This window comes from Actimicrobium sp. GrIS 1.19 (assembly GCF_035984655.1).
Taxonomy (GTDB): Bacteria; Pseudomonadota; Gammaproteobacteria; order Burkholderiales; family Burkholderiaceae_D; genus Actimicrobium.
In genome coordinates this window covers 56,448-170,592 of record NZ_JAXCHT010000001.1, presented here as the reverse complement: position 1 = coordinate 170,592, position 114,145 = coordinate 56,448, and the positions used below count along the sequence as shown (strand labels likewise).

Sequence of the window (114,145 nt, the reverse complement as noted above, 5' to 3'; positions counted from 1 at the left end):
CGACCGCGTGCAGATGCTGCTCGATCCGGGCACGCCGTTTCTGGAGCTGTCGCAACTGGCCGCGCACAATGTGTACGACAACGCCGCGCCCTCGGCCGGCATCATCACCGGCATCGGCCGCGTCTCCGGCCAGGAGTGCGTGATCGTCTGTAACGACGCCACCGTCAAGGGCGGCACCTACTATCCGCTGACCGTCAAAAAACATTTGCGCGCGCAGGAAATCGCCGACCAGAACAACTTGCCATGCATCTATCTGGTCGACAGCGGCGGCGCCAACCTGCCGAACCAGGATGACGTGTTTCCCGACCGCGATCACTTCGGCCGCATCTTTTTCAACCAGGCCACGCTGTCGGCCAAGGGCATACCGCAAGTCGCGGTGGTGATGGGGTCGTGCACCGCCGGCGGCGCCTATGTGCCGGCCATGAGCGATGAATCGATCATCGTCAAGAACCAGGGCACGATCTTTCTGGGCGGACCGCCGCTGGTGAAAGCCGCCACCGGCGAAGTCGTCAGCGCCGAAGATCTCGGTGGCGGCGACGTGCATACGCGCCTGTCCGGCGTGGTCGATCATCTGGCGCAAAACGATCTGCACGCGTTGTCGCTGGCGCGCACCATCGTCTCCAACCTGAATCGGCGCAAGATCGCACAACTCGATCTGCGCGAGCCGGTCGAGCCGAACTATCCGGCCGAAGAATTGTACGGCGTGATTCCGGTCGATACCCGCAAGCCGTTTGACGTCAACGAAGTCATTGCCCGCATCGTCGATGGCAGCGTGTTCGATGAATTCAAGGCGCGCTACGGCGCCACGCTGGTGTGCGGTTTTGCGCACATCCACGGCATGCCGGTCGGGATCATCGCCAACAACGGCATCCTGTTTTCCGAGTCGGCCCTGAAGGGCACCCACTTCATCGAGCTGTGCTGCCAGCGCAAGATTCCGCTGGTGTTCTTGCAGAACATCACCGGCTTCATGGTCGGCCGCAAATACGAGAACGAAGGCATTGCGCGCAACGGCGCGAAGATGGTCACGGCGGTGGCCACGGCAGCCGTGCCGAAGTTCACCGTCATCATCGGCGGCAGCTTTGGCGCCGGCAACTACGGCATGTGCGGGCGCGCGTTTTCGCCGCGCTTCTTGTGGATGTGGCCAAATGCGCGCATCTCGGTGATGGGTGGCGATCAGGCCGCCAGTGTGCTGGCCACCGTCAAGCGCGATGGCATCGAAGGTCGTGGCGGCGCGTGGACGGCTGACGAAGAGGAAGCCTTCAAGCAGCCGATTCGCCAGCAATACGAACAGCAGGGCCACCCGTATTACGCCTCGGCGCGGCTGTGGGACGACGGCGTGATCGACCCGGCCGACACCCGCCGCGTGCTGGCGCTGGGCCTGAGTGCGGCGCTGAACGCGCCGATCGCCGAAACGAAGTTCGGTATTTTCCGGATGTGATGATGAGCACACTCACTCTCACCCGTGCCGGCCATCTCGCCACCGTCACCCTCGATCGCCCCGATGTACGCAACGCCTTCAATGCCGCCAGCATTGCCGAACTGACTGCGGTGTTTCGCGAACTCGGCGACGACGACAGCGTGCGCGCCATCGTGCTCGCGGCAAACGGCGTGGCGTTCTGCGCCGGCGCCGATCTGAACTGGATGAAGGAAATGGCCGGTTACAGCGACGCCGAGAACCTGGCCGACGCACTGTGCCTGGCCGAGATGCTGCGCACCATCTATCTGTGCCCGAAGCCGGTGGTCGCGCAAGTCCAGGGCGACTGCTATGCCGGCGGCATGGGACTGGTGGCCGCCTGCGATATCGCAGTCGCCGCCGATACGGTGAACTTTTGCCTGTCCGAAGTCCGGCTCGGCTTGATCCCGGCCACGATTTCCCCGTACGTGATCAAGGCAATGGGGGAGAATGCGGCACGGCGTTATTTTTTGACGGCGGAACGCTTCGATGCCAGTGAAGCGCTGCGCATTGGTTTTGTCGCACAGGCGGTGCCGGCAGCGGCGCTGGATGAGGCCGTGGCAGCACTGGTCAAGGCACTGGTATCGGCCAGTCCGAATGCGGTGCGCGAAGCCAAGCGACTGGTCAGCGACATCGGCGGCGCGCCGATCACCGATGCGCTGATCGCCGAGACCGCCGAACGGATCGCTGTCATTCGCGCCTCCGACGAAGGACGCGAAGGCGTGCGCGCCTTTCTGGACAAGCGCAAGCCGGGCTGGTTGGATTGATTACGCAACTTATTCACACAAATTTTTTTCAGGACACCTCGCAATGACTTCACAAACCATCGTTTTTCAAGCGCCGACTCCCACTATCGTGGCCACCCAATGGCCGGTAGAAGATGTGCTGGCACTGTTCAACCTGCCGTTCAACGAGCTGCTGTTTCGCGCCCAGCAAATTCATCGCGAGCACTTTGATCCTACCGAAGTCGAACTGGCCACGCTGCTGTCGATCAAGACCGGCGGCTGTCCGGAAGACTGCGGCTACTGCCCGCAAGCGGCGCGCTACGACACCGGCGTGACCGCGCAAAAAATCCTGCCGCTGGACGAAGTGCTGGCCGCCGCCAAGCAGGCCAAGGCGCATGGCGCCACGCGCTTTTGCATGGGAGCGGCATGGCGCGAGCCAAAGGATCGCGATCTGGAACAGGTCGAAGAGATGGTGCGCGAAGTCAAGGCGCTGGGTCTGGAAACCTGCGCCACGCTCGGCATGCTGGGCGAAGGCCAGGCTGAAAAACTGAAGAATGCCGGTCTCGATTACTACAACCACAATCTCGATACCGCCCCCGAGTTCTACGGCAACGTGATCTCGACGCGCGACTACCAGCATCGCCTCGACACGCTGGGCCGGGTGCGCGGCGCCGGCATCAAGGTTTGCTGCGGCGGCATCGTCGGCATGGGCGAATCGCGCCTGCAACGCGCCGGGCTGGTAGCGCAACTGGCGAATCTGGAGCCGTATCCGGAATCGGTGCCGGTGAATCATCTGGTGCAGGTCGAAGGCACGCCGTTGTATGGCGCCGAAGCGCTCGATCCACTGGAATTCGTGCGCACCATCGCGGTCGCGCGCATCACCATGCCGCTGGCACGGGTGCGCCTGTCGGCGGGGCGGCGCCAAATGGGCGAAGCGGTGCAGGCGCTGTGCTTCCTGGCCGGTGCGAATTCGATTTTCTATGGCGACAAGCTGCTCACCACCGGCAATCCGGAAGTCGAAGAAGACCAGGCCCTGCTGGCCAAGCTCGGCATGCGCACACGCGCCACCGCCATCGAGGCCGACGGCTGCCATTAATCCGGCGCCGACCCCAAATCCTATAAAAAAAGAGACACCATGTTCACCAAAATCCTGATTGCCAATCGTGGTGAAATCGCCTGCCGTGTCGCTGCCAGTGCGCGTCGGCTCGGTGTGAAAACGGTGGCGGTGTATTCCGATGCCGATGCCCACGCGCGCCATGTCGCGCTGTGCGACGAAGCAGTGCATATCGGTCCGGCCGAAGCCAAGGCGAGTTACCTGCGCGGCGACCGCATCATCGAAGTCGCGCTCGCTACCGGCGCGCAGGCGATTCATCCCGGCTACGGATTTTTGTCGGAGAACGCCGGCTTCGCCGATGCCTGCGCCGCCGCCGGACTGGTGTTCATCGGACCGCCGGCGTCGGCGATTCGGGCCATGGGCAGCAAGTCCGCGGCCAAGGCGTTGATGGAGACGGCCGGGGTGCCGCTGGTGCCGGGCTATCACGGCGACAATCAGGAACCCGGCTTTCTGAACGACCAGGCCGACCGCATCGGTTATCCGGTGCTGCTCAAGGCCAGCGCCGGCGGTGGCGGCAAGGGCATGCGCATCGTTGAAGCCAGCGCCGACTTCAAGGCCGCGCTGGCGTCCTGCAAGCGCGAGGCGATCAGCAGTTTTGGCGACGACAAGGTGCTGGTCGAAAAATACCTGAGTGCGCCGCGTCACATCGAAATCCAGGTGTTCGCCGACACCCAGGGCGATTGCGTGTTTTTGTTCGAACGCGATTGCTCGGTGCAGCGCCGCCACCAGAAGGTGCTGGAAGAAGCGCCCGCGCCCGGCATGACGCTGGAACGGCGCAACGCGATGGGCGAGGCCGCGATGGCCGCCGCCAAAGCGGTGAACTACGTCGGCGCCGGCACCGTTGAATTCATTGCCAACCAGGATGGCTCGTTCTATTTCATGGAAATGAATACGCGGCTGCAGGTCGAGCATCCGGTCACCGAAATGATCACTGGCCAGGATCTGGTCGAGTGGCAGTTGCGCGTGGCGTCGGGCGAACCGCTGCCGCGCACGCAAGAGCAGTTGTCGATCTACGGCCACGCGCTGGAGGCGCGCATCTACGCCGAAAATCCCGAGAAGGGCTTCCTGCCATCGATCGGCACGCTGCGGCATCTTGGCACGCCGACCGCGATCAGTTTCGCCACCCCGACCGGCATGAAGACGCACAGCGTCACCCGCATCGACAGCGGCGTGCGCGAGGGCGATGCGATCTCGCCGTTTTACGATCCGATGATTGCCAAGCTGATCGTCTGGGGCAAGGACCGCGACGCCGCGCTGCGGCAGATGAGCGAGGCATTGTCGCAGTACCGCATCGTCGGCTTGTCGTCGAACATCGCCTTCCTCAAGCGGCTGGTCGAGAGCGAGGCGTTCTCCAGCGCCACGCTCGACACCGGGCTGATCGAACGCAACCAGGCGGCCTTATTTCCGCCGCCGCAAGCGGTGCCGTTTGCGGTGCTGGCGCTGGCTTGCGCCGCCCTGCTGCAGGACGACCGCCAGGGCGCGACCGACCCGTGGTCCGACAGCAGTGGCTGGCGCATGAACGTGCCACTGCAACGCACCCTGCGCTTTGCCGACGAGGACCGCGTCAGCGATGTCGTGGTGACCTACCGGCAGCACGGCTGGCAACTGGCGCACGGTGCCGACTCGGCAGCGCTGCAGATCACCGGTCACGCCGACAACCTGCTCACGCTGCAATTCGGCGAGCGCACGGTGCGCGGCACGGTGCTGCGCGACGGCGAGCACTTTCATGTGTATCAGGACGGCCTGCACAGCACGCTGCTGTGGAACGATCCGCTGGCCCATTCTGGCGAAGCCGAAGCCGAAGGCGGCCGCCTGACCGCGCCGATGCCGGGCAAGATCGTGGCGGTGCTGATCGCTGCCGGCGATGCGGTCGAAAAGGGCGCGCCGATGCTGATCATGGAAGCGATGAAAATGGAACACACCATCACCGCCCCGGCCTCCGGCGTGGTCGAGCAGGTGCTGTACGCGGTGGGCGATCAGGTCAGCGAAGGCGCGCCGCTGATGTCGTTCAAGACGGCATAACGGAGCAGGTATGGAAATTCTTGTTTATGCGCACGGCAGCAGCGGCGAAGAATGGCTGGCCGACCTCCAGCGCGCGTTGCCGCTGGCCGATGTGCGCCTCTGGCGCGAAGGCGACCAGGCCGCGGCCGACTACGCGGTGGTGTGGCGTCCCCCGGCCGAGATGCTGCGCGGCCGCGCCGACCTGAAGGCGATCTTCAATCTCGGCGCCGGCGTCGATGCGATCCTGCAACTGGGCGAGGCCTTGCCCGACGTGCCGGTGGTGCGGCTGGATGACGCCGGCATGGGAGTGCAGATGGCCGAGTATGTCACGCACGCGGTGTTGCGTTATTTCCGTCGCTTCGACGAGTTCGATGCGCAATCGCGCGACCACCAGTGGCGTTTTCTGAAGCCGCGCAGCAAGGAAGATTTTTGCATCGGCATCCTTGGCATGGGCGTGCTCGGCAGCCGCATCGCCGAGGCGCTGCAGCACTTCGATTTTCCGGTGCATGGCTGGAGCCGCAGCCGCAAGGAAATCGCCGGTGTGCATTCGCACGCCGGCACCGAGGAGCTGGAAACCTTCCTGTCGCACTCGCAGGTGCTGGTCTGCGTGTTGCCGCTGACCGACGACACCAGCGGCATCCTCGACTACGGCACGCTGGCGCATCTGCCCAAGGGCGCCTTTCTGATCAACGTCGCGCGCGGTGCGCACCTGGTCGAGCGTGACCTGCTGCAATTGCTCGAAGACGGCCATCTGGCCGGCGCCACGCTGGATGTGTTCCATGACGAACCGCTGCCGTCCGACCACCCGTTCTGGCGCGAACCACGCATCACCATCACGCCGCATATCGCCGCCCTCACCCAGCGCGGCGACAGCATCCGCCAGATCGCCGCCAAGATCAAATTGATGGAGCGCGGCCAGCCGATTGCCGGTCTGGTCGATCGCACCAAAGGATACTGACATGACCCTGCCCACCCGCGTCAAAATCGTCGAAGTCGGCCCGCGCGACGGCCTGCAAAACGAAGCCGAAACCATTTCCGCCGCGATCAAGATCGCCCTGATCGACCGTCTCAGCGCGGCCGGTTTCCGCAACATCGAAGCGGCCTCGTTCGTCTCGCCCAAGTGGGTGCCGCAGATGGCCACCTCGACCGAAGTCATGGCCGGGATTGCGCGCCGCGACGGCGTGATCTATTCCGCGCTGACGCCCAACCTGCACGGCTTTGGCGCCGCACTGGCGGCCCGCGCCGACGAAGTGGTGATCTTCGGCTCGGCCTCGGAAGCGTTCTCGCAAAAGAACATCAACTGCTCGATCGCCGAGTCGATCGAACGCTTCGCGCCGGTCGCGCAAGCAGCCAAACTGCACGGCCTGCGCCTGCGCGGCAGCATCAGCTGCACCATGGGTTGCCCGTATCAGGGCGCGGTGTCACTGGACAGCGTGGCCGATGTGGTGGCGCGCATGCGCGAGCTCGGCTGCGATGAAATCGATATCGCCGATACCATCGGCGTCGGCACGCCGCATCAAGTGCAGTCGGTGATGCAACGGGCCGCGCAGGAGTTTCCGATCGCGCAGTTGTCCGGCCATTTTCATGACACCTATGGTCAGGCACTGGCGAATATCTATGCCAGCCTCGAAGTTGGCGTGGCGATCTTTCATGCGTCGGTGGCCGGTCTGGGCGGCTGTCCGTATGCCAAGGGCGCGACCGGCAATGTCGCCACCGAAGACGTGCTGTATCTGATGCAGGGACTCGGCATCGAGACCGGTATCGACCTCGATCTTGTGGTCGACGCCGGGCAATTCATCGCCGCCCATCTGGGGCGCAAGGCGGTCAGTCGGGCAGGCAATGCACTTGCCGCCAAGCGCCTGGGATAGTCCCGGCGTTGAAAAACCGGCATCGCATGGAACCGCCGCGGTGGTGACGCCACATACGGCATATCCACTTGCAACGGCGGATGCGTTACCGCTGCAGTCGCGCATTGCCATCCCATGCCATGTCCAATTCCATTGGCTCCATCAAAAGTAATCCGGCCTATCCGTCCGGCGCAACGGCGCCGGCCGTCAATGACGCTGCGGCCCTGAAGCCGCAGCCGTCGATCACCCCACCGCCGGCCAGCCAGAAGGCGTCCGCCACGCCGATCGAAACCGCGCTGCGGCAACTGCTTGCACTGCGCCGGCTGTCCGACCTCCGTCGGCCCGGCGCGACCCAGGCACGCCATGCCTCCGCCGCGCATGGCGCCTTGCAGGACTTCACCGAGGCGCGCAAGGACACCGACGCAGCCATCGCCCGGCTGCAACTGTTGGAGCGCCATTCATGAGCCATTCCCCTGACGAATTCGCCAGCGCCTCAGCCGAGCTGCTGGAATGCCTGCGTTTCGAACTCGATTGCCTGGCTGCGCTATCCGACGCGCTGACCAGCTTGCAACGCGTCGACCAGAAAAAACGCGACGCCGCCCGCAAGATCGTCAGCGACGCCGCGCCCGATACCGCGCTCGGCGCGCAACTGCACGACCTCGAGCGGGAATCGGACGCCCTCCAGCAAGCCCGCAGCGAAGAACTCGCGATGATTGATCGCTACGTCGAACGCCGCACCGAAAGCGTAGTGGCCTTGCTGACGCGGGCAAAAGCGGCGGGCTGACGGCAGGCCGGCACGGAACCTGCGCCGACGCTCGCACACTCAATCGGAGCGGCACGCCGGGCCGGCAAGCTGCGTTGCATCACCGCGCCGTTGCCGGTTTCCATCACGCTGTCTCACTCCTTTATTTACATCCTCCTGCGCGCCGGATAGCGGTTGGGCAGGGAATTTAATCTGGATATAACATGACTCGCAAACTTTTTTGCACGCCCCATTGGCCCAAGCTCAATCTCTTTGGCAAGACGCAGGAATCCCGAGAACCCGCCGCTCCAGATGAGGGCGATACCCGCACAGGCGGAATGGCGGCGGTATTGCACCAGGTTGTCGAGGACAGCCAACGCAATCTTCAGCCTGAAGGTACCCTTGATACTGGTGCCCTCACTCAGGCAGCGCGCGACCTGCTGGCGTCGGAACTCCCGGCCGGAGGCGGGAATCCTGCCCCTCTCGGCAGCCCCGGTCGCGGGGAAGGAAGGCGCGAGGGCCGCGTGTCTACTGTCGGTCCGGCAGTGGGATGCATGCCTTGTCGTATTGGAACAAGCCTCAGAGCCATGTTTGCGGAGAAACGGACAGCCACGCCCGGGATGGCGATAAATCCTGAACTTTATCTCGCTGAAGCTAAAGCCGAAGCCGAAGCTAAAGCTATAGGTGATGCTGAACGTGAAGGTGGGAACGCACCCGACGCAGGCCATAACGACGGTGCTTCGGATGGTTCTTTCATTGACGGGCTATCCCCGGGTGGCTGGCGAGAGCGAGCATATATCCGCGCAGTGCGCGAGGCCAACGGCGACCGGGATGCGCTGCGTGCCTCACGGCAGCGTCTTTCCAAGCCGCGGGGAGCGCGCGGGACCCCGTTCAAAGCAAAAGCGGCTGTGCCCCAAGCAAAATCGCCCGGGCCGCCTGCGGGTCCACCTGCCCCCCCAACTGGCATTTCATTGCAGCCATCAATTCCAGCGCAAGCGTCACCTGCAGTTCCATCGACGCAGTTCGCCGCGGGCCTGGCGGCGATGCAGTCTCGACTTGAGACGCTCGCTCCGGCAGATCGCCCCTTGCGAGGTCTAGTCCCGGACGCGCTTGCGCCTGCGGCGCTCCTGACTTCTTGCATGTTGCTTGATGCAAAAGAATTGATCGATGAAACAGAAGCGCAAATCACGACCATTGGCGCGGCGTTCAAACAAGCGGAAGACGATTCCCGCAACCAGAAACTGGATCCTCGTCAGATGGTCGCTCGTCACAGCGTCAGGGAGGCACTGCAGTCAGCAAAGGAAAAGTTGGGCAAGCTGAAGACGCATTACCAGCAAGCGCTGGAGGGCCTGAACAGTGCAGCGCCAGAAGCGCGAAGTGAACAACAACTGATCAACGTGGCGCTCCGGAGTAGCGAGTGCGGCGAAACGCTTCGGCAGGCGTCCCACGAACTGCGCGCAACGTGGCAGAACCTTTTCCTGGCGTTTGATCCGGCAGTGACGGTTCCTGGCCTGCGGGAACAGTGGCGCCGCGCGCAGGCCGGTCCGGATAGTTGCAGGGCGGCTGTAGCGCGTGAGATCGCGAAATGCACAGCGATTTTGCAGAAGAACATCGCGACGGTCGAGGATATTGCCGCGCGCCTTGATTCGCCCCGCCCCGGCGTTGACGACGCGGTACGCGAGGCCCTGCACGAACTGACTCGAGAAGTGGGAGAGATCGATACCGCAGCACCGCATCCCTTGGTTGAGCAAGCGGCAATTTTTCAAACAGAATCGTCGAAAATTTCGCGTGAAGAACGCGCGAAGCGTGGCGCCCTGCGCAAGGAAGCTGCGCGGTTGAGGCCAGGTAAAATCATCCAGTGGCCAACCGGTGCGCCGCGCATCAAGGATGTCGTGGAGCTCACTCCCGAGCAAGCTGCACGGCACAAGGACCTTTCTCGCTATTTTGCCCAGAAAAGAATGATCGTTGAGTTACAGACGCTGGCCACGATTGCGTCCAGCCAGAAGGCGGCACAGGAGCGTAGTGAGGTGTTGACCCAACTTCTCGTGCCCGCGGTGGATCAATGCCTGGCCGGGCCGCGGTCCACGGAGCTGCAGCCGCAACCGGCGCCGCAAACGGAGGCGCAACCGCAACCGCAACCGCAACCGCAGCCGCAGCCGCAACCGGGGCCGCAGCGGCAACCGCAGCCGCAGCCGCAGCCGCAGCCGCAGCCGCAGCCGCAGCCAGAAAGCGGTGCGATTCCGCCACCACGACGCGTCAGATTTGAACCCGAAGCGTCACCGCCGGGAGGCGTAGTCGAGGGCGGCGAACCACCTGGCCTCTCACCGATCGAGGTAAATCCACCAAGTGCTTCGCCGGAAGAAGACTTGATGAGTACTGACTCCGATGATCGGTCGCAGCCTGAAAGTTCAAACGTGCAGTACGTGCAGCTAATTCAAGTAACTTGCGACGACTTGCAGGTGCCGGATAACGTCGGATCAGAATTTATCAAGGCGATGCACGGACTTGTCGACCTTGCGGCGCGATTCACCGACCCGGACCCGTCCACGCAATCGCATCGTACGCTGGTCGAAGGCGTCATCAAGATGGTCGCAGATGAGCTTGCAACTGTAGCTTCCCCATGCACGCCCGAGCTTGAGCTGCGGCTTTGTGAATTAACCGGTTTTGCCGGCGAGTTGCATGCCAGATATGGAACAGCGCCACTCCCGCCGCACAAGGAGGCATCGGAAATAGCCAGAGGCATTAAGGCTGTTTGCGATGGCTTCAATACGCCCGCCGGAAATCCCGCGGCCAAGGACGCTGACCATGCGAGTACCATTTCGTCGGATTCGTTGGACGTCTCCACCGATGAACTCGTGCCGCCCACACTGCCGCCTGCAGAGGCCTATAGGCGCACGAGGGCCGAAAAGGATATAGAACGCAAGAGGGCCGTGGAGGATATTGAAAAATTCGTCGAGCAGGTCGCGACGAGAGAAAGTACAAGCGCCATGTCGTGATCCATCGCACCGCGCGCCGCCCGGACAATCCGCCACCCGGTCTGTATGATGAACGCCTCACATCCAGATCGGTCCCGCTCCATGGAAACCCTGCACGCCTCCCGCGCCGTCATCCGGCAACGTCTGTCTGCCTTGCGCAGCGCCCTGCAACAGCAGCAACTGGCCGCCTTCGTGGTGCCGTCGTCCGATCCGCATCTGTCGGAATATCTGCCGCAACGCTGGCAGGGGCGTGAATGGCTGTCCGGGTTTACTGGCTCGGTCGGCACGCTGATCGTGATGGCCGAGTTCGCCGGCTTGTGGGTCGATGGCCGGTATTGGGCGCAGGCGGAAGCGGAGCTGGCCGGCACTGGCATCACGCTGATGAAAATCCCGTCCGGCAACAGCATGCAGCATGTCGACTGGCTGGCCCAGACCGTCAGCGCCGGGCACAGCGTCGGTGTCGACGGCGCGGTACTCGGATTGGCCGCGGCGCGCATGCTGACGCTGGCATTGCAGGCGCGCGGCGTGACCTTGCGCACCGATCTGGATCTGCTCGACACCATCTGGAGCGACCGGCCCGGCTTGCCGCTGGCACCGGTCTACGAGCACTTGCCGCCGCACGCCACCACGCGCCGCGCCGACAAGCTCGCCACCCTGCGTACGGCCATGCAGGCGGCCGGGGCCAACCGCCATTTCATCTCGACGCTGGACGATATCGGCTACCTGTTCAATCTGCGCGGCGCCGATGTCAATTACAACCCGATCTTTGTTGCGCATGCCTTGATCGGCATGGAACAGGCCACGCTGTTCGTGACCGCCGGCAAAGTGTCCGAGGGTGTGGTCGACGCACTGGCGGCCGATGGCGTCGTCGTTGCGCCGTATGCCGAGGCCGCTGCGGCGCTGGCAGCCTTGCCGGCCGATGCCGTGCTGCTGCTCGACCCGCGCCGCATCACCTTCGGCTTGCGCGAAGCGGTGCCGGCTTCGGTGCGCGTGGTCGAAGCGATCAACCCGACCACCTTTGCCAAGTCGCGCAAGAACGACGCCGAAGCCGCCCATGTGCGTGCGGCCATGGAACAGGATGGCGCGGCGCTGTGCGAATTCTTTGCGTGGCTGGAGCAGGCGCTCGGCAACGAGACCGTCACCGAACTGACCATCGACCAAAAAATCACCGCCGCGCGCGCACGCCGGGCCAATTTCGTCTGCCCGAGTTTTGGCACCATCGCCGGCTTCAACGCCAATGGCGCGATGCCGCACTATCACGCCACGCCCGAGGCGCACGCCACCATCGAAGGCGACGGCCTGCTGTTGATCGATTCCGGCGGCCAGTATCTGGGCGGCACCACCGACATCACGCGAGTCGTGCCGATCGGGCAACCGTCGGCGGCGCAGAAGCGCGATTTCACGCTGGTACTCAAGGGCATGATGGCGCTGTCGGCGACGCAGTTTCCGCGCGGCGTGAAGTCGCCGATGCTGGACGCCATCGCACGCGCGCCGATCTGGGCGGCGGGCATCGACTACGCGCATGGCACCGGCCATGGCGTCGGGTATTTCATGAATGTCCACGAAGGCCCGCAAGTGATTGCCGCCTCGGCCATGCCGGAGCCGCACACGGCGATGGAGCCGGGCATGATTACCTCGGTCGAGCCAGGCATCTACCGGCCCGGCAAGTGGGGCGTGCGGATTGAAAACCTGGTCCTGAACGTGCCATCGATGACGACCGAGTTCGGCGAGTACCTGCGCTTCGAAACCCTGACGCTGTGCCCGATCGATACCCGCTGCCTTGATCGCGACTTGCTGCGCGCCGATGAACTGGCATGGCTCAATGACTATCACGCAACGGTGCAGAAACGCCTCGCACCGCTGGTCGACGGCGCCGCCAGGGCATGGCTGCTGGAGCGTACCCAGGCGATTTGACGCGACGGCAACAGAGCGTTGTTGCGCCGCCGGGCAACAGTCGTTTCTTCTGCCCACTACTTGGTTTAGACTGAGTGCTGACCTCATCATTTCGCTGAAAACTTATGAACGATGAGCAACCCGGAACCACCTACATCGCGGCCGACCGATTGTGTGTCGGCCTGTACGTGTGTCTGGACCTGAACTGGCTGGAGCACGATTTTCCGCTCAACAGTTTCAAGATCAAGAACGTCGACCAGATCAAGGCCATTCGCAAGCTCGGCATCAAGAAGATCCGGGTCGATCCGAACCGATCGGATGTGGCGCCCTTGCCCGACACGGTCAAGCCGCCGGTGGCGGTCGCTGCGGTGGTGCCGCTGACCGAAGAGCAGATGCGGCTGGAAGCCGAGCGCCAGGCCCGGCGCGAGCGCATCCGGCAGCAGCGCAACGAAACCGCCGAATGCGAAACCGCCTTCATCAAGGCCGCCGGCGCGCTCAAGGACATCAATGTCAAGCTGTTCGCACGGCCGCATGAGGCGCATGCCGATGCCGAAAAGCTGGTCGAGCAGATGCTCGATGCGATCCTGTCGCACAAGGATATTGCGATTCATTTAATGAACGACAAGACCATTGGCGAAGATCAGTATTTCCATTCGCTGAACGTCTCGGTGCTGGCGATGCTGCTGGCGCGCGAAGTCGGGATCAGCCCGGCGGACATCAAGCAGCTCGGCATCGGCTGCATTTTTCACGACATCGGCAAGATCGACATCCCGGGCCGGGTGCTGCACAAGACCGAGCCAAAAAGCCGCGCCGAGCGCAACCTGCTGGAATTGCATTGCGCCTATGGGCAGACCATCGGCGCCAAACTCGGGCTGTCGAAACAGGCCATCGACATCATCATCCAGCATCACGAACACGCCGACGGTAGTGGCTATCCCGGCCACTTGAAGAGTGACCGCATTTCGCCGCTGGCGGCGCTGGTGGTGATCGTCAACGAATACGACAATCTGTGCAACCAGCAAAACCCGCTCGATTCAGTCAGCCCGTATGAAGCGCTGTCGACCATGTTTACGCAGCGCCGCGCCCAGTTCGAGAGCGGCCCGCTGAACCTGTTCATTCGCTGCCTGGGGATTTATCCGCCTGGCACGATCGTGCGGCTGTCCGACGATACGCTGGGCATGGTGGTGTCCGTCAATGCGTCAAAGCCATTGCGGCCATGGGTGCTGATTTATGATCCGGCGGTGCCGAAGGACGAGGCCACCATCCTCGATCTGGAGCAGGAATCGGCGCTGTCGGTGGCGGCCAGCCTGAAGCCGTCGCAGCTGTCCAAGGAAGTCCATGCCTACCTCAGTCCGCGTAAACGGATGACCTACTACTTCGAATCGCGCGATGGCGCGACGCCCAAGGCGCCCAGCTGACGCCATTGTCGCGCGGCCTTGCCAAAAACATCATTGCCTGTGTGGGGTAAGTAACAGACTGGACGGGTTGCCGGGCCTACTCTCTGGCTGCGTGCTGATTCTTCGCGCGCCAGTTGGCCCGATTCCCTGCCCACACCTCCCGGTGTGGATTTCAACCCCTGGCACATGTGCCGGGGGTTTTTTTATGGGAAATCGATTTCGCCCGCAGCGGCCGAACGCGTGCCGGGCAGCGGCGGATTGTCGGCGCCGCGCCAGGCGAACACCAGCGAAAACTTGCGCGCGCCGGAGCGATTCTTGCCAGCCGCGTGCAACAGGCTGCTATGAAAAAACAGCACGTCGCCCGCCTCCAGCGCGAGTGTGATGCCTTGCGCCAGCAATGGCTGGTTTTGCGGCAGGTCGGTGCGCAGGAAATCGCGTTCGTCGAATTGTTCCGGCGCGAGCTGCCAGCGGTGTGAACCGGGCAGCACCTGCAGCGCGCCGTTATCGGCGTTCTCGGCGCCCAGCGCCAGCCATACGGTGATCAGATCGGCGCGGGCAAACGACCAATACCGGATATCGCGATGCCAGCCGGTGGCGCTGCTCCATTGCGGAAGCTTGGTCATGACGCAGTTGTGATGGGCCAGATTGAGTACCACGGGTTGTTGCAGCAATTGCCGCAACGTGGCGATCAGGTCGGCATCGGTGGCCCAGTCGCGAAAGCAGGCATGGCGACCCCAGGCGCCACGCAGGCGCCGAATGGTGCGCCCGCCGGGTGCGTTGAGTGACGCCGGTGCGCCGTGATAGCCGACCTCGGCTTCGTACTCGAGCGGCTCGGCGGCCTCCTGCAATTGCCGGGTGACCACCTCGCGCATGGCGGCGCACACCGACGGCGTAACACGCTGGCGCAGGATCAGGAAGCCGTCGCGCTGGAATTCTTCGAGTTGCTGCTGGCTGAGCATGGGGCAAAAGGTATCGGCTGGAAAGCCAATATTATGCAGCAGCATGGCTTTTGGCCCCCGCCATGAAAAAACGGCCTCGCGGGCCGTTGTCGTACTGCGCTGCCGGGGACCGGTCAGAACGTGCTTGTCTTGCGACGCCGCGCGGCGAATCCGATCATGCCGATACCGATTGCCAGCATCGCGCCGCCGCTTGGCTCGGGGACTGCCGAGACGGTGATGCCGCCGAGATAAAACTGGTCAGCCTTCGCGCCGCCATAAGCAAACGTGAACTCGGTGCCGGTGAACGACAGGTTGCTCAGGTCATGGCTCAGCGCCTCGCTGGTGCCATTGAGCAGGAACGTTGCACCGTTGCCGAAAACGGCGCTGTGCCCGTCGGAGCGCAACGACAAGCCCGTCAGTGTCACCGCTTGCGAGAAGGTCAGTTTGAGCGATTCGCCCACGGTGATGTTGTCGTCGCTGTTGACGTTGGCGAGGTGATATACGCCCAGGCCGGCGCCAAGGTATTTGGCCGCATTGTAGCCATTGTCGGCATCCTGAACCACGCTGGCAGCATTGCCGTTGAACAGTGCAGTGGCGGTGGCCGTCAGGCCGTTGACGGTGTATTTCAAGTCACCGCCAAGCTTGCCGAACGACACATCGGAGCTGCACAGGTCGCCGGTGGTACAACGCCAGTAACCGCTGTTGAGCACTTCCGTTGGCAAGAAGCCGTTGTTGCTGCCGTTCTGGTATTTCAGATTCGAGAAATCATAGGTGACGATTGCCGCCGTAGCGGGCAGGCTTGCGGCACTCAGTGCCAGTGCCGCGAAAAAAGGGAAGAGCTTCATGGTGGTGTCCGGTAAAAGGGGGCGCGCGGAATCGCCGGGTAGGCGATCTGCTTGACGGTGATCCGGCTCCTTGTTGACCAGCTTGCCTTATTGTCAACGTCTGGCCCGATTATACGAAGCAATCTCATGCTGCGGGAAAATAGCTAAACGATTTAACAATTGTTATACATTGCCTGGAAGCACCCGCTCGCCATGCTGCGCGCGGGTGCGGCCGGTCCTTACGTCGTCAGCGGCTTGTAGCGGATCCGCTTCGGCTTGGCGCCTTCGTCGCCGAGGCGCTTGCGCTTGTCGGCTTCGTACTCCTGATAATTGCCGTCGAAGAAGCTTACCTGCGAATTGCCTTCGAACGCCAGGATGTGCGTCGCAATGCGATCAAGGAACCAGCGATCATGCGAAATCACCATCACGCTGCCGGCGAATTCGAGCAAGGCATCCTCGAGTGCGCGCAGGGTTTCCACATCCAGATCGTTGGAAGGCTCATCGAGCAGCAGCACGTTGCCGCCCTTGAGCAGCGTCTTGGCCAGATGCAGCCGGCCACGTTCACCGCCGGACAGGTTGCCGACCATCTTTTGCTGGTCGCCACCCTTGAAGTTGAAGCGGCCAAGGTAGGCGCGCGATGGCATCTCGAAACGGCCGACCGTCAGAATGTCGGCGCCGCCGGTGACATCGTCAAACACGGTCTTGTTGTCCGACAGCGTGTCGCGCGACTGGTCGACCATCGAGATGCGCGCTGTGGCGCCAATGACGACCTCGCCGCTGTCGGGTTGCTCGACGCCGGTGATCATCTTGAACAGGGTCGACTTACCGGCGCCGTTGGGGCCGATGATGCCGACGATCGCCCCCGCCGGGATGCGGAAACTCAGGTTGTCGATCAGCAGGCGATCACCGAACGCCTTCGAGACATTCTTGAATTCGATGACCTCATTGCCAAGCCGCTCGGCCACCGGAATGAAGATTTCCTGGGTCTCGTTGCGCTTCTGGTACTCGTGCTCGCTCAGCTCGTTGAAGCGCGCCAGCCGCGCCTTGCTCTTGGCCTGGCGGCCTTTCGGATTCTGCCGCACCCATTCGAGTTCCTGGGCCATGGTTTTCTGGCGCGACGATTCGGTGACTTCTTCCTGTTTCAGGCGATTGGTCTTCTGTTCCAGCCACGAGCTGTAATTGCCTTTCCACGGAATGCCGTGGCCGCGATCGAGTTCGAGGATCCATTCGGCGGCATTGTCGAGAAAGTAGCGGTCATGGGTGATACCGACCACGGTGCCGGGAAAGCGCTGCAGGAACTGCTCCAGCCAGTCGACCGATTCGGCGTCCAGATGGTTGGTCGGCTCGTCGAGCAGCAGCATGTCGGGTTTCGACAGCAGCAACTGGCACAGCGCGACGCGGCGCTTTTCACCGCCCGACAGCACGCCGATCCTGGCGTCCCACGGCGGCAGGCGCAGCGCGTCGGCGGCCATCTCAAGCTGTTGTTCGGGGTTGTCGCCGGCCGAGGTCGAGATGATCGCTTCCAGCCGGCCCTGCTCGGCCGCCAGCGCATCGAAATCGGCGTCCGGTTCGGCGTAGGCGGCATACACCGCATCGAGCTTGGCCTTGGCTTCGAATACCTCGCCCAGCCCGCTTTCGACGGCCTGACGCACGGTGTGCTCGGGATCGAGCTGCGGCTCCTGCGGCAGGTAGCCGATCTTCAGGCCCGGCATCGGTACGGCGTCGCCGATGATGTCCTTGTCGATCCCCGCCATGATCTTCAGCAGCGTCGATTTGCCTGACCCATTCAGGCCCAGTACGCCGATCTTGGCGCCAGGGAAAAACGACAGTGAAATATCTTTCAGAATCTGACGCTTCGGCGGGACGATTTTGCCCACCTTGTTCATCGTGTAGACGTAGTTGGCCATGCGCAATCCCGGTAAAAATCAGAAGGGGAACAGGATAGCTTAGTCGATTGCCTTCTGCCACATCAATGCATCGCCATGTTCCGCGTCGAGCTGGTAGCCGGCATAGCCCATCTTGCTGTACACGCGCTGCGCGTGGTGATTGCCCTGAAGGACTTCGAGCGTGATCTTGCAGCAGCCGCGCTCCATGGCGATCTGTTCGATGTGCCGCATTATCTGTTGTGCCAGGCCTTGTCCGCGGTGCTCCGCCAGCACCACCAGGTCGTGAATGTTGATCAGCGGCGCACAGCGAAAGGTCGAAAAACCTTCGAAGCAATTGGCCAGTCCGACGGCGACGCCGTCGACCAGCGCCAGCACGCTGAAGGCGCCAGCGCGTGCCGCCAGCGCCGCGATCAGTTGGCGTTTGACGTTGTCATCCAGCGCGTGGGCGCCGCCGAACGGGTCGTGCGCATAGGCATCAAGCAGATCGAGCACGGCCTGCGCGTGGATCGGGTTGGCATAATCGACGGTGATGATTGCGCTGGTCATGGTGTGGGCGGAAGAGGTTGAAAAAGTCATTTGGTCACGATCTCGCGTTGCATCGGCGCCAGTCGCGCCAACAGTTTGTTTTGAATGTGGGGCGCAACGCCGTCGCGCTCCATGGCAAGTTGCAAATCTTCGGCAAGCGCATAGAACTGCGCGTTGGTAATGTCGAGGCCATCGTGAATCACCGCCATGTCCTTGCCGCTGTAGCTGCACGGTCCGCCGCTGACGACGCACAACTGCTCGCCCAGCTTGTTGGAAAAACGTACCAGATCAACCTCCTTGAAGCCCGCATTGATACGGACATCGGACTGCAGCAGTGGCACGAAAAGTTGCAGGATGCGGGCGATCCCGGCGCGTTCACCCAGCCCGCGATACACACTGTCGGACGCTTGCGCAAAGGCGCCGAGCGAGACGAACAGGCAGAGCAGCATGCAGCGCTTCATCAGAATCCCCCTTGCAGTGACAGATACGCGCCCTGTTGCCGGCGCGGGTTGAACACGGTGATGTCACCCAGCGTGATCCAGCCCAGCACGACCGACAGGTTCTTGTTGGGGAACCACGCCACAAACACATCGGCAAAGGGTTTCTCGTCGTCGACCGACAGATTGTGCGGTTTCATGCGGTACTCAACGCCGACCATGGTCTTGCGATCGATCAGATACAGCAACGACGTCTCCAGCATCGGTTGATAGCGATCGTGCCGGTCCCCGCCAAAGCCGAGCAATCCGAGCTGGTTGGCCTTGGTCCCACGCACGGTGGCGTTGAGCAGCAAACTTTGTTCAAGCAGGATCTTGGTCGCCGACAGCGTCACGTCAATGCCGTGGTTGCTGCGCGCGCCGAGATCGGTGGCTTGATGTACGCCCAGGGCCTCCAGCCCGTGCACACCATTGTTGCGCTTGAACTGCACGCCCAGCGCGAGCTGCGGCATGGCGCGATCCTGATCGATCAGCGCATCGCCGGCCAGTTTCAGCTTCAGCCCGACGACATCCTGCGTGATCGACAGATTGTTCAAGGGCGCCAGCGAGCCTTGCAGTTTCTGGCTGGCGAGGGAGATCTCGAAACGGTCGGCGAAGCCAAACGCGACGCCGCCCGAGTCGATTGCGTAGTCCTGCGTGCGTACGCCCGTGTAATGCACGTTCGCGCCGTAGCTGTCGCGGGAGCCATAGCCGGTGATCAACGCCCACGGCGTCAGCCCGCCACCGCCGGAGCCCTCGATCTCGGTGACGCCGCCAGTGGCCAGCAATTTGGCTTGATCCGGTGGCGGGATTTGTGCGGCGGCAGGGTTGGCGCCGGTCATCGCGCACAGGCACAGCGCAAGCTGCAGCGTGATTGCCTTTAAGGTTGGGTGGAGCGACATGGGGTTTGTTCCTGGGCAGCAGTAGTGCCGGCATATCCGGAACTCCGTGCAAGCAGGGATTATGCACAGATTCAGCCGGGATGGTCGCAGGCAACATCGACGCGTCACCAGCCCGCTTTGCATGTCCGGTTTAAGAAGCTCGGGCGATGGCCGACATTGCGCACTTTTGCCTGAAAATCGCGCCGGGAGATGTTTTAAAGTTACGTGTTGCCCTGATCCTGTTTCAGTTAGAATGCTTCGAACTGAATTTTCTGCTCCCAAGCAACCTTGTCGCCGTATGATAGGGCATGCCGGGCACTTCGATTCCGCCGGTACACCTTAGAGCAAACCGCAACCATGAACGAATTCGCCAGCCCGGATCGCAGATCGCCAATAACCATGACGGCCGCAAAATGAAGCCGGCAAAGCCGCTGATGATGGAGTCCATGCTCAAGCATATGGTCGAGCTGACGGGTCATCGCGATCATAATTTGCTGGACGTCTCGGTCATCACGGCGCTGCATGAGCTGGTGGGCGCGTCACAGGCCCGCGTTCTGGAGATGTTCAAGGTGCGCGGCGAAGACATGGTTCGTCCGCGCGTCTGGATCAAGGGCGGCAAGGTGATGTCGCTGGATGAAGGCCTTGCGCCCGACCAGGGCGGCGAGGCGATGGCGTTGTACCCGGCGCTGGTCGACTGCATCGCGCGGCAGCTGCGCAGCGCTGAAGAAATCGACGTCAACGGTTCCCACGTGTTGTGGGTGCCCCTCTGGCAAAACGATACGGCGACGGCGGCAATGCAAATTTGCAGCGACACGCCATTCGCAAGCAATACTCTGGATGTGATGGAAGGCATCCTCAGTGTCTACCGCAACTATCAGAATCTGCTCGATTACAGCGAACGCGATTCGCTGACCGGCCTGCTCAATCGCAAGACCTTCGACGAAAAATTCTCCAAGATGGTGTCGTATAACGCGCAGCCGGAAACCCAGCTGCCGGATACCGATGCGGAGGGCCGTCGTCAGGTTGCCGAGATACGGTCGCAATGGCTGGCAGTGGTCGATATCGATCATTTCAAGCGCGTCAACGACCAGTTCGGGCACCTGTATGGCGACGAAGTGCTGATCCTGGTCGCCAATGTCTTGCGCTCGTCGTTCCGTGCGCAGGACCGGGTCTTTCGTTTTGGCGGCGAAGAATTCGTCGTCCTGCTGCGCTCCAGTTCGCTCGATGATGCGCGCAAGGCGTTCGAGCGTTTTCGCAGCAACATCGAGGCGCACAATTTTCCACAGGTCGGCACCGTTACCGTCAGCGTCGGCTTCGTCAATATCAATGGCGAGACGCCGGTCGTCATCCTCGGCCACGCCGATCAGGCCCTGTATTACGGCAAGACGCATGGCCGCAATCAAGTCTGCTACTACGATGAGCTGGTCAGCAACGGCCTGCTGCACTCCGAGGTCGCCAACGACAGCGTCGAGTTTTTCTTCGACGACCTGGCCGAAAGCTGATTCTTTCCGGTTGATCTGAAGATTGTTTCGGCGCGCTAAACACGCGCACCGAATTTCCGCCAAGTTTGCGCACCCGCGGCGGCAAACTCACACCCATTCGATGTCAGGCAGTAACCGGCGCTGCCTCGGCAGGACTGCGCGTGCATGCGTCCCCCACCGTTTGCGGAACCGCCCGGCATTGCGCTCTGGCTGCGGAACTTCTTCGCGCAGCGGGCCACACAAAATCAAGCTCGGACGACAGTGACTCTGGGTAAATTTAAGGAGAGCAGGATGAATTTTCTCAATGCCGCAATCGGTGTGACCACCGCTGCAACCGGTGTCGTTGGACTTGTGAACAGCGCCAAGGCCCGTAAACGTGCGAAACACAAAAAGAAAAAGGCGGCGAAGCTGGCACAACTGCAACCACAGTTGTCGTTATCCCTGTCTGACCCGACAAAAAGCTTAACCGTTGGAGGTGGCCCATCGAACGCATCAAACGCTGTTGTTTAACCTCTGCGGCCACGATCGACGGATCAAGACGCTGGCCAGTTTCGTCGTTTTGGCGGCAAATCATGTCGCTGCTGGTAAAGCCCGCAGCGGCATGGCGTGACCGCGCCGCATGCCGTGATCAACGACTGCGAGAGCCGCCATCGCTGCGCTGCAGCCCTCGCATGCCGGCCCCCGTGGCGCCTGTGCGCAAAGTGCGTGTTTTTATGTTCCCATCCCCACTTCCCCTCTCCACTGCGGCGCCTGAACGCTTAAAATAACGCCACTCGCAGGATCCGCCGATATCCCGGCGACGCTGCCACGCAAGCACAGGCCTTACCCGGCCTGACGCCAGCGTGGCGCACATCTGAATCACCCATTTGGAGAACACCATGGATTTCCCTCCCGCAGCCGCGCTTGCGCCGGTCACGCTCGACGACAAATACACCGCCACCAGCGGTCCGATCTTCCTGTCCGGTATCCAGGCGCTGGTGCGCTTGCCGATGATGCAGCGCCAGCGCGACCTCGCCGCCGGCATGCATACCGCCGGCTTCATCTCCGGCTATCGCGGCTCGCCGCTCGGCGGGCTCGACGAAACGCTCTGGAAAAACGCCAGCCTGCTGGAAGCCAATCACATCAAGTTCGTCCCCGGCGTCAATGAGGACCTGGCGGCCACCGCCGTCTGGGGCACCCAGCAGGTCGACCTGATCGGCCCGGCCAACTACGATGGTGTGTTCGCCATGTGGTACGGCAAGGGACCGGGCGTGGATCGCTGCGGCGATGTCTTCAAGCACATGAACCACGCCGGCACGGCCGCCAAGGGAGGCGTGATCCTGGTGGCCGGCGATGATCACGGCGCCTATTCGTCAACCCTGCCGCACCAGTCCGACCATCTGTTTTCGGCCTCGATGATTCCGGTCCTGTATCCGTGCAATGTGCAGGAATATCTGGACTTGGGCCTGCATGCCTGGGCCATGTCGCGCTTCTCGGGATGCGTGGTGGCGTTCAAGGCGCTGGCCGACACGGTCGAATCGAGTGCCTCCATCGATGCCGATCCGTTCCGCTTGCAAATCACGCTGCCGACCGACTTCGTGATGCCCCCTGGCGGCCTGAACGCGCGGCTGACCACCGAAACGCTGGGCATCGAAGCGCGCAAGCAGGAAGCGCTGATGCAGGATTACAAAATCTACGCCGCGCTGGCCTATGCCCGCGCCAACAAGCTCAACCACATCACCATTGACAGCCCGACCGCGCGACTGGGCATCATCGCCTCGGGCAAGTCGTATCTCGATGTGCTCGACGCGATGGAAGAGCTCGGCATCAATGAAGCGATGGCCGCCGAGATCGGCGTCCGGCTGTTCAAGGTGGCGATGCCGTGGCCGCTGGAACCGGACGGCGTGCGCGACTTCGCCCAGGGACTCGACGAGATTCTGGTGGTCGAGGAAAAGCGCCAGATCGTCGAATACCAGCTCAAGGAGCAGCTCTACAACTGGCGCGACGATGTCCGTCCGCGCGTGATCGGCAAGTTCGATGAAAAGGGCGAATGGGTCGCGCCGCGCGGTGAATGGCTGCTGACCTCGAAGGCCGATTTTTCGGTGGCGCAGATCGCGCGCGTGATCGCGGCCCGCATTGCGCGCTTTCACACCAGCGACCTGATCAAGGCGCGGCTGCAGTTCCTGGAAGCCAAGGATGCCGTGCTGAAGAAAGCCGTGGCGACCCCGGCGCGCCCGGCCTGGTATTGCTCCGGCTGTCCGCACAACAGCTCGACCAAGGTGCCCGAAGGCAGCCTCGCGCTGGCCGGCATCGGCTGTCACGTGATGGCCACCGCGATCTATCCCGAACACAACAAGACCACCACCCACATGGGCGGCGAAGGTGCGCCGTGGATCGGCCAGGCGCCGTTCTCCACATTGCCGCACGTGTTCGCCAATCTGGGCGACGGCACCTATTTTCATTCCGGTTATCTGGCGATCCGGGCGGCGGTGGCCGCGAAGGTCAATATCACCTACAAGATCCTGTACAACGATGCCGTCGCGATGACCGGTGGCCAGCCAGTCGATGGCCTGATCTCGGTGCCGATGATCGCGCAGCAAATGGCGGCCGAAGGTGTCAAGCGCATCGCGCTGGTGACCGAGGACCTGTCGCGCTACGTCGGCCGGGTTGGTTTGCCGGCGATGGTCAGCCTGCATGACCGCAAGGACATGGACGCAGTGCAACGCGAATTGCGCGAAGTCGAAGGCGCCTCGGTGCTGATCTATGACCAGACCTGCGCGGCCGAAAAACGGCGCCGTCGCAAAAAGGGCGAGCTGGCTGATCCGGCCAAGCGCATGGTGATCAACGACGCCGTCTGCGAAGGCTGCGGCGACTGCGGCGTACAGTCGAACTGCACCTCGATCCTGCCGCTGGAAACCGAATTTGGCCGCAAGCGCACGATCGATCAATCGTCGTGCAACAAGGACTATTCGTGCGTCAAGGGTTTCTGCCCGAGCTTCGTCACGGTCGAAGGCGGCAAATTGAAGAAGTCCAAAGCGGGTGCGGCCAAGGTCGATGACTTCGGTGCGATTCCCGAACCGGTGCTGCCGTTGTGCGCGGTGCCGTACAACATTCTGCTCAACGGCATCGGCGGCACCGGCGTGATTACCATCGGCGCGTTGATCGGCATGGCCGCGCATCTGGAAGGCAAGGCAGTGTCGGTGCTCGACATGACGGGCATGTCGCAGAAGAACGGTTCGGTGACGTCCCACATCCGCATCAGCGCCTCGCACAGCGCGATCCGTGCGCAACGCATTGCCACCGGCGAGGCCGATCTGATCCTCGGCTGCGACATGCTGACGGCCGGTTCGCATGATGCGATCTCGAAAATGCGCCCGGGCCGCACCCGCGCCGTGGTCAATACCCACCAGACCCCGACCGGCAGCTTCACGCAGGACGCCGACTGGCACTTTCCGATCGAGCAGGTCGAGGCGCTGATCAACGAAGCAGTCGAGCAGCGTGCCGATTTCATCGACGCCACCCGGCTGGCCACCGCCTTGATGGGCGACTCGATTGCGACCAACCTGTTCATGCTGGGATTTGCCTACCAGCGCGAGTGCATCCCGGTGTCGGAGGCGGCGCTGCTGCGCGCGATTGAATTGAATGGCGTGGCGATCGAATCGAACAAGAAGAGTTTTCTGTGGGGCCGTCGCGCTGCCGTCGATGTCAAGCGGGTCGAGCAGGTCGCCATGCCGGGCCAGCCGGTGCTGCTGCAAATGCCGCAAAGCCTGGACACCCTGATCAAGCGTCGTGTTGCGTTCCTGACGGATTATCAGGATGCCGCCTATGCGGCGCGTTTCATGGAACTGGTCGATACCGTCCGGAGCGCCGAAGCCCGCCTTGAGCTGGGCAACAAACTCACCACCGCGGTGGCACGTTCGTACTCGAAACTGATGGCCTACAAGGATGAGTACGAGGTCGCCCGCCTGTATACCGACGGCCAGTTTGTCGACAAGCTCAAGGCACAGTTCGAGGGCGATTTCACTGTCAAATTCAACCTGGCGCCGCCACTGTTTTCGAAAAAGGATGCGCAGGGTCATCTGATCAAGGCGCAGTACGGATCATGGGTCTGGCGCGCGTTCGGCGTGCTGGCAAAGCTCAAGGGTGTCCGCGGCACGCGCTGCGATATCTTCGGCTACAGCGACGAACGCAAGAGCGAGCGGCAGCTGATTGTCGACTACCGCCGCACGGTGCTGTCGATGCTCGATACGCTCAACGGCGAGAACCACGCGACCGCGGTCGAGATCGCCAATCTGCCGGAAAAGATCCGTGGCTTCGGTCATGTCAAGGACGCATCCGTGCTGAACGCACGGGATGAAGAAAACCGGTTGATGGGGCGCTTCCGTGCTGTCAATGCGATGGAGCACGCCAGCGCAGCATAGAATGGCCGGCATGACCATGTCGCATCTTTCGTTAGCCGCTGCGCGTGCGCTCCATCTGGCGGCGCAGGGACTGCTCGCACCGCCGCGTCGCAAGGCGGCGGCCGCTGACGTTCTTGCGGCGATTCGGCAAATGGGTGCGCTGCAGATCGACACCATTTCGGTGGTGGCGCGCAGCCCCTATCTGGTGCTGTGGAGCCGCCTTGGCAATTATCAACCGGACTGGCTGGAGGCCTTGCTGGCCGACGGCGCGCTGTTTGAATACTGGGCCCACGAAGCCTGCTTTTTGCCGATCGAGGATTACGGCCTATACCGCCATCGCATGCTCGATCCGGGGGCGATGGGCTGGAAATATTCCGCCAGCTGGATGGCGCAACATGCCGAGGCGGCGCTGCTGCTGGAGGCCCGCATTCGCGCCGACGGACCGGTGCGTTCCAGTGACTTCAAGCGTACCGATGGCCAGTCCGGCGGCTGGTGGGGCTGGAAGCCGGAGAAGCGCACGCTCGAAGCATTGTTCACCGCCGGCCGCCTGATGATCGCGCGACGCCACAATTTTCAGCGCATCTATGACCTGCGCGAACGCGTGCTGCCGGCCTGGGATGACACCCAGCTGCAATCGCCCGCCGCGGTGCAAACCACGCTGGCGCTCAAGGCCGTGCATGCGCTAGGCATCGCCCGGCGCGAGTGGATTGCCGACTACTTCCGCACCGCGCGCATCCGGCCGGCGCCGGATGTGGATGCCCTGGCCGATGCCGGTGCGTTGTTGCGCGTGCAGGTGGAAGGCTGGGATGCGCCAGCCTTCGTGCATCCGGAGCGGCGCGCGCTGCTTGACGCCGCCCTGGCGGGACAACTCAAGCCAACCGCGACGACGCTGCTGTCGCCGTTCGATCCGGTGGTGTGGGACCGCAAGCGCGCCTTGACGTTGTTCGGTTTCGATTACCGGCTGGAGTGCTATACGCCCGCGCCGAAACGTCGCTATGGCTATTTCACGTTGCCGATCCTGTCGCGCGGCGCGCTGGTCGGCAGGCTCGATGCGAAGGCGCATCGCAGCGCCGGCGTGTTTGAAATCAAGGACCTGTATCTGGAACCCGGGGTGCGCCCCAGCCAACGCCTGGCCAGCGATCTGGCGCTCGCGTTGCGTCGTTGTGCGCTTTGGCATGGCACGCCGGAAGTGCGCATCGGGCGTTGTGATCCGGCTGGCTTCGGACTGCTTCTTTCTTCAACGGTATCCACATGATCACGTCCCGCTGTAGCTGGGCCAATATGGCCAACCCTCTGTATCTGCATTATCACGACCACGAGTGGGGCGTGACCTGTCATGACGAGCGCGTGCTGTTCGAGATGCTCAATCTGGAAGGCGCGCAGGCCGGCTTGAGCTGGGAAACCATCCTCAACAAGCGGCAAAATTATCGGCTCGCGTTCGACCAGTGGGATGCGCAAAAAATCGCCGCGTATGACGCCACCAAGCTCGCCGAATTGCTCGCCAATCCCGGCATCGTGCGCAATCGTCTGAAGGTGGCTGCGACCATCAATAATGCCCAGGCCTACCTGCGCCTGTGCGCCGAGGTCGGCGGGCTGGATGCGTATTTGTGGGGATTCGTCGGCGGCCAGCCGATCATCAACGACTGGATCGATGGCAGCATCCGCCCGGCCAGGACCGAGCTGTCGGATCGCATCTCGAAGGACTTGATCAAGCGCGGCTTCAAGTTCGTCGGCTCGACGATTGTGTATGCCTACATGCAGAGCATGGGCGTCGTCAACGATCACACCGGCGATTGCGAGCTGTATCGCGGCGTGCGCCCATAAAAAAAGGGAGCAGACGCATCTGCTCCCCGTTCACTGCGCGTTAGCGCAATCAGTTCACGCGACGCTCGATCGTGATCTGTTCGATTTCAACGCGACGGTTAGGCTCGAGGCAGGTGATCAAGGCAGCACGTTTCTTGTCGTGGCACTCAACGACTGGATTCGCTTCGCCTTTGCCGACTGCTGACAGACGGGTCGGGGCAACACCTTTGTTGACCAGATACGCCTTGACTGCATTGGCGCGACGCTCCGACAGCTTCTGGTTGTAAGCGGTCGAGCCGAGGCGGTCGGTGTAGCCGGTGATGACGACGTTCTGGTTTTGCGTGTCGGTCGACAGTGCGGCGGCCAGGTCATCCAGCTTGGTTTGCGGCATGCGCAGTTCGGCACGGTCAAACTCGAACAGTTCGGTTGCCGAGAACGTCATCCGTTCAATGCGCGGCGCTGGTGCCGGCATTGGTGCGGGCGCAGGTGCTGGCGCTGCAACGGCAACAGGCGCCGGCATTGGCGTGATCGCACGCACTGGCTCAGCCTGTTTGTCGAAGGCATAGACCAGGCCGACATTCAGATAGTTGTTGTTGCTGTGATCGAAGTTGAACGCATCGCCACGCAGGAAACCATGCACGCGGCGCACGTCGACCTGGGCCGACAGTTGCTGCGTGAAGCCGTATTGGAAGCCCAGACCGGCATCCAGATACGGCGAGGTCTTGGTGACTTCGCCAGTGGCGGTCGCGGCACGGTCACGCTGTGCACCGGCGCCAATGACGATGAACGGACGGAATGCCTTGCGCGAGAACATGTACAGGCCATCGACGCCCAGCAATTGTTGCTGGTAACGATTGCCGTTGTCACGGACGCGCGCATAGCTGGCGCCGAACTGGATATCCCAATCTTGCGAGACCGGCTTGCCGAAACGCAGCGCACCGCCTTCGCCGTGTTTGTCGACGCCGAAACGCGAGTCCGGATCGATGGCGTTCAAGCTTGGTGCGATGTACCAGGATGGGTTGTAATCCGGCAGCGATTGCGCCATGACCGACGAGGTGCCGGCACAGCCAAGCATGGCCAGAGCGAGGGCGATTGATTTGGTATTTTTCATGATTGATTTTTCGAGGTTGAATTGCATTGGTTGCTAACTTGTCCGCCGCGGCGTGGACGAATGCCGTCGTGGTCGCGTTGAGACGAAAGTTACGTGCTTTGCAATACCCCCTCTGTTCGCTATCGTACCCTGCCTGAATTTGTCGACTATTTACAACGCCGATCGACAATTGATGTCGCACTCGTCTTTCTTTTCGGACTCAGGCAGGTGCATCGATCCCGTATCGCGATAGCGGCCATGCCACGACAGCGCCTGTTCCAGCACATGCGGTGTGTGGCCGCCGCGCAGGTTGGCTGCGCTTACGTACGCCTGCAACATGGGTCGATACGCTGGTGCAACGCAGTGCGCGATGATGGCCCGGGCGCGTTCTCGCGGCGCCAGTCCGCGCAGGTCGGCGAGCCCGATTTCGGTGACCAGGATATCGACATCGTGTTCCGTGTGATCGACATGTGAAACCATTGGCACGATGCTCGAGATGTTGCCGTTCTTTGCGGTGGATTTGGTCGCGAAGATCGACAAGTACGCATTACGCGCGAAATCGCCGGAGCCGCCGATGCCGTTCATGACGTGGGTGCCCATCACGTGGGTCGAATTGACGTTGCCGTAGATGTCGGCTTCAAGTGCGGTATTGATGGCAATGATGCCCAGCCGGCGGATGATTTCCGGATGATTGCTGATTTCCTGCGGACGCAGTACCAGCCGGCTCTTGTAACGGCCAATATCGCCAAAGACCTGCCGGCTGCGTTCGGGCGACAGCGTGATCGACGAGCCCGAGGCAAAGTCCAGCTTGCCGGCATCGAACAGGTCAAACGTCGAATCCTGCAGCACTTCCGAATACATCGTCAGATGGGAAAACGGACTGTCGATAAAGCCGCTCATGACCGCGTTGGCGATGGTGCCGATACCGGCCTGCAGTGGCAGCAGGCTTTCGGTAAGTCGTCCGGCTGCGACCTCCTGCTCGAAGAACTCAACCAGGTGCGCGGCGATCGCCGCCGTGTCGGCGTCGGGCGGCAAGATGGCGGAGGCACTGTCCTGCTTCTCCGTGATCACAATGGCGACGATTTTTTCCGGCGCAATCTCGATGGCCATGGTGCCGATCCGGTCGCGTGGCGTCATCAAGGGGATCGGCGCGCGTTGTGGCCGATGTTTCGGAATGAAGATGTCGTGCAAGCCTTCGAGTTCAAGCGATTGCTGCAGATTGATTTCGACGATGACCTGGTCTGCCAGAATCGCGAAGCTGGCGCTGTTGCCAACCGAAGTCGTGGGAATGATCGCGCCGGTTTCGGTGATCGCAATCGCTTCGATGACGGCGATGTCGATCGGCGCAAGCTGGCCGGTACGCAGCAACTCGACGGTTTCGGACAGGTGCTGGTCGACATACATGACCTCGCCGCGATTGATGGCCGCGCGCAGCACGGGATCGGCCTGAAACGGCATGCGACGCGCCAGCACGCCAGCCTCCGTCAGCGTCTTGTCGACATTGTTTCCGAGCGAGGCGCCAGTCAACAGCGTGATCCTGATGGGTTCGTGGCGCGCGCGTTCGGCCAGCGCCAGCGGAACTTCCTTGGCATCGCCGGCGCGCGTGAAACCGCTCATGCCGACGCTCATGCCATCCTTGATCAATGCAGCGGCAGCGGCGGCGCTGGTGACCCGCTCCCGCAACAGGGGCAGGCGAATGCGATCGTGATGCATGGTGTCCTTCAGGGTCAGGTGAGGCAGAAGTTGATTGGCGCATGGACCGCCGGTATGGCGTCGTCCTGCAGGGATTCGCGCAGATTGATTTCGATGGCATTGCAGATCGCGTCGAGCGGCAGGTCGTTGGCTGCCAGCCCAAATGGCTCTTCGATCTCATCGCCGAGTGCGTCGAGGCCGAAAAATGTATATGCCACGATGGCGACCACGAAGGGCGTCATGAAGCCGATCGAATCGACCAGCCCGAACGGCAGCAAAAAGCAGTAAATGTAGGCGGTGCGATGCAACAGCAGCGTGTAGGAAAACGGAATGGGCGTATTCCGGATGCGCTCGCACGATGCCGCCGCCGCGGTCATGGCCGACAGCGTGCTGTCGAGCGCGCTTGCCAGGCACGCATCGATCTCGCCGCGCTGCAGGCACAGGCGCAAGTCGCGCCCCATCTGCATCATCAAATAATCGGGCTTGTTGCTGGCGCCGCGCATGGTCTGCCACTCGTCGGGCTGGAGCAGCGCTTGCAAGGCAAGGTCGCCGTCGCGCTGTCGCAGCAAGTCGCGCAGCGCATGGGAGAATGCGATCGCGCGGAAGATCATTCGTACACGCGTGTCGCCCAGCCCGTTGCGCGCCAGAGCGGGCCCGGGTGCCGCAATCAGGCTTTGGCATTGGCGCGAAAAACTGCGGCTGCGGTGGACCAGCTCGCCCCACAATTTGCGGCCTTCCCAAAAGCGGTCATAGGCCGCATTGTTGCGAAAGCCGAGGAAAATGGCGATCGGCAGACCAATCAGGCTGAACGGGATCGTGGTTAGCGTGATCTTCAGTTCGAACAGGTCGCCGTGGCTGATCGTGACCAGCGTGGCGATCACGATGTTGACGATCAGCGACGGCAGGATGCGTGGCAGCACCGAGCCCCGTAAAAGCAGGAACAATCTCAGCCCGGTGGGCCGGTCGCGGATAATCATGGGCGGGCCGAACAAATTTGGATGTTTGCCGAATTGGCTAACATGTGAGTGAGTGTAATTGCTAATATGTAAGTGAGTCAACCAATGAAGAGCATGCCGACATGAAGCGCCATTCCGGAACCCGCATCACGCAGCGCAATCTGCCGCAGTTATTCCTGAAATCGCGGGATTGCCTGATGACGCATTTCCGTCCGATTCTCAATCACTTTGGTGTGACCGAACAGCAGTGGCGGGTCTTGCGCGCACTCGATGAACACGGCCCGCTGGAGCCGCATCAGATCGGCGCACAGTGTCAGATTGTCAGCGCCAGCATGGCCGGGGTCCTGGCGCGCATGGAGCAGCAGGGACTAATCCGGCGTGCGCGCATCGCCACCGATCAGCGCCGGGTGCTGGTGACGCTCGCTGCCAAGGGCGACCGCATCATTGGCGACATCGCACCACTGATCGACCAGCAGTACCGCCATATCGAGGAGGCGTTTGGCGCGCCGATGCTCAGCGCGCTGATTGCTGCGCTGGAAGCGTTTGCGAACGCGGATGGCGAGCAGGTGCAGCGGGTTGACTTGACGGCGCCCGCATTGCGTCCGTCCCGCACCTGATTCACCATGGTCAATCGTGGCGTGTCTGACGCCTTTCCCCGTCCTGTGTCGACCACGCGCAATGCCGTCGTGCTTGGCGCCGGCCTGGCCGGTGCGGCAATCTGCCACGCGCTGTGCGCACGCGGCTGGCAGGTCACGCTGGTCGAGCGTCAGCCGCAGGCCGCCCAGGAAGCCTCTGGCAATCTGGTCGGCATCGTCATGCCGGTGTTATCGCAGGACGATAACCTGACCTCGCGACTGACGCGGGCGGCCTACCTGTTTGCGCTGCGCTATTGGCAAACGCTGGGCCAATTTGATCATGCTGCCTGCGGTGTCCTGCAGCTGGCACGCGATGCCGCCCATGCGCAGCTGCAGCTGGCGATCGCGCGGCGCTGGAATTTTCCGGCCACGTTTGCGCGCTGGTGCAATGGCGACGAGGCAAGCGCGTTACTGGGACGCGCCACCGTCCACGGCGGGTGGCATTTCCCCCAGGGTGGCTGGGCCGATCCGGGCGCTGTCTGCCGCGCCATGCTGGCAGCCTGCGGCAGCCGCCTCACGCAGCAATACGGATGTGAAGTCGCCAGCCTGCGGCGCCACGACGACCGCTGGCAACTGTACGACGGCGCCGGCGCGCAGGTGGCGCTGGCGCCGGTTGTGATTTTTGCCAACAGCAACGGGGCCACGCGCTTCGCGCAACTGGCCGACCTGCCGTTGGTTGCGGTGCGCGGGCAGGTCACGCATGTCGCGGCCGATCCACACTCGACTGTGCCCATGGTGGTTTGCGGTGACGGATATGTGACGCCGCCGTTGCGCGGAATCTGCTGCGTCGGCGCGAGCTACGATGCGCACCAGGACGAGCACTTGCGCGCCGATAGCCAGGCCGGCAACCTGCAGCGAGTACAGGCAATGCTGCCCGGTTTCTGGCTCGATCCTGACGCCCTGCCGCTTGCCGGCCGGGTCGGCTTTCGTTGCGTCGCGCCGGATCGCTTGCCGCTGGTCGGGGCGTTGCCGGATAACGGGAGCCTGACTGCCATCGAGCGCATGCGCGACATGCCGCGCCGTCCCGGTTTGTACGGTTTGCTTGGCTATGCCTCGCGTGGACTGATCTGGGCGCCGCTGGCGGCGGAACTGCTGGCCGCGCAGCTTGAGGGAACGCCGTTGCCGCTGGACGCTACACTGGCCGCGGCACTCGACCCGGCGCGTTTCAGGCTGAAGGTATTGCGCCGACAACCACGCTGAGCATGCTGATTGCGCCGAGTTCGACGACATCGTTGAAGATGGCAAGAGGCTCGTCGTCGCGCCGACTGCCGATCACGTACAGCAGGGGCAGGAAATGCTCGTCGGTAGGCACGGCCAGCGCCACGTCCTGACCCCATTCGGCAAAGTTGACCAGTTCTTCGGGTGCCGGCCCGAGCAGTGTCTGGCGCACCCGATCATTGAAGCGCACCGCCCAGTCATGCGCGGGAGCGTCGTTGAACACCATGCGGCTGAGGTTATGCACGACATTGCCGCTGCCCATCAGCAGGATGCCCTGGTCGCGCAATGCCGACAGCTTCTGGCCGAGCGCGAAATGAAATGCCGCTGGCTGCGTGGCATCGATGCTCAGTTGCATCAGTGGCACGTCGGCCTGTGGAAACATCTTGATCAGCACGCTCCAGCTGCCGTGATCAAAGCCCCACGCGTCATCGAGCCGCACCGGCAATGGCGCCAGATGCGCGGCAATGGCCTGGGCAAGCTCCGGCGCGCCGGCAGCCGGATAGCGCATGTCGAACAGCGCCTGCGGAAAGCCGCCGAAGTCATGAATGGTTTTGGGGCTGGCGTTGCCAGTGATCGCCGTGCCGCGGGTGGTCCAGTGCGCCGAGACCATCAGGATCGCACGCGGCTTCGGCAACGTCGCGGCCAGCGCGACCCAGGCCTGGGTGCGGGCGTTGTCGGCCAGCGCGTTCATCGGACTGCCATGGCCAATGAACAGGGCGGGCATGCGGGTGGTGGTCATGAGATGGCTTTTGAAGGAGGGCGAAGGCTACAGTGTAGCGCGTCGCTCGCCCATAAAAAAACGGACCGCTGGGCGGTCCGTTTTGTACTGCAGCGCGGCGAATTACTTCTTGGCGCGGCTGGTTGCTTTTTCAGCAGCCTGGCTGAACTGGGCGGTTGCGTTGGTGACATTCGCTTCCATCGTTTGCACGGCTTGCTTGGTGGTTTTGGTCAGTTGCTCGTAACCGGCGTTGGCGTTGCTGATGACCGATTTCATCATCGCGATCACGTTTTCCGAACCGGCAGGTGCGTTCTTGGTCACGTCGTCGACCAGCGTCGATACCTTGCGGCTGGTCTCAGCGATCTGGGCTTCGGCAGCACGGGTGAATTCGGCTTGGGCACTCGATGCGATGTCAGCGACATGACGGCCATAGGCCAGCGCTTTTTCTGCATTCGGCTTGGCTTGTGCAGCCGACAGGGCCATGAATTCCTGTGGGTCTTTAACGGTCAGCAATTGCTTGGCGTTGCTGGTGCTTTCTTCGAGCGAGCTTTTGACAGCAGTCAGGTTCAGTTCGACGAGCTTTTCAACGCTTTCGAAAGCTTTGCTGGTCAGCGACGTGATCAGGGCAAGCTGGGCTTCGAAATTGGCTTTGGTGGCAGCCGAGAATTGGTCTTGAAATGAAAACATGTGGATCTCCTTGGGTTAGTTATCGCATCGGAACGGTCGGCGGTAGCAGGGATTCGACATATGGTGCACCGCAACAAACGCAATTCTACGCCTCAAAAAGACGATGTCAAGCACTAATTGTGCAGCGCACCATGGCAACATTTGCCGCGCCACGCCGCCATGTGCCGATGCCCCCTATAATCGAGATGAGACAAGGCAATCCCCATCGACCCGACAACAAAAACAGGCGATCAACCATGAATACCACCCACTACGCGCACTGGCCCGAGGGCCTGCCCACCCAGCTGACGGTTCCTGCCACCAGTGTTTATGTCAACCTGCTCATCAGCGCCCTGCGCTACCCCGACCAGACGGCGATCATTTTCTACGACGCGAAGCTGACGTATCGCGAGTTGCATGACGAAGTGCTAACGCTGGCGGCGCATTTGCAGCACAACTGCGGCGTGCAGCGCGGCGACCGCATTCTGCTCAACATGCAAAATTGCCCGCAATGGGTGATCGCCTATTACGCGATCCTGCGCGTCGATGCGATCGTGGTGCCGGTCAATCCGATGCTGCTCACCGATGAGCTGCGCCATTATGTCGATGACAGCGGCGCCAGGCTGGCGCTGGTATCGCAAGAAATCCTGGAGCGGACCTTGCCGCTCATCGGCACCAGTTGCCTGACGCAGGCAATCGTCGCGACCTATTCCGATTATCTGACTGCCGCGACCGACCTGCGTGTGCCGGACATCATCAGCGCGCCGGTTGCGGTGCCGCAAGCCCCGGGTGTCACCCTCTGGAGCGCGGCAAAGGCAGCGCCGGGACTGCTCACCGAGCATCTTGCGCAGTCCGACGACATCGCCTGCATGCCCTACACCTCCGGCACCACCGGCAAACCGAAGGGCTGTGTCCACACCCATCGCTCCGTGATGTTCGTGGCCATCGCCACGCCGCAATGGTCGGTGGCCGCGGTGCCGGACCAGGTGACGCTGGCAGTGCTGCCGTTCTTTCACGTCACCGGCATGGAAATCTGCATGAATGCCGTGATCGCCGGCGGCAGCACGATGGTGATTCTGCCGCGCTGGGATCGTGACGTTGCCGGCCAGCTGATCACGCGCTACCAGGTCACGATCTGGACCAACATCCCGACCATGGTCATCGACCTGCTGTCGAATCCGCGCCTGGCCGAGTACGACCTGTCGGGGTTGCGCCGGATCTCCGGTGGCGGCGCGGCGATGCCGGCGGCGATTGCGCAAAAATTGCTGGAGCTGACCGGATTGACCTATATGGAAGGCTATGGCTTGTCCGAGACAATGGCCACCACCCACGCCAACCCGCCGCAACGCGCCAAGCAGCAATGCCTCGGGATTCCAATCTTCAATGTCGATTCGCGCATCGTCGATCCGGTCACGCTGACCGAGATGGCGCAGGGCGAGGTCGGTGAAATCATCATCCACGGTCCGCAGGTGATGCAGGGTTACTGGAACGATCCGCAAAAGACCGCCGAGTCGTTTGTCGAGATCGACGGCAAGCGCTTCCTGCGCACGGGCGACCTTGGCTATCGCGACCCGGAGGGCTTCTTCTTTTTCACCGACCGCCTCAAGCGCATGATCAATGCCAGCGGCTTCAAGGTCTGGCCCGCCGAGATCGAGTCGATGATGTACCGCCACCCCGACATTGCCGAGTGCTGCATCATTGCCGCGCGCGATGCCTATCGCGGCGAGACCGTGAAGGCCGTGGTGGTGCGCAAGCCCGACAGCACGATCAGCGCCGATGCGATCATGCAATGGGCGCACGAACACATGGCGGCGTACAAGGTGCCCAAGCTGGTCGAGTTCGTCGCCGCGTTGCCGAAGTCGGCCACCGGCAAGGTGATGTGGCGCGCGTTGCAGGAGAAGGAGCTGGCGGGCTGAACCGTCACGGGCGCATGACGGCGTAAAATGCGCTACTCGTTCACGCCTTCTGCAAAGCCGCTCCCATGACCATCGTCCTCGCCACCCTCAACGCCCGCTATGCGCATGCCTCGCTCGGTCTGCGCTATCTGCTGGCCAACATGGGCACGCTGAAGGACCAGACGCAATTGCGCGAGTTCGTCATTGGCACCCGCACCACCGACATCGTCGAAAAACTGTTGGCATGCAACCCGCGCATCATCGGCTTTGGGGTGTACATCTGGAACGTCGAGGAAACCACGCGGGTGGTGGCACTGCTCAAGCGCCTCGCGCCGCAGGTCAGGATCGTGCTCGGTGGACCGGAAGTGTCGTACGAGTCGGCTGAACAACCGATCGTGCAGCTGGCCGATTATCTGGTCACCGGCTGGGGCGACGTCACCTTCCCGGCGCTGTGTCGCCAGATCATCGACGGCCCGCAGCCGCTGATGAAAGTGCACGCCGGCGTGCAACCGCCGCTGGCCGACATCGCGCTGCCGTACGACCTGTACTCCGACGAAGACATCGCGCACCGCACGCTGTATGTCGAAGCCTCGCGCGGCTGTCCATTCAAGTGTGAATTCTGTCTGTCGGCACTCGACAAGACCGCCTGGCCATTTGCGCTGGACGGCTTTCTGGCCGAGCTGGAGCGCCTGCATGCGCGCGGCGCACGGTTGTTCAAGTTCGTCGACCGCACCTTCAATCTGAACATCAAGTCGAGCCTGAAGATCATGCAGTTCTTCCTCGACAAGCTGGCGGCGGCGCCGGACGATCCGGTCTATGCGCATTTCGAAGTGGTACCGGATCACCTGCCCGATGCGCTCAAGGCCGGCATCATGCAATTCCCGCCCGGCGCGCTGCAGTTCGAGATCGGCATCCAGAGTTTCAATCCGGACGTGCAGGCGCTGGTCAGTCGCAAGCAGGACAACGACAAGGCGGCCGAAAACATCCGCTGGCTGATCGCCAACTCAAATGCGCATTTGCACGTCGATCTGATTGCCGGCCTGCCGGGTGAAGACATCGCCAGTTTTGCACGCGGCTTCGACCGCCTGGTTGCACTCAAGCCGCATGAAATCCAGTTCGGCATCCTCAAGCGCTTGCGTGGCACGCCGATTATCCGGCACACCGAAGCATTCGGATTGATTTTCGATCCGGCGCCGCCGTACACCATCCTGGCAACCGATCGCATCGGGTTTGCCGACATGCAGCGGCTGGTGCGCTTCGCCCGTTTCTGGGACATGGTCGCCAACTCGGGTCGGTTCGCCAACAGCCTGCCGACGATCCTGGGCGAGTCGCCGTTCGCGAATTTCATGCTGTTGTCAGACTGGATCTATGCCCGCACCGATGCCACCCACCGGATTGCGCTGGAACGGTTGGCGGTGCTGGTGGCGCAATGGCTGGCCGAGCGCGGCGTGGCGACTGACACGGCGCAGGCGTTGGTGGCGAGCGATTATGCCGGCAAGGTCAACTTGCCACGGCGCACGGTGACGGCCAAGGGCGACAGCGCGTTGCCGCAACGGCAGGCGCGCCATCTGGCGGCGTAGCGGGATCAGCCGAGTGCTGCGGCGCGCTCGCGCCACTGGGCGATGAGCTGCTGACACGGGCTGTCCAGCGATGCCAGCGGCACGCTGCGTTGCTGCTGAAAAATCATCATGGCATACACATTCGCCAGTGCATTGACTTCCGGCGACAGCGCACGCTCTTCGCCGGTCGACGGCCGCAGCCCGCGCCAGAAATTGATCGCCTGCTCAAGTTCGTTCAACGAGATATCCATCGGATCATTGTACGCGGCCAGCCGGTCAGCCCGCGTGCGTCAGCAGACGGTGATAGAAGCGAATCAGGTCGGCAAAATTCTTCACTGAAATGCGCTCGTTGGTGCCGTGAAATCGCGCCAGATCCTCCGGCAGGGCATGCACCGGCGAAAAGCGGTACACATTGTCGGCCAGCGCCTCGAAGTAGCGCGCGTCGGTCGCGCCGATCATCAGGCCGGGCGCGACGATGGTATCGGGGAACAGTTCGCGCACGGTGCGATTGATGGTTTGATACTCGGCCGAGCCGGCATCGGCGATGCGCGATGGTGGCGTGTTGCCGGCGGCCGGCGTGAGCTTGATCGCGTCATTGGCAATCAGGCTGCGCATGCGCGCCAGCACGCCACTCTCGGTGTCGCCCGGCATCAGGCGGAAATTGACGGCTGCTTCGACCGAACCGGGCAGCACATTGTCCTTGTCACCGGCATGAATAATCGTCAGCGCAGTGGTGGTGCGCAGCATCGCATTGGCGCTGGGTGTCTTTTGCAATTCGTGCGCCACCAGTTCGCGCGTCAACCACAAATTCGACAGCAGCACGCGATTCAGGCCGGACATCTCCGGCGCCAGCGTGCCGAGCATGGCGCGCGCGGCGCCGCTCACGCGGGCCGGGTAAGGCGCGGCCTCGACCCGCACCAGCGCGGCGCTCATGCTGCCGATCAGGGTGGTTGGCGGCGGCATCGACGAATGTCCCGGCGGACCCTGCATGCTCAGCAGCACGGTGGCGTAGCCCTTTTCGGCGATGCCGATCAGTGCCAGCGGTTTTGTCAGTCCCTTGAGAACGCCTTCGGTAATGATCAGGCCTTCATCCAGCACATACGCCAGCTTGACGCCGCGCTGCTGCAACAGCGCGGCGATCGCGCCGGCCCCGCGCTTGCCGCCGCTTTCTTCATCGGCGCCGGAGGCCAGATAGATGGTCTGGCGCGGCTTGAAGCCATCGGCGGCCAGTCGTTCCAGCGCCTCGAACATGGCGATCAGATTGCCCTTGTCATCCCATGCGCCACGGCCCCAGATGAAGTCGCCGTCGACCACGCCATCGAACGGCGGGTGCTGCCAGTTGGCCTCGGTGCCGGGCGCAATCGGCACCACATCCTGATGCGCCATCAACAGCAGCGGCCTGGCGTTCGGATCGCTGCCTTGCCACTTGTAGAGCAGGCTGCTTTTGCCGATCACTTCGCGGCTCAGCGCGGCGTGTACGTGTGGGTAATTGCGCTGCAAATAGACATGCAGTTTGGCGAATTCGGCGGCGTTCAGATTCGCGTCGGTGGCACTGGAAATGGTACGGAAACGCAGTGCGCCGGCCAGATGCTGCGAGACGTTTTCCAGGTCCAGCGGCAGCGGCGCCAGTGCCGCGACCTGCAATTGCTGCGAGCCTTGGCGCCAGGTGTTGATCGCGATCACCGCAATGAACAGCAGCAGGACTGCAGCAAGCGAACGTTTGATCATCTGAACGGCTCCGGACAAATTGGCAGTGCGGCCAGTTTATCAGTCAGAGCACGCCCACATAGCCAAGCGCCGCCGCAATCGCCAGCAACAGCAGCGGATGCGTGCGCGTCGTCAACATCAACACCACAGTCAGTGCGGTAATCGCACCAGCCGCCCAATTGTGATCGGCACTGCGCGTGAGCACATAACCGCTGGCGAGAATCAGGCCGACCGTCAGCGCGGCCAGTCCGGCACTGACGATCACGCGCCAGCGCGCTTCGTCGTGGCGCTGCCAGAAACCACCAAAGAAATAGGTGAGCAATCCGGATGGCAGGCACATCGCGAGCGTCGCAAGCATGGCGCCGGCCAGGCCGCCCAGCTTCCAGCCCAGCAGCGTGACGATCAACACATTCGGGCCGGGGGCGGCCTGCGCCAGCGCGGCCAGCGATACGAATTCGGTCGTGCTCATCCAGCCAGTCAGCTCGACCATCTGGCGGTGCATGTCCGGAATCACGACATTGGCGCCGCCGATGGCGATCAGCGACATCCCAAGGAAGTACAGGCCGATATCGGTCAGCGTCGGCGAATGGTTCATCGCCGCTCGCTCCACGCCAGCAGCACTGCCGTTGGCACCAGCACCGCCAGCACCTGCAACAGCGGCAGGCCGAGCGGGCCGGAGGCGACAAATGCGGCCAGCGTGACGATCATCAGGCGCACGCTGCGCGGCTGCCTGCGCAGCATCGACAACCCCATCGCCACCACCAGCCCGGCGGTGGCAGCGGCGGTGCCGCCAATGGCGCGCCGCACTGCTTCGATCTGGCCGAACTGGTCGTACAGGGTAGCCAGCAACAGGATGATGACGAGCGGCGCCAGCATCAAGCCGCCGAATGCCAGCAGCGCACCTTGCCAGCCGTGAAAGCGCCTGCCCACCATGATGGTCAGGTTGACCACGTTCGGTCCCGGCAGCAACTGGCCAAGCGCCAGCAGTTCAGTGAACTGTGCGCTCGACAACCAGCCCCGTCGTTCGACCAGCATGCGCCGTGCAAACGGTAGCACCCCGCCAAAACTGGTCAGTCCCATCAGCAGGAAGCAAACGAACAGGTCGCGTTTGCCGACTGTTGGCGGGACCGCGTTCATGCGAGATTTGGCGCCAGCCAGCGATCCAGATCGTCGCGTGCGACACCGCGCCGGGCCGCCATGTCGGCCACCTGATCGTCGCCGATCTTGCCGACGCCGAAATACTTCGATTGTTTGTGGCCGAAGTAAAAGCCGGCCACCGAGGCGCCCGGAAACATCGCAAACGATTCAGTCAGCTGCATGCCGATGTCGGCGCATTGCAGCACCTCGAACATGTCCGCCTTGACCGTGTGTTCCGGACAGGCCGGATAGCCGGGCGCGGGACGGATGCCGAGATATTCCTCTTTCAGTTGCGCATCCAGGCCGAGCGTTTCGTCCGGCGAGGTGCCCCACAAGTCGCGCCGCACGCGCTCATGCAACTGCTCGGCGAAGGCTTCGGCCAGGCGGTCGGCCAGCGACTTGAGCATGATCGATGAATAGTCGTCATGGGCGGCTTCAAAGCGCTGCTCGTACTTCTCGATGCCGATGCCGGCAGTGACGGCAAACATGCCGATGTAGTCGGCAATGCCGGACGACTTCGGTGCGATGAAGTCGGCCAGGCACTGATTCGGCCGCGCCACGCCGTCGATGACCGGCTTGACGGTTTGCTGGCGCAGGCCGTAATACGTGAACGCCACTTCGGTGCGGGTTTCGTCGGTATAGATTTCAATGTCGTCGTCGTTGATGCTGTTGGCAGGCAGTAGCACCACCACCCCATTGGCGGTCAGCCAGCGACCGTCGATGACTTTTTTCAGCAGCGCCTGACCATCGGCAAATACCTTGCTGGCGGCTTCCCCGACCACCTCGTCGGTGAGGATGGCCGGATACGGTCCGGCCAGGTCCCAGGTCTGGAAGAACGGACCCCAGTCGATGTACTGCGCCAGCGACGCCAGATCGACATTCTTGAACACCCGCCGGCCGATGAACTTCGGCTTGACCGGCGCATCGACGCCGGCAAATCCCAGCTGCATCTTGTTGGCGCGCGCCTGGGCGAGCGACAGCATGGGCACCGCCTTGCGGTTGGCATGCTGGTCACGAATGCGTTCATAGTCGGTCGAGATGTCGGCGATGTATTGCTCGCGCTGTTCCGGCGTGAGCAGCGACTGCGCCACCGAGACCGAGCGCGACGCGTCCGGCACGTACACCACCGGACCATCGTAGTTGTGGGCGATCTTGACGGCGGTGTGGGCGCGCGAGGTGGTGGCGCCGCCGATGAGCAGCGGAATTTTCAGCATCCGGAAATACGGATCGCGCTGCATCTCCTTTGCGACGTAGGCCATTTCTTCGAGCGACGGCGTGATCAATCCGGACAGTCCGATGATGTCGGCGTTCTCGGCCTTGGCACGCGCCAGGATTTCGGAACACGGCACCATCACGCCCATGTTCACCACTTCGAAGTTATTGCATTGCAGGACCACCGAGACGATATTCTTGCCGATGTCATGCACGTCGCCCTTGACCGTGGCGATGACGATCTTGCCCTTGGGCTTGGCGGCGATGCCGGTCTTCTGCTCTTCCAGCAGCTTTTCGATTTCGATGAACGGGATCAGATGGGCCACTGCCTGCTTCATCACCCGCGCCGACTTGACCACCTGCGGCAGGAACATCTTGCCTTGTCCGAACAGGTCGCCGACGATGTTCATGCCATCCATCAGCGGCCCTTCGATCACATGAATCGGACGGCCGCCATTTGCCAGCAACTCCTGGCGGGCCTCTTCGGTGTCTTCGACGATCCACTGCGTGATGCCGTGCACCAGCGCATGCGCCAGACGCTTCTGCACCGAGCCGCTGCGCCATTCCAGGTTCTGTTCTTCCTTCTTGCCGCCGGCTTTCAGCGTGCCGGCGATCTCGATCATGCGTTCGGTGGCGTCGTCGCGGCGATTGAGCACGACATCTTCGGCGCGCTCGCGCAGTTCCGGTGCCAGTTCGCTATACACCCCGACCATGCCCGCATTGACGATGCCCATCGTCATGCCGGCCTGGATCGCGTGATACAGGAACACCGTGTGAATCGCTTCGCGCGCCGGATCGTTGCCGCGGAAGCTGAAGCTGACGTTCGACACCCCGCCACTGATTTTGGCGTGCGGCAGATTGGCGCGAATCCAGCGCGTGGCGTCGATGAAATCGACCGCGTAATTGTTGTGCTCCTCGATGCCGGTGGCAATCGCAAAAATGTTCGGATCGAAGATGATGTCTTCCGGCGGAAAGCCGACTTTGCTCACCAGCAGGTTGTAGGCGCGCTGGCAGATCTCGGTCTTGCGCGCGAAGGTGTCGGCCTGGCCCTTTTCGTCGAACGCCATCACGATCACTGCCGCGCCATAACGCCGGCACAGGCGCGCCTGGCGCAGGAATTCGGCTTCACCTTCCTTCATTGAAATCGAATTGACCACGGCCTTGCCCTGCACGCATTTCAGGCCGGCTTCGATCACCGACCATTTCGACGAGTCGATCATGATCGGCACGCGGGCAATGTCGGGCTCGGACGCGATCAGATTCAGAAAGCGCGTCATCGCCGCCATCGAATCGAGCATCGCTTCATCCATGTTGATGTCGATGATCTGCGCGCCATTCTCGACCTGTTGGCGTGCTACCGCGAGCGCTTCGTCGTACTGTTCGTTGAGGATCAGGCGCGCGAACGCCTTCGAGCCGGTGACGTTGGTGCGTTCGCCGACGTTGACGAACAGCGCGTCGTCGTCGATGACGAACGGCTCCAGTCCGGACAGCCGCATCGTGCTGTCGGCCGCCGGCACCTTGCGCGGCGCGATGTTGGCGACGGTCTCGGCAATCGCGCGAATGTGGTCCGGCGTGGTGCCGCAGCAACCTCCGGCGATATTGACGAAGCCGCTTTCAGCGAAATCCTGCAGCAGCGACGAAGTCACTTCGGGGGTCTCGTCAAAGCCGGTGTCGCTCATCGGGTTGGGCAGGCCGGCATTCGGATAGATGCAGACAAAGGTGTCGGCGATCTTCGACAGCTCCTCCGCATATGGACGCATCAGCGCCGCGCCGAGTGCGCAGTTCAGGCCAATCGTCAGCGGTTGCGCGTGGCGCACCGAGGCCCAGAATGCGGGCACGGTCTGGCCGGACAGAATGCGTCCGGAAGCGTCGGTGACGGTGCCTGAAATCATGATCGGCAGGCGCTTGCCGGATTCTTCAAAATACGTGTCGATGGCAAACAGCGCGGCCTTGCAATTGAGCGTATCGAAAATCGTTTCGACCAGCAGCACGTCGGCGCCGCCCTCGACCAGCGCGCGGGTTTGCTCCAGATACGCGGCAACCAGCAGGTCGAAGGTGATGTTGCGCGCCGCCGGGTCGTTGACGTCGGGCGAAATGGAGGCGGTTTTCGGGGTCGGCCCCAGCGCGCCCGCGACGAAGCGCGGTTTGTCCGGGGTGGAATATTTGTCGCAGGCGGCACGCGCCAGTCTGGCGGCGTTGACGTTCATCTCGTAAGCCAGATGCGCCATGTGATAGTCGTCCTGCGCCACCGTAGTCGCGCCGAACGTGTTGGTTTCGATCAGGTCGGCGCCGGCGGCCAGATACTGTTCATGAATTTCGCTGATGATCGCGGGTTGCGTCAGGGTCAGCAATTCGTTGTTGCCCTTGACGAACAGCTCACGACCGGGCCCCTGGAAATCGGCGAAACGGGGGCCGCGATAATCGGCCTCGCTCAGGTGGTATTGCTGGATCATGGTGCCCATCGCGCCGTCGAGAATCAGAATGCGGCGCGACAGCAGGTCACGCAGGACGGTTTCGGTATGGGTCGGGGCAGGACGATGCATGGTGTTGTGCTCGAAGTCAGGGGATTAAAAAGCATGCAGAAAATGCAATAAAAACGCAAAAACCCGGCTTGCAAAAGCGGAGCCGGGTTTCTTCTGGTCCGATTTAGCGGAATTTATAGTGGGACTGGAACCCCGGCGCCCGCAAGCTGGGTTTGACTTGGTCGATCAAATCGGCGCGTGGAAATTATACGTCAAAGGGCCTGGCGCCGGACTGCGCCAGCGACAGACAAAAAAAAGCCCGCTCTGATAGCGGGCTGAAATCCATATCAAAAGGAGGAGACATGGAGGAGACAGGCAAAGTGTAGGAGTTGCACAGCTATAACGCCAATTCTTATTTGGCATATGAGTTATCTCATTTGTGAATATCAAGTGCTGGCGCGGGTTGCGCTGGCAACGGCGATCGGAAAGCCCTTCAAAAATTCGCTGGCCGGCAGGCGCTTGCCGCCAGATTTCTGTAATTCGGTGATCCGCAGTGCGCCGCTGCCGCAGGCGATGACAAGTCCGCTTTCGCTGTCGGCCGCCAGGATCTGGCCTGCCCCTGCCGCGGCGCTGCGCTCGACAACGTCGGCGCGCCAGATCTTGACCGGCATGCCATCAATGACGGTGCACGCGGCCGGCGCGGGATCAAACGCGCGGATTTTCCGCGCCAGCAGCTCGGCCGGTTGCGAGAAATCCAGCGTGGCTTCTTCCTTGCTGATTTTCGCCGCGTAGGTCATGCCCGATTCCGGTTGGGCAGTGGCATGCTGGGCGCCTTGCTCGAATTGGTGCAGCACCTCGACAATCATCCGTCCGCCAAGCGCGGCAAGGCGATCGTGCAGAATGCCAGTGGTGTCATCGGGGAGAATCGGCAGGTGCGCCATGTGCAACATGGCGCCGGTGTCGAGGCCCTTGTCCATCTGCATGATGGTGATGCCGGTGTCGGTGTCGCCCGCTTCGATGGCGCGGTGGATCGGCGCCGCACCGCGCCAGCGCGGCAACAGCGACGCATGGATGTTCAGGCAACCCAGCCTGGGTATGGCAAGGATGGATTCCGGCAGGATCAGGCCGTAGGCCGCCACCACCATGACATCATGGGGCGTCTGCGCCAGCAAGTCGTGGGCGGCGCGGGCCGCGTCCGGGTATTTGCCGTCGAGCCGCAGCGAAACGGGCTGGGCCACGGGAATGCCGTGTTCCAGCGCGAATAGCTTGACTGCAGAGGCATGCAATTTCATGCCGCGCCCGGCCGGGCGATCCGGTTGGGTCAGCGCCAGCGGGATCTCGAAACCGGCCGCATGCAAGGCCCGGATTGCCACAGCGGCGAATTCCGGCGTGCCGGCAAAGATGATTTTCATGGATGGTCCGACAGTGTCGCAGCAGTCAACCACTGCGGGAGCGGGGCGTCAGCGCGCGCCGCTGCGTTTTTTCTCGCGGTTATTTTCGCGTTCTTCCTTGAGCATTCGCGCCTTGATGCGATTGCGCTTGAGCGGCGATAGATATTCAACAAATACTTTGCCTTTCAAATGATCCATCTCATGCTGGATGCATACGGCCAGCAAGCCCTCGGCGGTGGTTTCGAAAGCTTTGCCGTTGATGTCGAGCGCGCGTACCTTGACGCTGGCGTGGCGCAGCACGCCGTCATACACGCCGGGTACCGACAGACAACCTTCGTCATAAATCTGCTGTTCGTCACTGGCCCAGACGATCGCCGGATTGATGAAGACGCGCAGGTCGGACTTCGAATCCGAGATGTCGATAACCACCAGTTGCTCATGCACGTCGACTTGCGACGCGGCCAGGCCAACGCCGGGGGCTTCGTACATGGTCTCCGCCATGTCGTCGACCAATTGCTTCAGACGGACGTCGAACGCAGTGACGGGCTTGGCGATTTTGTGCAATCGCGGATCGGGATAACGCAAGATATTTAGTAATGACATACGGCTTTTGCGCAACAAGGCGATCGAGGATGAACGTGGTTTCTCTTGCTAGTTCAAGGATTTATGGGCAAACTTTGATTCACTTTGGCAAGTTTTGACACGCATTTTGTATTCTGCGGGCAACATGTTGTGGCGAAAAACACTCAGAATATTCGCTGTACCCACCGGACCAATTATGAAAAAGTTTAGCACAGCCGCCGTCTGCTTCGCATTTGCCACCGCCTCACTGGCCTTCACTGCCTCCAGCGCGCAGGCTGCGCGCGCCACTTGTGCGTTTCTTGCCAATGCACCAGACAGCCATGTTGTCGTGACAGGCGATACCTTGTGGGGCATCTCCGGTAAATTCCTGCAGCATCCATGGTGCTGGCCCCAGGTGTGGGACATGAACCGCGAACAGATTCGCAATCCGCACTGGATTTATCCGGGACAGGTGGTGTATTTCGATCGGGTCAATGGCCGCTTGCGCCTGGGAAATCAGGCGGGTGCCGGCGGCAACGGAACCGCACGTCTGTCGCCGCAGGTCCGCATGGAAGGCCTCGGACGAGAGGCCATTCCCGCGATTCCATCGAGCGTGATTGAGCCGTTCCTGTCGCAACCGCTGATCATTGAGGAAGGCGATCTGGCCGGCGCGCCACGTATTGTTGCGACGCAGGAGGGCCATGTGTTCCTCGGCAGGAACGACAAGGCCTATGTGCGCGGGGACCTGGGCGACGATACCTCGTTCCAGGTATTCCGCCCGGGCCTGCCGCTGAAAGATCCCGAAACCAAGAAAATCATTGGCTATGAGGCCGCGTTCCTTGGCAGCGTCAAGCTGGTCAAGGCGGACGAAACCGACGGCTCCGGCGCGCACGTGTTCACGGTGCTGGCGGCGAAGGAGGAAATGGGTGTCGGCGATCGCCTGATGCCGGTGCCGCCGAGCCCCATCATGAATTACGTACCGCATCCGCCGGAACAGCCAACCGATGCGCGCATCGTCTCGATTTATGGCGGGGTGGCCAATGCCGGACAAAACCAGATCGTGACCATCAACCGCGGCGCCGATGAGGGCATTGATATCGGCACAGTGTTGCAGTTATACCGCTTGGGCGAGACAATCATCGATAAAACCGAGGGCAGGAAGGAATCCGTGAAGCTGCCGGACATGGAATATGGCACCTTGTTCATATTCCGCGTCTTTCACAATATCTCGTACGGCCTGATCATGCAGGTCACCGATTCCGTGCAGGTAGGCGACGTGGCCAAATCACCGGAGTAACCGCTCGTTGTCAGCCGCCGCCACCGCCCCGAACGATGAACTTGATCTGGCGCAGTGGATTCGGCTGACGCAAACGCATGGCATCGGCGCGATCACCGCGCAACACCTGTTGGCCGGCTTCGGATTGCCGGCCGCTGTTTTTTCGGCCAGTGCTGCGGCCCTGGCCGCGGTGGTCGGGACGGCCATCGCGCGCGAACTGACCCGGCCGGTTTCGTCCGGCCTCCACAACCTGATCGCGCGCACGCTGGACTGGTGTCGGCAGCCCGGCAATCATGTGCTTACCCTGGCCGACCCGCGTTACCCGCCAGCGTTGCTGACGATTCCCGACCCACCGATCCTGCTGTATGCCAAGGGGCGTCTCGACTTGCTGCGGCAACGCTGCGTAGGCGTGGTCGGCAGCCGCAATGCGACCGTGCAGGGAATCACCAACGCCGAAACGTTTGCCGAGGCATTGAGCCAGGCCGGGCTGACCGTTGTGTCCGGGATGGCGCTCGGGATTGACGCTGCTGCGCACGTGGGCGCCCTGCGCCATGTCGGCAGCGGCGCCACCATCGCCGTCATCGGCACCGGTCAGGATATCGTCTACCCGGCGCGCAATCGTGCTCTGGCGCATCGCATTGCCAGCGAGGGCTGCATTGTCAGCGAATATGCGCTCGGCACGCCCGCTGTCGCAGCCAATTTCCCGCGCCGCAATCGACTCATCAGTGGCCTGGCCTGCGGTGTGCTGGTGGTTGAAGCCGCCGAAAAGTCGGGCTCGCTGATAACCGCTCGGGTTGCCGCCGATCAGGGGCGCGATGTGTTCGCGATACCCGGATCGATCCATTCTCCGTTGTCGAAAGGTTGCCATGTGTTGATCAAGCAAGGCGCCAAGCTGGTCGAATCTGCGCAGGATATTCTGGAAGAGATCAGCGTCGGCGAGCGCAACACCCCCTCCGCATCCATGCCCGTTGTGCTGGCGCAGCCTTGCCACAGCGTCCTGTATGACCTGCTCGGGTTCGATCCGGTCGATGGCGATACGCTGGCCGCGCTCAGCGGACTTGACGCCGCCGCTTTGGCGACGCAGTTGCTGGAACTCGAGCTGCAGGGATTGCTCGAAGTGCTTCCCGGCGGCGCCTATCGGCGGCTGGGCTAGGCGATGGTATTGCCGCGCCGCCATGTCGCAGCTGCCATCTGTTGCATTGCCATCGGAGGGCCTTCCGCGCCGTCGACGCACGCTACTTGTGCCGGCGCGATTCTAACGCTACAGTACAGCCATGTTTGACGTCCTTGTATACCTCTACGAAACCTACTACCGCCCCGATGCCTGTCCTCCGTCGGCCGCCCTGGTAAAGAAACTGTCGGCGGTCGGTTTTGACGACGAAGAAATTTCCCGCGCCCTCGACTGGCTGACCGACCTGACCCAGACTGCCGGCAACCTGTTCGACCAATATCCGCAGCAAGCGGCGTTTTCCTTTGGCGTGCGCATCTATGTCCAGCAAGAGATGGATGCACTTGGCACCGCAGCCGTTGGTTTCATTCAGTTTCTGGAAGCTGCCAAGCTGCTTGATCCGGTCCAGCGTGAAATTGTCATCGAGCGTGCACTGGCTGTCTCCGATACCCTGATCTCGCTCGACAAGCTGAAGGTCATCGTCCTCATGGTGCTGTGGAGCCAGGGCAAGGAGCCAGATGGGCTGATGTTTGATGAGCTCTTTCTGGACGACGATGACCCGGAACCGCGCTTGTTGCACTAATCCGGCCACCACCGCCACAGTGTGGTCAAATCCCCGATTGCCATCGCTCGCCTTGCGGCCTTCCCGATAACGCGCTTATCATGACTCGCCTGTCGTCCTGCTCTGGTTGGGATGGACTCTGTGCAACATTGCTGGCGCGGGCTGTATGATGCGCACAATGACGCTTTCCGCCACGTGGCGGCCGTGCCTTTTTCGAGACCAACTCCATGACTAAAACCCTCATCATCGCCGAGAAGCCTTCTGTCGCGAATGACATCGCCAAGACGCTGGGCGGCTTCACCAAGCACGATGAGTATTTTGAATCCGACCAGTACGTGCTGTCCTCCGCAGTCGGACATTTGCTCGAAATCGCGGTGCCGGAAGAATTCGATATCAAGCGCGGCAAATGGAGCTTCGCGCATTTGCCGATGATCCCGCCGTACTTCGCGCTGAACCCGATTGCCAAGACCGAAGCACGTTTGAAAGTCCTGAACCGGTTGATCAAGCGCAAGGATGTGACGGCACTGATCAACGCCTGCGATGCCGGGCGCGAAGGCGAATTGATTTTTCGGTTGATCGCGCAAAACGCCAAGGCCAAGCAGCCGATCAAGCGGTTGTGGTTGCAGTCGATGACGCCGGGCGCGATCCGCGAAGCCTTCACCAATCTGCGTGACGATGCCGACATGCTGCCGCTGGCCGACGCCGCGCGCTGCCGCAGCGAAGCCGACTGGCTGATCGGCATCAATGGCACACGCGCCATGACCGCGTTCAATTCGAAAGAGGGCGGCTTCTATCTGACCACCGTTGGCCGGGTGCAAACCCCAACGCTGTCGATCGTGGTAGAGCGCGAAGAGAAGATCAAGAAATTCGTCGCCCGCGATTTCTGGGAAGTGCGCGCCGATTTCGTCTGCGCCGCCGGCATCTACGAGGGCCGCTGGCTGGACACCAAATTCAAGAAGGACGAAACCGATCCTGAAAAACGCGCCGAGCGGTTGTGGAGCAAGGCGGCGGCCGAATCCATCGTGGCCGCCTGCCGCACCAAACAGGGCACGGTCACCGAAGAGTCGAAACCGACCACCTCGATGGCACCGGGCCTGTTCGACTTGACCAGCCTGCAGCGCGAAGCCAATGCGCGTTTCGGCTTTTCGGCCAAGAACACCCTCGGCCTGGCGCAAGCGCTGTACGAGAAGCACAAGGTGCTGACTTATCCGCGAACCGACTCGCGTCATTTGCCCGAGGACTACATCAGCACCGTCAAGGAAACGCTGGAGACGGTCGCCGAAAACAATAACTATTACCAGTTCGCCGCGCAGATCCTCAACGGTAACTGGGTCAAGCCGAACAAGCGCATCTTCGACAACACCAAGATCAGCGATCACTTCGCCATCATTCCAACCACCCAGGCGCCGAAGAATCTGTCGGAGCCGGAGCAGAAGCTGTACGACCTGGTCACGCGCCGGTTTCTTGCAATCTTCTTTCCCGCTGCCGAATTCCAGGTCACCACCCGCTTCACGGAAGTCTCCGGTCATCAGTTCAAGACCGAGGGCAAGGTCATGACCAACCCGGGTTGGCTGGCCGTGTATGGCAAGGATGTGGTTGATCCGAAAGCCGCCGACGGCGACGGCACGCTGGTGCCGGTTGCCAAGGGCGAGAAGGTCCAGACCGACACCATCAGCGCCAACGGGCTGGTTACCAAGCCACCGGCGCGCTACACCGAGGCGACCTTGCTGTCGGCCATGGAGGGCGCCGGCAAGCTGATCGACGATGAAGACCTGCGCGACGCAATGGCCGGCAAGGGACTCGGCACGCCAGCCACCCGGGCCGCCACCATCGAGGGCCTGATCAACGAGAAATACCTGCTGCGCGAAGGCCGCGAAATGATCCCGACGGCCAAGGCGTTCCAGCTGATGACGCTGTTGCGTGGACTCGGTGTCAATGAACTGACTGCGCCGGAACTGACCGGCGAATGGGAATACAAGCTGTCGCAAATGGAACGCGGCAAGATCAGTCGCGAAGAATTCATGCGCGAGATCGCGCAGATGACGCAGATCATCGTCAAGCGCGCCAAGGAATACGACAATGTCACCATCCCCGGTGATTACGCGACGCTGAAAACGCCGTGCCCGAATTGCGGCGGCGTGGTCAAGGAAAACTACCGTCGCTTCGCCTGCACCAAATGCGAATTTTCGATGAGCAAGACGCCCGGCAGTCGCCAGTTTGAAATTCCCGAAGTCGAGGAATTGCTGACCAACCGGACCATCGGTCCGCTGCAGGGTTTCCGCTCGAAGATGGGCCGGCCGTTTGCCGCGATCCTGAAAATTTCGCGCGACGAAGAGATCAAGAACTTCAAGCTGGAGTTTGATTTCGGGCAGAACGACGAAGAAGGCGAGAACGGCGAAGGTGTCGATTTCACCGGCCAGACCGCGCTCGGTCCGTGCCCGAAGTGCGGCAATGGCGTATTCGAGATGGGCCTGGCCTATGTGTGCGAAAAGAGCGTCTCCAAGCCGAAGGAATGCGACTTCCGCAGTGGCCGCATCATTCTGCAGCAGGAAATCCTGCCCGAACAGATGGTGAAATTGCTCAACGAAGGAAGAACCGATTTGTTGCCTGGTTTCGTGTCGCAACGCACCCGCCGACCGTTCAAGGCGTTCCTCGCCAAGGGCAAGGACGGCAAGGTCAGCTTCGAGTTCGAGCCGCGCAAGGCCAAGGCACCGGCCAAGGGCAAAGCGGCTGCGGTCGAGGACGATGAGGTGGTCGACGGCGGCGAGAAAGTCGTCAAGCTGGCGACAGTGAAAAGCGCCGTGAAGAAGGTCGCCGCGAAACCGGCCGCCAAGCCGGCGGCGAAGAAAGCCGCGCCAAAGAAGGCGGCCGTGCGCAAGCCAGCGGTCAAGAAGGCCAGCGCGTAGTCCCGCTTTAAGCAGATTGCGTGGAGATGCCCGGTTTTGGCAGGCCGGCTTATGTTAGTGTTTCGCCACCTTCATTCAACGAAAGAGAACCGATGGACGACATCACGCAAACCGCGCCTTCCAAAGACGATTGCAATTTCGCGATGCTCGCGCACCTGCTGGGGATTTTCACCGGCTTCCTGGGTGCGCTGGTGATCTGGCTGATCAAGAAAGACAGTTCGGCGTACATCGCGAAGGAGTCTGCCGAGGCGTTGAATTTTCAACTCACGGTCATGATCGGGTACGTGCTGTGCTGGATTCTCGCGGTGATCCTGATCGGCTTTCTGGCGATCCCGATTTTGTATGTTGCCAACATCATCTTTTGCCTGCTTGCCGCAATCGCTGCTTCCAAAGGCACCGGCTATCGCTATCCGTTTACGCTGCGCCTGATCAGTTAAGGGCGTCCGGCCCGACGCCTTTGTCGGGCAGGTTCCGTTCTGTGTTTCGAATTCCCCTGCGGGCCGCCTGGCGGCCCGCTTCCACGTCAAGGCGCCGCGTCGCGCAGCACCGGCTTCTCGCGCTTGATCCGGCGTTTCAGATTCCCCAGCGCATGCTCCAGGTCATCGATGTACGTGAACACCGCTGGCACCACCAGCAGGCTCAGCAGCGTCGACGTGATCAATCCCCCAATGACGGCAATCGCCATCGGTGAGCGAAAGCTCGGATCGGCGCCCCATCCCAGCGCCAGCGGCATCATCCCGGCGCCCATGGCGATGGTGGTCATGATGATCGGCCGGCTGCGCTTGTGGCAGGCATCGACCAGCGCATCGAAACGATTCATGCCGGCCTCGCGCGCCAGAATGGCGTAGTCGACCAGCAAAATCGAATTCTTGGTGACGATTCCCATCAGCATGATCAGGCCGATCATCGACGGCATCGACAGCGCGCGACCGGTGATCAGCAGCGCCACGATGGCGCCACCGATCGACAGCGGCAGCGCCGCCAGAATCGTCACCGGCTGCATGAAGTCCTTGAACAGCAGCACCAGCACGCCATAAATGCACAGCACGCCGATCAGCATGGCCAGGCCGAAGCTGGCAAACAAGGACTGCATTTCCTGCGCATCGCCGAGTTCGGCAATCGTCACGGACGGCGGCAGCGTCATCATCGACGGCAGCGCGCGCGCTTCGGTGTTGAGCTCACCCAGCGCGCGGCTGCCAAGTTCAACATCCAGCGTGACATTGCGCTTGCGATTCAAGCGATCGATCTGCGCCGGACCGCTTTCCATGGTGATCGTGGCGACCGTGCCGAGCAGCACCGGACCATTCTTGCCGGGCACGGTGAGACGTTCTATGGCGGCCAGATCGGCACGCACCGCGTCAGGCAGCTTGACCCGGATCGGCACCTGGCGCTCCGACAGATTCAGTTTCGGCAGCGTCGTGTCGTAGTCGCCGGCGGTCGCCACGCGCACCGTTTCGCCGATGCTGGCGGCCGTCACGCCCTGATCGGCGGCGCGCGCCGAATCCGGTCGCACGATGATTTCCGGACGCACCAGCGAGGCGCTCGAATTGACGTTGCCGATGCCGCGCAGCGTGCGCAGTTCTCGCACCACGCGTTGCGCGGCGGCGGCCAGCGCGACCGGATCTTCGCTTTGCAGCACCAGTTGCATCTTGACGCCGCTGTCGGGCGGGCCGACCGTAAAGCGCGCGCCGGGAATATCGGCAATTTGATTGCGCAACGCCGTCTCGATCTGCGCCATCGATTCCTTGCGATCGTTGCGATGCACCGTGGTCAGGGTCAGCACGGCCTTGCGCGCCTCGGCCGCCGCGCCGGGAGCAAACGCATCGCCGCTGGAGCCGCCGCCAATCGAACTGAAGATGCCGGTAATGCCCTTGACCTGCATCGCCAATACGCGGGTGCGCTCGGCCACGGCGGCGGTTTCCGCCAGCGTGGTGCCGGGCGGCAGTTCGATATTGATCTGGGTCTGGGCCCGATCGGCGGCCGGCACGAAGCCGGTCGGCAGCAACGGCACCAGCGCGATCGAGGCAATGAAGAACACGCCGGCGGCAATGCCGGTGATGACACGATGGCGCAGGCACCACTGCATCGCCGTCATGTAATGGCGCATGATCCAGCCGTCCTTCTTTTCGGTCTCGGTGGTCGGCTTGAGCAGGTAGGCCGCCATCATCGGCGTGAGCAGACGCGCCACCAGCAGCGACGCAATGATCGCCAGCACCGCAGTCCAGCCGAACTGCTTGAAGAACAGGCCCGGCACGCCGGCCATGAAGGCGGTCGGCAGGAACACCGCGACCAGCGCGAAGGTGGTGGCGATGACCGCCATGCCGATTTCATCGGCGGCTTCCAGCGCGGCCTGCATCGGCGTCTTGCCCATGCGCAGATGGCGCGAAATGTTTTCGATTTCAACGATTGCATCGTCGACCAGCACGCCGACCACCAGCGCCAGCGACAGCAGCGTCACGGTGTTGAGCGTGTAGCCAAAATATTTCAGGCCGAGGAAGGTAGGAATCACCGACAGCGGCAGCGCCGCCGCCGCCACCAGCGTGGCGCGCCAGTCGCGCAGGAACCACCACACCACCAGCACCGCCAGCAGTGCGCCTTCGTACAGCAATTCCATCGAGCCATCGAAGTTTTCCTCGACCGGATGGGCATTGTCGATCACCTGCTTGAGCACGATGTTCGGATGGGCGGTGCGCAATTCGGCGACCGCCGCACGGGCGCCCCTGGCGACATCGAGTTCGCTGGCGCCCTTGGTGCGGAACACCTCGAAGCCGACCACGCTCTTGCCGTCCTGGGTCGCTTGTGCGCGCGGCTCGGAGACCGTATCGAGCACCTGCGCCACCTGGTCGAGGCGGATATGGCGGCCGTCTGCCAGCGGGAGATCCAGCGTGGCCAGCTCGGCAGCGGTCTTGACCGTGGCGATGGTGCGCACCGACTGCTCGGCGCCGCTGACATCACCGCGCCCGCCCGGCGCTTCCTGCTGCACCAGTCGCAGCCGGCGCGAGACATCGACGGCGGCGACATTCAGCGCCGCCATTTTTGCGGCATCCAGTTCAACCCGCACTTCGCGTGTGACACCGCCGACGCGCTTGATCGCGCCAACGCCGGGTACGCTGAGCAGGCGCTTCGAGACCGCGTCGTCAACAAACCAGCTCAGCTCCTGCTGGTCGACCTGCGCGTTGGACGCGCTGGCCGCAACGAAGGTCAGCACCACGCGGCCGGAGGTGGACGCCTTGGTGACGCTCGGATCGCGCAGCTCGCTGGGCAGGTCGGCGCGCACGCGCGCCACCGCATCGCGCACATCGTTGACTGCCTCGGCAATCGGCTTTTCGAGGATGAATTCGACCGTCACCGTCACGGCGCCATCGAGCACGCTGGTATAGATATTCTTGACGCCCTGCAGCGTGGCGACCGAATCCTCCAGTTTGCGTGCGACCTCGGTTTCGAGCTGGGCCGGGGCGGCGCCGTCGAGCGTCGCAGTGACGGTCACGATTGGCAGTTCAATGTCCGGGAAATCCTGCACTGCGCTGCCGCGGAACGACAGCAAGCCGGCCAGCGTCAGCAAGGCAAACAGCATGATCGCCGGGATCGGGTTCTTGATGGAGAGAGCGGAAAAGTTCACGCGGCTTCCTTATTGTGGGGTCGCGACGGCGGCGACGTTCTTGACCAGATCGCCGTCGTTGAGGAAGCCGGCGCCGTTGACCACGACCGGCGTGTCGACCGTCAGGCCCTGGAGGATTTCGACCCGGTCCGTCATGCGACGCCCCGGCTGCACCTTGACCTGGCTGACCCGGCTGTCGGCATTGAGCCGGAACACATAGCTGAAGCCGTCGCGCACCACCACCGCTTGCTGCGGGACCGTCAGTGCGCTGGATTTGCCCAGCTCGAATTCACCGCGGGCGAACATGCCGGCCTTGGCAGCGGCCTGTTTGCCGGGCGGTGCCAGCAGATCGACATACACCAGTGCAGTGCGCGTCTGCAGATCGACCGTGGGTGCAATCATGCGCACCCGCCCCTTGAGCGTGTTGCCGTTGGCGGCCACCACGCTGACCGGCATGCCGACCGCCAGGCGCGACAGCTCACCCGAGATCACTTCGGCACGCCATTCGAGCCGACCCTGGCGGATCATGCGGAACAACTCGGTGCCGGCCGGCACCACCGCGCCGACGGTCGCGCTGCGGGCGGAAATGATGCCGCTGTCCGGCGCCACCACCTGGGTGTGCTTCTGATGCAGCAGCTGCACGTCCAGCGCGGCCCTGGCAGAGGCCACCTTGGCCTTTGCGGTTTGTTCCGTGGTCAGGTACTGGTTGACCTGTTGGGCGCTGAGCGCGCCACTGTCCTGCACGGTGCGGGCGCGTACCGCATTGGCGCTGGCATCGGCCGCATTGGCTACCGCCTCGGCCAGGGCGGCGCGGGCCTGTGCCACATCGGCGGCAGTCGCCTCATCGGCGAACCTGGCCAGGATCTGGCCGGCGCTGACGCTGTCGCCGACATTGACCTTCACGTCGGACAGTCGCAGACCGTTCGACTCGCTGCCGATGATGGCTTCCTGCCAGGCGGTGATATTGCCGTTGGCGGCCAGTGCGATCGGCAGGCTGACCTGGCTGGGCCGCGTGGTGGTCACCGTCAGGGCCGGCTTTGGCGCGGTGGCCTTTTTGTCCTGGGCTGCCGTTGAGCGGCGCGACATCAGTGCCAAAGCCACGCCGCCGACGAGCAACAGCGTCAACAGGATCAGGGCGGCAGGTTTGCGTTTGAATTGCGTCATCGTGTCAGGTCTCTAAAGGTATCAGGGATGCCAGCCGCCACCGGCGGCGCGATACAGCGCCACCCAGGCAGTGCTGCGTTGTTGCTGCAGATTCACCAGCGCGATCTCGGCGGACAGGCGCAAACGGCGCGCTTCCTCCAGCTCGACCAGATTGGCCAATCCATTGCGGTAGCGGCTTTCGGTGCCGACGAACGAGGCGCGGTAGCCCTCGACTGCGGTGGCGGCGTCGTCTGTGCGCGAAGCGGTGCTGTCGAGGTTGACCAGCGCCTCCTCGACCTCACGCACCGCCTGCCGTACCTTGCCGCGATAGATGCTGACGGCCTCGTCATAACTGGCGCGTGCATTGTCGACATTGGCCGCACCGAGGCCGGCGTCATACAGCGGCACCGAGACCGCCAGCGGGCCGATCTGCCAGCTGCCGATGTTGGTGTATTTGCCGCCATGGCGGAACACGCCCGGGCCGACCGAGCCGCTCAGGGTCAGGCTCGGATAGCGCGCCGCCTGGGCGCTGCCGACCGCGGCGCTGGCAGTGGCCACGGCGCGCTCGGCGCTGAACACATCGGGGCGCTGGCGCAAGGTGTCGGCCGGCAGCAGGTCGATCGCGATCGGCGCCACTTGCGGCCAGACCTTGGTGGCGCCCGCCAGTTGCGTACGCAGGTCGGGCTCGGCAATGGCCGTCAAGGCAACCAGCGCCTTGATATTCAGATCGCAGGCGGCGCGCTGTTGCGTGACGCGACCGGCGGCTTCGGCGGCGCCCGCGCGCGCCAGTGCGGCGGTGGCCGGGGCGGTGAAGCCGGCGCTCGCGCTGATCTGATTGAGTCGGGCCGTCTCGGCGGTGGACAAGGCATCGGCAGCGCTGACTGTCTGCAACTGCTGGCAGGCGCGCAGGCTGTAATACTGGTTGGCGATTTCCGCCGCGACCGACACGCGGGCGTCGTGCCACAACGCCTGCGCACCTTCCAGTCCGGCCTGGGCGCCGTCGCGTGCCACGCGGTTGGCGCCGTACAGATCCAGTTCCCATGACGCCTGGAACAGACTCGTCAGGGTGGTACCGACCGGCACCCCCAGCGAGGCGCTGTCGCGACTGGCGCTGGCCGATCCTGTCACTTTGGGCACCAGTGCCGCACCGGTGCTGACACGCTCGAAGCGCGCCTGTTCGATGCGGGCGGCGGCGCTGGCGATGGTCGGACTGACGGTCTGGCCGGCCTCGATCCACTGCACCAGCAGCGGATCGCCCTGTTGCTGCCACCACAGCGACAGGTCGGTCAGGCGGCCGTTATGCGGCAGCGGCGCATACCACTGCGGCGCCGCCGGCGCCTCGACCTTGACCGGTGGTGGATTGATGGCGCAGCCGCCCAGCAGCAGCACGCCAAAGAGCTTCAACAAAGTCATGGTTTTTTCTTCTTCAAGGAGACGGTGGTGCGGCGGCGATCGGCTTCCCGGGCCACCATTGCGTCGGCAAAATCCACCATGGCTGCGGTCCATTGCTCGATCGCCGCAGGGGTCGCCAGCAGCTTGGGCCGGATTGCCTCGATCACGTCGCGCGCGACGAAAATGTGCAACGCAAGGCCGACCACGGAAAACGCCAACCTATGCAAATCGTCATCGGCGCGCGTGACGCCAAGGTGACGGCACAGTACCCGCACCAGCGCGCTGTGGGCAGGAACGATGCCATTGTCGATTTCTTCGGCCCAGATGCCGGTTGGCTCCACCATTTCGCGAAAGTGCAGGCGTACGCACTGCTGCATCAGATCGCCCTGCAGCAGCGGCGCCAGCATGCTGGAAAACAGGCCCTGCAGCGATTGCCGCAACGTGAAGTCGGGCTGGTCGTAGAGGGCAATGTCATCCTTCGGACTGCCCAGCGGTTCGGTAAACACCGCCCGATACAGCCCGGCCTTGTCGCCAAAGTAGTAGCTGATCGCGCCGATGTTGGCGCCGGCGACGCGGGCAATTTCACGCGTGGAGGTTTTTGTGTAGCCCTTCTCGGCGAACAGCCGCAATGCCGCAATCAACAGGTGGCCGCGCGTTTCGATGCCGTCGGGGCGGGCGCGGCGCGAGGTGGATACGGTGGTGGGCAAGGCTGTCATGGCGGCAATTAGAACACATAAGTCAAACGCTTGATTGAGTTAATTTTCGATCCGAATCGGCCGGTCCGCGCCGACTCGCTTACACTGGTATTTTTTCCAGGAGTGCCGCATGGCCGGTTCCAGCCTGTTTGCCCTGATTGACGATATCGCCTCGGTGCTGGATGACGTGGCCTTGATGGCCAAGGTCGCTGCCAAGAAAACCGCCGGCGTGCTGGGCGATGATCTGGCGCTCAACGCCGAACAGGTCGCCGGCGTGCAGGCGGCGCGCGAATTGCCGGTGGTGTGGGCGGTCGCCAAGGGATCGTTGCGCAACAAGGTCATTCTGGTGCCGACCGCACTCGGCATCAGTGCGGTCGCACCGTGGGCGGTGACGCCGCTGCTGATGGTCGGCGGCGCCTACCTGTGCTTCGAGGGCGTCGAAAAGCTGGCGCACAAATTCCTGCATGACGCCGCCGCTGAAGCGGCCGAGCACGCGCGGCTGATGGAAGCGCTGGCCGCGCCCGAGATCGATCTGGTGGCGCTCGAAAAGGACAAGATCGCCGGCGCGATTCGCACCGACTTCGTGCTGTCGGCAGAGATCATCGTGATCACGCTCGGGACCGTGGCCGAGGCGCCGTTCCTGTCGCAGGTGACGGTGCTGGCCGGGATTGCGGTGCTGATGACGATCGGCGTGTATGGCATCGTCGCCTGCATCGTCAAACTCGATGACCTCGGCTTGCTGCTGATGCGCCACGCCGGCGACAATCCGATGCGGCGCTTGCAGCACAGCGTCGGACGCGGCCTGTTGCTCGGTGCGCCCTATCTGATGAAATTGCTGGCGGTGGCCGGCACGGTGGCGATGTTTCTGGTCGGTGGCGGCATTCTCACGCATGGCGCACCAGGCGCGCATGCCGTCATCGAAGAATGGCTGGCGCAGAGCGCGACCGTGCCCGTAATCGGCGTCGTCAGCGACGCCATTGGCGCCATGCTGATCAATGCCCTGTGCGGCATCGTGGCCGGCGCCGTGGTGTTGCTGGTGGTCACATTGGGCAAGCGCGTGTTTCGCACGACGCGCGCTGCACATTGATCCGTGTCATTCCGATCGCCCTTTCGGGGCGAATCAAGTTGAACTTCAGTTAACACCCCCGGTCTACCAGCCTCGAAAACACACGCCGCCCAGGTTGGCGTCGTGCTGTTTTTTGTCGCGCGTGCTGCGCTTGCCGCAGCCACACCTCACCCAGACCGTTCTACATTCTGATCAGGAGTTCACATGACTAAATGGCTTATTTCCCTTACCTGCCTGGTAGCACTGACCGCCTGCGATTCGATGTCGCCCCGTTCATCGTCCGCACCTTCATCGACGTCCGGCAGCGCGACCAGCAGCCCGATGGCGCCGGATTCCCCAGGTGCTGCAAGCGCACCGGTGGCTCCGACTCAAGCGCCAAAATAGTCAGCGTCCGACTTCAAGCGCCAGCAAAAAGCGCTTGCGATCAAGTCCACCGGCATAGCCGTTCAGGCCGCCGTCTTTACCGACGACGCGGTGGCACGGAACGATGATCGAGACCGGATTGCGGCCGATCGCCGTTCCGACAGCGCGCACTGCCTGCGGTTTTCCAACCCGCGCGGCATGCGTGCCGTAACTTACCGTCTCCCCAAATTCAATCGCCATTAACTGCTGCCAGACGCTGCGCTGAAATGGCGTGCCGAGCAGATCGAGCGGCACGTCAAACCGTGTCAGCGTTCCGGCAAAGTACGCGTCCAGTTGCCGTGCCGCCGCCGTCAGGGTCGGGTGCGCCGGATTGTGCTGCCATGCGTTGTGGCCGCCGAAATATTTGTGCTGCTCGAAATAGATCCCGCACAGGCCGCGTGAAGTCGTGGCCAGCACCAGCGCGCCGAGCGCGCTCGGATGGATGATGTACTGAATGGCTGCATCAGAAGGTGTAGATTCGCGCATGATGGACTCGCAATCGGATTAGTGAACGACTGCCTCAGGCAGCCAGGGAATGCCACAGCAGCAGCGACGCATAGCCACGCCATGGCGACCAGTGTGCGCCGCGTGCGAGCAATTCCTTTTCGGTCAGGCGGGTTTGCCCGGCGCTGCCGTCGGCCGCGGCTTTCTGCAGGCCGAGATCGCCGGCCGGGAACGCATCCGGGTAGCGCAATGCGCGCAAGGCAATGTATTGCGCGGTCCACTCGCCGATCCCGCGCACGCTGCGCAATGCCGACACCGTATCGTCCAGCGATAACCCCGGCCGCATCTGCAAACCGCCCGCAGCGGCGAAGCGCGCGACCGCCTGGATTGTTTCGGCGCGGCTGCGTGGCACACCGATGGCGGCGATCGATTCGACCGTGGCGACAGCCAGCCGCTCGGCGCGCGGAAAATGGCAGGACACCGTGGCGAACGGCGTCTCGGCAGGTTCGCCGAACTGCGTCACCAGCCGCCCCGACAAGGTGGTCGCACCGGCGACGCTGACTTGCTGGCCCAGCACCGCGCGCAAGGCCAGTTCAAACGGGTCGAAGGCGCCGGGCACGCGCAGTCCGGGCAGGCGCGCGATCTGCGTCGCCAGCAGCGGATCGTGCTGCAGGTGGCCTTCGATCTGGGTCGGATTGGCATCGAGATCGAATTGCGTGCGCACCCGCGCCAGCAAGGGCATCAACACCCCGGCCAGCGACGGCGCGACTTCGAGCTGGATTTGATGTCGCAACGGCAGATGGGTCACGCGCAGCCAGCCACACACTTCGCCAAGGCGGACGCTGCGCAGATAGCCGGCGTCGTCAATCGCCTCCAGTCCCGGAATCGCCCGCCCCCGCAAATACGCAAGAACCGCCTGCCACGCATACGGCGGCCGATACGCCAGCCGCAGGGTCAAGGCATCGCCGCCGGTGCGATCGATGCGCGCCACGGCGCGTCGAATGGCGGTCGGCGCCATCGCATAGCGGCTGGCAAACAGGGCGTTGAAGCGGCGCACGCTGCCGAAGCCGGACGCATAGGCGACATCGGTCATCGGCAAGGTGGTTTCCTGCAGCAGCTTCTTGGCGAACAGCAGCCGCTGGGTTTGCGCCAGTTCGACTGGTGTGACGCCGAAGTGTTGCAGCAGCACGCGCCGCAATTGGCGCGACGACAAACCGACTGTTTCGGCGAGGCGTTCGATGCCGCTGTCGTCCTCCTGGTGGTTGAGTGCGCCGGCCGCGATCCGCTGCCATACCGCGTAGGCAAGATTCTGCTGCAACGCGTACGGCGCCAGTTCGGGGCGGCAACGCAGGCAGGGTCGAAATCCGGCCTGTTCGGCCGCGGCAGCGCTGCTGAAAAATGTGCACGAGGCGGCGTGCGGCGTGCGCGCCGGGCACACCGGCCGGCAATAGATCCCGGTGGTTTTGACGCCGGTAAAAAAGACGCCGTCAAAGCGGGTGTCGCGCGCGGCAAGCGCGCGATAGAAACTGTCGTGTGCGGAAGTGGCGCCGTGCGGCGCCGGAGTGAGGGTGTCCATGACGCCGTTATACGCGTCGCCGACAGTCTGCGTCTAGCCGTTTTCGGTCGTGGCAGTGCCGGGTGGATTGCGGCCGTGCATGCGCGTAACGCACCCGGCCGCGCCAGCGCTCAACTCATCGAATCCACAAGCGGATCGAATCCCACGCACGTCCGAAAATACCGGCCTGATTCACGCTTTCCAGTGCCACCACCGGAAATTCGGCAATCGCTTTTCCATCGACCATCATCTTGATGCTGCCGACCTTGCTGTTGGCGGCAATCGGTGCGACCAGCGGATCCTTGCGCTCCATCACTGGCTTCATTTTTGCCGTCAGGCCTTTGGCGACCGTGACGTAGACATCGCGGTTGAAGCCGATCTTGACGGTTTTTTCGGAACCCTTCCAGACCGGCGGCGTTTCGACCGGCACGTTTTTGGCGTACAGCTTGACGGTGTCGAAATTCTGGAAGCCCCAGTTCAGCAATTTCTGGCTTTCCTGGGTGCGGGTCTGGTCCGAAGTCGTGCCCAGCACGACCGACACCAACCGGCGTTCGCCGGTCCCATTCGGGCGCTTGGCGGAGGCGATGATGCAAAAACCGGCGCCCTCGGTGTGGCCGGTTTTCATGCCGTCGACGGTCGGGTCCAGCCACAGCAGGCGGTTGCGGTTCGGTTGGGTAATCTTGTTGTAGGTGAAGCTCTTGATCGAGTCGATCTTGTAGAACTCCGGATAGTCGGCAATGACATTGGCCGCCAGCGTTGCCAGATCCTGCGCCGAGGAATAATTCTCCTTGCTTGGCAGGCCGTGCGAGTTGCCGAACTGGGTGGCTTTCATGCCCATGCGTTGCGCTTCGCGATTCATCAGCACGACAAACGCATCTTCGGTGCCGGCGACGGCCTCGGCCAGTGCGACCGCGGCGTCATTGCCGGACTGGATCATCAGGCCATGCAGCAGATCGTCGACCGACACCGGCGTAGCCGGGTCAATGAACATCTTGGAACTGCTCGGATCGACCTTCCAGGCGCGCACCGACACGTTGACCATCTGTTTCAGATCCAGCCGCTTTTCCTTGATTGCCTGAAAGGTAACGTAGGCCGTCATGATCTTGGTCAGCGACGCCGGCTCGATGCGCATGTCCGGCTCCTGCGAGGCAAGCACCTGTCCGCTGGTGGCGTCGAGCAGCAGCCACGACTTGGCGGCGATGATCGGGGGCGGGAGGTTTTGGGCAAAAGCGGAGGACAACGAGAACACGGTTGCAGCGATGGCTGCGATAAACATTTTCATGGAATGGGTCTGTAGTGGAGCGCCGCGCCTGTCAGGCAGGCAACGGCAAAATGGAACGGATGACACGGATTATAGCCTCCGGCACGCGCGCCCAAGGTCAGCGATGCCACCCTTCGACTACGGCGGTCTTGATATGTTGCAGCTTGCGATGAAAAAAGTGGTCGGCGCCAGGTACCACCAGCACCGGAATGTCCTGCGGGCGCAACCAGTCCAGCACGGCTGCCAGCGGGATGGTGTCGTCCAGCTCGCCGTGCACCAGAATGGTGTCGGCGGGAATCGCCGGCATGGCCCATTTTCCGGCCGCCGCGCCAATCAGCACCAGCCGCTCGGCCGGCGTGCCGGCTGCCAGCAGACGTTGCTGCAATTGCGCCTGCACGAAGGTGCCAAATGAAAATCCCGCCAGCGCAAAGGGCAAGCCGGGCATCTGCTGCTGCAGGTGCAGTAAAAGGGCGGCCATGTCGTCGGTTTCGCCACGGCCTTCATCATGCACGCCCTGCGACTGGCCGACGCCGCGGAAATTCATCCTGGCTGCCGCATAGCCGAGCGCCACGAATGCACGGGCCAGCGTTTGCGTGACCTTGTTGTCCATGGTGCCGCCAAACAGCGGATGCGGATGCGCCACCAGCGCGATGCCGCGTGGCGTGGCGAACTGGTCGGAATCGGGCAGATCCAGCGCGCACTCGAGTGTTCCAACCGGTCCTTCGATCTGAAACGCCTGCGTATGCGCGTTCATTTAAATTTTCAGCCGATCAACGATGGTGCCGCCGACCAGATGGGTATCGATGATGTCGTCGATGTCCTGGGTGTCGACATAGGTGTACCAGGTGCCCTGCGGATAAATCACCAGCACCGGACCTTCGTCGCAACGATCGAGACAGCCGGCCTGATTGATGCGGATTTTTCCCTGCCCATTCAGGTTGAGTTCCTTGATGCGCTTCTTGGCATGCTTTTGCGCCGCCTCGGCGCCCTGTTCGCCGCAACAGGCACGACCGTCCTCGCGCTGGTTCATGCAGATGAAAACGTGTTGTTCGTAATACGGTTTGTCGCTCATGATCTCACTCGAAAAAATTGGGCACCGGGTGCCGATGATACGTCAGCTGCGTCGATGCACCGAATGCAGCAAAAACCAGAGTGCAAAGAACGGCCAGATCAATGCCAGGAATTGCGCCGCGCCGTTGAAACTCAGGAACTTCCCCTGCACCCACGCCTGCAGCGTCGCCACGAAATACGGGTTGGGCGGTATCAGATTCACCGCCAGCAGGCTCACCAGCAGCATCGCGACCGCCGCACGCCGCTGCACCCGGCGCGGCGTGAAACGCAAGCCGATTAGCATCAACACACCCAGCAGCAGGCCGCCACGCGCGCCCGGCGTGAGCCACACAAATGCATTTTCCGGTGTGAACAGCAGGGCGCTGGCAAGTGACTTGACACCGACCGCCAGCGCCAGCATCAAGCCGGCGAGCAGCCACAGCGGCGCCTTCTTGCGCAGCACGCACAGCAGCGTGAGCAGCGCGCCGCTCAGGCCGAATGCGGTAATGACGGTTTCGAAGGCCTGGAACTGTGCGGCGCTCAGTTGCAGTTCCGGGCGCAGCCAGCCACCCAGATCAATGGTGGTGCCGAGCCAGTCGGACAACCAGTCCGACAGGATCGGGATCAGCTGGCCGTGACCGAACAGGTAACCCTGCGGATAGACCTGCGCCAGCGGCCAGGCGCAAATGACGATCAGGCCGCGACTGGCTTCATGCGAGAACCACTGGCTGCGCAGCCGCAGCAGACGGCCGTGCTCCAGAAAGAATCCGGTGCTGCGCACGCCGATCAGTCCACCCAGCATTGCCCCGCCGACGTTGGTCAGCAAATCCAGATTCGACGCCACCCGCGTCGGCAGAAATGTTTGCACCGCCTCCATCGTGCCCGACCACAGCAGCGCGGCGACCAGCACCAGCGCCAATGCCGCCAGGCCGCGCACCATCGGATACAGCGCAAACACCAGCAGCATGCCCAGCGGCGCATAGGCCAGCACATTCGTGACAACGTCGAACACGGTCCAGTAATGCGGCAGCGGCGTCGTCAGAAATGCCAGCGGTGACAGGCCATTGTTTTGCCAGTCGGTAAACGGATACCAGCTGGCGTACAGAATCAGCAGTGCATAGCCGAGCAACGCCACCCGCGCCGACACCGACTTGCGCTGCGGCGCCAACGGGATGGGGTCGTGGCCGGCCAGATCGGTCATTGTTTGCGCGGTGTCGTGGTCGGTGCGGTGGCCAGTGGCAAGGTCGCCAGCCACTGCGTCAGCTCGGTGATCACCGCATCGCTGGCGTCGGCCAGCGCGCGCGCGCCGCCAGCGGCATTGGCAGTGGCGGCGGGTTGTTGCTGGCTAAAGCTTTTTTGCGCCAGCAACAACCGGCCCCGGTAGACCGCCGCCCGAATGGCAACGCGTGCATGGGACTGGCTGGGGCTGTCGAACAGCAGGGCGAAGTCGTCGGCTTCGATGCGCACCAGCGGCACATTGAGGGCGCCATCGAGTGCCGATACGGCGGCATTGCCGGCCTGCCCGAGCCGTGCCTTGACGCGCTGTTCCAGCAGCTGCGACGGCGGCATGGTCCAGCGGCTGTGCGCAAACGGGTGCGGCTGCTGATCGTTGACCCAGCTCAGACGATAGAACATTTGCGGGTTGTCCAGAAACGGCGACCCCACCACATCGGCAATGGCCAGCGGCGGCAGGCTGATGGCGTTGCCAGGCGCCGGCAACGACCCCAGATCGAACAGCGTCGGCGGATCGGCTTTGGTCGCGCATCCGGTCAGTACTACAGCAAGCAACAGGGCAGCGTATCGGTTCATGGCAGTCAATGGGAGGGGGCAACGAAGCCGGTTTCACCGGGGCCGGGTGCTGCGGTGCCGGTGCCAAACAGCAAGCTCTGCGGCCGGGCGTTGAGGGATTCCAGGGTGCGGTTCAGGGTGCGCATGGTGCCGCGCACGTCACTGGCCAGCGGCACCACTTCAAGTTCAATCTTGTTGGCTGCCGCGCCGAGCTGGTCCAGCGTCAATGCCAGGCGGTCGACCGTGCCGTCGGGCGCTTGCAGTTGGCTGGTCAGGTTGTTGATATTGCCGGCCAGCGTGCTGACCGACTGCAGCGTGCGATCAGCCTGGCGCGTGAGGGCCGGAATTTTCGCCAGTGCTGGTTCGAGCTGGCGCGGGATCGTTTCAATGGCGATGGCGGCCTTGCTGATATTGCCGAACGCATCCAGGATCTGCGTCTGGTTTTCCGGGGTCATCAGCCGGTTCATCCGCAGGGTTAATTCTTCGGTTTGTTTCAGGATCGCCAGGCCGCGTGTCTGCAGATTGTCGAACAGGCTCGGGCGCATCTCGATGCGGGCCACGTGTTCCTTCGAACTCGGCAGCCGGACCGCGCTGGTGCCATCGTCGTCGAGCTGGACATAGGCAATCCCGGTGACGCCCTGGTATCCCAGCACGCCGTAGGTCGAGCGCGTCATCGGTGTATCGGGCCGGACACTGAAGTGCACCAGAATCTGGCCCGGCACCTTCGGATCGAAAATGATGTCGTCGACCTTGCCGACGTCCAGTCCGCGGTAGCGCACATCGGCCTGCGGACTGAGCCCGGGAATCGACAGCGTGGTGACCATTTCATACGGCACCCGCACCACGCGGTCGCGGTTGAACCACATCGCCAGCAATACCGCGGCAATCAGCAACACCAGGGTGAAGACGCCGGCAATCAATGCATGTGCTTTATTTTCCATGCTGGTCCAGTACCTGAAGGGCGCGCCTGCCGCGCCCGCCAAGAAAAAATTGCTCAATGAAAGGATGCTTTACCGCGATCACCTCCGCGGCCGTGCCGAACGCGACCACCTTGCGGTCGGCCAGCACCGCGATGCGCGAGGCCAGTGCCAGCAGTGTATCGAGATCATGCGTCACCATCACCACGGTGAACTGCATCGCATCGCGCAGCGACCGGATCAGCTCGACAAAACTGTCGGCCAGGGCCGGATCGAGCCCGGCAGTCGGTTCGTCCAGAAACAGTAGTTCCGGCTCCAGCGCCAACGCACGCGCCAGCGCCACGCGCTTGACCATACCACCAGACAGATCGGAGGGCATTTTCAGCCCATCTTCGGCATTCAGTCCCACCATCTGCAGCTTGAGCAGCACCGCGTCGCGGATCAGCGCCTCCGGCAGCGTGCGCAGTTCGCGCATCGGCTGGGCGATGTTGTCGAAGGTGGTGAGTGCCGAGAACAGCGCACCGTGCTGGAACAGCATGCCCTCCCGATTGCGCATCTGTTGCAGCTGATTGGCGTCAATCTGATGAATGTCCTGATTGAACAGTTTGATGCAGCCGCTGGCCGGCGTCTCCAGCCCAAGCAATTGCCGCAGCAGCGTGGTCTTGCCCGAGCCGGAACCACCCACCAGCGCAATGATGTCGCCCTGCTCGACGCGCAGATTGAGATCGTCGTGCACTACGGTGTCGCCAAACTGGGTGCGCAGGCCGGTGACCTCAATGATCGGGGCCGCCATCAGAAACCGACGCCGTTGAAGACAATCGCGAACACGGCATCGGCCAGGATCACCACCGTGATGGCGGTGACCACCGAGCTGGTGGTGCCTTCACCCAGGCTCTCGGTGTTGGCCTTGATGCGGAAGCCGAAATGGCACGCCACCAGCGCGATCAGCGTGCCGAACACCGCGCCCTTGCCGAGGCCGATCCAGTAGTTGGCCAACGGCACCGCATCGGGCAGCTTGCTGACGAAATACTGCATGGACAAGCCCAGTTCGAGGCGCGCTGCGACCATCCCGCCCAGCAGTGCCATGGTATCGGTCCAGATCACCAGCAACGGCATCGCCAATGCCAGCGCCAGCACCTTTGGCAAAATCAGGCGGAAACCGTGCGGCAGGCCCATCACCAGCATCGCATCCAGTTCCTCGTTGACGCGCATGACGCCAAGTTGTGCCGTGATCGATGAGCCGGAGCGTCCGGCCACCAGGATGGCCGCCAGCAGCGGGCCAAGTTCGCGGATGATGCTCATGCCGAGAATGTTGACCAGATAGATATCGCCGCCAAACGTGTGCAGCTGCTGCGCCGACAGGTACGACAGCACCACGCCGATCAGCATGCCGACCAGGGCGGTGATGCCGAGCGCCTGGAAGCCGACGTGATACACATTGGCGGAGATCTCTTTCCATGGACCGCGTAACGGATTGCCGAGGAACTGGCGCAAATCGAGCACCACCTGGCCGATCAACCCAACGAAGTCGAGCAGATGTCCGAGCAGCTCGTGCAACGTTACGCCGATCGCCGCCAGCGAGATCAGCCGTCGCGGCGGTGCGGCGGGCAAGGCCAGCGTGCCGGCTTGCTGCAGTCGCTGGAAAAATTCCTCCTGCCCGTCGGCCAGCACCAGCCTGGCCGGGCGGGTTTTGCCCCAGGCGTTCCATAGCCATTGCGCGCCGATGTGGTCGAGCGCCGTGATATTGGTCAAGTCCCAGCGCGTTGCACCGGTCTTGTCGACCGCTTCCAATGCCGCCATCGCGGCAGGCTGCGCCAGCGCGTGCACTTGCCAGCTGCCGCTGGCGATCAGGGCAGACGGCGTGGCGGGATCGGGGTGCAGTGCCGGTATCGCGGGTTCATCCATCGGCGCAGTGTAAGGCAGAACGTCAGCGCCGTGGCTGCTGCCGCTACAATGCCGCCATGACCATGCTTTTTTCCCCGCAACGCATCGCCGCAGCCTGCCAGACCGCGGTCCCCGGACTGACCATCGAGGTCGTGGCCGAGACCGGCTCGACCAACGCCGATCTGCTGGCACGGCTGGACCAGTTGGCGGCGCCGCTGCTGCTGATTGCCGAGCAGCAGACCGCCGGGCGCGGGCGCGCCGGGCGCAGCTGGCAGTCGGCGCGCGGCGCCTCGCTGACGTTCTCGCTGGCGTGGCGCTTCCGGCTGCCGCTGCAGGCGCTGGCCGGGTTGCCGTTGGCGGTGGGGGTGGCGCTGGCCGAAACGCTGGCAACGTTGCAGTTGCCGGTGCAGTTGAAATGGCCGAACGACGTGTTGTGCAATGGCCGCAAATTGGCCGGCGTACTGATCGAGACCGCCCACGACCGGCAGTCCGGCGATCGACTCTGGGCGGTGATCGGCATTGGCATCAATCTGGCGGCCGATGCGGCGCTGACAGCGCGCATCGAGCAACCGGTCGCCGCGCTGTCCGACCTGCTGGAGATTGATCGTGAGCTGCTGCTGGCGGCGTTGCTTGACCGTCTGTGCCTGACCCTGCAGGAATTCGAACAGTTCGGCTTTCCGGCTTTTACGCAGCGCTGGAATGCGCTGCATCTGCATCGCGGTCAGCACATTGCGATCGTCGATCATGGCCAGCCCGTGCTCGACGGCGTCGCGCTCGGGGTCGACGACCAGGGCCGCCTGCTGGTGCAGACTGCCAGCGGACGCAGCGCGGTAGTAGCTGGCGATGTGTCGTTGCGCGCGGTGGCGGCATGACGCGTCTGCTGATTGATGTCGGCAATACGCGCGTCAAGTGGGCGCTGGTGGAAGACCACGTCGGCGTGCCGCGCTGGGATGGCGCGGTCGACGCCGGCTGGCTCGCCAGCGGCGCGGTGCTGCATGCGGCGTTGCCAACGCTGGAGCCGGTCTGGCGCGAAACTGGCGCCAGCGCGGCGGTGATTGCGCATGTCGCCGGTGCGGCCATGCGCGCCCGGCTCGAACAAGTGCTAGGCGCCCTGCCGGGCCTGCGGCTGAGCTGGTTTGCCTCGGTGGCCGCTGCCGCCGGCGTGCGCAACGGCTATCGCGATCCGGCCCAGCTTGGCTGCGATCGCTTCGCCACGCTGATCGGCGCGCGCGCGCTGTTTCCGCAGCAGGAGCTCATTGTCGCTACCTGCGGCACCGCCACCACCATTGATGCGCTGGACGCCGATGGCAATTTTATCGGCGGCATGATTTTGCCCGGACTTGGCTTGATGGCCACGGCGCTGGCGCGCAACACCGCCCAGTTGCCGCACATCGGGCAACAGATTGTCGCCCCGCCGCTGTTTGCCGATCACACCGATGCTGCCATTGTCAGTGGCTGCCTGAACGCGCAGGCTGGTGCGATCGAGCGCGCCCTGGCGGCACGCCCGGGAGCACGCTGCCTGCTTTCCGGCGGTGCTGCCGCGTGGATCGCACCGATGCTGACTGTACCCAACACTCTTGTCGATAACCTGGTCCTGCTTGGTTTGCAGGCCGCCACCACCCGACCGCCATGCTGAGAACTTTTTTCTGGTTGTTGCTGTTGCTGAACGTTGCGCTGCTGGCGCTCAACGGTGGCTATCTTGATGCGTTGCTGCCTGGTGGCCATGAGCCACAGCGGCTGCAACAACAGCTCAGTCCGGACAAGTTGCGCTTGCTGGGCGCGGCGGATCTGCTGCCGCCACCGGCGGTGCTGGCCCAAGCCGAGCCGGCGCCGGTGCCGGCCTGCGTCGAACTCGGCGATTTCACCGACCTCGACGCCGGCCGCTTCGAAACCCGGGTGGCGGCGCTGTCACTGCAGCAGGGCATGACGCGCCGGCGCGTGGTCGACAGCGCCAGCTATATCGTCTTCATCCCGTCGCAGGGCGACAAGGAAGGCGCGGAGCGCAAGGCCGGTGAATTGCGCCGGCTCGACATCAAGGATTTTTTTGTCATGCAGGGCGAGGGTGAGCTGCGCTTCGGGATCTCGCTGGGTATCTTCAAGACCAAGACGGCGGCCGAGGCCCATCTGGCCGAGCTGATGAAAAAAGGCGTGCGCAGTGCCCGTATCGGCGGCCGCGGCCCCGGCAGCAGCAAGGTGGCTTTCCTGTTGCGCGGCGTTGGCGAAGCGGATCTGGCAAACGTGCTCAAGATCGCCGCCAGTATCAGCAAGGTCGACAGGCGCGATTGCGCTGCGTCCTGATTACTTGTTGTCAGGCGGGGTGGCTGAACGCAGCCGTTCGGCCAGGCAACGCGGGCACAAACACGCACCCTGCGTGAGCGCCGTCGCCGGTAAATTGGGCAAGGCGGTGCACCAGCAGGGCTCGGCGGCATCCGCATCGGCCATCGCGCAGCCAAAAGTGGCGCCGCACTGACTGCACTGGCTCATGGCTTGTCTGCCGGCGCGGGCGGATCGGCCGGGATCTCGAACTTGCGAATGGCCCGGCGCAGCAACTGCATTTGCGCCGTGAAGTTGGTGCAGGATTCGCACACGATCAGGTGGATGCGCACGCGCAATTGCTCGATCACCGACAAATGGCGGTCCAACCCTTCCGAGGTCAGACGGTGTACTTCCTTGCAGGTTGGTTTCAATCCCATGGTGTGTTCTTTCAACGGCCTGTGGCTGATGGCATGTTGCCAAACCAGTTCAGCTGCAGGCATTCGCGCAGGCGAAGCCGGGCGCGATACAACATTACCCAGGCATTAGACGTCGAGATGTCCAGTTCCTTACAGATTTCATCGGTGTCGAGCTCCAGCCACTCGCGCATCAGAAAGATCCGCGCAATCTTGCTGGGCAATTTTTCCAGGCACAGCTCCATGACCCGGAAAAAGTCCTTTTGCTCCAGCGTGGCATCCGGACTACCCCAGTTGCGCGCCGTGTCGATGGTATGGCCCTTGGCGTTGAACAATGCATCAATGACATCATCTTCGGATTCGTCGTCGGCCACGTCGAACTGACGGGTGCGGCTGGCCGCGCGCAGGGCGTCGATGATCTTGTGCTTCATGATGCCGGTGACATAGGTGCGCAGACTGGACTGGCCGGCGAACCGGTCGGGCTTCTCCAGCACCGCAATCAACGCATCCTGCACCACGTCCTCGGCCAGGGTTTCATTGCGCAATTGTAAGATCGCAAAGCGCAGCAATGCCGGTCGGAGTGCTTCCAGCTGCCTGTGCATGTCGTTGTCCATCGATCCCGCCCGGTGGAAATGGCCGTTCGCAGCCGTTGTGGTTTTGCCGCAAGACTATCCGAACGGACAACTAAATACAATAAATTGGCAGCGACCGGATTCGCATCCAGTAGTAAAATCGCCGAAATTCATTTCAGGAAATGCCATGTCTGATTCCAATGCCGATTTAAGCGCGGTTTCGCCCCAGATCAAAGCCGAAATCCTGGCTGAGGCGCTGCCTTACATTCGCAAGTTTCATGGCAAGACCATCGTGGTCAAATACGGTGGCAACGCGATGACCGAAGAACGCCTCAAGCATGGCTTCGCGCGCGACGTGATCCTGTTGAAGCTGGTCGGGATGAACCCGGTGGTGGTGCACGGCGGCGGACCGCAGATCGACAATGCACTGAAAAAAATCGGCAAGCAAGGCAGCTTCATCCAGGGCATGCGCATTACCGATGAAGAGACCATGGAAGTCGTCGAATGGGTCTTGGGCGGCGAAGTGCAACAGGACATCGTGATGCTGATCAATCATTACGGCGGCCAGGCGGTCGGTTTGACCGGCAAGGATGGCGGTCTGATCCGCGCGCGCAAGATGAAAATGCCGGACCGCGAAAAACCGGGCGAATTCCTCGACATCGGTTTCGTCGGCGAAATCGATGCGATCAACCCGGCAGTGGTCAAGGCGCTGCAGGACGACGCCTTCATCCCGATCATTTCGCCGATCGGCTTTGGCGAAGACGGCCAGGCCTACAACATCAACGCCGATCTGGTTGCCGGCAAGATTGCCGAAATCCTGAAAGCCGAAAAGTTGATCATGATGACCAACATCCCCGGCGTCATGGACAAGAACGGCAACCTCGTCACCGACCTGTCGGCGCGCGAGATCGATGAGATGTTCGCCGACGGCACCATTTCCGGCGGCATGCTTCCGAAGATTTCGTCGGCGCTGGACGCGGCCAAGTCAGGCGTCAATACCGTGCACATCATCGACGGCCGCATCGAACATTCGCTGTTGCTGGAAGTGTTGACCGAGCAGGCCTTCGGGACGATGATCCGCTCGCACTGATCAGCCGCCAGCGCGTTTGGGTTGATGACCCTGCTTGCGCAGGGCCTCCATGATCAGCTCGCAATGGTCGCCCTGCACTTCAATGACACCATCCTTGACCGTGCCGCCGGACCCGCAGGCGGTGCGCAGCTGCTTGCCCAGCGCCGCCAGCATTGCGGCATCGAGTGCCAGGCCCTTCACAACGGTCACGCTCTTGCCGCCCCGGCCCTTGGTCTGGCGCGAAACCCGTACCACGCCATCCCCTGCCGGGGCCGCCTTTGCGGCAGCCTTGCACTGGCACTGCGCCAGCGCATTGCGGCACACCGGACACATGCGCCCCGTCTCGGTGAAGTAGACCAGGCCGCTGCCGGACTGGTTTTTCATGGCACCTGCCCCGGTGTGAAGCTCAGTCTCGGAATCCACAACAGCGCAATAAACGACGCCAGCGCAACCGTGCCGGCGGCCCACAGCGCGACCGGATTGCCACCAAGCTGGGCCGGATAGATCTTGACCGCAGCCAGCAATCCGACCAGGTTGCCACCCAGCACCAGCAGGGCAGCGGCGTAATCCTGGAACTGGCGCGCATGATTGGCACTGACCGACCAGATCGGATTGGCGTTATAGCTTGGAATCGCTTCGTTGGCGTTGCCCAGCCGTTCCAGCACGCACAGGAAATGGCGCAGATTGGTAATGGCGCGCTCGGCCTTGTAACTCATCAAGGCCAGAAACGTCGATGCCAGCGGAAAACCCATCACCAGCCATTCGATCGGAATGCTCGCACCGGCGCTGCTGGGTTTGAGCCCGACCAGCACCGCCAGCAGGCTCAGCACCAGCGAGACATAGATCGTCAAGGCCTGCTGGCGCTGCGCAATGCGGGTGTTGACCTCCTGGTACGCGCCGACAAAGCGGTAGTTTGCTGATACCTGTGCTTCTGACATAAACCCTCTTTCGATTATTGCGCACCGCTGCGTGTGCCGGTCCTGTGCGGCGGATTGTAGCGCACCGCGAGCGTGGCCAGCCGCCGCCAAATCCCTCCAATTGCGCACTTCAGGCTGCCAATTTCGCACTCCGTCGCATTCCGTTGGCGTCACCCCTGTGCTTTACCTACAGTGTCATCACACCAAGCCCACACCGAAAGGAAGCATCATGAAAACGCTCCACTCCCTGCAAGTCGCTACCGTCGTCACCCTCGCTTTCATCGCTGCCGCCAGCTTTCTGGTGACCAACCCGCCGACACCCGATACCATTGTCCTGGCCCAGGTGGTCGTTACCGCCAAGCGCCTGCCAGCGGTGCAACAATTGCCGCAAGTCGTTGTGACGGCAAAGCGTCTGAACACCGAACAAAAAGCGTTGCTGGCCGCTGGCAACACCGCCGTGCGCAATTCGTAATACCCGACTCCCGATTTCTCAATCCAGTCCTTTGCCATGACCAGAACCGATTACCTTGCCGCCCTGACCCGCGCGTTGGTCGATTTGCCGCCCGAAGCTGCGCAGCGCATCGTCGCCGAGTATGACCTGCGCTTTATCACCGGGCTGGCGGCCGGCCAGAGCGAGGACGAGATTCTGCAAACCCTGCCCGATCCGGGACAGGTCGCGTCAAGCCACTGGTCGACCGTGCAGGAAACGGCGCTGCGGCCGCGCTTCGATGTGGCGGCCTACACCCGTGCCGCGCGGCCCATGTCGGTGCTGCCGAACAAACGCGTCAATACCGTTGGCAGTTACCTGACGTCGGTGCTGGGGCTGTCGGTGCTGAACCTGGCGTTGCTGGTGCCGGCAATCATTGCCACCGCGATGTTGTTTGCCATGTTCATGACGGCGATGGCGCTGTATGGCAGCGGTATTGCGGTGACCGCCAGCGGCCTGGCGGGTGTCGACAGCCTGATGATTGGCGGCCCCCTCGAGTACGTGCAGATTGGCCGCTCGCAGAGCCTGGTCGAGCACCCTGGCGCCGTGCGCAGCAGCATGATGATTACGCCGACCGGCATCGAAGTGTTGAATCAACGCGCCGGCAAGCATTCCTCGCTCTCGGTGGGCAGCACGCGCCTGGACCTGTTTGGCGGCGACGGTGACGATTCGCGCACGGTAAAGACCGCCAAGGGCGTCGCCGCGACGCTGGTGGGGATCCTGTTGCTGCTGTTCTGGCTGGTGCTGGTCAAGTACTGGGCCATCGCCATCAAGCGCTACGCCAGATTCAACTACGCCACCTTGGCCAACCGTCGTACTGCCTGATCAGGAAATCACCATGCGAATTCTGCGCAATGTATTTTTGTTTTTCTTCGTGCTGGCGGTGTTGCTGGTCGGTGTCGGTTACAGCGTGCTCAAGGCCCAGGCGACCCAAACCGGCGCGGCGGTCACTGGCCGCAATCTGATTTCCGAGACGCGTCCGCTGAGTGCTGCCGTGCTCAACATCGACTTGCGCGGCGCGGTCGATCTGACCTTGCGCCAGGGGCCGGTGGCAGGCATCGTCGTGTATGCCGAACAACGCATGCTGCCCAAGATCACCACCGAAACCGATGGCGCCACGCTGCGCATTGATACACGTGGCCTGATCATCGGCAACCATGGTCCGATGATGATCACGGTGACCCTGCCGACGCTGGAAAATGTCGCAGTCAGCGGCAGTGGCGATGCAAACGTCGAGGGTTTTTCGGGTAATGCGGCGGCGCTGACGATGGCTGGCTCCGGCGACGTGCTGTTCAATGGGCAGTTCAAGAAAATCGTTGCCCAGCTCGCCGGCAGCGGCGATCTGCACCTTGCCGCCAGCAACAGCGAGCAGGTCGAGATCCGGTTGCTTGGCTCCGGCAATGTCGATGCGGTCGGTCAATGCCAGACCGTGCAGGCCACGCTGGCCGGGTCGGGCGATCTCGATGCCGGACGGCTGCAGGCGGAGCAGGTCACGCTGGCTCTGGCCGGATCAGGCAATGGCACGGTGTTCGCGCGCAAGCTGGTGACAATCAGCCTGAATGGCAGCGGCGACGTCGACGTGCGCGGAGCGCCGGCGCGACGCGAAGTGCATAAGTCGGGCTCCGGGGATGTGCGTTTCGAGTGAGGGTGTCAGGCGCCCGTGCGCGCCCGATACAGCGCCTCGAGCTGTTCGCGCGCCCATGGCGTGCGCCGCAAGAAGGTCAGGCTTGACTTGATGCTCGGGTCCGTCTTGAAGCAGCGCACATCAATGCGCTGCGCCAGCCCGTCCCAGCCATATTGCTCGACCAGCGCCGTGAGCATGGCTGCCAGCGTGACGCCGTGCAGCGGGTCAGTCATCGAGCGGCGGCATGTCGGGCAAGGCTTCTTCCGACTGCACGGTGCGATTGCGTCCCTCCGCCTTGGCTTTGGCCAGTGCCTGTTCGGCGCGCAACAGCATCTGCTCGGCGGTGTCGCCGGTGGCGTTGGTGGTCAGGCCGGCGGAAAAGGTCACGCTCATGCCGGGCGTGATGACAGCCCAGTCGCAGGCGGTCACGGCGGCCCGCAAGCGGGTCATTGCGATGACGCCGCTGTCGAGCCAGGTGGCTGGCAATACGATGCCGAATTCCTCGCCGCCGAGGCGGCCAAAACCATCCAGCGCGCGCAGCAGCTTGAGCGATGTGTCGGCCACCGTTTGCAGCACCAGATCGCCCACCGCATAGCCGAACCGCTCATTGATCTGGCTGAAGTGGTCAAGGTCGACGATGGCAAAGCAGAACGGATGGCCGGTGCGATGCGCGCGCAGCAATTCGCCGCGCAGGGTTTCGATCAGGGTGCGATGGTTCATCACACCGGTCAGCGGATCGTGCCGGGTCAGCGTGGCGACTTCCTCACGCAGCGTTTGCAGTTGACGGTCCTGCTCGGCCAGCTGGGCCCGCAGGGTGACGATTTCATCGGACGGGTCGTGCGGTGCAGTCATGGATACCGGCTCCGGTTGATTGGCGGGAATGGCCAGCGCTCAATATGCCACAGCTACCGACTCTTACCGACAATTATCGACGCCGTTGCTCGGCCGCGATCCACAGGTCAATCTGCTGATCGAGCACGTCCAGCGGCAGCACGCCGTTGTCGATCACCGCGTTGTGGAAGCGCCGCAGATCGAAGCGTTCCCCCAGCGCCGCTGCGGCCCTGGCGCGCAGCGCCTTGATGCGTAATTCACCGATCTTGTAACCCAGCGCCTGGCCCGGCCAGACAATGTAGCGATCGACTTCGGCCGCGGCAAACGCCGGACTGAGTGCAGCGTTGGTTTCCAGATACGCAATCGATTGGTCGCGGCCCCATCCCATTGCGTGGATGCCGGTATCGATCACCAGCCGGCAGGCACGGTGCATCTCGGCTGACAGCTGGCCGAACTTGGCATACGGATCGCGGTACATGCCGATCTCATCGCCCAGGCTTTCGGCATACAGCGCCCAGCCTTCGCCGAAGGCGGTGAACCAGGCATTGCGGCGGAACTCCGGCAGCGTGGTCAATTCCTGCTGGCGCGCGATCTGCAGATGATGGCCCGGTACCGCTTCGTGCAACAGCAACGACTCCATGGTGGCGCTGCTGCGGCGCGACAGGTTGATCACGTTGGCTTCGAAATAGCCGGCGCGGCTGCCGTCCAGACTGCCGCGACTGTAATGCTCGGCGTTGTCGCCTTCATACGGTTGCATGGCCCGGATGCCGTACGGTACCCGCGGCAGTTCGGCAAACAGGCGCGGCAATTCCGCATCGACGCGCTTGGCGATATCCCGATAAGCCGCCAGCATTTTTTCGGAGCTGGTGAACAGGAACTTCGGATCGGTGTTGATGAACTTGATGAACTCGGCGCGGCTTCCCTTGAAGCCGGTGCGGCCGACCACGGTTTCCATTTCGGCGTTGATGCGTGCGACTTCCTGCAAGCCGATCTGGTGGATTTCCTGCGCCGTCAATCCGGTGGTGGTTTGCTGCGCCACCATCAGCTGATAATAGGCCGGGCCGCCGGGCAAGGTCGATGCACCCAGCGCCACGCGACTGGCCGGCAGATAGGTATCGACCATGAAGCTGCGCAGTTTGCCGAACGCCGGCAGCACCGATCTTTCGATGGCCTGCTTGCCGGCGTCGCTCAGACGGCGCTGTTCACCGGCGCCAATCGCGGGCGGGAATTTGTTGAACGGCTGGTAGGCCAGATGCTGCGTGACGTCGCTGCCAAGCTGAGCGGCAATCTGTTCCGGCACCTTCTGCATCGCCGCTGCCGGCGGCATCCAGCCGCTGGCGATGCCCTGCTGCATGCGCGCAATCATCTGATCGATCTGACGCGGGAACGCGGCCAGTCGCGCGAGATAATTGTCGTAGTCGCGCACCGTCACGAACGGTGTCTCGCGCACCAGTTGCGGCAACTCGAACTGCGGTCCGAACATCGGCGACACCGGCAGCCAGCTGTCGGCCGCGCCGAACGGCAAGGCACCATACATCGCATCGAGCCGGGCCGCCTGCTTGTGGGTGGTGGCAAACACGGCATACGAAATCTTGTCCTGGCCGCGCAGCTGCGTGCTGTCAATGCGCGCCAGCTTTTGCAGCACGCTGGTGTCGTTGGCCTTGCGGCGCGCCACGGCCTCCGGCGACAGGTCGGTCAGCCGGTCGTTGTAACGCTGGTCGCCGCGTGCCGTGGCCGCTTCGGGAAATTCGCGCCCGTCCAGTTCCCACTGTTCCGCCAGCAGCGCGTGAAAGGCACGGGTGCTGTCGGCTGGCGCAGCCTGCAATTGGGCGCTGCACAGGAGCAGCAGGAGGGTGCTGCAAATTCGGACTCGGGTTTGCATGGTGTCGCTTTCCTGGTGGTGAAATCAGCTTGCCGTTTTTTGTTGTTGCGCGATCCACAGGTCGATCTGCTGATCCAGCACATCGAGTGGCAAGGCGCCATTGTCGAGCACGGCGTTATGGAATTTACGCAGATCAAACCGCTCGCCCAGTGCCGCACTGGCTTTGGCCCGCAGTGCCTTGATGCGCAACTCGCCGAGCTTGTAGCCGAGCGCCTGGCCGGGCCAGACGATGTAGCGATCGATCTCCGCGACGGCTTCTTCGTGCGAGGCTGCAGCGTTGGTTTCCTTGTAGGCGATGGCCTGGTCGCGGCTCCAGCCGAAGGCATGAATTCCGGTATCGATCACGAGCCGGGTGGCGCGCCACATTTCACCGGCCAGCTGGCCGAACTTGCTGTACGGGTCGGTGTACATGCCCAGCTCGCCGCCCAGGCTTTCGGCATACAGCGCCCAGCCTTCGGCATAGGCGTTGAAGTTGCTGTTCTTGCGAAACTCGGGCAGACCCTGCAGCTCCTGCGCACGCGCGATTTGCAGATGATGGCCGGGCACCGCCTCGTGCATCACCAGCGATTCCATGCCGTACCAGGTGCTCTTGGTCGGATTGTTGACATTGGCTTCGAAGTAGCCGGCGCGGCCACCCTTGGCGCTGCCGGAGGTGTAATGCGCGGCATTGTCGCCTTCGTAGGCTTCCATCGCCCGGATGCCATACGGCAGGCGCGGCAATTCGGCAAAAAAGCGCGGCAGTTCGGCGTCGGCGCGCTTGGCGATATCGCGGTAGCGCGCCAGCATGTCGCTGCCACGCGTGAAGGTGAACTGCGCATCGGTATTGATGAAATGCTGGAACGCGGCGCGGTCGCCCTTGAAGCCGGTGCTGCGCATGGTGGCGTCCATTTCGGCATTGATGCGGGCGACTTCCTTCAGGCCGAGCTCATGGATTTCCTTCGGCGACAGGTTGGTGGTGGTCTGGCCATTGATCATCGCCTGATAGAACGCTGCGCCGCCGGGCAGCGTGGTCGCGCCCAATTCGGTGCGGCACGCTGGCAGATACTTCTCGATCATGAAGCGCTGCAGCTTCGTGAACGATGGCACCACCGAATCGGCAATCGCGCTGCGTCCGGCCGCCTGCAGACGCGACTGCTCGGCCGCGCTGATGGTCGCTGGCATGTCCAGGAACGGCCGGTACAGGATCGCTTTTTGCGGATCGGTTTCGAGGTGCGTGGCAATCTGTTCGGGCACCGCGCGCAAGGCAATTGCCGGTGGCATCCAGCCGCTCTGGATGCCTTGCTGCATGCGCAGCGTCAGTTGCGCCAGATGCGTCGGCAATGCCGCCAGGCGCTTGAGGTAATTCTCATAATCACGCACCGTGTTGAACGGCGAGGCCTTGGCCAGCGCCGGCAGCGATTGGTGAATGCCATCCATCTGCGACAGCACCATCCAGTCATCGCTGGCGCTGAACGGCAGCTTGCCGTAGATGCGCTTGAGTCGTTCGGCTTGCGCATCGTTACTGTGCAAGATCTCCAGCGTGATCCGGTCCTGGCCGCGCAGCTGGTTTTCCGCAATCGACTGCAATGCCAGATGGAAGGCCTGCTGATGGGCGCTGCGGCGCGCCACGGCGGTGGCCGACTGGTCGGTCAAGCGATCGTTGAAGCGGTTGTCGCCGAGCGAGGTGGCGAATTCCGGATACTCCTGCAGTTGCCACTGCCAGTCGGCATCGACCAGTTGATGCAGGCGCCGGCTGGCGGCATTGGGGGCGGCATCCGCGGCGAGTGCGGTGAACGAAACGGCGCACAGCGCCAGCGCAGCAGCTGTGCGCGAAAAAGTAGGTCGCAAGAGAATCCTGTGTGGTTAGAGTGAATCTGGCTCAGTGGCTGCCGGCAGCGCGCTGGAATTCGGCATTGGCACGCCAGCTTGGCGCGGCGCCGCCCTGGGCAATGTCATAGCCGACCGCAAACAGCAGTTGCGCATCTTCCACCGCGCCCGACAGGTCCCAGCCCGGCTGCACCACGTCATCGACCTTGTGATACGCATGTGCGGTGTAGTCCGCGGCCTTGTCCTTGCCGAAATCGGTCGGCTTGCCGATGAAGTCGGTGCCGCCGCCGATATACACGCCCGGCACGCCGACCTTGGCGAATTCGAATTGATCGGCGCGATAGAAACTGCCGTTTTCCGGACGAGCCTCGCCCAGCGTGACACGTCCCTGCCTGGCGGCGTAACGGGTGACCAGTTCATCGGTGCTGGACTTGCCGGCTCCGGTGATGCGCAGGTCGCGCGTGCGGCCCCAGGGATTGACGCCATCCATGTTGATGTCCACCAGCGTGTTGGCGAGCGGATACAGCGGATGCCGGGCGTAGTAGCGCGCACCCAGCAGGCCCTGTACTTCGGAAGTGGTGGCGATGAACAGGATGGTGCGCTTGGGCGCGACCGGCAACGCCTTGAAGGCCTTGGCCAGTTCGAGCAGCGTGGCGACACCGGAGGCATTGTCGAGCGCGCCGTGATAAATCTGTTTGCTGCGCGCACCCGGCAGGCCGGTATCCATGCCCAGATGATCCCAATGGGCCGAGTAGATCACGACTTCGTTTTTCAGGATCGGATCGCTGCCTTCGATCTTGCCGAGCACGTTGTCGGAGGCGACTTCCGTGATCGTATTGCCGATCTTGAAGCTGGCCCTGGCGGCCAGCGATACCGGCTTGAAGTCTTTCGACAGTGCCGCTTTTTTCAGCACATCGAAATCCATGCCGGAAGCCTTGAACAAACTTTTTGCCGTATCGAGTTGCAACCAGCCCGGCACGGCCGGAAAGTCCGGATTCGCACCGGCGGCCTTGATGCTGAAATTCTCGCGCGACCAGCTGTTGCGCACTACTTCATACGGATACGCGGCCGGCCCGGTTTCGTGCACGATCAACGCTGCTGCGGCGCCCATCTTCGCCGCGATCTCGTACTTGTAGGTCCAGCGGCCGTAGTAGGTCATCGCCTTGCCGCCGAACATGGCCGGATCAAGTTTGGACGGATCGGCCGGATCGGGTATCGGTGGATCGTTGATCAGCATGACGATGGTCTTGCCGCGTACATCGACGCCCTTGTAATCGTCCCAGCCAAACTCCGGCGCCTGCACGCCGTAGCCGACAAACACCAGCTGGGACTGGTCGATCTTCACTTCAGGTTGATTCAACGCCGAGAATGCGACGAAGTCATCCGGAAACCGCAGCGGCATTTTCTGGCCGCCGGCCTCCAGAGTCAGCGCTGGTTTCGAGTGCACGCCCATCAGCGGCACATGCTGCAGATAACTGCCATCGGGATTGCCCGGCGCCAGGCCGAGCTGCTTGAACTGCCGGGTCAGGTAAGCCACGGTCTTCTGTTCGCCGTTGCTGCCGGGTGCGCGTCCTTCGAACTCATCCGACGACAGCACCTTGATGTGATCGAGCAGCGCGCTGCTGCTGATGAGGCCGAGTTGCGGTGGTGCGGGTTGGGTTGCGCAGGACAGCAGCAATGTGAGCGACGCAACGCACAGCGTGCGCGCGACTATTTTTTTTGTCATGACGGCATCCGTTCAATGGGGTGCCGAAAGTCTGCCACGAAAGCCTCGGCGGTATCGACCTATTGTCTACGGAAAATCAATGGAAAACACGAATAGGCTACGGTCAAACCGGATGGTGCGCTGCACAGCGCAGCGCCGGCGTTGCCGCACCGGGAGTTTATTTTTTTGCGACTGCATCCGGTTGGCGGGCTTGGGCGTAGCGGAGAGTGGGTAAGCGATTTATCCCCATTTGACGTCAACCACTTTAGGAGAAAAACCATGACCACCACCAATACCGTTCTGCTGCTTGCCCTCGCCACCGCGCTCGCGGCCTGCGCCGGCATGACGCCGATGGCCACCCCCGAAGCCCCGGCCGCCGTGTCTGTACCGGCCGGGAACAAGGTTGCAATGACGGCCGTCGGCAGCGGCGATCTGGGTTATGAATGCCGCGCCAAGGCTGCCACGCCAGGCGCATTCGAGTGGGTCTTCACCGGCCCGAATGCCATGCTGCTCGACAAGAACAAGACACCGATCGGCAAATACTATGCGGGCCCGACGTGGGAATCGAACGATGGCAGCAAGGTCACCGGCAAGCAGCTGGCGGTTGCTCCGGGCGTCGCTGGCGCAATTCCATTGCAACTGGTGCAGGCCAATCCGGCCACCGGCAACGGTGCGATGAGCGGCGTGACCTACATCCAGCGACTCAAGACAGTCGGCGGCGTGGCCCCGGCCGAGGCCTGCGCCGAAGCCGGTGTCGGCACAAGGAAGACCGTCAAATACCAGGCCGACTATGTGTTCTACAAGGCGAGCTGATTCGCGCGCGGGAATCGTTTGAACTTTGCGGGATTCAACGGTAACGTTGGGGCCCGCATTCCATTTGGCGAGCCCCATGCGTGATGTCGAGTTCGATTACGAAGCAGCCCTGTTTGCCTGCGCACGCGGCGAGCAGGCCGCGCTGCGGCGGCTGTACGAGCGCGAGGCGCGCTGGCTGATGGCAGTCGCCTTGCGCATCGTGCGTCGGAATGAGCTGGCCGACGAAGTGCTGCACGACGCCTTTCTGCGCATCTGGCAAAAGGCCGCCAGCTACAGCCCGGTGCTGGGCTCGGCGCGCGGCTGGATCTACAGCGTGGTGCGCTACCGTGCGCTCGATGTGGCGCGTGCGCACCGGCACGAAGCGGCGGCGCCGGACACCGTGCCGGACGAACTGGTCGCCGAGGATGCCGATCCGCTCGATCATCTGACCCGCGAACGCGCCGCCAGCGCACTGCATGATTGCCTCGCCCATCTTGACGAATCAAAGCGCGCCTGCATCTTGCTGGCGTATCAGGATGGCTATTCGCAAACCGAAATCGCCAGCACGCTGGCACGTCCGCTGGGCACCATCAAGGCCTGGACCCGGCGCGGCCTGCTGGCCCTGAAGGAGTGCCTGTCATGAATCCGAACGATCCTGACGAGCTGACTGTATTGGCCGGCGAATATGTACTGGGCGTGCTGGCGCCGGCCGATCGCGCCGTGCTGGAGCGTGAACTGACGCGTAATCGCGCGCTCGTCGCGGCGGTCGCGTTCTGGCAGGACCGCCTGCTTGAGATCGTGCCGGTGGAGCCGCCGGTCGCACCTGCGGCCGGCCTGTGGGCGCGTATCGAACGCAGCCTGCCGCAGGCGCGTCGCGCGGGCGGCCTCTGGAACAATCTGAATTTCTGGCGCATCGGCAGCATGGCCGCCATTGCCGCCTCGGTGTTGCTGACGCTGCGCCTGCTTGGCAGCGCACCGCAGCCACTGACGCCGCAGTATCTGGCGGTGTTGCAGGCGCCTGCTGCCGGCGCGCACTGGCTGGTCGAAATCGATGCCCGCGCCGTACATCTGCGACCGCTGGCGCCGACGGCCGTGATGGCCGGCAAGTCGCTGCAGTTCTGGACCAAGCCGGTCGGCGCCGCCGGACCGACCTCGCTTGGCCTGGTCCCGGCCGACCGGCCCACCACGATTGCCCTGAACCGCTTGCCTGCGCTCGGCGTCAACCAGTTGTTCGAGGTGACGCTGGAGCCTGCCGGCGGCTCGCCGCTGGATCGTCCGACCGGGCCGGTGCTGGCGGTCGGTCGCACGGTGCATCTGTAGCGCGGCACGATGCGCTACACTCTGGCGCTGCGGTGCGCCAATGCGCCGGCAGATCCAAATCAAAAATAACGGAGACCCCATGTCGATCAAATTGTGCAGCGTGCTGTTGGCGTCCCTGGTAACTGTTGCGCTGGCCGTTCCGGCGGCGGCGCAGATCAAGGTTGGCGTCACCGTCTCGGCCACCGGCCCGGCAGCGTCGCTCGGCATTCCCGAAAAGAATACCTTTGCGCTGATGCCGAAAACCATCGCCGGCAAAACCGTCGAGTACATCGTGCTCGACGACGCCACCGATACCACCACCGCCGTCAAGAACACCCGCAAGCTGATTACCGAAGACCATGTCGACCTGATCATCGGTTCGACCATCACGCCCAATTCGCTGGCCATGCTCGACATCGTCGCCGACGCCGAAACGCCGATGATCGCGATGGCAGCCTCGGCCTCGATCGTCGAGCCGGTCGAGGGCAAGCGCCGCTGGGCCTTCAAGACGCCGCAGAACGATTCGCACATGTCAACCGCGATCACCGGCCACATGGCTGACAACGGCATCAAGACAGTGGCCTTCATCGGCTTCAACGACGCCTACGGCGAAGGCTGGTATCGCGAGTTTGCCAAGCTGGCCGAGCTGCGCCATATCAAGGTGCTGGCCAACGAACGCTTCGCCCGCGCCGACACCTCGGTAACCGGACAGATCCTGAAGATTCTCGCCACCAATCCGGATGCAGTACTGATCGCCGGCTCCGGCACCCCGGCAGCGCTGCCGCAGAAAACCCTCAAGGAGCGCGGCTACAAGGGACAGATCTATCAAACCCATGGCGTGGCCAACAACGACTTCCTGCGCGTGTGCGGCAAGGATTGCGAAGGCACCTGGTTGCCGGCCGGCCCGCTGCTGGTGGCCGAGCAACTCGACAATGCCAATCCGGTCAGGCAGTCGGCACTGGCCTACAAGGCCGCGTATGAAAAAATGTACGGCGCCGGCACTGTCTCCACCTTTGGCGGACACGCGTGGGATGCCGGTCTGCTGCTGGCTGCCGCAGCGCCCGAGGCCTTGAAGCACGGCCAGCCGGGCACCAGGGAATTTCGCATCGCCCTGCGCGACGCGATCGAGAACACCAAAAACCTGGCCGGTGCGCACGGCATTTTCAATATGGGACCGAAGGATCATCTTGGCTTCGACCAGCGCGCCCGGGTGATGGTGAAAATCGTCGACGGCAAGTGGAAACTGGCAGGCGCCGCCAATTGATTGCTGCCTGAGATGGATTTTTCAGTCGCCGCCATTCTGGCGCAGGACGGCATTACCAGCGGCGCAATCTATGCGCTGCTGGCACTGGCGCTGGTGCTGGTCTTTTCCGTCACGCGCGTCATCTTCATTCCGCAGGGCGAGTTCGTTGCCTTCGGCGCGCTGACCATGGCGGCGCTGCAATCGAACCAGTTTGCCCAATCCGTCACGCTGCAGGTTGCACTCGGCGCGGCGGTGTTCGTGCAGGAAGTGGTGGCACGCTGGCGCGGCGGCGCGACCAACCTGCCCTGGGCCTTCATCAAATTCATCGTGTTGCCGCTGGCCTTGTTCGGTTTTGTCCGTAGCGTCGGCACGGCGCAGTTGCCAATCCTGGTGCAGGTCGCGCTGGCGCTGGCGATCGTGGTGCCGCTGGGGCCGATGATTTACCGGCTGGCGTTTGCGCCACTGGCCGAAGCCAGCACGCTGGTGCTGCTGATCGTCTCGGTCGGCGTGCACTTCGCGCTGCTCGGGCTGGGCCTGGTCATGTTTGGCGCCGAAGGGGCGCGCACCACGCCGTTCTCGGATGCGCACCTCAGTTTCGGCGCGCTGCAGGTGTCGGGACAATCGCTGGTGATTCTGGCAGTGTCGCTGAGCCTGATTCTCACGCTGTATCTGTATTTCGATCGCACCCTGTCCGGCAAGGCGCTGCGCGCCACCGCCATCAACCGGCGCGGTGCGCAACTGGTCGGCATCGGCACCACCCAGGCCGGACGGCTGGCGTTCACGCTGGCGGCCGGACTGGGTGCGTTGTGCGGCGTGTTGATTGCGCCGCTGACCACCGTGTATTACGACAGCGGGTTTCTGATCGGACTGAAAGGCTTCGTCGGCGCGATTCTGGGCGGGCTCGGCAGTTATCCGATTGCGGCGGCGGGCGCGTTGCTGGTCGGCCTGCTGGAATCGTATGCGTCGTTCTGGGCCAGCGCCTTCAAGGAAGTGATCGTGTTTACGCTGATCATCCCGGTGCTGCTGTGGCGTTCGCTGACCACCAGCCATGCCGATGAGGGCGAACAATGAGGCGCCTGCCGCTGTTCGCGTTCATCGCCGTGCTGGTGTTGCTGCCGCTGCTGCCGACGCCGGAATTCTGGATCACGCTGGGCAATTACATCGGCCTGTACGCGCTGGTCGCGCTCGGGCTGGTGCTGCTCACCGGCGTCGGCGGCATGACCTCGTTCGGCCAGGCCGCGTTCGTCGGACTGGGCGCGTATGCCACCGCGTATCTGACCACCCAGCTCGGCTGGTCGCCGTGGCTCGGGCTGCTGGCCGGCCTGCTGGTGACTGCCGCGACGGCGTTCGCACTGGGTGCGATCACGATGCGGCTGTCCGGCCACTATCTGCCGCTGGGCACGATCGCGTGGGGGCTCTCGCTGTTCTTCTTGTTCGGCAATCTGGAATTCCTCGGCAAGTTCGATGGCTTGAACGGCATTCCGGCGATCTCCCTGTTCGGCCTCACGCTGCAATCGGGACGGGCCATGTTCTGCCTGATCTGGCTGATCGTGATGCTGGCGTTGCTGGCCCTGCAGAACCTGCTCGATTCGCGCCCCGGTCGTGCCATTCGCGCCCTCAACGGCAGCACCCTGATGGCTGAAGCGATGGGGGTCAATACGGCCTGGCTGAAGATGGTCTGCTTCGTCATCGCCGCCTTGCTGGCGAGTGTCTCGGGCTGGCTGTATGCGCACCTGCAGCGCGCCGTCAATCCGACGCCGTTCGGACTCAATGCCGGCATCGAGTACCTGTTCATGGCGGTCGTCGGCGGCGCTGGCCATGTCTGGGGCGCGCTGCTCGGTTCGGCCCTGCTGACGGTGCTCAAGGACCAGTTGCAGTCGATCCTGCCAAAGCTGCTCGGCAGTGCCGGCAATTTCGAGATCATCGTGTTCGGCGTGATGATGGTGCTGCTGCTGCAGAACGCCCGCGACGGCTTGTGGCCGCTGCTGCGCAGCTGGATGCCACGCGCCGCGGCGCCGGACATTCCGGCGACCGCCGCCAGTTTGCCGCGACGGGCGAAGCCACTTTCCGGCGCCGTGCTGCTGGACGTGCAACAGGTCAGCAAACGCTTCGGCGGACTGGTGGCGGTCAACGAGATGGGTTTCCAGATCCGCGCCGGCGAAATCGTCGGCCTGATCGGACCGAATGGCGCCGGCAAATCGACCATGTTCAATCTGCTCACCGGCGTGTTGCCGGTCAGTTCCGGGCAGATCCTGTTTGCCGATGCGCGCATCGACGGCTTGCCGTCGCGCGAGATTGTCCGGCGCGGTATCGGCCGCACCTTTCAGCATGTGCGCTTGCTGCCGGCCATGTCGGTGCTGGAGAACGTCGCGCTGGGCGCGCATCTGCGCGGCAGCTTTGGCGTCGTCGCCAGCATCGTGCGCGCCAATCGCGGCGAGGAGCAACGGCTGCTGTTCGAGGCCCGTTGCCAGCTGGAGCGGGTCGGGCTGGGCCAGTTGCTGCAGGAGGAAGCCGGCAGTCTCGCGCTGGGCCAGCAACGCCTGCTCGAAATCGCCCGTGCGCTGTGTTGCGATCCGACCCTGCTGCTGCTGGATGAACCGGCCGCCGGGCTGCGCCATCAGGAAAAAGCGGCGCTGGCTGCGTTGCTGCGCAAACTGAAAACCGAAGGCGTCAGCATTTTGCTGGTCGAACATGACATGGATTTCGTGATGACGTTGACCGATCGCTTGGTGGTGATGGAGTTCGGCAGCCGCATCGCCGAAGGCACGCCCGCCGAGATCCAGAACAACGCGGCAGTGCTGGCTGCCTATCTGGGCGGGGTGGACTGATGGCGCTGCTGGAAGTCACCGATCTGCACGTCGGCTACGGCAAGGTCGATGCGCTGCACGGTGCCACTTTGCAGGTCGATGCCGGCCAGATCGCCACCGTGATCGGACCCAACGGCGCCGGCAAATCGACGCTGCTCAACGCCCTCGCCGGCGCACTGCCTGGCAACGGGCACCAGCGTGGCGCGGTGCGTTTCATGGATCAGGATTTGCACAAGGTCGCCATCGAAGCCCGGGTCGCGCGCGGGGTCTCGCTGGTGCCGGAAAAACGCGAGCTGTTCGCCAGCATGAGCGTCGAAGACAATCTGCTGCTGGGCAGTTACCGACGCTATCAGGCGCGCGAACGCAACCATGCGGACCAATTGCCGGTGGTGTTCGCGCTGTTCCCGCGCCTGCACGAACGGCGCCGGCAACAGGCCGGTACGCTGTCGGGTGGTGAACGGCAGATGCTGGCGCTGGGACGCGCGCTGATGGGCAAGCCGCAGCTACTGATGCTGGACGAACCAAGCCTTGGGCTGGCGCCGTTGATCGTCAAGGAAATCTTCCAGATCATCGTTCAGCTCAAGCAAACCGGCGTCGCCATCCTGCTGGTCGAGCAGAATGCGCGGGCCGCCCTGCAGGTGGCCGATCATGCCTACGTGCTGGAAACCGGCGAGATCGTGATGCAGGGTCCGGCCGCGCAGCTGGCACAGGACCCGAGAGTCGTCGAGACCTATCTGGGTCTGGCCAGGACACAGCGATAACCGCGCTCAGGCGCGCCGGTTCACTCGGATTCCAGTGCCCGGACGATGGCAATCGTGGCGGCGTCGCCGCTGTGTTCGGCGGCGGCCAACAGGGTTGACCCGTCCGGTGCGGGAGCCAGCAACCCGAGGCGTTGCTCGATCGGCACCAGATCGCGCAGTTCGGTGAACGCCGCGATTGCGTCGGCTTTTCCCTGGGCAGCAGCGATGAACAGGCCGGATCGCCCGATCCCATCCTTGGCTGCCAGCAAATCGAACCGTTGTTCCTGTGGAACCAGTTCCAGCAACGCGCGCCACGCCCTGACGGTTTCGGCATGCCCCTCCGCGAGTGCGGCGTGAAGTGCCGGTATGCCGTTGCTAGCGCAGGCCGCCACCAGCGCCGCACGGTGCTGCTCTGGTACTTTGATCAGCAGACCGGAAAATGCACGGACCGCAGCGTGATTTCCTCCAAGAGCGGCGCGAAACAGTCCAGGTGAGCCGTCGGGCGAGACTGCCGCAAGCAACGCTTCCCGTTGTTCTTCCGGCACCGTGTCAATCAGTTCGCCGAAGGCTTCGATCACCTCGGCATGCCCTAAACGCAGTGCAAAATGCAATGCCGGCGAACCGTTGTGATTGTTGGCGGCGACCAGTTCGGCGCGAGCCGAGGGCGGGACCTGTGACAACAAGGGGGCGAACGCGCGGATCGCAGCGAAATTGTTTTCGTGTGCGGCAAAAAACAATCCGGGTACGTTGGCTGACGATCGCGCCGCCAGCACCGTCAGTCGGTCAGCCTCGGGCAGAGCCTCGATCAAGGATTGCATTGCGCGCATTGCATCGGGCAGGTTTTGACGCATCAAAGAGTACAGCATGGGCTGCGCTGTCGTCCGGCCGGACGGACTTAACAGCGGCCTGCGCTCTGCCTCTGGTACAAGCCGCATCAGCTCGGCATACGCCCGCACAGCCTCAAAATTTGATTTCTCCAAGGCCGCCATCAAGTAAGTCTCACCGCTACCTTTCAGATCGGTGGTGTCAATCAATGCGGCCCGAAGCGCCTCGGGCACTTGTCCTAATAACACGCAGAATGCACGGATGGCATCGGCGTGCCCCGCCAGCATGGCAAGATGCAGTCCGCGGTCGTCGTCGAAGCGGCGCGCCGTCAGCAGCGCGATTTTCTCGTCCACCGACATGCGCCTCATTTGTTCTGAAATAGCCCGGATCTCTGCGCCGAAATTTTCGATCATCAGCCGGAATAACAGCCCGCTATCGGGCGTGCATTCCTGGCTCATCAGGCTGCGATCGCGGTGCGAGGCGGCGGGTGCGTCGGCGCCCCCGGGCTCGCACACGAACAGCATCGTTGCCGGTTCCGCTTCCTGAAAGTACTGGGCGACCAGGCGCGCATCGTCGATAAAGGAACCGACGCTGAAATGCTCGAACGTCGCCAACGACGACGAACTGGCACGGGCGTGATGCAAGGTGCGGTTCGGGTCAAAAAACTTCACGACGAAAACCGGCGTTCCGTCGGGATCCTTCTTGATGCGCAGTCCGACACTCATCGCATGATCGCTGGAATTGGCGAGCAACACCATGCTGGTCGCGTCGCTATCAAGCATTTGCCTGAATTTTGCGCCAAGAAACCTCCCGAAATGTTCATTCCTGATCAAATGTACTTCGGTTGCACTGGCCTTCAACGCATCAAAACGATCTGTACTTTCCGGTTTGACGCGCGCTTCAATGCTGGGAATATCCTTGAAGTTGTTGTAGTTGAATTTTTGTTGTGGATCTGTGTTCCATTCATCGATAACGACCGCAGCCAGATTCGCGCAGACGGCATTTTTCCCTGTCGCCACGCCATCACTGCCGATCAGCCGGGCGCGCCCGTTGAGACAGAGCATGTTGCGCGCTGCATCAACACGATCTCCGTCTTCCGTTTTCGGGGCGCGATAGGGGTAGCGCTTGATGACCGCTTTCAATCCGTCGTCGACCAAACCAGGTTTCAACAAGGCTGCCTGCAACAGCGAATCATTAAAAGGCCGTGCCAGAACCCGCTCGATATGGTCGTCGCTGAGTAACAGGGCGAAGCCGCGCAGGGAGTCTCTCCTGTCATTCTGGATTGCGTGTACCACCGCCTGTTTGAGTTGGGTGTCCATGGGCACGAGCGAGCGATGTGCGACTGCCGCCGGGTGAAACAGGCTTGAGAGCAACTCTTTTCGCTTGGCGGCGCCGTAACGCGGCAGATCGCGCAACTTGCGGTCGAGCGGCGTCATCTGACCGTGTTGCGGGCCGTCGACGCCGGCAGGGTAGAGCGTGGCGATGAGCTCGGCGAGCCGTTGCTGATCGGTTGGTCCGGTCACAGGGCGGACGGGCGTCCCTTTAAAGGTGTTGGCTGAACTTCGCATGACGATGTTTCATTGAAATAAAAAAGTCCGCGTCGGATAAGCGAGCGGGTGCTTTGGCGCACACGATTGTGCGATGTCGCCAATTGGTGGCATTGCGTATGACATCGTTCCATGTGATGGGTGGCGATTGAACACTTCGCGCGTGCCAAGGCATGAAAAAACGGCCATTGCTTGATGCAATGGCCGTTGTCGGATGGCGCCAAAGACGTCAGGTTTAACGCTTGCCGTCACCCATCGGCCCCATGTGTTCCATCCGGTGCTTGAAATGCTCGGCGGCCTTTAGGCGCTGGGCTGGCGTGAGCACCTCGGCGATGTCGGCCAGTGCGGTCGTCATGCGGCGCGACATCTGGTCGGCGTTCTGGACCTGGCTGGCGCGCACTTTTTCGATTGCAGCGCGATCGATGGTGGGTTGGCTGAGGAGCGAGACCATCTGTTCGTGCGCGGCACGATGCTGATCACGCAGGGTTTTCATATCGGCCGCCGCCGCGGTGGCGATCACCTTGACCTTGGCTTTTTGCTCGGCAGTGCCGTCGGGCAGGACATGCTCGATCATCTTGTCGATGTGCTTGGCGGTCATTTCCGGCGTCATCGGCCCGTGCATGGAACGGTGATGGCCGCCACGGCCGGGCGCGTCGTCAGCGTAGCTCAGACCTGCCAGCGCGGCGCTGCCCAGCAGCAGCGCGCTGACGGCGGTGATGGCCCAGCGACGGGGCCTGGATGAAAGGCGAGTAATGCGGGATTGCGTGGACATGATGGTCTTCCTCAGTGTGGTGGGTGCAGACAGGTTTCTGTCTGCATCTCCGCACTGTAAAGACCGGATGTAGTGGCAGCGTGTTGGGCAGGTAAAGTTTTGTAAAACAACGTTGCCGTCTACTGCTTCGCCGCTGCCTTGATCTTGCCCTGATCGCCGGCCAGCACGACGCTCAGCCGGGCCGGGTCGATCGCCTTGCGAAACGCCGCATTGACCTGCGCAGCCGTCAGCGCCGCGATGTGCGCCTCGAACTGCTTGCTCCAGGCAAAGGTGCGGTCAAGGTACAGGTACGTATTCCAGCCGCTGGCAAGGCTGCCGTCCTGTGCACGCGTTTGCACGCGCTGCTGCAGCAAGCCGGACTTGGCGCGGGCGATTTCTTCGGCGCTGAAACCCTCCTTGAGCACGCGCTCCAGTTCGGCGCGCACCGCCGCATCCACCTTGGCCAGATTTTGTGGGGCGGCGATGGCGCTGATGCTGAAGCTGCCGGCGCGGTCGATCGTTCCGGGGTTGAGGGACGAGCCGCCGCCATACGACAAGCCGTCTTTTTGTCGCAGCCGTTCCATCAGGCGCGAGTTCAGCCCGGCGCCGCCGCCGAACAGATAATCGGCCACCGCCAGTGCCGGATAGTCGGCGTCGTCATCCCGCAAGTCGAGGTTCAGGCGCGCGCTGTAATAGCCGTTTTCCTTTTCCGGGGTGTCGATCATCTTGCGCAATGGCGTGACATCGAAATTGCGTTGCGTCAGGCGCGTGTAGGGTGCCGCGCTGCGCCAGTTGGCGAATTCCTCGGTGATGAGGCCGGCGGTTGCATCGGCATCGAAGTCGCCCACCACCGAGATTTCGGCTTGCGAAATGCCGTAGAACTTCTTGTGATACGCCTTGACCTGGTCGAGGGTCGCAGCCTTGAGCTCGGCAATCTGCTCGTCGATGCTCTGGAAGGCGCGCCAGTCGCCCTTGGGATACTGGTTGAAGTGACGCGACATGACTTGCGCGGCCAGCACTTGCGGTTCATTGCGTTGCGCCTCGATCCCGACCAGGCTCTGGCTGCGCAGCTGTTCGAACTCGGAGGCGGGAAAGCTCGGTTCCTTGAGCACATGGGCCACCAGTTTCAATGCCGCCGGAAGATTCTCGCGCGTGGTCTGGAAGCGGAACAGGCTGCCGCTGAACTTGAGCTTGTCAAACGCATCGCTCAGTTGTGCACGGCTGTATTTGCTGGTGCCGCGCATGAGCATGCTGGAGGTCAGGCTTGCAATGGTCTGCTGGCCGAACAGCGTTTGCTCGTCACCCCAGTGCAGATTGATGGCCACCGAGACGGTTTCGCCACGGGTTTTCTTCGGCAGCAGGGCCAGCTTGATGCCTTCCGCATTGCTGAGCCGGGTGCGCTTGAGGATGTTGTCCTGGTTGGGTTCAAAGGCTTCGCCCGCATTGCTGTCGGTCTTCGCGACATAGTCCTTGAGCAGTGCTTGCGGCGACGGCGCGACAGGTATCTCGGCACGTTGTGGATTGTCTTCCGGCAGAAACATGCCGGTGGTCCGATTGTCGCGTTTGAAGTAACGCGTGGCGGCGGCAGCGACTTCGGCACTGGTGACCTTGGCCAACTGGTCGCGGCTCTGAAACAGCAAGCGCCAGTCGCCCAGGGCGATGGCTTCCGACATCCCGACACCGATGCGCTGGTGATCGTTGAGCATCTTTTCGATCTGATTCGCATTGTCGCGCCGCACCCGCTCCATTTCCTCGTCGGTGGGCGGCGTTTGCCCGAACGATTCAACCGCTTCGATCAGCGCATCGCGCACCGGCTCGATCGGATCGCCCTTCTTGACCACCGCGCCGATGATCTGCAATCCGGGCGCAAGGCCGCCGATGGATTGGCTGAATACCTGCGAGGCCTTGCCGGTTTCCACCAGCAGCTTGTGCAGCCGCCCGTTCGGCACATCGGTCATGATGTCGGCCGCAAACGACAGCGCATCGCTGTCCGGATGCAGGCCGCTCGGCATCTTGTAGCCGAGGCTGACGATCTGGATGTCGCCCTTGCGCCGCACCGTGAAGCTGCGTTCGCCATCCTGGGTCGGCTCCACTGTCCAGAATACCGGCAGCTTGCGCTTTGGCCTGGGGATGACGCCAAACGATTTGCTGATTTGCGCCAGCGTGCCGTTGACCTCGAACTTGCCGGCCACCAGCAGCACCGCATTGTCCGGCTGATACCAGGTGCGATAAAACGCCTGCAGGTTGTCGATGCCGACGTTCTCGATATCGCTGCGGTTGCCAATGGTCGGATTGCCGTAATTGTGCCAATCGAAGGCCACGCTTTGCATGCGCTTGTGCAGCACTGCGCCGGGCGAATTCTCGCCGCTCTCGAACTCGTTGCGCACTACAGTCATCTCGGAATCCAGATCCTTGCGGGCGATGAACGAATGCACCATCCGGTCGGCTTCCATGTCCAGCGCCCACTTCAGGTTGTCATTGCTGGCCTGAAAAAATTCATAGTAATTGGTGCGGTCGAGCGAGGTCGTGCCGTTCATCTGCATGCCGCGCTGGTTGAATTCCTTGACCACGCTCGGGTTCTTCGGCGAGCCCTTGAACATCATGTGTTCGAGCAGATGCGCCATGCCGGTTTCGCCGTAATTTTCCTGGCGCGAGCCGACCAGATACGTGACATTGACGGTAATGGTGGGTTTCGACACATCCGGGAACAGCAACACCTTCAGGCCGTTGGGAAGACGGTATTCGGTGATGCCTTCGATGCTGCTGACGCGGGTCACGCCGGCGGGCAATTCCGCCGCTTGCGCGCCATGCGCCAGCAACGTGACAACAAACAGCGTGCCGATCAGTTTTCTGCAGCGTTGCAACATGATGATTGCCTTGTCATTAAAAATTCGGGGAGGGGTGCGCGCAGACGCTGCAGGCAGGATCGCGACGCACCTTGACGCTGTTCCATTCCATCGCGCGGGCGTCGAGCATTTGCAGCGTGCCGGCCAACGAGGTGCCAATGCCGAGTATCAGTTTCAGCGCTTCGGCCGCCTGCATGCTGCCGATGATGCCGACCACCGGGGCGAACACGCCGAGCGCCGAACACAGGGTCTCTTCAAATACGTGATCGGGCGGGAACAGGCAAGCGTAACAGGGTGACAGCGGGTCGCGCGCATCGAACACGGTGACCTGGCCATCAAAGCGGATCGCCGCGCCGGACACCAGCGGCACACGATGCGCCACGCAGGCGCGATTGATCGCGTGGCGGGTGGCGAAGTTGTCGGTGCAGTCGAGTACCACGCTGGCGCCCGGGATCAAGGCATTCAGGTTCGCCGCCGTGCCCGCCAGATCCAGCGCGATCACCTCGATGTCCGGGTTGATGCCGGCCAGCGTATGCCTGGCCGAGTCGACCTTGGCGCGACCGATATGGGCGGTCGTGTGCACGATCTGGCGCTGCAGATTGGTCAAGTCGACCTGGTCATGATCCAGCAGCGTGATCTTGCCCACGCCCGCCGCCGCCAGATACATGGCGGCCGGAGAGCCAAGGCCACCGGCTCCGACGATCAGCACCTGAGCCGCAGCGATGCGCCGCTGGCCGTCGATACCGATTTCGTCGAGCAGAATATGGCGCGAGTAGCGCAGCAGTTGATCGTCAGTCATCCGGCGTTGGTTTCGAACAGGAGCCACCAATGGAAAAGGCCGCATTGCTGCGGCCCCTGATGCATGCGCCGACGGTCATTTCTTGTCGTTGGCTTTCTTGTCTTCTTTTTTATCGTCCTTCTTGTCTTCCTCACTGTCCTTGCGCACTTCAGGCTTGGCCTTGGATATCTGCACCGGCAAGCCTTTCAACTGGTTCAACGCCTGTGCCAGCTGGAAATCATCCTTGCTGCCAAATTCGAGCGGCTTGCGCTTTTTCTCGATGGCAGCGATGCGACGGGCTTCCTCAACTTCGTCGAAAGCCGGTTTGGCGGCCTCGATGGCAGCCTTTTCCTTGTCGTTGATCAGATGCTTTTGCAGATCGGCTTCATGCAACCGGAAGCTGTTGAGGCCATCGCCGTCGGCGTATTCATCCACCATCACGTCCGGAACGATGCCCTTGGCCTGAATCGAACGGCCATTTGGCGTGTAGTAACGCGCGGTAGTGAGCTTGATGGCGGTGTCGGCGGACAGTTGACGGATCGTCTGGACCGAGCCCTTGCCGAAGCTTTGCGTGCCCATGATCGTTGCGCGCTTGTAGTCCTGCAACGCGCCGGCAACGATTTCGGATGCCGATGCGGAACCGGCATTGATCAACACCACCATCGGCACTTTTTTCAGGGCTTCAGGGAGCTTGGCCAGTGGATCGCCGAACCCGCGAGCTCCGTAGAACTCACGTCGTGCGTAAAAGGTTTGCTTGGAATCGGCCAGCTGGCCGTTGGTCGAGACCACCACCGATTCCTTCGGAAGAAACGCTGCCGAGACGCCAATCGCACCGGGCAGCACGCCACCCGGATCGTTGCGCAAATCGAGCACCAGACCCTTGATGTTCGGGTCCTGCGCATACAGCGCGGTGATCTTCTTGGCCATGTCTTCGACGGTCGGCTCCTGGAATTGCGCCACCCGCACCCACGCATAGCCAGGCTCGACGATTTTCGATTTCACGCTTTGCACGCGAATTTCCTGGCGAATGATGGTGACGATGATCGGCTTGTCTTCGTCCTTGCGGGCAATCGTCAGCGTGATCTTGCTGTTCGGTTCGCCGCGCATTTTCTTGACCGCTTCTTCCAGCGTCAAGCCTTTGGTCGGGGTATTGTCGAGACGGGTGATCAGATCACCGGCCTTGAGTCCGGCGCGGTAGGCCGGCGAATCCTCGATCGGTGAAATCACCTTGACGAATCCGTCTTCGACGCCGACTTCAATGCCGAGGCCGACGAATTTGCCCTGGGTGCCCTCACGCAGCTCCTTGAAGGCCTTCTTGTCCAGATAGGCCGAATGCGGATCAAGCGACGCGACCATGCCGGAAATGGCTTCGGTCAGCAGCTTCTTGTCTTCGACATTCTCGACATAATCGGACTTGATCAGGCCGAACACATCGGCAAGCTGGCGCAACTCTTCAATCGGGAGCGGGGAGCCAACGTTTTTTTGCGCCAAGGCGTCGAACTGCATCGAGCCGGCAATGCCGGCAACCACGCCTAAACCTATCAGACCGATATTCTTGAGTTTGATGCTCATGTTTCACCTGGTAGTTACCCATGTCGATGGGTCGAACGCGCGGCCCTGATGCCGCATTTCAAAGTATAAACCTGTTTGTTCATTGCCGCCGCTATTCCCTGCGGTAGCAATGTTGTCGCCAGTTTTGACAAGATCGCCGGCACGTTTCAGGACCGACTGATTGTTGCCATAAATGCTTAAATACTGTTCGCCATGGTCGACAATGATCAGATTGCCGAAGCCGCGCAACCAGTCGGCGAAAACCACCCGTCCGGCTGCAATGGCGTGAATTTCCGTGCCCTCCGCGGCGCGGATGAATAATCCCTTCGAATTCGGGCCCTCGCCGCGTGCGGAACCGAAGCGGGCCACGATCTCGCCCCGCACCGGCAAGCGCAACTGGCCGCGCAGCGCTGCAAGGCCGGTACCCGCGGACCCCGGTTCGACTGGCGCAGCTGCATTCGGTTCATTTCTCGTGGCAAACTTTTTTGGCGCTTCGTCGTCGTCGATTGCATCGGCGCCGCTGACGGGCGCTCGCGGCGCCGGCTTGATGGGGAGGCTGCGGTCGCGTTTTTTGTCCAGCAACGCCTGCTTGCGTTCGCGTTCCTGTTTGGCGCTGGCCAGCTGCTTGAGGCGCCGTTCCTCGGCGGCGGCGACTTCGGCCTTGCGTTGCTCTTCGATCAACTGCTCGAGTTTCGTGACCAGGCCGCTCAAACGCTGATCGTCGCGCTGCAGATCCGCAGCCTGCTTGCGTTGGGACGCCAGTTTGGTCGACAGCGACGCCAGCATTGTCGCGCGGCGGGTTTTTTCGTTTTCGAGGGCGGTGCGCTGGTCGCGCGCATCGCTGGCAATTTCGAGCAGGGCCTGGCGCGCTTCCTCGGCGTCGGCCTTGTTGTGTTCGATGGCTTGCAGGTTGTCGCGCAGCGCGCCGATCAGCTTGGCTTGCGCTTGCGACACGTAGCCGAGGTACTGCAGTTCGCGGTTGATCCGGCTCGGATCGTCGCCCGACAGCAGCAGCTTGATCCGGTCTTCGTTGCCGGCCATGTAGCGCTCGCGCAGCAGCGTCGCGAGGCGGGTTTGCTGCTGTGCGACGAGCTTGCTCAGGCGGGCCTGTTCGGCGGTCAGCAGCGCCAGCTTTTTCTCGGTGGCGGCCTGCTCTTCGTCCAGTTCATGCAGCGAACGGTTGGCCTGCGAAATCGCCTGCGCCGACTTGCCCAGTGCATCGGCAGCCTTGTCGGTCGCAGCTTCGGTCTGGTCGATCGCGCTTTTGAGGGTGTCCAGGCGCCGTTGCAACTCGGCCCGTTCGGCCACTGCCGCTTCCTTTTCGCGGGCGCGCTCGCTGACCCGCGCCGCCTCGGCCGGCGGCAGGGTCAGTACGAGCAGCAACGCGGCTGTCAGCCCGAGGAAGTGGCGCATCAGCTGGCGCGGTCAGCGCGCCTTGCCCTGACTGGCAACGGCGTTGAGCGCCGCGGCAATGGCGTTGGCGTCGCCCAGGTAGTAGCTCTTGATGGGTTTCAGGTCGGCGTCAAGTTCATACACCAGCGGCTGGCCGTTCGGAATATTCAAGCCGACGATATCGGAATCGCTGATGCCATCGAGCGATTTGATCAAGGCGCGCAGGCTGTTGCCGTGGGCCGAGATCAGGATCTGTTTGCCGGCCCGGATCGCTGGCGCAATCGTATCGTCCCATGCCGGCATGACGCGCTCGACCGTGTCCTTGAGACATTCGGTCAGCGGGATTTGCGCACGGTCAAGTGTTGCGTAGCGCGGATCGTGATACGACGTGCGCGGATCATCGGCCGCCAGCGGCAGCGGTGGCGTGTCGTAGCTGCGACGCCAAACCAGCACCTGCTCGTCGCCGTATTGTGCGGCGGTTTCAGCCTTGTTCAATCCCTGCAGGGCGCCGTAATGGCGCTCGTTCAGACGCCAGTCGTGGACCACCGGAATCCACATCAGATCCATTTCGTCGAGCGTCAGCCACAAGGTGCGGATGGCGCGCTTGAGCACGGAGGTGTAGGCCAGATCAAATTGGAATCCGGCGTCGCGCAGCAGTTTTCCCGCCTGGGTTGCTTCGGCGCAGCCTTTGTCGGTCAGGTCGACATCGGTCCAGCCGGTGAAGCGATTGTCCAGATTCCAGGTGGATTCGCCGTGGCGCATCAATACGATTTTGTACATGGTGGAGTAGTCAGGAAGGAGAAAGGGGTGGATCGTTTCCATGATTTGGAACGACCGGACTGCTTCTATTTTATAATGCGCCGATTGTTTTAAACCATTGGACCCCTGTGAAATTCTTCATCGACAATATTTTCCTCATTGCGCTCGTCATCATTTCCGGCGGCGCGCTGCTCGTGCCCCTGCTCCAGCGCAGCGGCAGCAAGGTCTCCGTGCTGCAGGCAACCCAGCTCATCAATCAGGGCAAGACACTGGTTCTGGATGTGCGTGATGCCACCGAGTTCGCGGTTGCCCACGTGCGCGATGCAAAAAACATCCCGCTCAAGGAACTGCCTGCCCGCATGGGTGAAATCGACAAGTTCAAGGGCAAGACGGTCGTCGTCGTATGTCCGTCCGGCGTGCAGTCGTCGAAGGCGACCGCGCAACTCAAACGTGCCGGTTTCAATGACGTGCACAGTCTCAACGGCGGCCTGACCGCCTGGCAAACGCAAGGCTTGCCGACCACGAAATAATCGGGGAACCCACCATGACCGCACACGTTCGCATGTACAGCACCGGCGTTTGTCCTTATTGCACGATGGCCGAAAGGCTGTTGAAATCCAAGGGCATCGACGACATCGAAAAAATCCGCATCGACCTCGATCCGGTGCAACGCGCCGATATGATGCAAAAGACCGGCCGTCGCACGGTGCCGCAGATTTACATCGGCGAAACGCATGTCGGTGGATTTGACGATCTCAGCGCGCTGGACCGGCTTGGCCAACTTGACGCCCTGCTGCAAGGTGACTGACCTGTTTCTCCATTTTACGGCGACCAGTTCGCCGTTTTCTCAATCTTAATGAAGGTGCACCATGGCTGACGAAACCCTGCAACCCATTTTCCAGATCCAGCGCGTTTATCTGAAAGATCTGTCGCTCGAACAACCGAACTCCCCGGCAATCTTTCTTGAGCAGGACGCACCGGCCATGGAAGTCGCTGTCGATGTCGGCGTTGAAGCGCTGGCTGACGGTATCTTCGAAGCGACCGTCACCATAACCGTGACCGCCAAGATCGGCGAAAAAGTCGCGTTCCTGGTCGAAGGCAAGCAAGCCGGTATTTTCGAGGCGCGCAATATCACCCAGGAACAGCTCGAACCGCTGCTGGGAATTGGCTGCCCGAACATCATCTATCCCTACCTGCGCGCCAACATCGCCGATGCGATCACCCGCGCCGGATTCCCGCCCGTGCATCTTGCCGAAATCAATTTCGAACTGTTCTACCAGCAGCGCCAGCAGGCACTCGCCGAGCAGAACGCAGCCGGTCTGGTCATGCCCGACGCGGCTGCCGCAAAGCATTGATCAGGCTGGTCCACCGGAGTCACGCATGAAAGCTGTATCCCTGCACGGCGCCTTCGCGGCGCTGTTGCTGTCCGTGGTCGGCAGCGCCCACGCACTCGATTACAAGTCTGTTGGCGCCACGCCTGCCGTGCTGTACGACGCCCCATCGCTGCGTGGCAAGAAGGTGTTCGTAGCGCCGCGCAACATGCCTGTCGAGGTCATTCTCACGTATGGCGAGTGGAGCAAGGTGCGCGACGCCAGCGGCGGTCTCGCCTGGGTCGAGTCGAAGGCGCTGGCGGCAAAACGGTACGTCGTTGTCAAGACTGCCAATGCACGCATTCATGCGGCCGCCGACGAGGCGTCGCCGGCGGTCTTTGTTGCCGACAAAGGCGTGTTGCTGGAGCTCAGCGAGGCGGCTGTGCCGGGTTGGGTCAAGGTCAAGCATCGCGACGGCCAGACCGGATTCGTCAAGGCCGCCGATGTCTGGGGCGAATAGAGCGGTCGGCAGGGCACGTCGATCATGAATATTTCGATTCTCGGCCCCGGTGCCTGGGGTACGGCGCTGGCGGTATCGCTGGCCGAGCGCCACGCCGTGATGCTGTGGACGCGCGACCCCAAGGCGTTGCAGGCCTTGGTCACGCAGCGCGAGAACACCGCCTACTTGCCTGGCATTGCCTTGCCGTCGTCGCTGCTGCTGAGCGCCGATCTGAATGCCGCGTTATCGCATTGCACGCCGGTTGCGGGCGTCGCCTCGCTGTTGATCATCGCCACCTCGGTGGCCGGATTGCGTCCGATGGCAGAGCGCCTGCAATCCGCACCGATTCCGTCGCTGGTCTGGCTCTGCAAGGGCTTCGAAGAAGGCACCGGTCTGCTGCCACATCAGGTAGTGCGGGCTGTGCTGGGGCCGGCGACAGCCTGTGGCGCCCTGTCGGGGCCATCGTTCGCACTCGAAGTTGCGCGCGGACTGCCGGCTGCGCTGGTGGTTGCGAGTGCCGACCTTGCCGTGCGTGACTGCGTGGTGCAGGCGATCCATGGGCCACGCATGCGGGTCTATGCGACCGACGACGTAATCGGAGTTGAAGTCGGCGGCGCCGTCAAGAATATCCTGGCGATCGCCACCGGCGTGGTCGATGGACTCGGTCTCGGCATGAATGCGCGTGCCGCCCTGATTACGCGTGGCCTGGCCGAGATTACCCGTCTTGGTGTCGCGCTGGGCGGGCGCGCCGAAACCTTCATGGGGCTGGCGGGCATGGGTGATCTGCTGCTTACCTGCACCGGCGACTTGTCACGCAATCGTCGTGTCGGCCTGGGCTTGGCGCAAGGAAAACCACTGGACACAATTGTGCAGGAACTCGGGCACGTGGCCGAGGGCGTGCGCTGTGCTCAAACCGTACACAGCCTCGCTGTTCAGTTGCAGGTCGACATGCCGATCACCGCCGCGGTGGCCGGTGTCCTGTTTGATGGACTGAAGCCGCAGGAAATGGTGACGCGGCTGCTGGCGCGCGATGCGCGTAATGAAGTTGCCTGAAGACATGTTTAACTGTCATTAAAAATGCCTGCAAGAAATACAATAAAAAACAACGTTAAATACTGTTAAATCGTGTGTTATTAAGCGCCTGTGTGCGCTACTACACTGTTAGACTCCGGCCGAACGCTTATCTTGTTGACAAGCACATTTGCTATCCCGGAGACAACATGAAGAAGTTTATTATTGGTTGTGCACTCGCGCTGGCAAGCGTGATGGCGCAAGCAGCAGCACCGCTGGTTATCAACGGCACCTTTGAAAACGGCCTGACCGGCTGGACGCAAAGCGGCAACACCGCCTATCAGTCAGTCTTTGCACAAAAATCGGGAAACCATTCGTTCTCGGACGGTGCAATCGGACAGGTCGGCTATCTGAACAAGCTGATTACCACCATCGCCGGGTCACACTATGACCTCAGCTTCGATTTGCGCAGCACCACCGAAAACGGCGTGAACCATTCCGAGGTAGTGTTTGGAGATCTGGTGGCCGGATCGGTAAAAGATAATTTCTACCTGCCGACGTTCCAGCACTTCACCTTTACCAATTTGCTCGCGACCGGCAACGCGACATTGTTGCAGTTTGCGTTCCAGAATTCCGAGAGTTTCATTTTGCTCGACAACGTCGCGCTGCAGGTCAGCGCAGTGCCTGAGCCGGTTACCTATCTGATGTTGCTGATGGGGCTCGGACTGATTACGCTGGTCAAGCGTCGTCGTTCACGCTAAGCATCGTCGCTCCGATGACCCTGAAATCTTTCAGGGTTTTTTTTCGTCTGCAGCGATCGTTCGGCAGGCGCCGCACTGGACGCCGGGAGGCTGATCCTGTTGCTGTCCCGAGACTTTTGTTGCCGAATCAATGACCCGACACAACTTCCTGACACAATCCGGCTACAAGGTTTCGCTGGTGTCGCCACAGGCTTCCCTTATACTCAAGCAGTGTGACATCTACTTTTCCAATTCTTACCCAACCATTCCTATGCAAACTGCTGTTCAAATGCCGCTGCGGCGGCCGGTTCGCGCGGCACTTTCGCGCGGCTTTACCCTCATTGAAATCATGGTGGTCGTTGTCATCATGGGTATTCTGGCGGCGCTGGTGGTGCCCAAGCTGATGGGCCGCACCGACGATGCCCGCGTGACTGCGGCGCGCCAGGACATCGCGACGATCATGCAGGCATTGAAGCTCTACAAGCTCGACAATCAGCGTTACCCCACCACGGATCAGGGCCTCAAGGCATTGATCGAAAAGCCGACCACCGGGCCGGAGGCGCGTGGCTGGAAAGGCGGCGGCTACATCGACAAGCTGCCCAAAGACCCGTGGGGAAACCAGTATCAATACCTGGCGCCCGGCATCAAGGGTGAGGTTGACGTGTTCTCGTTCGGTGCGGATGGACAAAGCGGCGGTACCGGCAACGATGCCGACATTGGCTCCTGGGATTTGTAGTCAGCGATGAGGCGGCAAGACGTGCTCCGCAGTCGATTCCAGGTGCGCGGCTTCACCCTGCTGGAGCTGTTGGTGGTGATGGTGATCGCCGGCGTCATGCTCGGCATGGTGTCGTTCAACGCCATGCCCAGTCCGCGCCAGGTGCTGGAAAACGAAGCGCGCCGGATCGCCTTGTTGCTGCAGCTGGCACGCGACGAAGCGATTGTGCGCAACACTCCCGTTGCATTTGAAGCCGACAGCGAGCGCTACCGGTTTCTGGTGCGTACCAATCAGACCTGGCAGGCCATCGAAAAAGACGATCTGCTGCGCGAACGCGAGTTCAAGCGCACGCCAATGCTCTTGCAAATCGATCCGCCGCTGCCGCCGGGCTCCGGCCCGATGCGTATCGTGTTTGGCCGCGAGCCGGTCGACAAACCGTTTCTGCTGACGCTCGCTGCCGACGAAGCGCAGGTTGCGATCCGTGCCGATGGCGTCGGCCATTTTGTCGTCGAATGAGGATGCCAATGACACTGCGGCGAAGTCAATCCGGCGGTTTCACGTTGCTCGAAGTGCTGGTGGCGCTGGTCATCGTCGGCACGGCGCTGGGTGCGAGTTTGCGGGCCGTCGGCAGTCTCACGCAAAACAGCAATGACTTGCGCGCCGCGATGATGGCGACGTGGTCGGCCGAGAACCGCTTGACCGAAATCCGGCTCGCGCGCAGCTATCCGCCGCTGGGAAAAACCGCCTTCGAGTGCCCCCAGGCTGAACTGCGGCTGGTGTGCGAACAGGAGGTGCTGAGCACGCCAAACAATAACTTCCGGCGCGTTGAGGTCAGTGTCTATGACTCGCGGGCGCCGGACCGACGCATCATCAAATTGAATCAGCTTGTCAGTGCCTGAGCCTCGTCAACAGCGCCGCGCCGGATTCACGCTCATCGAGCTGCTGGTCGCGATAACGATTCTCGGCGTCATCGCAGTGCTGGGGTGGCGTGGCCTGGACAGCATCGTGCGCGCGCGTGTCGCATTGACCGATGACCTGGAGCAGACGCGCGGGATGCAATTGGCGTTTGCGCAGATGCAAAGCGATTGCGGCCAGCTGGTGGAAGCCAGTGTGCTCGGCAACCGCGCCAGCGTCGTCTCCGATGCGGGGCGGTTGATTGTCGTGCGCAAGGTGTACGCCGACAACCAGCCAACCCGGCTGCAGGTCGTGGCATACCGCTTGAAGGATGGGGCGCTGTTGCGCAATGAGTCGGAATCAACCCGCAATCTGGATCAGATCGACCAATTCTGGCAAGCCGCGATGGCCGACAACAGCGGCGGCAGCACGGTGACCCTGAAGACCGGGATCGACGCGATGACCGTCAAGACCTGGGATGGCGCGGGCTGGAACGCGCTGGCCCAGTCGACACAGGGCGCGACGCCGCCGCCGATGACCGGCTTGCAGGTGACGTTGCAGTTGCACGACCAGCAGGCCTTGCTGGTCAAAGCATTTTTGTTGGGGGCGACATGAGCATGCCAAAGCGACCGGCACGGCATCAGCGCGGCGTCGCGGTGATTACCGCATTGCTGCTGACGACGCTGGCGGTGACGATTGTCGCCAGCCTGTTCTGGCAGCAGCAGGTGCAGGTGCGGTCGATTGAAAATCAGCGCACCCAATTGCAGAAGCAATGGATCCTGCGCGGCGCGCTGGACTGGGCCAAGCTCATCCTGCGCTCGGACTTCAACAACGTCGATTACGCCGGCGACCCCTGGGCGATTCCGCTGGCCGATGTGCGGCTCGACGAGTTCGTTGAAAACGGGCGGCAGGATGCGGAAGCCAGCAGCGCCGTGTTGTCCGGCTATATTGTCGACGCGCAGGCGCGCTTCAACGTCAACACGCTGATCCGCGGCGGCACTGTCAGCCCGAAAGACGTCGCCGCCTTCACGCGCTTGCTGACCAATCTGCGGGTGGCGCAGGCCGCGTCGCTGGCCGATGCGACGGCGTCCTATCTGCTGGCGGCACGTCAGCCCGGCGCGCTGCAACCCGGCGCCGGCAGCCCCGCCGGGGGCGGCAGCACCGCAGTCATTCCCGGCGCCACCACGGCGACAACTCCGGCCACGCCGAACCCGCCCGCCGCCGCCACTGGCTCAGCCTCCGGCGCCAGCCCCGCCGGTCCGCGCATGATGCCGCTGACGCAGTTCGATGACCTGCTCGCCGTGACCGGTTTTTCGAGCGACATTCTGGCGAGGCTGAAGGACTTCGTTACCGTGCTGCCGGAAAACGATACCAAGATCAACGTCAACACCGCGACCGCCGAAGTGCTGTCGGCGGTGGTCCCCAGTCTCGCGCTGTCTGACGCGACCACGCTGGTGGCATCGCGTGATCGTGCTTACTTCAAGGATACGGCGGACTTTACGAATCGCTTGCCCGCAACAGTCCAGACTGCAGTTGCGGCCGGATTGGGTCCTTTGGATGTAAAAACGGAACACTTCCTTGTCAACGGTAAAGTGAAGCTCAATAATGCGGTACTCGAAATCCAGTCACTGGTCGAGCGTCCGTCCATTAACGGCCAAGTAAAAATCATCTGGACCAGAGAAACCTGATAAGCGAACGGACCCACTTGAGCACACTCTATATCCGCCTGTTATCCCATGCTTCAGCGCTGCGTCTGGACGATATCGGCCAGCTCAATTGTCCGTTTGCGCTGGTCACCGACGGTGGCGCCATCGTGCGCGAAGGCGAGGCCGCACTGGCGGATCTGGGGCCGATCATCGGCCAGTCCCAACGGGTCACCTTGTTGCCGTCGGCCAGCGATGTGTCGGTGCTGCGGATTCGCGTGCCGCCATTGTCGCCGGCGCGTTTGCGTGCTGCGTTGCCGAACCTGCTCGAAGAAAAGTTGATGACCGACCCGGCCGACTGCGTGATGGTCGCCGGCGACACCGTCGATGGCCTGCGCACTATTGCGGTGGTGCAGCGCGCCTGGCTGGAGCAGCTGGTCGGAACGCTCACCGGACTGGGCGCGCGCGAGCTCGCGGTGCTGCCGGCGCAGTTGTGCGTGCCGCATCAGGACGGCGTGGTATCGGCGGCGATTGCCGAGCACAGCTCGGACCTCGAACTGGTCATTCGGCTCAATGCCACCGAAGGGATCGGCATTGCGATCCTGCCCGAACAGGCCGCCAGCGCAGCGCAGGAAGCCATCGAGGCACTGTGCGCGATCGTGCCGGAGGCGCCGATTGCGTTGTACGTGCCGCAGGCCAGCGTGCCGGCGTATCGCGAGGTGCTCGAGCATGCTGCCCTGCACGAACGGGTTTCGCTGTTCGCCGACAACTGGTTGCGCTGGATCGCCGGGGCGCGCAGCGTCAACCTGAATCTGATGAGTGGCTTCGGCAGCGCCGGCGGTGGCGGATTGAACTGGCGGCCGTGGCGCTTCGCGCTGGTCTGTGGCGTGCTGGCGGTGCTGGTCAACGTCATCGCGCTGAACATCGACTGGTTGCGCATGCGGCGCGAAGCAGCGGCGCTGCAGAACGGCATGGTGTTGGCGTACAAGACGACCTTCCCGAAAGAGACCATCGTGCCGGACCCGATTTTCCAGATGCGCCAGAAGATCGCCGCCAGCCAGCGGGCCTCCGGCCAGGCCGCGCCGGATGACTTCACCACCATGCTGGCCGCATTCAGCGAGGCCTGGAGCAGCGTGATGCAGGGCAACCAGGCACTGATCATTGCCGGCGTCGAATACCATGACCGCGGACTGGTCATCAAGCTCAAGCCCGATGCGACCGCACCGATCGACCAGATCAAGACGGCACTGGCGAGCCACCATCTGACGCTGTCCCAACCGAATGCCGGCGTCTGGCAAATCAGGAGTGCCAAATGAGTGCCTCGGCGAATCTGTCCCGTGCGCGTGACGCTACAGCGGCATTCTGGAACGACCGCAGCGTCAAGGAACGCAAGCAATTGCTGGTGATCGGCACAATCATTGCGCTGGCGCTGACCTTCCTGTTGTTTATCGATCCGGCGCTGTCCGGACGGACGCAATTGCGCAAGAATTTGCCGGTGCTGCGTCAAAACGCCGCCGACATGCAGCAGCTCACGCGTGAAGTGGCGACGATGCTGGCGAGCGTCCCGCCACCGCCGCCGGTGCTGACAAAAGAAAGCGTCGAGGCCGGACTTTCCGCGCGCGGCCTCAAGTCGCAAAGTGTTGTCGTCACCGATGAAGTGGTGCGGATTCAATTGCCGGTGGCGTCGTTCGCGGCACTGGTTGACTGGCTCGACGAAATGCAGAAAACGGCCCGGTTGTCGGTGATGGACGCCAGCATCACGGCGTTGCCGGCCTCCGACAGCGTGAGCGCAACCTTGACGTTGCGTCAGCAAAAAAGCGAGTCGGCGCGTGAATGAAGCCGGCCAGCACAGCGGCGGGCGCTGGACCCGCGCCGTGCTATGGTTGGCCGCCGCCTTGCTGACGGTAGCCATCACCGTGCTGGCCAGCTGTCCGGCCAGCTGGATGGGCATCCTGCTGGAGAAGCAGACCGCCGGCCGCCTGACACTGGGCGACCCGCAGGGATCGTTGTGGCGCGGCTCCGCCTTCGTCGGGGGCGCCGCCGGAAAGAATGAGCCAGTCACGCCGCTGCTGCCTGGACGGTTTGCCTGGCAGCTGTCGCCACTGGTGCTGATCGGCCGGGTCGATCTGCTGCTGGAAAATGCGCAGGCGCTGACGCAGCCGGTGCAAGTGCAGGGCAGCTGGAGCGAATGGCATGTCAGTGGCTCGGCCATCACCCTGCCGGCGGAACGTCTGTCCGGGCTCGGCGCGCCACTGAACACGGTGCAGCCGTCCGGCACCATGCAGTTGTCATGGGGGCCGCTGCAGATTACGCGTGAAAGCGCTGCCGTTGCGCTGGTGGGCCAGACGACGCTGGCACTCAATGATGTCGCTTCGCGCATGTCGCCGGTGCGACCGTTGGGCAGTTATGTCGTCAAGATGGATTGGCAGGGTCTGCAGGCCGGATTGCAATTGAGCACCGTGCGTGGACCCATGCTGCTGTCGGGTAGCGGCAAATTCGCAAACGGCCGGATGCAATTTTCCGGCAAGGCAGAGGCTGAGGCAGGGCAGGAAGACAAGCTGGCAAATTTATTGAATTTGCTGGGGCAACGCCGTCGTGACGGCGATAAAAACAGCATCGCACTCGAGTTCAAATAATGAAAAATCACAACGTACAACATTCTCCTTCCACTTTTCCGACCACCTCCAGATGGCGTCGCATCAGTGCAGCGGTCATGCTGTTATGTGCCGTCGCCAGCGTGCCGCAGCCATTGCTGGCGGCCGACCCGCCAGCCGGATCGGCGGTGATGAATTTTGTCGGCGCCGACATCGAATCGGTCATCAAGGCGGTCGGCCAATACACCAACATGACCTTCATCATCGATCCCCGCGTCAAGGGCACGATCAATCTGGTGTCAGAAAAACCGGTGACCAAGGCGCAGGCCTTCAATCTGCTCAGCTCGGCCTTGCGGCTGCAGGGCTACACCGTCGTGATGGGCGAGAATTTCGCCAAGGTGGTGCCGGAAGCGGATGCCAAATTGCAGGCCGGTCCGGCGCAGGACCCAAAAATCCGGGGCGATCAGATTGCTACGCAGATCTTCCGTCTCAATTACGAGTCCGCCGCCAATCTGGTGACGGTGTTGCGGCCGCTGATCTCGCCCAACAATACGATCAATGCGAACCCCGGCAACAACACGCTGGTGATTACCGATTACGCTGACAATTTGCGACGCCTGTCGAAGATCGTCGCGGCGCTGGATGCGCCGGCCAGCGGCGACGTCGATATCGTGCCGATCCGCTACGCCATCGCTACCGATCTGGCGCAGGTCGTGTCGCGTCTGCTGGAACCCGGCACTACCGCCGGCGCGGCCGATTCCGGCAAGGTCAGCGTGCTGGCCGATGCCCGCACCAATGCCCTGATCATTCGCGCGCCGTCGCTGGCGCGCGGCAACCTGGCCAAGTCATTGATTGCCCGTCTCGACCAGCCGACGGCTCAACCCGGCAATGTGCATGTGGTGTACCTGCGTAACGCCGACGCGACCAAGCTGGCGCAAACGCTGCGTTCCGTGATGACCAACGACACCTCGGCGCCTGCCAATACGCAGTCGTCCGCGCAGCAGCAACCGCAACAGCCGCAGGGACAGGGCGCTGCCGGCGGCGCGCTGCAGTCCTTGCAGCCGCTGCAGGCCAGCGGCACGTCAGGTACCCAGGGGTCGCTCGCCAGCGGCGGCGCCGGCGGATTCATCCAGGCCGACGCCACCACCAATACCCTGATCATTACCGCCAGCGAAGCGGTCTATCGCAATCTGCGCATTGTCATCGACCAGCTCGACGTGCGTCGCGCACAGGTTTACATCGAATCGCTGATCGTCGAAGTCTCGGCCAAGAAAGCCGCCGAATTCGGTATTCAATGGCTTGGCCTGAGCGGCGATTCGACCAGCAAGTACCGTGTCGGCGCAGCCAGCACTGCGGCCACCGACAACATCATCGGTCTGGCCAGCGCTGCCAAAAGTAACACGGTACCAACGGTCGGCTCCGGGCTGACGCTGGGTATCTTCAAGCAGATCAATGGCGCGCTCGGGCTTGGCGCGCTGGCGCGGGTGCTTGAATCCGACGACGGCACCAACATCCTGTCGATGCCAAACCTGATCACGCTCGACAACGAAGAGGCCCGCATCATCGTTGGCCAGAACGTCCCGTTCATTACCGGCCAGTACACCACGCAGGCATCCGGCGGCTCGTCCGGCGTGAATCCATTCCAGACGGTCGAACGCAAGGATGTGGGTTTGTCGCTGCGGGTGCGTCCGCAGATTTCCGAAGGCGGCACCGTCAAGATGGCGATTTACCAGGAAACCTCGGCAGTGCAAAGCACCACCAATACGGCCGGCATCATTACCAGCAAGCGCTCGATCGATACCAACGTGCTGGTCGATGATGGCCAGGTCATTGTGCTGGGTGGCCTGATCGAAGATACGGTCGACGACGGCAATGAGAAAGTGACCGGGCTGGGAGATATTCCCGTGATCGGCAACCTGTTCAAATACCAAAAACGCAATCGCACCAAAACCAATCTGATGGTGTTCCTGCGCCCCACCATCATTCGCAGCAATGAGCAAAGCCTCGATGTCTCGGGCGACCGTTACGACTACATCCGCAAGGTCGAACAACAGTCGCAGCCAAAGGAAACGGCGGTCTTGCCGAACATGACGGCGCCGACCCTGCCGCCACTGGAGAATGGGCGGCCGATGGGTGGGGCAGCATTGCGGCCGATCGCCCCGGCGCAAGGGATGCCGCCCAAGGTGTCGCCCGAGCCGGCGCCGATTCCAAACTGATCCTTACGACAACGAGCTGCCATGATTGACGCCCGACTCCTGCCTTTTGCGTTCGCCCGCGACTTTGCGTTGCTGGCCCACCGCGCCACGCCCGAGAGCGCCGTCGAGGTCTGGATTTCGAACGCGACCCAACCCGGCGCCGTGGCCGAAGTCAGCCGGCGTTTCGGCCGCATCAAGTTGCGTTCGATGGCGCATGCCGAACTCGAAGACGCGATCGCCAAGGCCTATGCCGGCTCCGGCGGCGATGCCGCGCAGGTGATCGACGAGTACGAGTCCGACCTCGATCTGAACAAGCTGTTGCTCGACATGCCGGCGGTGGAAGATCTGCTGGAATCGGCCGACGATGCGCCGGTGATTCGGATGATCAATGCACTGCTGACGCAGGCGCTGCGTGAAGGCGCATCGGATATTCACATCGAACCGTTCGAGCAGATTTCGGTAGTGCGGTTTCGCATCGATGGCACCTTGCGCGATGTGGTGCGCCCCAAGAAAGCGATTCACGCGTCGCTGATTTCGCGCATCAAGATCATGGCGCAACTCGACATTGCCGAAAAGCGGCTGCCCCAGGATGGCCGGATCACCTTGCGCGTGGGCGGCAAGCCGGTCGATGTCCGGGTCTCGACGCTGCCGACCGGGCACGGCGAGCGCGCGGTATTGCGCTTGCTGGACAAGGAGGCCGGTCGACTCGATCTGGAACATCTCGGCATGAGCGAAGCGGTGATGCCCCAGTTCGATGAGCTGATCAGTCAACCGCACGGGATCGTGCTGGTGACCGGGCCGACCGGGTCGGGCAAGACCACCACGCTGTATGCGGCACTGTCGATGCTGAACGTGTCGACCACCAATATCCTGACGGTCGAAGATCCGATCGAATACGAACTCGCCGGCGTTGGCCAGACCCAGGTCAATGCGCGTATCGACATGACGTTTGCCAAGGCACTGCGGGCCATCTTGCGGCAGGATCCGGACGTCATCATGATCGGCGAAATCCGCGATCTCGAAACGGCGCAGATTGCCGTGCAGGCGTCGCTCACCGGCCATCTGGTGCTGGCGACGCTGCATACCAACGATTCCGCGGCCGCGGTCACGCGCCTGCTCGACATGGGCATTGAGCCGTTCCTGTTGTCCTCGTCCTTGCTCGGTGTGGTGGCGCAGCGGCTGGTACGCAAGTTGTGCACGCATTGCCGCGTCTTCGACGGCGCCAACTGGCAGGCGGTGGGATGCGAGAAGTGCGGCCACACCGGTTATCAGGGACGCGTCGGCGTCTATGAACTGTTGCGCACGACCGAGGCGATTCGGGCGCAGATTCACAACCAGGCTTCCGAAGCCGACATTCGCAACGCGGCACTGCACGATGGCATGCAAACCATGCGCGAAGACGGCGAGCGCTGGCTGGCCAACGGCACCACCACGCGCGCCGAACTGCTGCGCGTGACCAAGGATTAACCCGTGCCAGCCTTTCGCTATGAAGCCGTCAACGATGACGGCCACACAAAAAAGGGCGTGCTCAATGCCGACAGCGCGCGTGCCGCGCGTGCCGACCTGCGCAGCCAGGGCCTGACGCCGATCTCGGTTGGCGTCATTACGTCGCAGGTCGATGAATCCGGTCAAACCAGGGCGCGCAGCTTCGGCGACAAGCTGTCGACCAACGAGCTGGCGCTGTTCACGCGTCAACTGGCCAGTCTGCTGGAAGCAAGCCTGCCACTTGAGCAAGCCTTTTCGGCCTTGCTCGAGCAGGCCGAGCGTACCTATCTGCGCGACCTGATTGCCTCGATTCGTTCCGAGGTCATGGGCGGCGCCGCATTGTCGGATGCGCTGGCGCACCACCCGCGCGACTTCGCCGATATCTACCGTGCGCTGGTTGCGTCCGGTGAGCAGATCGGTCAACTGTCGAAGGTGCTGTCGCGCCTGGCCGATTACATCGAGCGGCGCAATGCACTGGTGCAGAAGGTCAAACTGGCGTTTACCTACCCTGCCATCGTCACCGTGGTGGCATTTGCCATCGTGATTTTTCTGCTGACCTATGTGGTGCCGCAGATCGTCTCGGTGTTCGCCAACACCAAACAAAAACTACCGTTGCTCACCGTCCTGATGCTGGCCGTGTCGGATTTCGTACGCAATTTTGGCTGGATGGTGGCGGTCGCAGTCGTCGCACTGGGATTCGCCTGGCGCAGTGCGCTGAAGAATCCCGACATCAAGCGGCGTTGGCACACCTGGCTGCTCACCGCGCCTTTCTACGGAAAATTTGAACGCAGCCTGAACACGGCGCGTTTTGCCAGCACCCTTGC

107 protein-coding genes (2 of these 107 only partly in view) are annotated in these 114,145 nt (G+C 62.5%); 57 read left to right on the top strand and 50 right to left on the bottom strand.

Annotated features, from left to right (window positions below):
- The 8 genes from RCH09_RS00810 to RCH09_RS00775 all read left to right on the top strand — a co-directional run.
- Positions 1–1,438, top strand: the 3' portion of a protein-coding gene (locus RCH09_RS00810; RefSeq protein ID WP_326939116.1) for a carboxyl transferase domain-containing protein. Its footprint begins 167 nt before the window's first position; only the last 1,438 of its 1,605 coding nucleotides appear in the window; its start codon lies beyond the left edge, outside the window; the stop codon is at positions 1,436–1,438.
- Positions 1,435–2,220, top strand: coding sequence for an enoyl-CoA hydratase/isomerase family protein (locus RCH09_RS00805; protein ID WP_326939115.1), 786 nt, complete (start codon positions 1,435–1,437; stop codon positions 2,218–2,220). Before RCH09_RS00810 ends, RCH09_RS00805 begins: the two co-directional genes overlap by 4 nt.
- A 43-nt stretch (positions 2,221–2,263) precedes the next feature.
- Positions 2,264–3,274 carry a biotin synthase BioB gene (gene bioB, locus RCH09_RS00800; protein WP_326939114.1) on the top strand — a complete coding sequence of 337 codons (1,011 nt, stop codon included), beginning with the start codon at positions 2,264–2,266 and terminating at the stop codon, positions 3,272–3,274.
- A gap of 39 nt (positions 3,275–3,313) precedes the next feature.
- On the top strand, positions 3,314–5,314 hold the full coding sequence (locus RCH09_RS00795; RefSeq protein WP_326939113.1) for an acetyl/propionyl/methylcrotonyl-CoA carboxylase subunit alpha: 2,001 nt from the start codon (positions 3,314–3,316) through the stop codon (positions 5,312–5,314).
- A gap of 10 nt (positions 5,315–5,324) precedes the next feature.
- Positions 5,325–6,251, top strand: coding sequence for a 2-hydroxyacid dehydrogenase (locus RCH09_RS00790; RefSeq protein WP_326939112.1), 927 nt, complete (start codon positions 5,325–5,327; stop codon positions 6,249–6,251).
- A gap of 1 nt (position 6,252) precedes the next feature.
- Complete coding sequence (locus tag RCH09_RS00785; protein WP_326939111.1) at positions 6,253–7,161, top strand: hydroxymethylglutaryl-CoA lyase; 909 nt, start codon at positions 6,253–6,255, stop codon at positions 7,159–7,161.
- A gap of 119 nt (positions 7,162–7,280) precedes the next feature.
- Positions 7,281–7,604, top strand: coding sequence for a hypothetical protein (locus RCH09_RS00780; RefSeq protein ID WP_326939110.1), 324 nt, complete (start codon positions 7,281–7,283; stop codon positions 7,602–7,604).
- Positions 7,601–7,924, top strand: coding sequence for a hypothetical protein (locus tag RCH09_RS00775; protein WP_326939109.1), 324 nt, complete (start codon positions 7,601–7,603; stop codon positions 7,922–7,924). Before RCH09_RS00780 ends, RCH09_RS00775 begins: the two co-directional genes overlap by 4 nt.
- Before the next feature lie 849 nt (positions 7,925–8,773).
- Here RCH09_RS00775 and RCH09_RS00770 read toward each other — a convergent pair.
- On the bottom strand, positions 8,774–8,896 hold the full coding sequence (locus RCH09_RS00770) for a hypothetical protein (protein ID WP_326939108.1): 123 nt from the start codon (positions 8,894–8,896) through the stop codon (positions 8,774–8,776).
- A gap of 125 nt (positions 8,897–9,021) precedes the next feature.
- Between RCH09_RS00770 and RCH09_RS00765 the strand changes: the two genes are divergently transcribed.
- The 3 genes from RCH09_RS00765 (at position 9,022) to RCH09_RS00755 (ending at position 14,168) form a co-directional block, all read left to right on the top strand.
- Positions 9,022–10,878, top strand: a complete 1,857-nt coding sequence (locus RCH09_RS00765; RefSeq protein ID WP_326939107.1) for a hypothetical protein — start codon at positions 9,022–9,024, stop codon at positions 10,876–10,878.
- Positions 10,879–10,926: 48 nt separating this feature from the next.
- Positions 10,927–12,771 carry an aminopeptidase P family protein gene (locus tag RCH09_RS00760; RefSeq protein ID WP_442784985.1) on the top strand — a complete coding sequence of 615 codons (1,845 nt, stop codon included), beginning with the start codon at positions 10,927–10,929 and terminating at the stop codon, positions 12,769–12,771.
- A 104-nt stretch (positions 12,772–12,875) separates the two neighbouring features.
- Positions 12,876–14,168, top strand: a complete 1,293-nt coding sequence (locus RCH09_RS00755) for an HD-GYP domain-containing protein (RefSeq protein WP_326939105.1) — start codon at positions 12,876–12,878, stop codon at positions 14,166–14,168.
- A 182-nt stretch (positions 14,169–14,350) separates the two neighbouring features.
- Here RCH09_RS00755 and RCH09_RS00750 read toward each other — a convergent pair whose 3' ends face one another.
- The 6 genes from RCH09_RS00750 to RCH09_RS00725 all read right to left on the bottom strand — a co-directional run bounded on the left by RCH09_RS00750 (position 14,351) and on the right by RCH09_RS00725 (position 19,695).
- Entirely contained in the window at positions 14,351–15,151 is an 801-nt protein-coding gene (locus tag RCH09_RS00750) for a phytanoyl-CoA dioxygenase family protein (RefSeq protein ID WP_326939104.1), read from the bottom strand.
- Positions 15,152–15,219: 68 nt separating this feature from the next.
- Complete coding sequence (locus tag RCH09_RS00745) at positions 15,220–15,930, bottom strand: PEP-CTERM sorting domain-containing protein (RefSeq protein ID WP_326939103.1); 711 nt, start codon at positions 15,928–15,930, stop codon at positions 15,220–15,222.
- A 218-nt stretch (positions 15,931–16,148) separates the two neighbouring features.
- Positions 16,149–17,816, bottom strand: a complete 1,668-nt coding sequence (gene ettA, locus RCH09_RS00740) for an energy-dependent translational throttle protein EttA (protein WP_326939102.1) — start codon at positions 17,814–17,816, stop codon at positions 16,149–16,151.
- 39 nt (positions 17,817–17,855) lie between these two features.
- A complete protein-coding gene (locus RCH09_RS00735) occupies positions 17,856–18,341 on the bottom strand; it encodes a GNAT family N-acetyltransferase (RefSeq protein WP_326939101.1) in 486 nt (161 codons plus the stop codon).
- Positions 18,342–18,367: 26 nt separating this feature from the next.
- Positions 18,368–18,781, bottom strand: coding sequence for a group I truncated hemoglobin (locus tag RCH09_RS00730; RefSeq protein WP_326939100.1), 414 nt, complete (start codon positions 18,779–18,781; stop codon positions 18,368–18,370).
- Complete coding sequence (locus RCH09_RS00725) at positions 18,781–19,695, bottom strand: DUF3034 family protein (protein ID WP_442784984.1); 915 nt, start codon at positions 19,693–19,695, stop codon at positions 18,781–18,783. Before RCH09_RS00725 ends, RCH09_RS00730 begins: the two co-directional genes overlap by 1 nt.
- Positions 19,696–20,087: 392 nt before the next feature.
- On the opposite strand from RCH09_RS00725, the gene RCH09_RS00720 reads away from it, so the two are divergent.
- The 5 genes from RCH09_RS00720 to RCH09_RS00700 all read left to right on the top strand — a co-directional run bounded on the left by RCH09_RS00720 (position 20,088) and on the right by RCH09_RS00700 (position 27,358).
- Positions 20,088–21,176: a GGDEF domain-containing protein gene (locus tag RCH09_RS00720; protein ID WP_326939099.1), complete on the top strand. Its 1,089-nt coding sequence runs from the start codon at positions 20,088–20,090 to the stop codon at positions 21,174–21,176.
- A 270-nt stretch (positions 21,177–21,446) separates the two neighbouring features.
- Entirely contained in the window at positions 21,447–21,665 is a 219-nt protein-coding gene (locus RCH09_RS00715; RefSeq protein WP_326939098.1) for a hypothetical protein, read from the top strand.
- 368 nt (positions 21,666–22,033) lie between these two features.
- Positions 22,034–25,555, top strand: coding sequence for an indolepyruvate ferredoxin oxidoreductase family protein (locus tag RCH09_RS00710; protein WP_326939096.1), 3,522 nt, complete (start codon positions 22,034–22,036; stop codon positions 25,553–25,555).
- A gap of 10 nt (positions 25,556–25,565) precedes the next feature.
- A complete protein-coding gene (locus RCH09_RS00705) occupies positions 25,566–26,789 on the top strand; it encodes a winged helix-turn-helix domain-containing protein (protein ID WP_326939095.1) in 1,224 nt (407 codons plus the stop codon).
- Positions 26,786–27,358 (top strand): DNA-3-methyladenine glycosylase I, encoded by a 573-nt coding sequence (locus RCH09_RS00700; RefSeq protein ID WP_326939094.1) that lies wholly within the window; start codon positions 26,786–26,788, stop codon positions 27,356–27,358. The genes RCH09_RS00705 and RCH09_RS00700 overlap by 4 nt, the downstream gene beginning before the upstream one ends.
- Before the next feature lie 49 nt (positions 27,359–27,407).
- Here the strand turns inward: RCH09_RS00700 and RCH09_RS00695 are convergent, their stop codons facing one another.
- From RCH09_RS00695 to RCH09_RS00685, 3 genes are all read right to left on the bottom strand, one after another.
- Positions 27,408–28,448 carry an OmpA family protein gene (locus RCH09_RS00695; protein ID WP_326939093.1) on the bottom strand — a complete coding sequence of 347 codons (1,041 nt, stop codon included), beginning with the start codon at positions 28,446–28,448 and terminating at the stop codon, positions 27,408–27,410.
- A gap of 150 nt (positions 28,449–28,598) precedes the next feature.
- Positions 28,599–30,140 (bottom strand): acetyl-CoA hydrolase/transferase family protein, encoded by a 1,542-nt coding sequence (locus tag RCH09_RS00690; RefSeq protein WP_326939092.1) that lies wholly within the window; start codon positions 30,138–30,140, stop codon positions 28,599–28,601.
- Positions 30,141–30,154: 14 nt separating this feature from the next.
- Positions 30,155–31,096 (bottom strand): bestrophin family protein, encoded by a 942-nt coding sequence (locus RCH09_RS00685; RefSeq protein ID WP_326939091.1) that lies wholly within the window; start codon positions 31,094–31,096, stop codon positions 30,155–30,157.
- A gap of 101 nt (positions 31,097–31,197) precedes the next feature.
- Between RCH09_RS00685 and hpaR the strand changes: the two genes are divergently transcribed.
- Both hpaR and mnmC read left to right on the top strand, forming a co-directional pair.
- Positions 31,198–31,692, top strand: coding sequence for a homoprotocatechuate degradation operon regulator HpaR (hpaR, locus tag RCH09_RS00680; RefSeq protein WP_326939090.1), 495 nt, complete (start codon positions 31,198–31,200; stop codon positions 31,690–31,692).
- Between the two features lie 6 nt (positions 31,693–31,698).
- Positions 31,699–32,910, top strand: coding sequence for an FAD-dependent 5-carboxymethylaminomethyl-2-thiouridine(34) oxidoreductase MnmC (mnmC, locus tag RCH09_RS00675; protein WP_326939089.1), 1,212 nt, complete (start codon positions 31,699–31,701; stop codon positions 32,908–32,910).
- Here mnmC and ygiD read toward each other — a convergent pair.
- On the bottom strand, positions 32,876–33,667 hold the full coding sequence (gene ygiD / locus RCH09_RS00670; RefSeq protein ID WP_326939088.1) for a 4,5-DOPA dioxygenase extradiol: 792 nt from the start codon (positions 33,665–33,667) through the stop codon (positions 32,876–32,878). The two genes, mnmC and ygiD, sit on opposite strands and share 35 nt — an antisense overlap.
- A 102-nt stretch (positions 33,668–33,769) precedes the next feature.
- Positions 33,770–34,333 carry a phasin family protein gene (locus RCH09_RS00665; RefSeq protein WP_326939087.1) on the bottom strand — a complete coding sequence of 188 codons (564 nt, stop codon included), beginning with the start codon at positions 34,331–34,333 and terminating at the stop codon, positions 33,770–33,772.
- Between the two features lie 236 nt (positions 34,334–34,569).
- Between RCH09_RS00665 and RCH09_RS00660 the strand changes: the two genes are divergently transcribed.
- Both RCH09_RS00660 and RCH09_RS00655 read left to right on the top strand, forming a co-directional pair.
- Positions 34,570–36,228, top strand: a complete 1,659-nt coding sequence (locus RCH09_RS00660) for a long-chain fatty acid--CoA ligase (RefSeq protein WP_326939086.1) — start codon at positions 34,570–34,572, stop codon at positions 36,226–36,228.
- 65 nt (positions 36,229–36,293) lie between these two features.
- A complete protein-coding gene (locus RCH09_RS00655; RefSeq protein ID WP_326939085.1) occupies positions 36,294–37,787 on the top strand; it encodes a B12-binding domain-containing radical SAM protein in 1,494 nt (497 codons plus the stop codon).
- Positions 37,788–37,792: 5 nt separating this feature from the next.
- On the opposite strand, the gene RCH09_RS00650 is transcribed toward RCH09_RS00655, so the two are convergent.
- The 7 genes from RCH09_RS00650 to def form a co-directional block, all read right to left on the bottom strand.
- A complete protein-coding gene (locus tag RCH09_RS00650) occupies positions 37,793–38,017 on the bottom strand; it encodes a DUF3717 domain-containing protein (protein ID WP_326939084.1) in 225 nt (74 codons plus the stop codon).
- 25 nt (positions 38,018–38,042) lie between these two features.
- The gene (locus tag RCH09_RS00645; protein WP_326939083.1) at positions 38,043–39,512 is read right to left on the bottom strand and encodes a M20 family peptidase; all 1,470 of its coding nucleotides are present in this window, start codon (positions 39,510–39,512) and stop codon (positions 38,043–38,045) included.
- 25 nt (positions 39,513–39,537) lie between these two features.
- A complete protein-coding gene (locus tag RCH09_RS00640; protein ID WP_326939082.1) occupies positions 39,538–40,068 on the bottom strand; it encodes a chromate transporter in 531 nt (176 codons plus the stop codon).
- Positions 40,065–40,610, bottom strand: coding sequence for a chromate transporter (locus RCH09_RS00635; protein WP_326939081.1), 546 nt, complete (start codon positions 40,608–40,610; stop codon positions 40,065–40,067). Before RCH09_RS00635 ends, RCH09_RS00640 begins: the two co-directional genes overlap by 4 nt.
- The gene (metH, locus tag RCH09_RS00630) at positions 40,607–44,365 is read right to left on the bottom strand and encodes a methionine synthase (RefSeq protein WP_326939080.1); all 3,759 of its coding nucleotides are present in this window, start codon (positions 44,363–44,365) and stop codon (positions 40,607–40,609) included. The genes RCH09_RS00635 and metH overlap by 4 nt, the downstream gene beginning before the upstream one ends.
- 365 nt (positions 44,366–44,730) lie before the next feature.
- On the bottom strand, positions 44,731–45,696 hold the full coding sequence (gene fmt, locus RCH09_RS00625; protein ID WP_326939079.1) for a methionyl-tRNA formyltransferase: 966 nt from the start codon (positions 45,694–45,696) through the stop codon (positions 44,731–44,733).
- Positions 45,697–45,744: 48 nt separating this feature from the next.
- Positions 45,745–46,278, bottom strand: coding sequence for a peptide deformylase (gene def, locus RCH09_RS00620; protein WP_326939078.1), 534 nt, complete (start codon positions 46,276–46,278; stop codon positions 45,745–45,747).
- 175 nt (positions 46,279–46,453) lie between these two features.
- Between def and RCH09_RS00615 the strand changes: the two genes are divergently transcribed.
- From RCH09_RS00615 to RCH09_RS00595, 5 genes are all read left to right on the top strand, one after another.
- Positions 46,454–47,533 (top strand): LysM peptidoglycan-binding domain-containing protein, encoded by a 1,080-nt coding sequence (locus RCH09_RS00615; protein ID WP_326939077.1) that lies wholly within the window; start codon positions 46,454–46,456, stop codon positions 47,531–47,533.
- A 7-nt stretch (positions 47,534–47,540) separates the two neighbouring features.
- Positions 47,541–48,665 carry a DNA-processing protein DprA gene (gene dprA / locus RCH09_RS00610; protein ID WP_326939076.1) on the top strand — a complete coding sequence of 375 codons (1,125 nt, stop codon included), beginning with the start codon at positions 47,541–47,543 and terminating at the stop codon, positions 48,663–48,665.
- A gap of 121 nt (positions 48,666–48,786) precedes the next feature.
- Positions 48,787–49,263: a DUF494 family protein gene (locus RCH09_RS00605; protein ID WP_326939075.1), complete on the top strand. Its 477-nt coding sequence runs from the start codon at positions 48,787–48,789 to the stop codon at positions 49,261–49,263.
- Positions 49,264–49,469: 206 nt separating this feature from the next.
- Positions 49,470–52,148, top strand: a complete 2,679-nt coding sequence (locus RCH09_RS00600; protein ID WP_326939074.1) for a DNA topoisomerase III — start codon at positions 49,470–49,472, stop codon at positions 52,146–52,148.
- 92 nt (positions 52,149–52,240) lie between these two features.
- Entirely contained in the window at positions 52,241–52,585 is a 345-nt protein-coding gene (locus RCH09_RS00595; protein WP_326939073.1) for a DUF4870 domain-containing protein, read from the top strand.
- A gap of 86 nt (positions 52,586–52,671) precedes the next feature.
- On the opposite strand, the gene RCH09_RS00590 is transcribed toward RCH09_RS00595, so the two are convergent.
- The 4 genes from RCH09_RS00590 to RCH09_RS00575 are packed head-to-tail and all read right to left on the bottom strand — an operon-like array spanning position 52,672 to position 58,997.
- Entirely contained in the window at positions 52,672–55,767 is a 3,096-nt protein-coding gene (locus tag RCH09_RS00590) for an efflux RND transporter permease subunit (RefSeq protein WP_326939072.1), read from the bottom strand.
- Positions 55,768–55,776: 9 nt separating this feature from the next.
- A complete protein-coding gene (locus RCH09_RS00585; protein ID WP_326939071.1) occupies positions 55,777–56,910 on the bottom strand; it encodes an efflux RND transporter periplasmic adaptor subunit in 1,134 nt (377 codons plus the stop codon).
- Positions 56,911–56,931: 21 nt separating this feature from the next.
- Positions 56,932–58,302 carry an efflux transporter outer membrane subunit gene (locus tag RCH09_RS00580; RefSeq protein ID WP_326939070.1) on the bottom strand — a complete coding sequence of 457 codons (1,371 nt, stop codon included), beginning with the start codon at positions 58,300–58,302 and terminating at the stop codon, positions 56,932–56,934.
- Positions 58,299–58,997: a CerR family C-terminal domain-containing protein gene (locus RCH09_RS00575; RefSeq protein WP_326939069.1), complete on the bottom strand. Its 699-nt coding sequence runs from the start codon at positions 58,995–58,997 to the stop codon at positions 58,299–58,301. Before RCH09_RS00575 ends, RCH09_RS00580 begins: the two co-directional genes overlap by 4 nt.
- Positions 58,998–59,106: 109 nt before the next feature.
- On the opposite strand from RCH09_RS00575, the gene RCH09_RS00570 reads away from it, so the two are divergent.
- The gene (locus RCH09_RS00570; protein ID WP_326939068.1) at positions 59,107–60,063 is read left to right on the top strand and encodes a DUF808 domain-containing protein; all 957 of its coding nucleotides are present in this window, start codon (positions 59,107–59,109) and stop codon (positions 60,061–60,063) included.
- Between the two features lie 363 nt (positions 60,064–60,426).
- Here the strand turns inward: RCH09_RS00570 and RCH09_RS00565 are convergent, their stop codons facing one another.
- The 10 genes from RCH09_RS00565 to RCH09_RS00520 form a co-directional block, all read right to left on the bottom strand.
- On the bottom strand, positions 60,427–60,930 hold the full coding sequence (locus RCH09_RS00565) for a methylated-DNA--[protein]-cysteine S-methyltransferase (RefSeq protein WP_326939067.1): 504 nt from the start codon (positions 60,928–60,930) through the stop codon (positions 60,427–60,429).
- A 34-nt stretch (positions 60,931–60,964) separates the two neighbouring features.
- Positions 60,965–62,464 (bottom strand): AlkA N-terminal domain-containing protein, encoded by a 1,500-nt coding sequence (locus tag RCH09_RS00560; protein WP_326939066.1) that lies wholly within the window; start codon positions 62,462–62,464, stop codon positions 60,965–60,967.
- Positions 62,465–62,579: 115 nt separating this feature from the next.
- Positions 62,580–63,725 carry a D-alanyl-D-alanine carboxypeptidase family protein gene (locus RCH09_RS00555; RefSeq protein WP_326939065.1) on the bottom strand — a complete coding sequence of 382 codons (1,146 nt, stop codon included), beginning with the start codon at positions 63,723–63,725 and terminating at the stop codon, positions 62,580–62,582.
- Between the two features lie 97 nt (positions 63,726–63,822).
- Entirely contained in the window at positions 63,823–64,458 is a 636-nt protein-coding gene (locus tag RCH09_RS00550; protein ID WP_326939064.1) for an alpha/beta hydrolase, read from the bottom strand.
- Complete coding sequence (locus RCH09_RS00545; protein ID WP_326939063.1) at positions 64,459–64,776, bottom strand: (2Fe-2S) ferredoxin domain-containing protein; 318 nt, start codon at positions 64,774–64,776, stop codon at positions 64,459–64,461.
- Positions 64,777–64,818: 42 nt separating this feature from the next.
- Entirely contained in the window at positions 64,819–66,009 is a 1,191-nt protein-coding gene (locus RCH09_RS00540) for a VanZ family protein (protein ID WP_326939062.1), read from the bottom strand.
- Positions 65,952–66,563, bottom strand: a complete 612-nt coding sequence (locus tag RCH09_RS00535; protein WP_326939061.1) for an ABC-type transport auxiliary lipoprotein family protein — start codon at positions 66,561–66,563, stop codon at positions 65,952–65,954. The genes RCH09_RS00540 and RCH09_RS00535 overlap by 58 nt, the downstream gene beginning before the upstream one ends.
- A 5-nt stretch (positions 66,564–66,568) precedes the next feature.
- Positions 66,569–67,483, bottom strand: coding sequence for an MlaD family protein (locus RCH09_RS00530; protein WP_326939060.1), 915 nt, complete (start codon positions 67,481–67,483; stop codon positions 66,569–66,571).
- Positions 67,473–68,252, bottom strand: a complete 780-nt coding sequence (locus RCH09_RS00525) for an ABC transporter ATP-binding protein (RefSeq protein WP_326939059.1) — start codon at positions 68,250–68,252, stop codon at positions 67,473–67,475. The genes RCH09_RS00530 and RCH09_RS00525 overlap by 11 nt, the downstream gene beginning before the upstream one ends.
- The gene (locus tag RCH09_RS00520) at positions 68,252–69,364 is read right to left on the bottom strand and encodes an MlaE family ABC transporter permease (RefSeq protein WP_326939058.1); all 1,113 of its coding nucleotides are present in this window, start codon (positions 69,362–69,364) and stop codon (positions 68,252–68,254) included. Before RCH09_RS00520 ends, RCH09_RS00525 begins: the two co-directional genes overlap by 1 nt.
- Positions 69,365–69,426: 62 nt before the next feature.
- On the opposite strand from RCH09_RS00520, the gene RCH09_RS00515 reads away from it, so the two are divergent.
- From RCH09_RS00515 to RCH09_RS00505, 3 genes are read left to right on the top strand one after another with little or no spacing between them, the layout of a single operon-like run.
- The gene (locus tag RCH09_RS00515; RefSeq protein WP_326939057.1) at positions 69,427–70,215 is read left to right on the top strand and encodes a biotin--[acetyl-CoA-carboxylase] ligase; all 789 of its coding nucleotides are present in this window, start codon (positions 69,427–69,429) and stop codon (positions 70,213–70,215) included.
- The gene (locus RCH09_RS00510) at positions 70,212–70,979 is read left to right on the top strand and encodes a type III pantothenate kinase (protein ID WP_326939056.1); all 768 of its coding nucleotides are present in this window, start codon (positions 70,212–70,214) and stop codon (positions 70,977–70,979) included. Before RCH09_RS00515 ends, RCH09_RS00510 begins: the two co-directional genes overlap by 4 nt.
- Positions 70,973–71,641 carry an SPOR domain-containing protein gene (locus tag RCH09_RS00505; RefSeq protein ID WP_326939055.1) on the top strand — a complete coding sequence of 223 codons (669 nt, stop codon included), beginning with the start codon at positions 70,973–70,975 and terminating at the stop codon, positions 71,639–71,641. Before RCH09_RS00510 ends, RCH09_RS00505 begins: the two co-directional genes overlap by 7 nt.
- On the opposite strand, the gene RCH09_RS00500 is transcribed toward RCH09_RS00505, so the two are convergent.
- The 3 genes from RCH09_RS00500 to RCH09_RS00490 are packed head-to-tail and all read right to left on the bottom strand — an operon-like array spanning position 71,642 to position 72,614.
- Positions 71,642–71,827, bottom strand: a complete 186-nt coding sequence (locus RCH09_RS00500; protein WP_326939054.1) for a cysteine-rich CWC family protein — start codon at positions 71,825–71,827, stop codon at positions 71,642–71,644.
- Positions 71,824–72,036 carry a zf-HC2 domain-containing protein gene (locus RCH09_RS00495; RefSeq protein WP_326939053.1) on the bottom strand — a complete coding sequence of 71 codons (213 nt, stop codon included), beginning with the start codon at positions 72,034–72,036 and terminating at the stop codon, positions 71,824–71,826. The genes RCH09_RS00500 and RCH09_RS00495 overlap by 4 nt, the downstream gene beginning before the upstream one ends.
- A gap of 11 nt (positions 72,037–72,047) precedes the next feature.
- Positions 72,048–72,614 carry a sigma-70 family RNA polymerase sigma factor gene (locus tag RCH09_RS00490; protein WP_326939052.1) on the bottom strand — a complete coding sequence of 189 codons (567 nt, stop codon included), beginning with the start codon at positions 72,612–72,614 and terminating at the stop codon, positions 72,048–72,050.
- Positions 72,615–72,771: 157 nt separating this feature from the next.
- On the opposite strand from RCH09_RS00490, the gene argB reads away from it, so the two are divergent.
- Positions 72,772–73,674 carry an acetylglutamate kinase gene (gene argB, locus RCH09_RS00485; protein WP_326939051.1) on the top strand — a complete coding sequence of 301 codons (903 nt, stop codon included), beginning with the start codon at positions 72,772–72,774 and terminating at the stop codon, positions 73,672–73,674.
- Here argB and RCH09_RS00480 read toward each other — a convergent pair whose 3' ends face one another.
- Both RCH09_RS00480 and RCH09_RS00475 read right to left on the bottom strand, forming a co-directional pair.
- Positions 73,675–74,037: a translation initiation factor Sui1 gene (locus RCH09_RS00480; protein WP_326939050.1), complete on the bottom strand. Its 363-nt coding sequence runs from the start codon at positions 74,035–74,037 to the stop codon at positions 73,675–73,677.
- Positions 74,034–74,591, bottom strand: a complete 558-nt coding sequence (locus RCH09_RS00475; protein WP_326939049.1) for a hypothetical protein — start codon at positions 74,589–74,591, stop codon at positions 74,034–74,036. Before RCH09_RS00475 ends, RCH09_RS00480 begins: the two co-directional genes overlap by 4 nt.
- Before the next feature lie 208 nt (positions 74,592–74,799).
- Here RCH09_RS00475 and RCH09_RS00470 point away from each other — a divergent pair, with 208 nt between their 5' ends.
- From RCH09_RS00470 to RCH09_RS00460, 3 genes are read left to right on the top strand one after another with little or no spacing between them, the layout of a single operon-like run.
- A complete protein-coding gene (locus RCH09_RS00470) occupies positions 74,800–75,042 on the top strand; it encodes a hypothetical protein (protein ID WP_326939048.1) in 243 nt (80 codons plus the stop codon).
- A gap of 36 nt (positions 75,043–75,078) precedes the next feature.
- Complete coding sequence (locus RCH09_RS00465) at positions 75,079–75,882, top strand: DUF1700 domain-containing protein (protein WP_326939047.1); 804 nt, start codon at positions 75,079–75,081, stop codon at positions 75,880–75,882.
- A 13-nt stretch (positions 75,883–75,895) separates the two neighbouring features.
- Complete coding sequence (locus tag RCH09_RS00460) at positions 75,896–76,702, top strand: head GIN domain-containing protein (RefSeq protein ID WP_326939046.1); 807 nt, start codon at positions 75,896–75,898, stop codon at positions 76,700–76,702.
- Between the two features lie 5 nt (positions 76,703–76,707).
- On the opposite strand, the gene RCH09_RS00455 is transcribed toward RCH09_RS00460, so the two are convergent.
- From RCH09_RS00455 to RCH09_RS00435, 5 genes are all read right to left on the bottom strand, one after another.
- Positions 76,708–76,914, bottom strand: a complete 207-nt coding sequence (locus tag RCH09_RS00455) for a VF530 family protein (RefSeq protein ID WP_326939045.1) — start codon at positions 76,912–76,914, stop codon at positions 76,708–76,710.
- Positions 76,907–77,533, bottom strand: a complete 627-nt coding sequence (locus RCH09_RS00450) for a GGDEF domain-containing protein (protein WP_326939044.1) — start codon at positions 77,531–77,533, stop codon at positions 76,907–76,909. Before RCH09_RS00450 ends, RCH09_RS00455 begins: the two co-directional genes overlap by 8 nt.
- A gap of 73 nt (positions 77,534–77,606) precedes the next feature.
- Positions 77,607–79,394: a DUF885 domain-containing protein gene (locus RCH09_RS00445; protein ID WP_326939043.1), complete on the bottom strand. Its 1,788-nt coding sequence runs from the start codon at positions 79,392–79,394 to the stop codon at positions 77,607–77,609.
- Between the two features lie 24 nt (positions 79,395–79,418).
- Positions 79,419–81,221 carry a DUF885 domain-containing protein gene (locus tag RCH09_RS00440; RefSeq protein ID WP_326939042.1) on the bottom strand — a complete coding sequence of 601 codons (1,803 nt, stop codon included), beginning with the start codon at positions 81,219–81,221 and terminating at the stop codon, positions 79,419–79,421.
- Between the two features lie 31 nt (positions 81,222–81,252).
- Entirely contained in the window at positions 81,253–82,926 is a 1,674-nt protein-coding gene (locus RCH09_RS00435) for a M28 family peptidase (protein ID WP_326939041.1), read from the bottom strand.
- Positions 82,927–83,184: 258 nt separating this feature from the next.
- Between RCH09_RS00435 and RCH09_RS00430 the strand changes: the two genes are divergently transcribed.
- The 7 genes from RCH09_RS00430 (at position 83,185) to RCH09_RS00400 (ending at position 89,807) form a co-directional block, all read left to right on the top strand.
- Positions 83,185–83,718, top strand: a complete 534-nt coding sequence (locus RCH09_RS00430; RefSeq protein ID WP_326939040.1) for a DUF3455 domain-containing protein — start codon at positions 83,185–83,187, stop codon at positions 83,716–83,718.
- Between the two features lie 76 nt (positions 83,719–83,794).
- Entirely contained in the window at positions 83,795–84,340 is a 546-nt protein-coding gene (locus RCH09_RS00425) for a sigma-70 family RNA polymerase sigma factor (protein ID WP_326939039.1), read from the top strand.
- Positions 84,337–85,017, top strand: a complete 681-nt coding sequence (locus RCH09_RS00420; RefSeq protein ID WP_326939038.1) for an anti-sigma factor — start codon at positions 84,337–84,339, stop codon at positions 85,015–85,017. Before RCH09_RS00425 ends, RCH09_RS00420 begins: the two co-directional genes overlap by 4 nt.
- 79 nt (positions 85,018–85,096) lie before the next feature.
- Positions 85,097–86,260, top strand: coding sequence for an ABC transporter substrate-binding protein (locus RCH09_RS00415; protein ID WP_326939037.1), 1,164 nt, complete (start codon positions 85,097–85,099; stop codon positions 86,258–86,260).
- A gap of 12 nt (positions 86,261–86,272) precedes the next feature.
- Positions 86,273–87,310: a branched-chain amino acid ABC transporter permease gene (locus tag RCH09_RS00410; protein WP_326939036.1), complete on the top strand. Its 1,038-nt coding sequence runs from the start codon at positions 86,273–86,275 to the stop codon at positions 87,308–87,310.
- Positions 87,307–89,067: a branched-chain amino acid ABC transporter ATP-binding protein/permease gene (locus RCH09_RS00405; protein ID WP_326939035.1), complete on the top strand. Its 1,761-nt coding sequence runs from the start codon at positions 87,307–87,309 to the stop codon at positions 89,065–89,067. Before RCH09_RS00410 ends, RCH09_RS00405 begins: the two co-directional genes overlap by 4 nt.
- Complete coding sequence (locus RCH09_RS00400) at positions 89,067–89,807, top strand: ABC transporter ATP-binding protein (protein ID WP_326939033.1); 741 nt, start codon at positions 89,067–89,069, stop codon at positions 89,805–89,807. The genes RCH09_RS00405 and RCH09_RS00400 overlap by 1 nt, the downstream gene beginning before the upstream one ends.
- A 20-nt stretch (positions 89,808–89,827) precedes the next feature.
- Here RCH09_RS00400 and RCH09_RS00395 read toward each other — a convergent pair whose 3' ends face one another.
- The 7 genes from RCH09_RS00395 to gpmA all read right to left on the bottom strand — a co-directional run bounded on the left by RCH09_RS00395 (position 89,828) and on the right by gpmA (position 100,256).
- Positions 89,828–92,179: a ShET2/EspL2 family type III secretion system effector toxin gene (locus RCH09_RS00395; RefSeq protein WP_326939032.1), complete on the bottom strand. Its 2,352-nt coding sequence runs from the start codon at positions 92,177–92,179 to the stop codon at positions 89,828–89,830.
- Positions 92,180–92,393: 214 nt separating this feature from the next.
- On the bottom strand, positions 92,394–92,930 hold the full coding sequence (locus tag RCH09_RS00390; RefSeq protein WP_326939031.1) for a Spy/CpxP family protein refolding chaperone: 537 nt from the start codon (positions 92,928–92,930) through the stop codon (positions 92,394–92,396).
- Positions 92,931–93,049: 119 nt separating this feature from the next.
- Positions 93,050–95,776 (bottom strand): M16 family metallopeptidase, encoded by a 2,727-nt coding sequence (locus tag RCH09_RS00385; RefSeq protein ID WP_326939030.1) that lies wholly within the window; start codon positions 95,774–95,776, stop codon positions 93,050–93,052.
- Positions 95,777–95,792: 16 nt separating this feature from the next.
- On the bottom strand, positions 95,793–96,554 hold the full coding sequence (locus RCH09_RS00380; RefSeq protein WP_326939029.1) for a HesA/MoeB/ThiF family protein: 762 nt from the start codon (positions 96,552–96,554) through the stop codon (positions 95,793–95,795).
- Positions 96,555–96,629: 75 nt separating this feature from the next.
- A complete protein-coding gene (locus RCH09_RS00375) occupies positions 96,630–98,105 on the bottom strand; it encodes a S41 family peptidase (RefSeq protein ID WP_326939028.1) in 1,476 nt (491 codons plus the stop codon).
- Positions 98,106–98,108: 3 nt separating this feature from the next.
- Complete coding sequence (locus tag RCH09_RS00370) at positions 98,109–99,497, bottom strand: murein hydrolase activator EnvC family protein (protein ID WP_326939027.1); 1,389 nt, start codon at positions 99,495–99,497, stop codon at positions 98,109–98,111.
- A gap of 12 nt (positions 99,498–99,509) precedes the next feature.
- Positions 99,510–100,256 (bottom strand): 2,3-diphosphoglycerate-dependent phosphoglycerate mutase, encoded by a 747-nt coding sequence (gene gpmA / locus RCH09_RS00365; protein ID WP_326939026.1) that lies wholly within the window; start codon positions 100,254–100,256, stop codon positions 99,510–99,512.
- A gap of 107 nt (positions 100,257–100,363) precedes the next feature.
- Here gpmA and RCH09_RS00360 point away from each other — a divergent pair, with 107 nt between their 5' ends.
- From RCH09_RS00360 to gspF, 17 genes are all read left to right on the top strand, one after another.
- Positions 100,364–100,765 carry a rhodanese-like domain-containing protein gene (locus RCH09_RS00360; protein ID WP_326939025.1) on the top strand — a complete coding sequence of 134 codons (402 nt, stop codon included), beginning with the start codon at positions 100,364–100,366 and terminating at the stop codon, positions 100,763–100,765.
- Positions 100,766–100,779: 14 nt separating this feature from the next.
- On the top strand, positions 100,780–101,043 hold the full coding sequence (grxC, locus tag RCH09_RS00355) for a glutaredoxin 3 (protein ID WP_326939024.1): 264 nt from the start codon (positions 100,780–100,782) through the stop codon (positions 101,041–101,043).
- Between the two features lie 61 nt (positions 101,044–101,104).
- Positions 101,105–101,590, top strand: coding sequence for a protein-export chaperone SecB (gene secB / locus RCH09_RS00350; RefSeq protein WP_326939022.1), 486 nt, complete (start codon positions 101,105–101,107; stop codon positions 101,588–101,590).
- 25 nt (positions 101,591–101,615) lie between these two features.
- On the top strand, positions 101,616–102,065 hold the full coding sequence (locus tag RCH09_RS00345; protein WP_326939021.1) for an SH3 domain-containing protein: 450 nt from the start codon (positions 101,616–101,618) through the stop codon (positions 102,063–102,065).
- A gap of 24 nt (positions 102,066–102,089) precedes the next feature.
- Positions 102,090–103,097 carry an NAD(P)H-dependent glycerol-3-phosphate dehydrogenase gene (locus tag RCH09_RS00340; protein WP_326939018.1) on the top strand — a complete coding sequence of 336 codons (1,008 nt, stop codon included), beginning with the start codon at positions 102,090–102,092 and terminating at the stop codon, positions 103,095–103,097.
- Positions 103,098–103,264: 167 nt separating this feature from the next.
- Positions 103,265–103,816, top strand: a complete 552-nt coding sequence (locus RCH09_RS00335; RefSeq protein WP_326939017.1) for a PEP-CTERM sorting domain-containing protein — start codon at positions 103,265–103,267, stop codon at positions 103,814–103,816.
- A gap of 250 nt (positions 103,817–104,066) precedes the next feature.
- Positions 104,067–104,531 (top strand): type II secretion system major pseudopilin GspG, encoded by a 465-nt coding sequence (gspG, locus tag RCH09_RS00330; protein WP_326939016.1) that lies wholly within the window; start codon positions 104,067–104,069, stop codon positions 104,529–104,531.
- Between the two features lie 21 nt (positions 104,532–104,552).
- A complete protein-coding gene (locus RCH09_RS00325; protein WP_442784983.1) occupies positions 104,553–105,026 on the top strand; it encodes a GspH/FimT family pseudopilin in 474 nt (157 codons plus the stop codon).
- Positions 105,027–105,034: 8 nt separating this feature from the next.
- Positions 105,035–105,409, top strand: a complete 375-nt coding sequence (gene gspI, locus RCH09_RS00320) for a type II secretion system minor pseudopilin GspI (RefSeq protein ID WP_326939014.1) — start codon at positions 105,035–105,037, stop codon at positions 105,407–105,409.
- Positions 105,402–106,019, top strand: coding sequence for a PulJ/GspJ family protein (locus RCH09_RS00315; RefSeq protein ID WP_326939013.1), 618 nt, complete (start codon positions 105,402–105,404; stop codon positions 106,017–106,019). Before gspI ends, RCH09_RS00315 begins: the two co-directional genes overlap by 8 nt.
- The gene (gene gspK / locus RCH09_RS00310) at positions 106,016–107,092 is read left to right on the top strand and encodes a type II secretion system minor pseudopilin GspK (protein ID WP_326939011.1); all 1,077 of its coding nucleotides are present in this window, start codon (positions 106,016–106,018) and stop codon (positions 107,090–107,092) included. Before RCH09_RS00315 ends, gspK begins: the two co-directional genes overlap by 4 nt.
- 17 nt (positions 107,093–107,109) lie before the next feature.
- Entirely contained in the window at positions 107,110–108,363 is a 1,254-nt protein-coding gene (gene gspL / locus RCH09_RS00305; RefSeq protein WP_326939010.1) for a type II secretion system protein GspL, read from the top strand.
- Positions 108,360–108,884, top strand: a complete 525-nt coding sequence (gene gspM, locus RCH09_RS00300; protein ID WP_326939009.1) for a type II secretion system protein GspM — start codon at positions 108,360–108,362, stop codon at positions 108,882–108,884. Before gspL ends, gspM begins: the two co-directional genes overlap by 4 nt.
- Positions 108,877–109,683, top strand: coding sequence for a type II secretion system protein N (locus RCH09_RS00295; protein WP_326939008.1), 807 nt, complete (start codon positions 108,877–108,879; stop codon positions 109,681–109,683). The genes gspM and RCH09_RS00295 overlap by 8 nt, the downstream gene beginning before the upstream one ends.
- Positions 109,683–111,857 (top strand): type II secretion system secretin GspD, encoded by a 2,175-nt coding sequence (gspD, locus tag RCH09_RS00290; RefSeq protein ID WP_442784982.1) that lies wholly within the window; start codon positions 109,683–109,685, stop codon positions 111,855–111,857. Before RCH09_RS00295 ends, gspD begins: the two co-directional genes overlap by 1 nt.
- Positions 111,858–111,878: 21 nt before the next feature.
- A complete protein-coding gene (gene gspE, locus RCH09_RS00285) occupies positions 111,879–113,303 on the top strand; it encodes a type II secretion system ATPase GspE (RefSeq protein WP_326939005.1) in 1,425 nt (474 codons plus the stop codon).
- Positions 113,304–113,306: 3 nt separating this feature from the next.
- A protein-coding gene (gene gspF / locus RCH09_RS00280) for a type II secretion system inner membrane protein GspF (RefSeq protein ID WP_326939004.1) crosses the window boundary here: on the top strand, positions 113,307–114,145 show its 5' portion. 382 nt of this gene lie beyond the right edge of the window; 839 of the gene's 1,221 nt are visible here — the first part of the coding sequence; the start codon lies at positions 113,307–113,309; the stop codon falls past the right edge of the window.

What these genes read in the sequence shown, in the direction of transcription:
- RCH09_RS00660 (WP_326939086.1), top strand. Translation starts at nt 34,570, where the DNA reads ATGAATACCACCCACTACGCGCACTGGCCCGAGGGCCTGCCCACCCAG.
- argB (WP_326939051.1), top strand. Translation starts at nt 72,772, where the DNA reads ATGTCTGATTCCAATGCCGATTTAAGCGCGGTTTCGCCCCAGATCAAA.
- mnmC (WP_326939089.1), top strand. Translation starts at nt 31,699, where the DNA reads ATGGTCAATCGTGGCGTGTCTGACGCCTTTCCCCGTCCTGTGTCGACC.
- RCH09_RS00560 (WP_326939066.1), bottom strand. Translation starts at nt 62,464, where the DNA reads ATGGACACCCTCACTCCGGCGCCGCACGGCGCCACTTCCGCACACGAC.
- RCH09_RS00730 (WP_326939100.1), bottom strand. Translation starts at nt 18,781, where the DNA reads ATGAAGCGCTGCATGCTGCTCTGCCTGTTCGTCTCGCTCGGCGCCTTT.
- RCH09_RS00720 (WP_326939099.1), top strand. Translation starts at nt 20,088, where the DNA reads ATGAAGCCGGCAAAGCCGCTGATGATGGAGTCCATGCTCAAGCATATG.
- RCH09_RS00550 (WP_326939064.1), bottom strand. Translation starts at nt 64,458, where the DNA reads ATGAACGCGCATACGCAGGCGTTTCAGATCGAAGGACCGGTTGGAACA.
- gspG (WP_326939016.1), top strand. Translation starts at nt 104,067, where the DNA reads ATGCAAACTGCTGTTCAAATGCCGCTGCGGCGGCCGGTTCGCGCGGCA.
- RCH09_RS00580 (WP_326939070.1), bottom strand. Translation starts at nt 58,302, where the DNA reads ATGACTTTGTTGAAGCTCTTTGGCGTGCTGCTGCTGGGCGGCTGCGCC.
- RCH09_RS00530 (WP_326939060.1), bottom strand. Translation starts at nt 67,483, where the DNA reads ATGGAAAATAAAGCACATGCATTGATTGCCGGCGTCTTCACCCTGGTG.
- RCH09_RS00655 (WP_326939085.1), top strand. Translation starts at nt 36,294, where the DNA reads ATGACCATCGTCCTCGCCACCCTCAACGCCCGCTATGCGCATGCCTCG.
- RCH09_RS00605 (WP_326939075.1), top strand. Translation starts at nt 48,787, where the DNA reads ATGTTTGACGTCCTTGTATACCTCTACGAAACCTACTACCGCCCCGAT.
- fmt (WP_326939079.1), bottom strand. Translation starts at nt 45,696, where the DNA reads ATGAAAATCATCTTTGCCGGCACGCCGGAATTCGCCGCTGTGGCAATC.
- ygiD (WP_326939088.1), bottom strand. Translation starts at nt 33,667, where the DNA reads ATGACCACCACCCGCATGCCCGCCCTGTTCATTGGCCATGGCAGTCCG.
- gspI (WP_326939014.1), top strand. Translation starts at nt 105,035, where the DNA reads ATGACACTGCGGCGAAGTCAATCCGGCGGTTTCACGTTGCTCGAAGTG.
- RCH09_RS00635 (WP_326939081.1), bottom strand. Translation starts at nt 40,610, where the DNA reads ATGAACGCGGTCCCGCCAACAGTCGGCAAACGCGACCTGTTCGTTTGC.
- hpaR (WP_326939090.1), top strand. Translation starts at nt 31,198, where the DNA reads ATGAAGCGCCATTCCGGAACCCGCATCACGCAGCGCAATCTGCCGCAG.
- RCH09_RS00445 (WP_326939043.1), bottom strand. Translation starts at nt 79,394, where the DNA reads ATGCAAACCCGAGTCCGAATTTGCAGCACCCTCCTGCTGCTCCTGTGC.
- RCH09_RS00640 (WP_326939082.1), bottom strand. Translation starts at nt 40,068, where the DNA reads ATGAACCATTCGCCGACGCTGACCGATATCGGCCTGTACTTCCTTGGG.
- RCH09_RS00340 (WP_326939018.1), top strand. Translation starts at nt 102,090, where the DNA reads ATGAATATTTCGATTCTCGGCCCCGGTGCCTGGGGTACGGCGCTGGCG.
- RCH09_RS00480 (WP_326939050.1), bottom strand. Translation starts at nt 74,037, where the DNA reads ATGAAAAACCAGTCCGGCAGCGGCCTGGTCTACTTCACCGAGACGGGG.
- RCH09_RS00705 (WP_326939095.1), top strand. Translation starts at nt 25,566, where the DNA reads ATGACCATGTCGCATCTTTCGTTAGCCGCTGCGCGTGCGCTCCATCTG.
- RCH09_RS00470 (WP_326939048.1), top strand. Translation starts at nt 74,800, where the DNA reads ATGAAAACGCTCCACTCCCTGCAAGTCGCTACCGTCGTCACCCTCGCT.
- metH (WP_326939080.1), bottom strand. Translation starts at nt 44,365, where the DNA reads ATGCATCGTCCTGCCCCGACCCATACCGAAACCGTCCTGCGTGACCTG.
- RCH09_RS00770 (WP_326939108.1), bottom strand. Translation starts at nt 8,896, where the DNA reads ATGGAACTGCAGGTGACGCTTGCGCTGGAATTGATGGCTGCAATGAAA.
- RCH09_RS00410 (WP_326939036.1), top strand. Translation starts at nt 86,273, where the DNA reads ATGGATTTTTCAGTCGCCGCCATTCTGGCGCAGGACGGCATTACCAGC.
- RCH09_RS00405 (WP_326939035.1), top strand. Translation starts at nt 87,307, where the DNA reads ATGAGGCGCCTGCCGCTGTTCGCGTTCATCGCCGTGCTGGTGTTGCTG.
- RCH09_RS00535 (WP_326939061.1), bottom strand. Translation starts at nt 66,563, where the DNA reads ATGAACCGATACGCTGCCCTGTTGCTTGCTGTAGTACTGACCGGATGC.
- RCH09_RS00695 (WP_326939093.1), bottom strand. Translation starts at nt 28,448, where the DNA reads ATGAAAAATACCAAATCAATCGCCCTCGCTCTGGCCATGCTTGGCTGT.
- RCH09_RS00665 (WP_326939087.1), bottom strand. Translation starts at nt 34,333, where the DNA reads ATGTTTTCATTTCAAGACCAATTCTCGGCTGCCACCAAAGCCAATTTC.
- gpmA (WP_326939026.1), bottom strand. Translation starts at nt 100,256, where the DNA reads ATGTACAAAATCGTATTGATGCGCCACGGCGAATCCACCTGGAATCTG.
- RCH09_RS00795 (WP_326939113.1), top strand. Translation starts at nt 3,314, where the DNA reads ATGTTCACCAAAATCCTGATTGCCAATCGTGGTGAAATCGCCTGCCGT.
- gspE (WP_326939005.1), top strand. Translation starts at nt 111,879, where the DNA reads ATGATTGACGCCCGACTCCTGCCTTTTGCGTTCGCCCGCGACTTTGCG.
- RCH09_RS00515 (WP_326939057.1), top strand. Translation starts at nt 69,427, where the DNA reads ATGCTTTTTTCCCCGCAACGCATCGCCGCAGCCTGCCAGACCGCGGTC.
- RCH09_RS00570 (WP_326939068.1), top strand. Translation starts at nt 59,107, where the DNA reads ATGGCCGGTTCCAGCCTGTTTGCCCTGATTGACGATATCGCCTCGGTG.
- RCH09_RS00790 (WP_326939112.1), top strand. Translation starts at nt 5,325, where the DNA reads ATGGAAATTCTTGTTTATGCGCACGGCAGCAGCGGCGAAGAATGGCTG.
- RCH09_RS00505 (WP_326939055.1), top strand. Translation starts at nt 70,973, where the DNA reads ATGCTGAGAACTTTTTTCTGGTTGTTGCTGTTGCTGAACGTTGCGCTG.
- RCH09_RS00565 (WP_326939067.1), bottom strand. Translation starts at nt 60,930, where the DNA reads ATGCGCGAATCTACACCTTCTGATGCAGCCATTCAGTACATCATCCAT.
- RCH09_RS00460 (WP_326939046.1), top strand. Translation starts at nt 75,896, where the DNA reads ATGCGAATTCTGCGCAATGTATTTTTGTTTTTCTTCGTGCTGGCGGTG.
- RCH09_RS00700 (WP_326939094.1), top strand. Translation starts at nt 26,786, where the DNA reads ATGATCACGTCCCGCTGTAGCTGGGCCAATATGGCCAACCCTCTGTAT.
- RCH09_RS00380 (WP_326939029.1), bottom strand. Translation starts at nt 96,554, where the DNA reads ATGACTGACGATCAACTGCTGCGCTACTCGCGCCATATTCTGCTCGAC.
- RCH09_RS00450 (WP_326939044.1), bottom strand. Translation starts at nt 77,533, where the DNA reads ATGACTGCACCGCACGACCCGTCCGATGAAATCGTCACCCTGCGGGCC.
- RCH09_RS00455 (WP_326939045.1), bottom strand. Translation starts at nt 76,914, where the DNA reads ATGACTGACCCGCTGCACGGCGTCACGCTGGCAGCCATGCTCACGGCG.
- RCH09_RS00575 (WP_326939069.1), bottom strand. Translation starts at nt 58,997, where the DNA reads ATGACAGCCTTGCCCACCACCGTATCCACCTCGCGCCGCGCCCGCCCC.
- RCH09_RS00760 (WP_442784985.1), top strand. Translation starts at nt 10,927, where the DNA reads ATGAACGCCTCACATCCAGATCGGTCCCGCTCCATGGAAACCCTGCAC.
- RCH09_RS00615 (WP_326939077.1), top strand. Translation starts at nt 46,454, where the DNA reads ATGAAAAAGTTTAGCACAGCCGCCGTCTGCTTCGCATTTGCCACCGCC.
- RCH09_RS00400 (WP_326939033.1), top strand. Translation starts at nt 89,067, where the DNA reads ATGGCGCTGCTGGAAGTCACCGATCTGCACGTCGGCTACGGCAAGGTC.
- RCH09_RS00755 (WP_326939105.1), top strand. Translation starts at nt 12,876, where the DNA reads ATGAACGATGAGCAACCCGGAACCACCTACATCGCGGCCGACCGATTG.
- RCH09_RS00780 (WP_326939110.1), top strand. Translation starts at nt 7,281, where the DNA reads ATGTCCAATTCCATTGGCTCCATCAAAAGTAATCCGGCCTATCCGTCC.
- RCH09_RS00750 (WP_326939104.1), bottom strand. Translation starts at nt 15,151, where the DNA reads ATGCTGCTGCATAATATTGGCTTTCCAGCCGATACCTTTTGCCCCATG.
- RCH09_RS00385 (WP_326939030.1), bottom strand. Translation starts at nt 95,776, where the DNA reads ATGTTGCAACGCTGCAGAAAACTGATCGGCACGCTGTTTGTTGTCACG.
- gspD (WP_442784982.1), top strand. Translation starts at nt 109,683, where the DNA reads ATGAAAAATCACAACGTACAACATTCTCCTTCCACTTTTCCGACCACC.
- RCH09_RS00710 (WP_326939096.1), top strand. Translation starts at nt 22,034, where the DNA reads ATGGATTTCCCTCCCGCAGCCGCGCTTGCGCCGGTCACGCTCGACGAC.
- RCH09_RS00775 (WP_326939109.1), top strand. Translation starts at nt 7,601, where the DNA reads ATGAGCCATTCCCCTGACGAATTCGCCAGCGCCTCAGCCGAGCTGCTG.
- RCH09_RS00395 (WP_326939032.1), bottom strand. Translation starts at nt 92,179, where the DNA reads ATGCGAAGTTCAGCCAACACCTTTAAAGGGACGCCCGTCCGCCCTGTG.
- RCH09_RS00545 (WP_326939063.1), bottom strand. Translation starts at nt 64,776, where the DNA reads ATGAGCGACAAACCGTATTACGAACAACACGTTTTCATCTGCATGAAC.
- def (WP_326939078.1), bottom strand. Translation starts at nt 46,278, where the DNA reads ATGTCATTACTAAATATCTTGCGTTATCCCGATCCGCGATTGCACAAA.
- RCH09_RS00490 (WP_326939052.1), bottom strand. Translation starts at nt 72,614, where the DNA reads ATGCACAGGCAGCTGGAAGCACTCCGACCGGCATTGCTGCGCTTTGCG.
- RCH09_RS00555 (WP_326939065.1), bottom strand. Translation starts at nt 63,725, where the DNA reads ATGAAAATGTTTATCGCAGCCATCGCTGCAACCGTGTTCTCGTTGTCC.
- RCH09_RS00475 (WP_326939049.1), bottom strand. Translation starts at nt 74,591, where the DNA reads ATGTCAGAAGCACAGGTATCAGCAAACTACCGCTTTGTCGGCGCGTAC.
- bioB (WP_326939114.1), top strand. Translation starts at nt 2,264, where the DNA reads ATGACTTCACAAACCATCGTTTTTCAAGCGCCGACTCCCACTATCGTG.
- gspM (WP_326939009.1), top strand. Translation starts at nt 108,360, where the DNA reads ATGAGTGCCTCGGCGAATCTGTCCCGTGCGCGTGACGCTACAGCGGCA.
- RCH09_RS00525 (WP_326939059.1), bottom strand. Translation starts at nt 68,252, where the DNA reads ATGGCGGCCCCGATCATTGAGGTCACCGGCCTGCGCACCCAGTTTGGC.
- RCH09_RS00785 (WP_326939111.1), top strand. Translation starts at nt 6,253, where the DNA reads ATGACCCTGCCCACCCGCGTCAAAATCGTCGAAGTCGGCCCGCGCGAC.
- RCH09_RS00685 (WP_326939091.1), bottom strand. Translation starts at nt 31,096, where the DNA reads ATGATTATCCGCGACCGGCCCACCGGGCTGAGATTGTTCCTGCTTTTA.
- ettA (WP_326939102.1), bottom strand. Translation starts at nt 17,816, where the DNA reads ATGGCCAACTACGTCTACACGATGAACAAGGTGGGCAAAATCGTCCCG.
- RCH09_RS00520 (WP_326939058.1), bottom strand. Translation starts at nt 69,364, where the DNA reads ATGGATGAACCCGCGATACCGGCACTGCACCCCGATCCCGCCACGCCG.
- RCH09_RS00650 (WP_326939084.1), bottom strand. Translation starts at nt 38,017, where the DNA reads ATGGATATCTCGTTGAACGAACTTGAGCAGGCGATCAATTTCTGGCGC.
- RCH09_RS00585 (WP_326939071.1), bottom strand. Translation starts at nt 56,910, where the DNA reads ATGACGCAATTCAAACGCAAACCTGCCGCCCTGATCCTGTTGACGCTG.
- gspK (WP_326939011.1), top strand. Translation starts at nt 106,016, where the DNA reads ATGAGCATGCCAAAGCGACCGGCACGGCATCAGCGCGGCGTCGCGGTG.
- RCH09_RS00510 (WP_326939056.1), top strand. Translation starts at nt 70,212, where the DNA reads ATGACGCGTCTGCTGATTGATGTCGGCAATACGCGCGTCAAGTGGGCG.
- RCH09_RS00345 (WP_326939021.1), top strand. Translation starts at nt 101,616, where the DNA reads ATGAAAGCTGTATCCCTGCACGGCGCCTTCGCGGCGCTGTTGCTGTCC.
- secB (WP_326939022.1), top strand. Translation starts at nt 101,105, where the DNA reads ATGGCTGACGAAACCCTGCAACCCATTTTCCAGATCCAGCGCGTTTAT.
- RCH09_RS00375 (WP_326939028.1), bottom strand. Translation starts at nt 98,105, where the DNA reads ATGAGCATCAAACTCAAGAATATCGGTCTGATAGGTTTAGGCGTGGTT.
- grxC (WP_326939024.1), top strand. Translation starts at nt 100,780, where the DNA reads ATGACCGCACACGTTCGCATGTACAGCACCGGCGTTTGTCCTTATTGC.
- RCH09_RS00745 (WP_326939103.1), bottom strand. Translation starts at nt 15,930, where the DNA reads ATGAAGCTCTTCCCTTTTTTCGCGGCACTGGCACTGAGTGCCGCAAGC.
- RCH09_RS00495 (WP_326939053.1), bottom strand. Translation starts at nt 72,036, where the DNA reads ATGGGATTGAAACCAACCTGCAAGGAAGTACACCGTCTGACCTCGGAA.
- RCH09_RS00595 (WP_326939073.1), top strand. Translation starts at nt 52,241, where the DNA reads ATGGACGACATCACGCAAACCGCGCCTTCCAAAGACGATTGCAATTTC.
- RCH09_RS00715 (WP_326939098.1), top strand. Translation starts at nt 21,447, where the DNA reads ATGAATTTTCTCAATGCCGCAATCGGTGTGACCACCGCTGCAACCGGT.
- RCH09_RS00735 (WP_326939101.1), bottom strand. Translation starts at nt 18,341, where the DNA reads ATGACCAGCGCAATCATCACCGTCGATTATGCCAACCCGATCCACGCG.
- RCH09_RS00390 (WP_326939031.1), bottom strand. Translation starts at nt 92,930, where the DNA reads ATGTCCACGCAATCCCGCATTACTCGCCTTTCATCCAGGCCCCGTCGC.
- RCH09_RS00435 (WP_326939041.1), bottom strand. Translation starts at nt 82,926, where the DNA reads ATGACAAAAAAAATAGTCGCGCGCACGCTGTGCGTTGCGTCGCTCACA.
- RCH09_RS00465 (WP_326939047.1), top strand. Translation starts at nt 75,079, where the DNA reads ATGACCAGAACCGATTACCTTGCCGCCCTGACCCGCGCGTTGGTCGAT.
- RCH09_RS00425 (WP_326939039.1), top strand. Translation starts at nt 83,795, where the DNA reads ATGCGTGATGTCGAGTTCGATTACGAAGCAGCCCTGTTTGCCTGCGCA.
- RCH09_RS00370 (WP_326939027.1), bottom strand. Translation starts at nt 99,497, where the DNA reads ATGCGCCACTTCCTCGGGCTGACAGCCGCGTTGCTGCTCGTACTGACC.
- RCH09_RS00500 (WP_326939054.1), bottom strand. Translation starts at nt 71,827, where the DNA reads ATGAGCCAGTGCAGTCAGTGCGGCGCCACTTTTGGCTGCGCGATGGCC.
- RCH09_RS00690 (WP_326939092.1), bottom strand. Translation starts at nt 30,140, where the DNA reads ATGCATCACGATCGCATTCGCCTGCCCCTGTTGCGGGAGCGGGTCACC.
- RCH09_RS00765 (WP_326939107.1), top strand. Translation starts at nt 9,022, where the DNA reads ATGTTGCTTGATGCAAAAGAATTGATCGATGAAACAGAAGCGCAAATC.
- RCH09_RS00725 (WP_442784984.1), bottom strand. Translation starts at nt 19,695, where the DNA reads ATGTCGCTCCACCCAACCTTAAAGGCAATCACGCTGCAGCTTGCGCTG.
- RCH09_RS00600 (WP_326939074.1), top strand. Translation starts at nt 49,470, where the DNA reads ATGACTAAAACCCTCATCATCGCCGAGAAGCCTTCTGTCGCGAATGAC.
- RCH09_RS00420 (WP_326939038.1), top strand. Translation starts at nt 84,337, where the DNA reads ATGAATCCGAACGATCCTGACGAGCTGACTGTATTGGCCGGCGAATAT.
- RCH09_RS00430 (WP_326939040.1), top strand. Translation starts at nt 83,185, where the DNA reads ATGACCACCACCAATACCGTTCTGCTGCTTGCCCTCGCCACCGCGCTC.
- RCH09_RS00335 (WP_326939017.1), top strand. Translation starts at nt 103,265, where the DNA reads ATGAAGAAGTTTATTATTGGTTGTGCACTCGCGCTGGCAAGCGTGATG.
- RCH09_RS00415 (WP_326939037.1), top strand. Translation starts at nt 85,097, where the DNA reads ATGTCGATCAAATTGTGCAGCGTGCTGTTGGCGTCCCTGGTAACTGTT.